This is a genomic window from Massilia sp. Soil_C_3, assembly GCF_057657035.1.
On record NZ_JBDGJG010000008.1, the window covers coordinates 1 to 115,343 of the forward strand.

Sequence of the window (115,343 nt, forward strand, 5' to 3'; positions counted from 1 at the left end):
CCGAACGCCCGCTCAGGTGGAAAAAATTCTCAGCTGTGCCTGATTAACCCTGTCCACCATTCCGGTGCATCTCACTCCGACCCTATTTGTTTGAGCCCTACCGCAGGCCTCTTTTCGGGCAAGCATCACGGCCGACGGCCACGACCTTCTCTGGCGACAAGTTAAATGCGCAAGCGTCATTAATCGACACGTCGCAAGGCTCCAATGAGGGTCAGAGTCAAATTTCCGAGCAATTGCCCACCAAATTAATAGGGTCAGTGTCGAATTATTGGCCAATTGATTTACTGAAGTTGGCAAACAATTCGACACTGACCCTATTTATTGGTTGGATAGGGAGCGCTATTTTTGGGTTGGCTCGTCCTGGCCGGTCATGATCTCGAGGGGGACGCCACCGCGCGTTGTGCGCAGTGGGAGGAGCTTGACGGGTTCCAGCGCGTTGTCGGGGCGGCCGTCGGTGGTTACTGCGAGCGCTACTGTGTTTTCGCCGTTCGGGTTCAGGATGCCTGGAGGGATGACGAAGGTGCGTTGGGGGCCGATGTGGGCGATGAATTGGCCCATGTTCCAGCCGTTGACGAAGATCAGTGCGCGGTTGTCGCGGTCGGAGCGCGGCTTGGCGGTGTCGCCGAAGGCCAGGGCAAGCTGGACGTCGTGGTCGCGCGGCAGGTCGAGCTTGAATTGCGTACGCAGCCAGTAGGTGCCGGCGGCTGGTGGGGCGTCGGTCGGACGCGTCGACTGCCAACCCTGGGATGGGGCCGATGGCAGGTGCCAGCCGGCGCGCTCGCCGTACAGGCCACCGTTGTTCATCGGGCCGCGCACGCGGTCGACCAGCTCCTCGCCACCCTGGCGGCCCTGGATGCGCCACGCGATCGGCGTGCCGAAGCGCTGGCCGCCGCGGCTCGTCAGCGAGGCCGAGATCAGGCCGCGCGCCTCGCGATGGAAGTCGTCCGCCATCAGGTTCCAGTTATGGCCGTTGTTGCGCACCATGACCGCGATCACGTGTTCGCCTGGCGCGAGCTTGCCCAGGTCGAGCTTGACGCTGTCGGTGGTCTCCGGGAACGAGCGGCCGGTGTCCAGCTCGTGCTGGCCGACGAAGCGGCCGTCGATCCACACCTGGATCATGCCGGCGCCGCCGGCCCCATAGAACAGCTCGAGCTGGTTGGCTTTCGGGTCGCTGCTGGTGAAGCGTCCGCGATACCAGACGTCGCCGTGGTGGAAGCCGTAGTCGCTCATCGCCAGGGTCGGCTGGCCGCGTTCCGGCATGGTCCAGGTCTGGGCCGCCGACGCGCGCCGGTCGGCCTGCACCCAGGCGCTGTCGTCGAAACGCGGCGAGGCTTCCAGGCTGTCCATGCGCCGGGTCCAGGCCAGGCGCGCCAAGTCCGGCACGCGCACCGCCTCCGGCCCTTTCAGGCCGGCCGCGCGCACGCTGCCGTCCGGCTGGGGCGTCAGCGCCAGCGGCAGACCATTGAAGCTGGCCGTCTCGAACGCCGGTCCCCAGATCTCGATGGCGCCATCCTGGTCGACGTCACCCGTCATGGCCAGTGCACTGCCGGCAAGCCGCGCCGAACGCACCAGCGCCGGCGTCAGCTGCAAAGCGCGTCCCGCCCCGGTGTCCTGGGTCCAGAAGCGCATGCTGGTCTGTTCATCCGCCAGCAGGAGCAGCATCGGGGCCCGTCCTCCGCCCGAGATCCGGACCCGCGCCAGGCCCTCGTGCACATAGTTCAGCACCAGGTCGCCCTTGGCCGCGTCCCAGCGCGATTGCACCCGCCCCGCCAGCACCTCGACCTTTGGTGCGCTCGGATAGCGCAGCACGGTCTCGCCCTCCAGGCCATCGCGTCCGTGCAGCAGCACGACGTCGCGCTCGCCGTCGCGCAGGTGCGTCTGCAGCTCGGAGCTCGAATACACCAGGCGCTGGCGTTCCATGTCGTAGGACGCCAGCAGCATGCGCGCGTCCTGGCCGCGCAGCAGCGACGCGATCGTGTACTCGCCGTCGCGCGTGGCCAGCCTGACGCTGAACCGCTCTTCTCCCTTGCCATCAAGGGGATTGTGGGCCGCGAACACCACGTGGGTGCCCAGACGCTTGTTGACGTTGTGGTAGACCTTGACCTTGCCGTCCGTCGGCGCCAGCGGCGGCCCCTTGTCCATCTCGGCCAGCACCGCCTCGGCGGCCTGCACGAACATGCCCTGCTGCTTGAGCGCGTAGGCCTTGGGACGCAGGCCGCGGTCTTCCGAGATCGCCGCGCCGTAGTCGTACGAGGTATACACCACCGGGCCGGCCAGCCAGCCCCACGATGTGCCGCCGAAGGTCATATAGACGTTGTGGATCGTGATCCGGTTGATCAGGTTGGTGCCATAGAACACCCGCTGGTAGCCCTTGCCCTGGCGCTCGGCGGTACAGGCATAGGTGCCGTTCGAACCCCAGTAGTCGAACCAGCCGCCACCCAGTTCGGCCGCGAAGCCCGGCGTGGCGGGAGACGACAGCGCGCCCGCGCGCGGCCCCGGCGCGCCGTAGATGCCCCAGTCGGGCGCCTTGTTGGCGCCCGCGGGACTGGCGTGCACGTCGCAGCTGCCGCCCGGGTAGCCGTCAAAGGCGTAGATGTCGGTCGGGCCGGGATTGGCCCATGCCGCGCTAGAGTCCTTCGGCGTCCAGTCGGGCAGACGGCCGGCGGAGTTGTGGAAGAACGGCACCGTGATGCCGTCGCTGCGCGCCTTGCGCGCCAGGTGCTCCATCTGGCGCACGTGCTTGGGCTCCACCTTGCCCAGCTCGTTCTCCAGCTGGTAGGCGATCACGTTGCCGCCGCCGTCGGTTACCTGGTGGCGCGCGACGATCGCATTCACCTGGGTCATCCACTCGTCCACCGCCGCCAGGTACACCGGATCGTCGGTGCGCGCTTCGCCGCGGTTGCGGAACATCCAACCTGGATAGCCGCCGCCGGTCAGTTCCGAATTGATGTAAGGGCCAGTGCGAGCGATGATGTACATGCCCTCCTCTTTCGCGATCTGCAGCGCGCGCTCGACGTTGCGGATGCCGGAGAAATCGTAGACGCCTGGCGCCGGCGAATGGTAGCCCCAGTCGAAATAGAAGGCCACGCCATTAAAGCCCAGCGCCTTCATCTTTTGCATCACGTCGCGCCACAGGGCCGGATTCGGCAGGCGGAACGGATGGATCTCGCCCGACCACACCACCACACGCTTGTCGTCGATCTTGAGCGAGTACTGATCCCAGCTCACCTTGCGCGGCGGTCCCTTGGGAGCGGACACGCCGGCCAGCGCCTTGCCATCGGCAGCCAGCGCGCCGAATCCCGACGCCATTGCGGCAGTGCCGGTCAGGCGCCGTCGTTCGCCCCAGCGGCGGCCCCCATCGAGGCTGTCGGCATGCCATGCGCGCCGGGCGGCGTCGCTGCCATACAGACGCAGGGCCGGGCCATGACGCACCAGGGCCGCCACCGTCACGCCGGCGCCGAGTTTATCCAGGGTGGCGTCGATCTTCCACGGGCCGGCCAGGGCGCCGGCGCGCGCCAGCACCAGCCGGCCGCCCTGCTGGCGCGCCACCGCCACATAGCCTTCGCGGTCTAGCAGCACGGTCGCGTCGAGGTGGCCGGCCAGCCCTTCCAGCCGCCGTGGCGCCGACCAGTTGGTCATTTGCGCATCCGGCACAACCACGTGGATGCCCCCGGCGTTCGTGAACACGAGCTTGAGCGCACCGTCCGGCTCGCGCACCCAGCCAGGCTTGCCAGCCTGGCCGGCGCCGCCCAGCGGGATGTCACGCACGAATTCCCATTGGCGAAGATCCGGGGAACGGGCCAGTCCGATGCCGCCCGCGCCGTTCGTATATGCCAGGTAGTAGCGACCATCGGCGTGCTGCGCCAGCGCCGGATCGCGCAGGGCGCCGGATGGTGGCGTCCAGGTTTCGGAAGCGAGCGAGGTGAAATCGGCGCCATCGTTCGACACCAGGATGCTCAGCGACTTGGCCGCACCGGCCGTCAGCGCGGGCATCAGGACGACCTGGCCGGCGCTGTCGCCGGCCTTGGCGGCGTCGCGTGCCGCCTGCTGGCCCGAACCCTGGGGAATGCCGAGTTCCTGGGCCGATACCAACCCTGCCGACCACAGGGTGGCGCAAGCCGCCATCGAGAGATACCACTTCATACCGCACTCCTTTGCTGCAAATCGTTACCCAAAGCGTCAACATTCCTCATTGATTCCTTACCTCCCTGTCGGCGGCCGGCTCGCCGAAGTCGGGCATGCCGTCGGCGCGCCAGCCGATCGCCTGCGCACGCGTGTGCCGGTTCGGATCGCGCAGCGGCTCGCCCACGATGTCGCGGTAGTTGCGCGCATGGTAGACCAGGATATCGGTCTTGCCGTCCGGGCTGGTGGTAAAGCTGTTGTGGCCCGGTCCATACTGGCCAGTCTTGTCGCTGCTGCGCAGCACCGGTTGCGGCGACTTGGTCCACGACGCCGCGTCGAGCAGGTCGGCGTCCTCCTTCGCCCACAACAGGCCGAGCGCGTAGTTGGCGTCGGTCGCGCTGGCCGAATACGTCATCAGGACGCGGCCGTTCCTGACCAGCACCGCCGGCGCCTCGTTGACCCAATGACCGAGTTTTTCCCAGGCGTGCTCGGGACGTGTCAGCAGCACCGCCGGCTGGCGGATCGCTAGCGGCCCGTCCATCTTCGCCAGGTAGATATTGGTGCCCTTGCTGCCATCCGGCGCAACCTGGGTCCATGAGAGATAGCGCTGGCTGCGGTGCGCGAAGGTGGTGGCGTCCAGGGCAAAGCTCTCCCAGCCGGTCTTGAGCTGGCCGCGCTCGATCCACTCGCCCTCGAACGGATTCTCAGCGCTGTTCTCCAGCACGTAGAGCCGGATCTCCCACACCTTGTCGGCGCGGCCGGCACTGAAGTACAGATACCACTTGCCGTCGATGCGGTGCAGCTCGGGCGCCCAGATATGGGCCCCCATCTCGCCACTGGCGTGCTTTTTCCAGACCACCTTGGCCTCGGCCTTGCCGAGTGCGTCGAGGCTGCGCGCGCGGCGCAGTTCGATGCGGTCGTACTCGGGCACGGTGGCCGTGAAATAGTACCAGCCGTCAGGATGCAGGGTGACGTGGGGATCGGCGCGCTGGCGCACCAGCGGGTTGGCGAAGCCGGCGTCAGGCACTGGTCCAGAAGCGGACGGCGCCTGGCAGCCCGCCAGCGCCAGCAGCATGCACAATACCGGCAGTGCAATGGGTTTCATGGTGTCCTCTCAAGCGAAAAAGCCAGCCACCCTATAAAAGGCGGCTGGCTGCAGACATCGGGAGCGAAATCAGATCTTGACGCCCAGGGTCAGGAAGTAGCGGCGTCCCGACCAGGCCAGCTCATTGATCCGGAACGGGTCCCCCGCATCGCTGCGCTGCACTTCGTCGGTCAGGTTCTTGCCTTCCAGCGCGAGCGACACGCGGTCGTTGAAGCGCCACTGGATCTTCGCGTCCAGGAAACCGGTCTTCTCCTGGAACACCGGGTTGCCCGAGACATCGTTGGCGCCGGTGAAGAAGCGGTCGCGGTAGGTATAAGCCAGGCGCGCATTGACCGGCCCCTGGTCATACCACAGCGACAGGTTGTAGGCGGTCTTCGACATGCCTGGATACGGCAGCACGGTGTCGTCGAGCAGGTTCAGGCGCTCCTTGCCCGGCGCGTACTTGAAGTCCATGCGGGTGTAGTTGGCGTCGACGCCGAAGCCGCTCAGCCAGCCCGGCAGGAAGGTCAGCGCGGTTCGGCCGGCCAGCTCGATACCCTTGGTGGTGGCGCCCTCGCCGTTGACGGCCTGGGTGACGTTGAAGCGCTGGCCATTCTTGAAGATGTCGACGTCGCGGGTGAGCACGCGCTCGATCACATAGCTCGAGATGTCCTTCTCGAACACGGCCAGCGACAGCTGGCTGTCCGGGGTCGGGTAGTACTCGAGGCTGAAGTCGCTGTTGGTCGAGCGGTAGGGCTTCAGGTCCGGATTGCCGGCGGTGCAGGTATCGACGCCTTCCCCGCCGAACTGCGGATTGCCGCTGCCAAGGACGCAGGTGGCGTTCGGCGCCAGCAAGTCCATGCGCGGACGCGCCATCGCCTTGGCCCAACCGACGCGGGCGAGGAACTTGTTGTCGATGAACCAGAAGGCGCCGTTGAAGCTTGGCAGCCAGTCGTGGTAGGTGTTGTCGACCGTGACTACCCCGTTGCTCAGGACGACGTCAGTGTAGGTCGCGGAGCCGGGAGAGGCTTCGGTACGCACCGAGTAGCGCTGCAGTCCCGTGGACTTGTTGTCGGTGCGGGTGTAACGCATGCCGATATTGCCGTCGACCTCGTAGCCGAACAACTGGGTAGCCCAGTCCAGGCGCAGATAGGTGGCGGCGATCTTTTCTTCTACGCCGAACGCCGGGATCTGCGGATAGGTGTTGCCGTCGCTGCCAGGTGAGTTATACAGGTAGTCGTGATTGAAGGCCGAGGTGTCGAAGAACGGCGCCGCATTCGCGAACACTGGCGACATCCAGCCCGACGGCATGCCCTTGATGTCCCCGAGGCCGCCGAAGAACGTGCCGGGCGAGCGGCCGCTGACGGCGCCGATCAGCGCCGCCATCTGCGCCGCATTCATGTAGCTGGTCGAGTAACCCGAGTTGATGAAGGACTGCGCGTCGTTCGGACGCTGCGCGCCGCCGGTATAGAACGGATCGTAGATGGCGGTCTGGTTGACGTTGGCGCCGCGCACATTGATGTCGTCGGCCGTGGAGCTCAGATTGGCGCCATTGTTGGCAAGGTAGCCGCCACCGTTGTACTGCGTCGACTCCGCCTTGCGCGCCTGGGCGCCAAACGACACCCTGGTGAAGAACGGCGTGGTGAGGCGGTAGCGCAGGTCGATCTTGGCTTGGTCTTCCTGGTTCTTGGTCTCGCTCGGGCGGTACTGGAGCTGGGCCTGGACGTAGGAGCCCGGGTCGTCCGGGCTGTAGCCGGCCGGGAAGGTAAAGCGCGGCAGGCCCTGGTCGTCCAGCGTCACCTTCAGTCCCGGCGCATTCTGGGTGAGCGCGATATTGTTGCTGTCGCTGTCGTACATCGAGCGCGAGGTGCCGAACAGGCCCTCGACCTCGAGGCGCTCGCGCTTGAACAGGAAGCCCGAGGTGGTATAGCGCGAATCGATGTCGAGCTGGAAGTCGCGCGCCGAAGTGCCGAAGGCGCCCTGCCCGCCGCGGCCTGCCGCGTACAGACAGTTGCCGACGGTGTAGGACGTGACGTGGTGGTTCGTGATCACCATGTCGTCCGGCGTCGTGGCCGCCGGGACGCAAGTGCCGACGGTGGTCGGCACACCGGTGGCCGGGTTGTAGACCGGCGCCTGGCCGGCATTCGCCAGGCGATTCGCATCCGGGAAGTCGGTGCCGAAGTTGCGGTCGTTCAGGCGCTGGCGCTGGGTATTGGCCTGGTAGCTTACCCAGGCATTGAAATTCTTGCTGAATTCGTACTGCGCGGTGACCTCGCCCGACGAGCGCTTATGGTCGCGGGTCCAGATGCCGTAGCGCGCAATGCCCGGCGAGTAGTCGAACCACTGGCGGCGGCAGGCGTCCGCCTGGGCGGTGGTCAGGCCCGAGGTGGCGCAACTGGCCGCGTCGCCGATCCCGGCCAGGCGCGGATCGGTGCTGACCACGGTCTTCTCGGGCGACCTGTCCCAGTCCTGGATGAAACGCCATGACGTGTTGCGCGCGTAGTCGTTGCGGGTGTGTACCTCGTCGTAGACGAAGTTGGCCATCAGTCCCAGCTTGCCGTTCAGGTATTTGTCGGCCATGTACAGGTTGCCGCGCGGTTGCACGCCGCCGCGCGAGGTCGAATGCTCGGCCGCGATGCTGGTGCCGATGGTCGGCTCCTTGAAGTCGAGCGGCTTGCGCGTCTTGATCGACACCGAACCACCGACGCCGCCTTCGGTCATGTCTGCGGTGATGCCTTTATAGACGTCGATCGATCCGATCAGCTCCGACGCCAGTTCGCGCAGCTCGGCGCCGCGGCCAGCGCCGCCGCCGGTACCCAGCACCGACATGCCATTGATCTCGATGCGGTTCAGGTCAGGCTCGACGCCGCGGATCGAGATCTGCGAGCCTTCGCCGAAATCGCGCGACAGCTGCACGCCCGTCACGCGCGACAGCGCTTCGCCCACGTTCTTGTCGGGGAACTGGCCGATGTCTTCGGCCACGATCGAATCGGATACGGTGCTGGCGCGCAGCTTGCGGTCGATGGCCGAGGCCACCGAGCGGCGCGTGCCGGCGATGTGGACGATTGCGGGCGCGGTCGCGGCATCGCTGATGGTGGCCGGCGGAGCGCTGGCCGAAGGTGCGGTGGAAGGTGCGGTCTGCGCGGCTTCCTGCGCCAGCGCGCCGTGCGCGGCCAGGATGGCGATTACTGCGGCTACCGCCCGCGCGCAGCGGGTCGGGTGAAGCACTTGCGTGCGTGTCGTTGCATGGTTCATCGGTTGTCGTCTCCAAGGGCTCTGTTTTAGATGTACTGCCTGGCCTTGAAAACATTCTATGTGCGTACAGTTGCCTGATTCCATAGGGCATTGAAAGAATCATGCACCTGATCGAAAGGGACCCATCCAAGCGGTAATCGCTCAAGCGATTGAGCGATTACCGGGATGTTCGTGGTGCGCAAGCCCCACTGCCCGCATCAAGGCAGCTCGTAGAACTCGGCCTCGACGATCGACAGCTGCGAGCGCGCGACCTGCTGCGCGCCGGTATCGGCATTGGCCTGGTTGGCCACTTCCAGCATGCGAATCGCTCCCGCATCATCGGCGTGCCCGTCGAGCGCGATCTTCACTTCGCTGCCGAGGCGCGGGGCCAGCGGCAAGGTGACGTAGCCAAGGCTCTTCGGCGTCGTGCCCCGGTACACCTCGACGCCATCGACAAACACGCGCAGCGGATAGCTGCGCTCGCGCCAGCCGGTGAGCTTCAGGACCAGCTCGCGCAGCAGCGCCGGCCGCGCCAGGCGATACGTGATCTCGGCCGGCGCACCGGGTTCGTTGGCCCAGCTTGTGGTCTCGTCATCGTCGACCGACAGCGCGGCGCGCTCGCCGTTGCTGGCCGCCGTGCTGCCTGCCACCGGCACCGCGATGCGCGATGGCGCGAACGATGGCGTCGACGGCGTCGGGCCGCGTGCGAGACGCAGCGGTGGCGGCTCCGGCAGCGCCGCCAGGCCGTCCCTGACCGCAACCGGCGTCGACGCCAGCGCGACTTCGGCCGGCGCCAGGCCGTCGGCGCGGGCCCGCAGCACGATCTTGCCAGCCTGGGTCGCGCTGCGCACCAGGACGCGGTTCACACCTCCTTCCAGCGGCAGCGTGCCCGCCAGCACGTGATTATCGGGCCCCTGCGCGATCCCGCCGCGCCACTCCGCCGGCCCTGCCAGTTCGAAGCGCACGGTGTCGAGCGCCACCGGATTGCGCCGACCGGCGGCATCGACCGCCTCCACCTGCACCAGGGCCAGGTCGGCGCCGTCGGCACGCAAGCCGTGTGGGGACGGGATTGCCGACAGGCGCAAGGCGACCGGCGGCCCGGCGGTCATGAGCACCGCCTCGCACACCTGGCGCCCGCGCGCGTCGATACCCACCGCTTTCAGTTCGCCCGCCTCGAACTCTACCCGATCGACAGTAAAGGTGAAGCGGTCGCTCTGGCGCGCGAGGCCCAGGTCGCGGCCATTGAGCGTCAGCCTGACCTGCTCGGCACTCGAGATCACGTGTACCGGCTTGACCGTCCCCGGCGCGTAGTTCCAGTGCCCGACGATATGGGCGCGCGGGCGCTCGACGTCGACCCAACCGTCCCACATCACCTGGTGCGCGAAGAACGCGTCCTTTGGAATGCGCATCGCGTCCACCTCGCCGCTGCGGCGGTAGTTCTCGGCGCCGCGGTGGTGGGTATTACTGTCGGAGAAAATGATGTTGACGCCGCCGCTCGAGACGCGCCTGCCGGTGCCGGGACGCTCGCGCCAGTAATCGTGCCAGCGGCGCACCGCCTCGAGCGCGAAGCTGTCGCCATTGCGGTTATAGGTGGCCGCGCTCTGTCCCTTGTGGAGTGGGCCATCGCCGTCCTTGTGGAACGGCGGCGAGAAATCGTCCCAGAACTTGCGCGCGCCCTCGTCGCGCATGTATTCCATGGCCCACATCGGATTGCGCGCGCTCTTGTTAATGTACAGCATCTCGCCGCCGTACTCGGCGACATCCTGCAACGCGCCGCCCAGCATCTCGCGGCTGCCGGCGGCGCGCCCGCCATGCGGATCGTACTGGTCGCGCAGCGCCCGCATTTCGGCCATGTGGGCCGCGCTCACGCCCTTGTTGCCGGACTCGTAGAACAGGATGCTGGGGTTGTTGCGGAAGTAAACGATCGCATCGCGCATCGCCTCCACGCGCTGGCCCCAGCGCCGGTCGCCAACGTCGCGCTCCGAGTCGCCGGCCGGCATGGCCTGGATCAGGCCGACGCGGTCGAGCGACTCGACGTCCTGGCGCCAGGGCGCCACGTGCATCCAGCGTATCAGGTTGGCATTGCTCTCGACCGCCAGGCCGTTGCTGTAGTCGCTCAGCCAGGGCGGCACCGACTGGCCCACCGCCGGCCACTCGTTCGAGGTCCGTTGGGCATAGCCCTTCATCTGCAGCACGCGGTCGTTGAGCTTGACCATGCCGTCGCCGAACCCGGTCTTGCGAAAGCCGGTGCGCGTGACGACGCTGTCGAGCGCCTTGCCGTCGACCTTGAGGGTGGTGACCACGTCATACAGGTAGCCGTAGCCCCAGCTCCAGAAATGCAGCCCATCGACCTTCGCGCCGGCACGCGCGGTAACGGTAGCGCCGGCGGCAACGGTCTGTGGCGCGGCTGCGAAACGGGCGACCGCCTTGCCGTCCTTGTCGCGCACTTCCACTTCATACGTGAAGCTGCGCGCGTGCAGTGAATCGTTGCGTACCTCGGATTCTGCCGTCACCGTCGCGCTGCGGCCCGGGATATCGAAGTCGCGCGCGTAAACATAGACGCCGGTGGTGCCCAGGTTAGACAACAGGGGCAGCGTCTGGTATAGCGATTCCGTGACGTGCAGGCGCACGTTCTTGGGCAATCCGCCATAGTTGGCGTTGAAATTGCGGTCGGCCCACTGATAGCGCTGGCCGGTGGCCTGCTCGCGGTAGTCCCAGCGATTGTCGGTACGCACCGCCACCACGTTTTCGCCCGCGACCAGCCCGGCGCCGATGTCGAAGCCAAAGGCCGTCACCCCGTTCTCGTGCAGGCCGACGCGGCGGCCGTTGACGAACACCTCGGCGGCCTGGCGCGCGCCTTCGAACTCGATGAAGACCTTCTGCCCGGGCACGCGGTCCTTAACGGTGAAGCGCTTGCGGTACCAGGCGATCCCGGTCGAATGGTCGACGATGTCCCTGGCATAGGCCTCGTCTTCGTTCCAGGCGCGCGGCAAGGTCACCGGCTTCCAGGCGCCGTCGTCGAAACCCGGCCGGTGGGCGCCGTCGGGGTCGCCGACCATCAGCTTCCAGCCGGGGTTGAAATCGTATTGGGCCCGGGCGGCCCAGGCAGGCGTGGCTGCCGATACAGCGGCCAACAGGGCGGCCATGGCCAGTGCGGTGCGATCCATGTATGTCTCCATCCGGCTAATGTATTAGTGCGCCAGCGCCGGTATTGTTCAGCATCCGGCGCCTCGTGTGGCGCCTGGCCGCCAATCACTCAACATCGTGACCGATCGCATCATCCGGATTGACGGGCGCGCCGAATCATCCGGTAATGACGCTCTTGACGTGTTTCATTGACCAGCATCGACATCATGAGCAAACCATTCAAACGCATCCTCCTCACCGGCGCGGGCGGCAATCTGGGCCGCCGCCTGCGCGAGCGCCTGCACGACTTCGCCGACATCGTGCGCCTGGCCGACGTGGCCGATATCGGTCCCGCCGGGCCGAACGAGGAAGTGGTGCAGTGCGACCTGGCCGACCGCGCGCAGGTGATGCGCATGTGCGAGGGCGTCGACGCGGTGCTGCACTTCGGCGGGGTTTCGACCGAAGTCGAGTTCGCGCCCATCATGCAGGCCAATATCCTGGGCATGGTCAACCTCTATGAAGCGGTGCACAAGCTGGGCATCCGGCGCGTCGTCTTCGCCAGCAGCAACCACACGATGGGCATGTACGAGACGAGCCAGCGGGTCGACGCCGGCATGCTGCCCCGCGCCGACGGTTACTATGGCCTGTCGAAAGTCTGGGGCGAGAACCTGTCGCGTTATTACTGGGACCGATTCGGAGTCGAGACCGTCTGCATCCGCATCGGCTACTGCTTCCCCGAGCCGGTCACCCATCGCCAGATGGTCACCTGGCTCGGCCTGGACGACCTGGTCGAACTGCTGCGGCGCGCACTGGTCACGCCGCGCGTCGGCCACACCATCGCCTTCGGCGTCTCCGACAACCCGGGGCGCTGGTGGGATGACCGCGAGGCGCGCCACCTGGCGTTCCAGGCCAGGGACAGCTCAGCGCGGTTCACAGTGGACGGCGGCCAAACGTTCGCCTATCCGCCGGAGGACGACCTGAGCACCTTCCTGCAGGGCGGCGCGTTCGTGACCACCGGCCCGAAGTATCCGCAATAAGGCCTCGATGAAGATTCTCGGCCTGCTCGCCCTCGGCGCACTGCTGGCCAGCGGCGCCGCCCATGCCCGGCCATTCGCGCTGGACCGCGATGGCGCCCTGCCAGTGCTCGTCACCGACGGCAGTGCTACCGCCCGCCTGGCCGCCGATCTGTTGGGCCGCGACCTGGAGGCGCTGACCGGCATTGCCGGCCGGCGCGTCGAACGACTTGGCGACTGCCCGCAGCGCTGCATCGTGATCGGCAGCGCCGACACCGCGCTGGTGCGCGAGGTCGCCGGCGCCATCGGCGCCGACCTGGCGCCGCTCGCCGGGCAGCGCGAGCGCTACGTCCGCTCCATGGGGCGCACCGGCGGACGCGAGGTGCTGCTGATCGCCGGCGCCGACCGGCGCGGCGCCGTGTACGGCGTGGTCGACGCCTCGCGCGAACTGGGCATCTCGCCGTGGGAATGGTGGGCCGACGTCAGACCGGCGCGCAAGACAGGGCTCACGCTCGACGGTACGCAGCGCCTGTCCCCCGCGCCCTCGGTGACCTGGCGCGGCATCTTCATCAACGACGAGGACTGGGGCCTGCAGCCCTGGGCCGCCAAGACGCACGATCCCGTGAAGGACATCGGCCCGCGCACCTATGCCCGCGTGTTCGAGCTGATGTGGCGCCTGAAAGCCAACCTGCTCTGGCCCGCCATGCACGACAGCACCAAGGCGTTCTACACGATCCCCGGCAATGCCCAGGCAGCCGACGACCACGCGATCGTGATCGGCACCTCGCACGCCGAGCCGATGATGCGCAATAACGTCGGCGAATGGCAGGCCGGCTTCGGCGAATTCAACTGGTTCACCAACCGCGACGCGCTGCTGGGCTACTGGCGGCAGCGCGTGGACGAGGTCAAGGGCTACGAGAACGTCTACACCCTGGGCCTGCGCGGTGTGCACGACTCGGCCATGGAAGGCGCCAGCGGGCCGGACCAGGCCCGCGCCACGGTGGAAGAAGTCATCACGGCGCAGCGTGCGATACTGGCGCGCAGCATCGGCCAGAGCCCCGAACGCATCCCGCAAGCCTTCACGATGTACAAGGAAGTGCTGGACTACTACAACCGCGGCCTGCGGGTGCCGGACGACGTCACCCTGGTCTGGCCCGAGGATAACTACGGCTACCTGAACCAGCTCGGCACGGCGCGCGAGCGCGCGCGCAGCGGTGGCAACGGCATTTATTACCACGTGTCGTACTGGGGCCGCCCGCATGACTACCTGTGGCTCGGCACCACCCACCCGGCGCTGATCCGCGACCAGCTCCAGCGCGCCTGGGCCACCGGCGCGCATCGCCTGTGGATGCTGAACGTGGGCGACATCAAGCCCAACGAATACCTGGCCGAGTACTTCCTCGACGCCGCGTTCGACGCCAGGGTGCTGGGCCAGGATCCGGCGCGCCACCTGGCCGCATGGGCCGGACGGCAGTTCGGCGCCGCCCACGGAGAAGAAATCGCGGCGATCAAGCTGGAGTACTATCGCCTGGCCTGGGAACGGCGTCCGGAATTCATGGGATGGAGCCAGACCGAGCCCACGCGCCCGGTGCGCGCCACCGAATACATCCGCACCGGCGGCGAGGAGGCCGAGCGGCGCCTCGCGGCCTACAACGCGCTGGTGCGGCGCAGCGAAGCACTCCAGGCCCGGCTGCCCGCGCCGCTACGCGATGCTTACTTCCAGCTGGTGCTGTATCCGGTACGCTCCAGCGCCAGCCTGAACGAGCGCATCCTGAAGCTCGACCTGGCCGCAGAATACGCGCGCCAGCAGCGGCCCGCGTCGAACCTGTACGTGCGCCAGGCGCGGCAGGCGCATGCCGCCATCGCGGCCGATGCTGCCGCCTACAACGCCCTGGCAAACGGCAAGTGGGCCCATTTCATGGACGTCGCGCCGCGCCGGCTGCCGGTGTTCGCCGAGCCGGTCTACCCGGCCTATGACACATCCACGCGGCGCGGCTGCGGCCTGGTCTACCCGGCGCCGCACTCGGTCGAGGCCAGCCAGCTGGTGGTGCCGGCCGGGCGCGCGGTCAGCCGCACGCTAACGGTGGTCAGCCATGGAGGTCAGGACGCCGCCTGGTCGGTCGCTCCCGAGGCGCGCGGTGTGCGCCTGGACCTTGCGTCGGGCCGGCTCGACGCGTCCAATGGCCACGAGCAGCGCCTGGTCCTGCATGTCGATGGAAGCGCGGCTCCCGCACTCACCCTGCGTTGCGGCGCGCAGGCGCTAAAGGTAAACCTGCAGGCGCACGCCGCCGACGCTGCCCTGCCGGGCGAGCGCGAACGCATCGTCGTGCTGCCGGCGGCCAGCGCCACTGAATCGCCCGACTGGGAAGCCCTGCCCGGCCTGGGTACCTCCGGCAAGGCCATGCGCGCACGCCTGGACCTGCCGTCGCGCGGCCCGGAGGCGCTCGCAGGCTCGGCGCCCCTCGAATACCGCTTCCAGACCCGCAGCGAGGGCGGCGCCACGCTGCGCCTGGTCGCCGTTCCAGTGCATGCACTGACGGCCGAAAACCACCTGCGCATCGCCGTGCAGCTGGACGATGGGCCGCTCGAGACGTTCGACTACACGACGGTCGGCCGCAGCGACGAATGGAAGCGCAATGTGCTGGGCAATATGGCGGTGCGCAGCAGCGCGCGGGCGCGGCTCGATCCGGGCCTGCACACCTTGCGCATCTACGCGCTCGATCCGGGCGTGGTGCTGGACCGTATCGACGTCGTGATGAATGGGGCGCCGGATTACTACGGCATGCCGCCAGCCGACTGACGCGGCGCGGGTCGTGAACATCGGACCCATTACAAATGGTAATCGCAATGCATGAATCGAAAGAAATCGACAAAAAATCCTTTCGAAACCCTTCGAAAAGACCATTTCCTGTATTAATCATCAGTTCGAGCAGAGCGGCTACCCGAAAACGAAAGTTCTGCGGTACTATCGCTGAGCTGGCGCAATGACGCAACACAGCAACGGCGACGGCCTGGCAAACGAGGCCGCGCCCGACTGACAACCAAGACCGGGACATAAGACCCCGGCGGCATAGAGACATCGACCCATGACCCCATTCACCACGCTCGACACCTTCGTCTTTTTGGTTTACTTCGTGGCCATCTCGGCCTATGGCATCTGGATCTACTGGCGCAAGAAGCGCAGCAGCGGCAAGGCCACCCACGACTTCTTCCTGGCCGAAGGGTCCCTCACCTGGTGGGCGATCGGCGCCTCGCTGATCGCCTCGAACATCTCGGCCGAGCAGTTCATCGGCATGAGCGGCTCCGGCTACCGCATCGGCATGGCGATCGCCGTGTATGAACTGATGGCGGCCGTGACCCTGGTGATCGTGGCGGTGTTCTTCATGCCGGTCTACCTCAAGAACCGCATCTACACGATGCCGCAATTCCTCGAGCAGCGCTACGGCAAGGCGGTGGCCACCACCATGGCGGTGTTCTGGCTCGGCCTCTACGTGGTGGTGAACCTCACCGCCATCCTCTACCTCGGCGCGCTGGCGATCAGCAGCATCGCCGGCCTGGACGTGATGGCCTGCATGCTGTTCCTGGCGGTGTTCGCCACCGTGATCACGCTGGGCGGCATGAAGGTGATCGGCTACACCGACGTGGTGCAGGTGCTGTGCCTCGTGATTGGCGGCCTGGTCACCACCTGGATCGCGCTCGACCTGGTAGCGGCGCTGGCCGGCGGCCAGGGCGCGCTGCGCGGCATGAGCGAACTGTATCTGCGCGCCGGCGAGCACTTCGACATGGTGCTGTCGCGCGACAATCCGGCCTATATGGACTTGCCGGGCATGTCGACCATCATCGGCGGCATGCTGATCGTGAACCTGAACTACTGGGGCTGCAACCAGTACATCATCCAGCGCGCGCTCGGCGCCGACCTGCACACCGCGCGCAAGGGCCTGCTGTTCGCGGCCTTCCTCAAGCTCCTGATGCCGATCATCGTCGTCTTGCCTGGCATCGCCGCCTATGCGCTCGACCGCTCGGGCACCCTGGGCGACGCCATGCGTCCGAACGGCGAACTCAATCCGGACCGCGCCTATCCGACCCTGCTCGCCCTGCTCCCGGCCGGCATCAAGGGCCTGGCCTTCGCGGCGCTGACGGCGGCGGTGGTGGCCTCGCTGGCCGGCAAGGCCAACAGCATCGCCACCATCTTCACGCTCGATATCTACAACAAGCACTTCAACCGCGAGGCCAGCGAACAGAAGATGGTCTGGATCGGCCGGGTGTCGGTGGTGGTCTCGATGGTTATCGCCGTGCTGCTGGCGCCGTTGATGGGCATCGACAAGAAAGGCGGCTTCCAGTACATCCAGGAATACACCGGCTTCGTCTCGCCCGGCATCCTGGCCATGTTCCTGCTCGGCTTCTACTGGCGCAAGACCACGGCGGCGGCGGCGATGTTCGCCACCATCGGCGGCCTGGTGTTCTCGGTGTTCCTCAAGTTCCTGCCGCTGGCGATGGACCTGTCGTTCCTGGCGCCGATCGGCTTCGCGGTCGACAACGGCGCCGGGGTGTACGAAATCCCGTTCCTCGACCGCATGCTGATCGTGTTCATCATGGTCGTCATCGGCATGGTCGTGATGAGCAAGATGGCCGCGCAGGACGGCACGCTCAAGCGCATGCACATCGACCGTTCGCTGTTCCGGGTCGATGGCGGCTTCGCGCTGGGCTCGGCCGTGATCTGCGTGCTGCTGGTCGCCATCTATGGCATCGGGTGGTAAGCTCGAAACCAACCGACCATGACGATGACGAGGAACGCGATGTTCAACCCTACCGACCACCCGCACCGCCGTTACGACCCGCTCGGCGGCGACTGGGTACTTGTATCTCCCCACCGCGCCAAGCGCCCCTGGCAGGGGCAGCAGGAAGCCCCCGACCGCGCGCCGAGGCCGGCGCACGACCCGGGCTGCTACCTGTGCGCCGGCAATGTGCGCGTCAACGGCGAGCGCAACCCCGACTACCAGGGCACATATGTGTTCGCGAACGATTTCGCGGCCTTGACACCCGACACTCCGGACGCCCCGCCGGGCGCCGACCCGCTGTTCCAGAGCATGAGTGCGCGCGGCACCAGCCGCGTGATCTGCTTCTCGCCCGACCATGCGAAATCGCTGCCGCAGCTGCCCCTGCCGGCGCTGCGCGGAGTGGTCGACACCTGGTGCGAGCAAGCCGCCGAGCTGGGCGCCAGCTACCGCTGGGTCCAGGTGTTCGAGAACAAGGGGGCGGCGATGGGCTGCTCCAATCCGCACCCGCACGGCCAGATCTGGGCCACCAGCTTCCTGCCCGACCTGCCCGCACGCGAAGACCGCCTGCAGCGCGCCTATCAGGCCGAGCATGGCCGGCCGCTGCTGCTCGACGTCGCCGAGCGCGAGGCCCTGGCCCAGGAACGTGTGGTCGTGGAGACCACGCACTGGCTGGCCGTGGTGCCGTACTGGGCGGCCTGGCCGTTCGAGACGCTGCTGCTGCCCCGGTTCCCGGTCCAGCGGCTGGAAGACCTGGATGACGAGCAGCGCACCGACCTGGCGCTCGCCCTCAAGCGCCTGACCACCCGCTATGACAATCTGTTCCAGACCTCGTTCCCGTATTCGATGGGCTGGCATGGCGCGCCGTATGGCGAGGGTGACAATACCCAGGCCTGGCAGCTGCATGCCCACTTCCATCCGCCGCTGCTGCGTTCGGCCTCGGTGCGCAAGTTCATGGTCGGCTTCGAGATGCTGGCCGAGGCCCAGCGCGACCTGACGCCGGAACAGGCGGCCGCCATGCTGCGCGCCGTCTCCGACGAGGTGCACTACCTCGACGCCGCCGACACCTCTGCTGCCAACCCTTGAGCGTACGATGAACGATTATTTGACGGCCAGAGCGGCCGACGTCTTCCTGGCCGCTTTCGGCCAGCCGGCCACGATCCGGGTCCAGGCCCCGGGCCGGGTCAACCTGATCGGCGAACATACCGACTATAACGGCGGCCTGGTGCTGCCCTGCGCCATCGGCTACCGTACGGTGATCGTGGCGCGTCCGCGCCCTGACCGCGTGCTGCGCGTGGTGGCCGCGGACTACGACGACGCCATCGACGAGTATTCGCTCGACGTGCCGATCGCGCGCCTGGCCGCGCCGATGTGGGCCAACTACGTACGTGGCGTGGTGCACGAGCTGCTGCAGCGCGAGCCAGGGGGCCAGGCCATGCACGGCATGGACATGGTCATCGCCGGCGACGTGCCGCAGGGCGCCGGCCTGTCGTCCTCGGCTTCGCTGTCGGTGGCGGTGTGCACCCTGTTCTCCGCCCTCCCCGACTATCCGGGCCTGGGACCGATCGAGGCGGCCCTGGTGGCGCAGCGCGCCGAGAACGACTTCGTCGGCTGCAAGTGCGGCAATATGGACCAGATCAGTTCCGCCTGCGGCGTCCAGGACCATGCGCTGCTGATCGACTGCCGTTCGCTCGAGGTGCGCCCGGTGCCGATCCCGGCCGGGGCGGCGATCATGATCGTCGAATCGCACATCACCCGCGGCCTGGTCGACAGCGCCTACAACACGCGCCGCGCGCAGTGCGAGGAAGCGGCGCGCCACTTCGGCGTGCCGGCCCTGCGCGACGTCGACCTGGCCACGCTTGCCGAGAAAGGCGCAGGACTCGATCCAGTCGTGCTGCGCCGCGCACGCCACGTCGTCAGCGAGAATGAGCGCGTCGTCGCGGCGGCGGAGGCGCTGGCCGCCGGCGACTTGCAGCGCATGGGGGAGCTGATGGCGGCGTCGCACGCATCGATGCGCGACGACTTCGAGATCACGGTGCCAGCCATCGACTGCCTGGTCGACATCGTCAAGACAGCGATCGGCGCGGCCGGCGGCGTGCGCATGACGGGCGGCGGCTTTGGCGGCTGTGTGGTGGCGCTGGTGCCGGAAGATCTGGTGGAGTCGGCGCGCCAGGCGCTGGCCCGCGACTATCGGGCGCCGAACGGCGCGCAGGCCACCGTGCACGTCTGCCGCGCGGCGGCCGGCGCCGGCAGCCTGTAACTACAACGAGGCCTTCTGGCCGTTGACGATCACATTGTCCAGCCGTACATCGCTGGCGCCGGCGATATCGAGCCTGGGGTCGCGCAGCGCGAGTTCGATGTCCTTGAACACGATGTCGCTGATCTCGGTCTGCCCGGGGTTCGGCCGGATGCGTCCGAAGCCGCAATAGCGGCCCTTGATGCCCTCCAGCCGGATATTGCGCACGATGGACTTCGGCGGCGGCGCGCCCTTGAGGTCCATGTACTGGGTCCACGGCTGCACCGACACGATGGCGCCGCGCTCCGACTGCAGGACCAGGTTGCGCAGGTGGACGTTCTCGTAGTGTTGTGGCGTGTCCGGGCGCAGCTTGAGCACCGCCACGTTGAGCACGTGCCCGGTCACCCGGCAATCCTCGACCAGGATGTCGCGCACCAGGGTTGCTTCGCTGCCCAGGGTGATGACGCTGTGGCCGCGCCTGAATTCGCAGTGACGCACCCGCACATCGGTTACGGGCGGGCTGTCCTTGTCCTGCAGCGCGTACGGCCCCTTGGAACCCTTGGCGGCGATGCAGTCGTCGGTCACCGAAAAATAGCAGCCGTCGATCGTCACCCGCTGGCAGCTATCCAGGTCGATGCCGTCGGTGCTGGGCGCCTGCTTGTAATCGTCCGGCACCACGAAGCGCGCATGCTTGACCGTCACGTCCTGGCAGCGGTACAGGTGCAGGTTCCAGAACTGCGAATCCTTGAAGGTCACGCCCTCGACCGTCACGCCGCGCGAGCGCTCGATCAGGGCCAGGCGCGCGCGCGGGACGCTGATGTTCGGGAAGTTGCCCGGGTCCTTGTAGGCATTGCGCAGCTTCCAGAAGCGGTCCCAGATCGGGCGCCCGGCGCCGTCGAGCGTACCCTCGCCGCTGAGATGAAAACGGTCGCAGCCGTCGGCATTGACCAGCGCCGGGTTGAAGTTCTCGGCGAAGTGGCCCTCGATCCGGGTGCGCCGGACGGGAAAATGCTTGAGGTCCGTCGAACACTTGAGCACCGCGCCCTTGGCCAGGTGCAGGTGCACGCCGGGCTTGAAGAACAGCGCCCCGCTGACGAAGACGCCGCGCGGCACGACCACCGTCCCGCCGCCGCGCGCGGCCAGCGCATCGATCGCCTCCTGGATGGCGCCGGTATTGACGGTATTGTCGTCGGCCACGGCGCCATGAAAGGTGATGTCGGACCGCCCGGCGCCCGCCGCCAGGGTCGGCGCGGCGCCGGCGCAGGATGGCGCAGCCATGAGCGAGAGCGTCAGGCGCCGGCGATGGGAGTGGGTGTGCGTCATGGTCTTGTCTCCTTGCGTGTCATGGTCCCACCAGGCCGGCGGCGCGCGCCGCCTCGTCCAGCGAATCGCCAACCAGCGCCATGTTCTGGATCGCGGCCAGGCTCCACTGCGCCGAGCCGTTGGTGCCGATGTTCGGCAGCTCGTGGAGCTCGCGCAAGACCGCCACGCCGCCGACCTTTCTCGCGGCGGCGTGTGATTTCATGAAATTCGAGGCGAACAGTTCGCGCCAGGCGCGCAGGGCCAGCGCCCGGTCGCGCTCGTGATGGGCGGCGTAGGCGGAGAGGCGCGAGTGCGAATCGGGTTGGGCCCGGCCGCGCGGCTCGCTGCCCAGCAGCGCGATCAGCTCTTCCTTCGGTGCGTTGTAGTAGCGGCAGTACTCGAGCCAGGCCTTGCGGTAGCCCGGTTCGTCGACCAGGGTCAGGAGCTCGGAACTCATCTCGACCACGCCGAACACGCCGTTCAGTTGCGAGATGCGGACCTGGTCGCCCGGCCCGCTGAATTTGCCGGTCCTGGGATCGTAGGGCGCCGCCGAGGCAAACCAGCGGCGCTCGAGCGCGCCGATGGTGCGCATGCCGTTCACGATCTTGTCGCGCCAGCGGGGCTCGCCGGTGCGCTCCCACTCCGCCAGCCAGGCCGCGACCAGCGAACCCCAGACGGTGCCGAACGCAACGTCCACATGCGCTGGCGCATTGGCCGACCTGCCTGCCGTTGGCAGCGCGCCAGGCGTGGAGCCGGGACGCAGCTTGCGGCCGATGTCGACCTTGTGCAGGTCGGCGTCCGAATCGAGCAGCTCGCGCATCAGGTCGCCCGTGCGTTCGTCGGCGGTGAGGAAGTAGTAGATGCGCCGATAGGCGGCGTTCGATACGCGCGGCTGCTTGGACGAATCGGACCAGTGCTGCACGCCATGGCGCGTGCCGAAGCCCTTGAACGGCCCGGCGTGGTACACGTCCACCTCGCCCGTATGCCGCGTCATCGCCTCGGCGAACTTGAAGATGTCGGCGCGGCCGGTGCGCAGGTAGCTGTACCACAGCCACAGGTCGGTCGACAGCTCCGAATTGTCCCAGGCATAGCCGCCGATATCGTAGCGCCACATGTGGCGGTCGTTGTCGTAGGCGTGCATCACGTCGCCGTAGGACCAGAAACCATACCAGCGATGTTGCTCGACCTCGCGCAGGTACTGGTCCAGCCTGAAGGCGAGATGATCCTCGATCAGCTTGCGCGCCGGCGTGCCGCGGTCACTCACGTCCCAGTCGCCGAACACGCCGCAGGCGTGGATGCGGGCCGGCTCCAGCACCAGCCGGGCCGGATTGGCCACCTGCTCGGCCATGTTCGAGAAGTCCTGGTGCGAAGGCGTGGCGCCCAGCACCCACAGTTGCAGCTCGGTGGTGCGCGCCACGCCGGGCGAGGCGTCCCAGCCCGGTTCGTAATCCTCGTAGGTGATGTTCAGGCCCGCGATTTGCTCTTCGAAGGTGTCCATGCCGTCGGCCGAACGGTAGGAGCGCATGTCCATCGCCGGGCTTGACGGCGACCACATCCAGGCGGTGACGTCGGCCATGTCGCTCGCGGCCTTGCGCACGTCCAGCTGGCTCGGTGTGCGCTGCCAGAAATCCTTGAAGCCGAGCGCCACGCCGCCCGTCGCGCCACCGGCATACACCAGGCCCTTGGTACGCGTGCCGGCATTGGCATCGATCCAGGCGTGGCCGCTGCGGGTACGCTTGCGCAGCGCGAAGCCGTCCGGCGTGGGCTGCGCCAGCGTAAAGTCGCCCCATTCGGGAATCCAGCGCAGTCCATCCTGCACCGGCTTGGCCATGCCGGCCGGCGGCGGCAGCGCCCTCCCGGCCACCTGTGCGTCCCTGTACTCCTGGCCGGGATCGCGCCGCAGGCCGGTCACCGGCCGCACCGCCTCGCCCCACACGCCGACGCCTTCGCCGGCGAAGCGCACGTGGCGGTCGTGGGTCGAGTCAGGCATGGCTACCCTCGCCGTCACGCCGAGTCCTGCAATGAAATCCCGGGCCGGGTCGCCATCATAGATGAAGGAGTGGACGATGCGCACGCTGTCCGAACCGGCATAGAAGTACAGGCGTACCGAGAATGTCAGCCAGGCGCGCGTGCTGCCTGCGCGCGCGACATGCACGCCGTCGAGCTTGACGACGGCACGCACCGGGCCATCCTGCTCCAGCGTGACGCGCGTGACCTTGCTGGTAAACAGCTCGCGGCGCACGCTACCCGCGTCTTCCGGCTCGGGCCCGTCCTGGCGCAGCGCGACCAGGCGCAGGTGCTGCATCGTCACCCGGCCAGCGCGGGTTGCGCGCTCGACCAGGTATTCGCCGCTCGTCGGCACGGTCCACGCCAGTTCGCCCGCAGTGATCGTGAGCGCGGCGCCAGACTGCTGGACCGATACGCCGGCCCTGGCGGCGCCGCCTGCGCCAGCCTCCAGCTTCCAGCCAGGGGCGATCGCGCCGCCCGCCACCGCATGCGCCGTCCACTTGAGCGAACCGTCCGGCCAATAGGCCAGCGGCCACGATTGCAGCGCCGGACCGTTGCCGCCCAGCGTGAATCGCAGGGTCTTGTCGGCCGGCAGGCGCAGGGTGCCGCGCGGCCAGGGCACGCCCAGGGTGGCGCCTTCGAAGCGCGTCGGCGGCTGGCCGTCCAACCAGCGCAATGCGGTGCCGGCGACTGGTTTGCCCTTGCCGCCGACGTTGGCGGTTGCGGCATGGGAGACGATCGGTGCGCCCGGCACGGCGGCCAGTGCGGCCGCCATCTGCACGAAACGCCTGCGGGATGGTTGAAATGGTGGCAAGCGGTGTCTCCATCTGATATTTCAGTGCGATGGATTATGCTGCCGTGCGCCGCGCCTGAGGCTTCCCGACCAGAAATAATCAAGCAATGGATCGATTCATGCGCGAGCCGCCGGCTCGCAGATCATCTCCGCGAGCAAGCGTACCCCTCTCATCATCTCCTTTTCGACCACGTTCTCGGACAGTCCCAGGCTCGCCGCGGTTTCGAGCTGGGACAGCCCGTGGATCCTGCGCGCCCGGTAGACCTGCCGGCAGCGCCGCGGCAGCCGGTCGATCAGGCGCAGCACCCAGCGCAGCTCGGAACGCGCCATGGCGACGCGCTCGGTCGACGGGCTGGCCTCGGGCAAATCGAGGGCGTCCAGGCTCGCCAGGATGTCGATCCGCAGCGCGCAATCACGGCGGAAGCGATCCATCATGATGTTCTTCGCGACCTGCATTGCGAACGCCCTGGGCGTGGCGATGTGCTCGACGGAGGAGCTGCGCAGCAGGCGGCAGTAGACCTCCTGGACCAAATCGTCGACGTCGTCCGATGTCGCACACAGCCGCCGCATGCTGGCGCGCAGCTCCGCCTCGAATGGCAGTACGTTGACGGTGACCCATCCGCTGTTCAACGACATGGTTCGTCGGTTCCTCACATGGCTTGAAGGCCCTTCAGTATTTACACCTTTTGGTTCTATTGATCAACAGCGCAACGGGCGCCGTTTGACCTGACGGCCCTTTCATCGCCATTCGATCAACAACTTGATCTTTACAGCCGACGGCGGCGGGAACCGCGTCTGGCTTCGTCATTGAAGCGGTAGATGGCAGATCGCCACCTACCCACAAAACATAACATCGATATCGGAGACAGCGACCATGAGATCCAGACACCAGCTTTCCCCCGGCGCGGCAGTACTGCGCCGCAGCCTGACCAGCCTCGGCGTGCTCGGCATGCTTGCGACGCTCGACACGCAAGCGCAGGAGACCGCGCCGCCCACGGCAAACGACCAGCCACTTGAAACCGTGGTCGTCACCGGCTTTCGCGCCAGCCTGAACAGCGCACTGAACACCAAGAAGAATGCGGACGGCATCGTCGACGTCATCAAGGCCGAAGACGTCGCCAAGTTCCCTGACGCGAACCTGGCCGAATCGCTGCAGCGCGTGCCGGGTGTGTCGCTGGTGCGCGGCGACGGCGGCGAGGGCAAGCAGATCAGCGTGCGCGGGCTGAATGCAGGCTTCACCCGCGTGCGCATCAACGGCATCGAGGCGATCTCCGCGACCGGCGCCTCGGACATCAACGGCAGCACCAACCGCTCGCGCGCCTTCGACTTCTCGGTGTTCGCCTCGGAACTGTTCAACAGCCTGGAAGTGCGCAAGACGTCGCAGGCCGACATCGAAGAGGGTTCGCTCGGCGCCACGGTCGATCTGCGCGCGGCGCGCCCGTTCGACTTCAAGGACGAGACCATCAGCATCGGCGGCCAGCAGGCCTACAACACGCTCGCCCACCGCCCCGCCCCGCGCGCCACGGCGCTGTACTCAAACCGCTGGGATACCGGCATCGGCAAGGTGGGCTTCCTGGTCTCGGCCGCCTACTCCAAGCGCCATGCGACCGAGGAAGGCTATGAGGCGGTCGAACTGCTGTCGGCCGACTCGGACGGCGGCTTTTGCTCGCCGCCGGGAGCCACGCCGCAGAATCCCGCCAACTCAGGCGTCAAGGGGATCACACCGGCCAACTGCGGCTTCGGCCTGCCGCGCACCTCCACCGGCGCCGCCTACAACGACGTGGTCGGCCGCACCGACAGCTATGGCAATACGGTGGCCACGCCGGCCCCGGGGTCGGGCGCCTTCCATCCGCGCATCCCGCGCTACCGCCGCTCGGTAGCCGAATACGAACGCGCCGGCCTGACCGCGGCCTTCCAGTGGCGCCCCGCCGCAGGCACCGAACTGAATCTCGACCTGCTGGGCGGCGACTTCAAGAACGACCGCTACGACAACTACATCTCGGCGATCTCGTTCGGCCGCAGCCTCGCCGCCGCCAATGGCAAGCCGCAGACCTCGATCGTCGAGACCTCGTTCAACGGCAACGGCAGCTGGGAATACGGCCGCTTCAACGGCGTCGACGTGCGCTCGGAAGGCCTGCTCGACGTGAACAATACTGAATTTCGCCAGCACGTCTTCTCGGGCACGCACAAGCTGACCGACACCATCAAGCTCGATTTCATGAGCGGCGTGTCGCGCTCGACGCTCGATTCGCCGATGCGCGCCACGGTGCAGATCGACGCCCCCAACGTCAACGGCTTTTCCTATGACTTCCGCGGCAACCGCAACGTCCCGACCATCGATTTCGGCATCGACGTCGCCAATCCGGACAACTTCAGCTGGGGCCCGGTGGACCCGGACGGCACGGTGCACGGCCAGTTCGTCGGCCGCAAGCTCGAAACCGGCAACAAGCTCAAGACCCATGCCGTGGGCGCCAGCTGGGACGTCGACGACAACCTCACCCTGCGCACCGGCTGGTCGACGCGCGAGAATTCCTGGACCAATTTCGAGGTCGGCTCGGGTGCGCCGAACGGCCTGCCCAATCCGGCCGGCTTCCGGATGGATAGCGTGACGCGCATGATCAGCAATTTCGGCCGCGGCCTGGAAGGCAGCGGCTATCCCAGCCAGTGGGTGGCCATCGACCTCGACAAGTTCCGCAAGATCTGGGACATCGAGTGCCACTGCGCCGCGGTCCCGGGCTCGGAGTACAATCTGCTGAACCAGTCGAATCGCCGGGTGCGCGAGAAGATCGACGCGCTCTACCTGTCGGCGGACTTCCACTACGACGTCGGCCCCGTCACCTTGCGCGGTAACGCCGGGGTGCGTGCCGCCGAGACGAAGGCCACGGCGGCGGCGCTGGTCAATGCCGGCGGGCGCCTCGAAGAAATCAGCTTCGACAAGACCTACCGCGATTACCTGCCGGCGCTGAACCTGACCGCGCAACTGCCGCGCGACGTGTTCCTGCGCTTCTCGGCCGGCAAGACCTTGTCGCGGCCGGAATACATCGACCTGGCGCCGTCGGCGGCCGTCAATGTGCAGGCGCAGACGGTCGGCATCGGCAATCCAGAACTCGACCCGATCCGCGCCAAGACCTATGACCTGCAGGCCGAGTGGTACTACGACAAGGGCGCCATGGTGTCGTTGGGCTTCTTCCGCAAGGAGATCGACACCTATATCCAGAGCGTCGGCGAGCGGGTTCCGTACAATTCGCTGGGCCTGCCGGACGCCCTCCTGGCCGGCGCCGGCTGTTCGCTCACCGGCGGCACGCCGGCCTGCCCGACCCTGCCGGATTCGCTGGTGACGGTGCGACGCGCGGTGAACACGCCGGGCGGGCCGCTCAACGGCTTCGAGTTCAACCTGCAGGCGCCGTTCAACTTCCTGCCCGGCGTATGGCGCAACTTCGGCCTGCTGGCCAACTACACGCGCGTGAAATCGACCATCACCTACATCACGCGCACCGCGACCGCGACCCTGCCGCAACTGTCGATGGATGCGAACCTGGTCGGCATGTCGCCCAAGGCGGGCAACCTGACCCTGTACTACGAGGATCCGAAATTCAGCGCACGGATCTCGGCGGCGCATCGCTCCGAGTATCTGTTCAACGTGCTTGGCGACGTCAACGGCCACGACTTCACCTTCGTCGACGCGGCAACCAACCTGGATTTTTCGATGTCGTATAACCTGACGCCGCAACTGCGCGTCACGCTCGAGGGGTCCAACCTGACCGACGAGCCGCTGCGCTACGGGCGCGACTCGCAGCGCAACGACACGCTGCTGTATGCGCACTCGGGGCGGACCTTCGCCTTAGGGATGGCGTACAAGTTCTGAGGCGCCTGGGGCGCCGGCGAGCGTGCCACGCAGGGCGCCCGCCTGCGCCCGCACCTTGACGCCGGCGCGCGGCCCGTTCACGCGTACCAGCACGCTGGCGATCCCCGCCTCGGTGACGACCACGTGGTTGCCGACGATCTGCGCGCCTTCGATGCCTGAGAACGCGACTTCGGTCCCGCTCGCGGGCATTGTGGTGCCGTTGACGTCGCGCAGGCGGGCGCGCAGGAAGACCAGGTCGCCCTCGATCACGGGCACGCCGAGGTCGTCGAGTTCCACGGCCAGCGTCGTTGGCTGCCGGGGCGTGCGCACGCGGTGCTCGGCGACGACCTGCCCGCCGGCATAGGCCAGCGCCACCAGTTCGCCGGGCGCATAGCCGCCGGTATCGAATTCGAGCGGCGGATGCGCCAGGCGCGGGTGGGTGCTGGAGGGCGCGCTTTTCTGGCGTCCGACCGTCTTGCCATTCAGGCGCAGCTCGACTTCCTCGGCATTGCTGAACACACGCACGCGCGGATTCGAGTTGGTTTCCCAGTAGCTGGCGATGAAGACCATCGGGCCGCCGCCCCAGCGCGGCGAGCTTTCGTCCCTGCTGCGCTGGGAGCGGAAGAATTCTGCCGCGAACTTCGGCACGCGCTCGATGCTGAGCAGTCCCGATTCCTCGAGGTCCGGCGCATAGCCGCGCGCATAGTCGAACATCACCCAGTAGCCGTCGGCGAAGGCCGGCGTGGCGGCATTGTCGTCGTGGGCCTCGGTCACGTTGCGGGCCTGCTGCAACAGCCGCGTTTCGCCGCTGCCCAGCGCCTGGCGGCTCGAGCGGTCGACCGGCTTGAGGTCGGCCCAGGCGTCCTGGTTCAGGCCCGCGTTCATCGCATAATATTCCCAGTCGCCATACTCGGACACGATCAGCGGCTTGTCAGGCAAGGCATGCTTGCTGCCCAGCCGGTGCTGGCGCGCCTGCAGATACAGGTCATAGGTCTGCGGCACCCAGCCGGCGGACCAGGCCTGGTCGCCCGGGTATTCCTGGTGCACGGTGGCGTGCAGCGCCTGCACCAGCGGGGCCGGCATGTCGGTCTCGTTGAGCGAGCATTCCCAGGCTACGACGCTGGGGTGGTTGCGGTCGCGCCGGATCATGTCGGCGCAAGTGCGCACGGTCTGGCGCGCGAAGGCCGGGTCGGGATTGTGGAACTGCCAGCCGGGGATGGCCGGCAAGACCATCAGGCCCAGTTCGTCGGCCGCCGCCATGAAGGCCGGCGACTGCGGATAATGCGACAGGCGCACGAAGTCGAAGCCGTAGCGCTTGATCAGGAGCGCATCGCGCGCATCGGCCTGCGGCGACAGCGCATAACCGACATATGGGTATTCCTGGTGACGGTTGACGCCGCGCAGGCGCACAGGCTCGCCGTTGAGCAGCAGGCGGCCGCCATCGAAGGCCAGGCGGCGCACACCGATGCGGGTCGCTACCACGTCCTCGCGCCCGGCTGCAGAAACCCTCGTCTCGAGCCGGTACAGGTTCGGCGCCTGCGGCGACCATAATTTGGGCGCGCGCACCGTGAGCGGCATGGTGACGTGGCGGCGTTCTCCCGCCTTCAGGCGCAGCTGCTGCTCGACCTGGGCCACTTGCCTGCCCTCCCATGCCAGCGTGTGCCGCACGGTGACCGCCTGCGCGCTCGTTGACGTGTTGCTGACCTCGGCCTTGACCTCTACCTGCGCCTCGCTCTTGCCGGCGCGCGGATAAGTCACGAACACCCCGCCGCCGGCCGGCGTGGCCGAGAGCATCTCGTCCGTGACGTGCACCGGCGGCTTGATCACGAGCCGCACATCTCGGTAGATGCCGCCATGCTGGATGTAGTCGAGCTGCTTGAGCGGCTTGGGGCCGGTGATCGGATTGTCTTCGTTATTGGCGCGCACCACGAGTTCGTTTCCGCCATTCGCACGCAGAACATCGGTGACGTCGAACGCGAACGGCAGGTAGCCGCCAAGGTGCTGTCCCAGGTGGCGGCCGTTGAGCCAGACGTCGGCCACGTTCATCACGCCCTCGAAACGCAGGATCGCGCGCTCGCCCGGCCGCAGCGTGACGTTCAGGCGCTTCTTGTAGAACGCCGTGCCCTGCCAGGTCGCCGTGGGCACGCGCGGCTCGATGCGCGCCGCATGCGGGAGATTCACCTCCGACCAGGCGCCGTCCGGCACCTGGTCCGCGCTGGCGAGCTGGCCGCCCTCGTCGCGGTAGAACTGCCAGGAAGCATTCAGGTTCAGCTCCGCCGCCTGTGCGGGCGCGGCCAGCGCCAACGGGAGCAGCACCAGGCGAGTCAAGCGGATCAGGGTCGTCCCGATATTCATCATTCACGCACCAGGCTGAAGTCGTCGAGGGCGAGCCAATCGCCGTCCTTCCCTTCCGAATAGACGCCGATCTGCACGCTGCCGGTGGCGACCTGGATGCCGGGCAGCGTCAGCTCGGTCCACCCGGCCAACGGGTCCGGCAGCGAGCGGGCGATTTCGGCGCCGCCATGGCCGGACGCGTACAGGCGCGCCACGCGCTGGCCGCCGCTGCTTTTCACCCAGGCCCTGAGGGTATATCGGCCGTTCGGCAGCGTAACGTTCTGGATCGCGCTGCCCATCGTCTGCCCCGCATGGCGCAGGCTCAATGCCCAGCGTCCGGTGCGTCCGTCCAGCACGTTCATGAACGGCGCATCGCCCTTGATGCTGGTCCAGCTGCTCACCCATCCGGCGACGCTCGTCTGGCGCACCCGGTCCGCCTCGAAGCCGGGATTCAGCAGGTAGTTATTGCCCTTGCCGACGGCCCAGGCGCCGCGCGCGGCGTCCAGCGTGAATTCGCTGAGCGAGTTGAAGCGCGGCGCCGTCCCCTCGAACGACAGCGGCGTCCAGACGTGGTAGCCATGCCCGTTGCCGGCAAAATTGCTCCAGCGGTCGCCCGCATACAACACCGTGGTGCCGGCGCTGCCCTGGACCGGGATGAAGAAGCCGTTCTGCGACACGTGCGAAAAGTCCGCCTCGGTGCCCTCGATGATCCGCTCCGGGGCGTAGGGACCGGTGATGTTCGGCGACGTCATGTAGAAGCTGCGCGAGGCGTTCCAGCCGTGCAGGTCGGACGAGCAGAAATAGTACAGTCCCTTGTACTTGAACATCGCATTGCCTTCGCGCCCGCCGGCCGGCGCGCTGTGGATGTTCGTCGCCGCTTCGACCTGCAGGAAGTCGGACGGCCGCAGCGGCGCAACGTACAACTGGCGCCGGTCGCCGTTGCTGCTGAAGATCAGGTAAGGCTGGCCGTCGTCGTCGGTGAACACGGTCTGGTCGCCCGAGGTGGGCGTGGCGACGTTGTCGATCTTCGCCTGCAGCCGCTCGAACATGAAGGGGCCGTTGGGACTGTCGCTGGTGGCGAACAGCACGCCGCCACCCGTGCCCTTGCTGGTGTACTGGGTGAGCAGCACGTACTTGCGGCTCGCCTTGTGGTAGACCACGCCCATGCGGCCCAGCCAGGCCTTGGGATCGTAGTGCTCCCCCAGGCCCTGGGGCGTGAGGACATCGCCCTCGAAGGTCCAGTTCACCAGATCGGTCGACGAATAGGCGGTGACCGCGCTGAAGTGCGGCTGATCCAGTGCTTTTTCCGGCGCTTTGGCATAGCTCACCGCCTCGGCGTATTTGACGCCATACCAGTAGTACTTCGCGCCGACCTTGAGCATGCCGCCGCCCTGCGAGTAGATCGGTGTGCCGGCGGTGTCCTTCCAGAAGCTGCCGTTGCGGATGGTCGTGGTGTCGGCGGCGATTGCCTGCTGCGCGGCGCCAGCAAGGGTCAGGACCAGCGCCAAGCAGGCAAACCGGCCGCTGCGGAGGAAATGCTCGATCATCGATTCTCCAGTATGGCGCCCGACACGTCGGGCATGCGGGAACGTCGCGTCCCGCTCGGCAGTATAAGAGCGCCCTGCCGCCTGCGACGACGCTCATCCGATCAACATGCTGAGCAAACCGCCATTGCCCGGACTCGCCCGGAACACATCGCCCATAATCGCACTCTGTCCATCCCGTACGGAGTCCAACCCAGCATGCATCGCCTCCTGTCTTCGGCCACCGCCTTCGCGGCCAGCGCCCTGATCGCCGTGCAGGCGCAAGGCCTCGCCCCCGCGCCCGCCCTCGAGGGATTCACCGCGAACCCGTCGATCAGGGTATTCGGCGACACCTATTATCTTTACCCGACTTCCGACAAGCCGAACTGGATGACCACCGACTTCTCGGTCTGGTCCTCGAAGGACCTCGTCAAGTGGAAGAAAGAGCGAATGGTGCTGGACGCCGCCAACGATCTGAAGTGGGCGAATATCAAGGCCTGGGCGCCGGACGCCATCGAGCGCAACGGCACCTATTATTTCTACTTCAGCGCCGATCACAAGATCGGCGTGGCCACGGCCAAATCGCCTACCGGTCCGTTCGTCGACGCGCTTGGTGCGCCACTGGTGGTCCGCAGCAGCAAGATGACGACGAACACGATCGACCCCTACCCCTTCATCGACGACAACGGCCAGGCCTATCTGTACTGGGGCAACGGCATCGAGGCCAACGCCTACAAGCTCAAGCCGGACATGGTCACCGTCGAAGGCGAGGTCCATCGCATCCCGATGAAGGACTTCCGCGAAGGCGTCGTGGTCTTCAAGCGCCAGGGCAAGTACTACTTCATGTGGTCGATCGACGATGCGCGCAGCCCCAATTACCGGGTCGGCTGGGGCACGGCGGATTCGCCACTGGGGCCGGTGAAAGCGGCCAAGAACAACTTCATCGTCCTGCAAAAGAATGGCCCGGCGGTCGGCACCGCCCACCACAGCGTGGTCCAGGTGCCCGGCACCGATCGCTGGTACGTGGCCTACCACCGCCACGCCATCCCGGACGGCAACGGCTACCAGCGCCAGACGGTGCTGGCGAAGATGACGTTCGACGCCAACGGCGACATCCTGCCGATGGATCCCATGCAGCCCGCCTTCCAGCCTGGCGACGCCGGCGAGCCGATCGTCGATGGCAAAGGCCTGACCGGCGTATCCTCCGCCGCCGCGCCGGCAGACCGCCCCAACTACCTGCTGGCCCACTTCACCAGCGAGACCACCGACGGCGAGCAGATCTATTTCGCCACCAGCCAGGATGGCTACCGCTGGTCCGACCTGAACGGCTCGAAGCCGGTCCTGCGCAGCACGATCGGCGAACAGGGCGTGCGTGATCCGGCGATCGTGCGCTCGCCACGGGGCGACAAGTTCTGGATCCTCGCCACCGACCTGCGCATCGCCAGCGGCAAGGGCTGGCAAGCCGCCATGCACAAGGGCAGCACGAAACTGGTGATCTGGGAATCGACCAACCTGGTCGACTGGTCGGCGCCGCGCCTGGTGGAGGTGGCCGGCGCCATTCCGGACGCCGGCAGCGCCTGGGCGCCCGAAGCCATCTACGACGAAGGCAGCGGCGACTACCTAGTCTACTGGGCCACCATCTCGCCGGCTGGCGGCGTCACCAAGCCGCGCATCTATTACTCACGCACGCGCGACTTCGTCAGCTTCACGCCGGCCACGCTGTATATCGACCGTCCCGGCACGCATGGCCTGATCGATACCCAGATCGTCAAGGTCGACGATCCGCGCTCACGCTACCGCTACGTGCGCGCTTCGGGCGACGGCCAGCTGACGCTGGAAGGCGCCAACGAGCTCCTGGGCCAATGGGATGTGCTGGGCGACCTGCGGCCGCTCGGCCTGACCGGCAAGGACGTCGAAGGGCCGATCCTGTTCAGGATCGCGCAGACCGGCGAATGGGCCATGTGGGTCGACCAGTATGCGCGCCGTGCCGGCTACCTGGCATTGACCAGCGACGACCTGTCCCGGCCGGAACGCTTCCGGCGCGCGGACCCGGCCAGGATCGGTTATGGCCACAGCAAGAAGCGCCACGGCGCCATCCTGAACATCGGTACCGACGAATACCGGCGCATCCAGGCCCGCTGGCCGGTGGCCGCACCAACGAAAGCGAGCCCACAATGAAGCGATACCTGCTGCCCGCCCTGCTTTTCTGCCTTGCCGCCGCCGCACACGCCGATAACCCCATCGTCACCGATATCTTCACCGCCGACCCGGCCGTCGTAGTCGACGGCAAGCGCCTGTACCTGTACACCGGCCGCGACGAAGCCAAGCCGGGCGAGACGACCTACAAGATGAACGAGTGGCGCGTGTTCTCGACCTGCGATATGCGCAACTGGACCGACCACGGCGTGGCTGCCACGGTCAAGACCTTCGCCTGGGCCAAGGCCGATGCCTTCGCCGCCGACGTCGTCAGGCACGAGGGGAAATACTATCTGTATGCGCCGGTCAAGCACGCCACGATCCCCGGCTTCGCCATCGGCGTCGGCGTATCGGACACGCCGACCGGGCCATTCAGGGACGCGCGCGGCTCGGCCCTGGTGACCAACGACATGACGCGCGAGACGCCGAACGGCTGGGACGACATCGACCCGGCCGTGTTCGTGGATGACGACGGCCAGGCCTATATGTACTTCGGGAACAAGGTGCTCAAATACGTCAAGCTCAAGCCGAACATGATCGAGCTCGATGGCCCGATCCAGACGGTGGGCCTGTTCAATTTCGAAGAGGCGCCCTGGCTGCACAAGCGCGACGGCGTGTACTACCTGAGCTATGCGAGCGGCCTGCCCGAGGTGATCGCCTATGCGACGGGGCCCAGCCCGACCGGCCCCTGGACGTATCGCGGCGTAATCATGGACAAGAACAAGGTGACCCACACGATCCACCAGGCGTTCGCCGACTTCAACGGCAAATCCTACATCTTCTATCACAACGAGATGCTGTCGGGCGCCGACTACCGCCGCTCGGTCGCGGTCGAGGAATTCAACTACGGGAAGGACGGCGCAATTGCCCACATCGCCCAGACCCGCAATGGCCCGGCAGCCAATCCGGCGCCGGGCTGTGGCGGCTAGCGAGTCAGACCCTGATGACGTCAAGTCAAGGCAAAGGTCTTTTTGAGCTACCTTAAGACCGTCGTTCCCACGAAGGTGGGAACCTAAGTTGCTAGCGTTTCGACGACGTTAGCAGCACTTGGGTTCCCGCCTGCGCGGGAACGACGTTTTCAGGCGAACGATGGAAGAGTTGGCGCCCAACTCACTGGCACAAGATCAAACCCCGACCATCGAAACAGCCTTGGTGTTGAGGTAGGATTCCAGCGCCTCGGGACCGCCTTCGGACCCATAGCCCGAATCCTTGATGCCGCCGAACGGCATCTCGGCGCTTGGCGTGGCCGGCTGGTTGATCCACAACATGCCGACTTCGACGCGGTTCATCAGGAGCTGGGCGTTCTTGATCGAGCTGGTGAACGCATAGCCGGCCAGGCCGAACGGCAGGCGGTTGGCTTCGAGAATCGCGTCTTCGAGGCTGTCGAAACCGCGGATCGCCGCCACTGGGCCGAATGGCTCGTCGTTGAACACGCTTGCCTCCAGCGGCACGTCGGCCAGGATGGTCGGCGCGAAGAAGTTGCCGGCACCGCCCACGCGCTCGCCACCGGTGGCGATCACCGCGCCCTTGGCGCGCGCGTCGTCCACCAGCTGCGACATCGCCGTCAGGCGGCGTGGATTGGCCAGCGGCCCGAGGGTGGTGCCTTCGTGCAGGCCGTCACCGATTTTGAGGCTTTCGGCGTGCTTGACCAGCGCGCGGGTGAACTCGTCCTTGACCGCGTTGTGCACCAGGAAGCGGGTCGGCGAGATGCACACCTGGCCCGCGTTGCGGAACTTGGCGCCGCCTGCGGCCCTGACGGCCAGCGCGACATCGGCGTCGGCCGCGACGATCACCGGCGCATGGCCGCCCAGCTCCATCGTCACGCGCTTCATGTGGGCGCCGGCCAGGGCGGCCAGCTGCTTGCCGACCGGGGTCGATCCGGTGAAGGTGACCTTGCGGATGATCGGGTGCGGGATCAGGTAGCTGGAAATCTCGGCCGGATCGCCGAACACCAGGCCCACCACGCCCGGCGGCACGCCGGCGTCGACGAAGCACTGGAACAGCGCGGCCGGCGACGCCGGGGTTTCTTCAGGCGCCTTGCACAGGAAGGAGCAGCCGGTGGCCAGCGCCGCGGCCAGCTTGCGCACGACCTGGTTGATCGGGAAGTTCCACGGCGTGAAGGCGGCGACCGGGCCGACCGGTTCCTTCAGCACCAGCTGCTGGGCGGCTGGATTGCGCGACGGGACGATGCGGCCATACACGCGCATGCCTTCGGCGGCGAACCAGTCGATGATCTCGGCGCCGGCCAGCGCTTCCATCTTCGCTTCGGCCAGCGGTTTGCCCTGTTCCTGGGTCAGGAGGCGCGCGATGTCGCCGGCGCGCTCGCGCAGCAGGTTGGCGGCGCGGCGCATGGTGGCGGCGCGCTCAGCGGCGGGAACGACGCGCCAGGCCTCGAAACCTTTCTGGGCGGCGGCCAGGGCGCGGTCCAGGTCGGCGATGGCGGCATGGGCCACGCTGCCGATCGGCTGTCCGGTGGCCGGATTGACCACGGGAATGGTCTTGCCGCCGGTGGCGTCGACCCATTCGTTGGCGATCAGGAGGCGGATGTCGGGATAGCTGGAAGTCGTCATGAGCATCAAGGTCCGGTTTGGTAAAACGTTCATGATAGACCTTTTCGCGGAGGTTGGCCGAGAGCGCCACGGATATGGGCGCCGTGGCCGGCCACGGTCCAGTCAGGGATGTGGCCTATCGTGCGCCCAGTCGATTTTTTGTTCAGGTGGCAAAAAAAGGCGGCATCCGTACCTGATTCACATGTCCATGGCGCTTGCACACTCGCGGTCGATGGACCGCAGAATACCCGCGATCCAAGCGCAAACGCCAGCAATGCGGCAATGCCCAGCGAGCGCCGGCAGGTCTCCGGCCAGAACGGCAGCAGCACGGCGAACACCACGCCGCTGGACGCCAGCAGGATGATCCACAGGATCAGCGCGAGCGACGCCACATCGGCCCGCAACAGCAGGGACGAGACACACAAGGTGCTTGCCGCTCCACTCCACAGGATATCGCCGCGGTGCGACAGCGGCGCCCACCCGTACACGTTCCGAATGGCGCCGCTGCGCAGGCAAAAAAGGCCCGTCGACGCCCACGTCGCGGATAGCGCGCCGATGGAGGCGAGCCAGGCAACGCTCATCCGGACTCCACCTTGCGATGCACGACGTTCGGCAAGGGCGTGGCCGCTGCCGCGCTGACGCGCCTTGCGAGCCGATATGCCGCCAGGGCCGCGACGGCCGCGGTGGCCAGCAGCACGAGATCGGCCCCGGCCACCGCCCAATCGCCACGCGCCAGCGCCACCCAAGGGAAGTCGCCCGTGGTCGGACCGTTCAAGACCGCCGCCAATAACGCCAGCACGGCGATGGCCCAGCCTTGCTCGCGCTTTGCAATATGGGTCGCCGCCCCGCGCGCACGCCAAACCGCGTGCACGAATGCATCGATCGACGCCACGAAATAAATGCCGGCTTCGATTTCCGCACGGCTCCCCGATGCTCGCCATTCGCAGAAGCGGGCACGCTGGCAGCATCGGCGTAAGCGCGACCCCACATGGCCTGGCGTTGCGCACGCAGCCGTTACAGGACGGCCCTCCCAGACGCGCTGTCACACTTGGCTTGCGTTCATTCGTGAGACCTGCGCCGACACGTCATCCCACTGCCGCAACCCGGTTCGCGCGGCGATATTCCCATGGAATCCCAATCTTCAACACACGCAAAATGCCTATCTGGCGCCGCGCGATCATTTAGATGCGACCCCCTCTACCGGTCTGTGGTGGGTCAACAGATGCATTGCAACAAGCGAAGAAGGTATTTGGAGAAATGTGCCTGGGCCATGGAATAGGTCGTCCAGGAAAACGGCCGACAACATGGCTGTCAACCGACGTCCTTGTGCATCCGTAATCGATCAGAGCAGCGATTTGACCGATAAAAACAGGGGCTGCCACACGTCATTCACTTATTTGGCCTTGCTCAATCATATAGGCCGCACTAAATAAGGAATCTTGCACTGTGATTAGAAATGTTTTCAAAAATTAATGTGTGCGCCCCGTTTGTCGAAATTTCTTATGCATACACATTGATACAATTTAAAACAACGTATTGGGATAAGATTTATTTAACAACTCTAGATCGAAGGCCAGACATTAATTTATCTTACCGTGGTTGCCCTTCAATATTATTTGTTGCCCAGCGATATATTCACTGCCCAGATGACTGTTGAAATCACCTTCGCGCGAAAGGTTAGGCGAAGCCGTTGTAGATTTGCATTGCATTCAGCCAGTTGGAGTACAGAGTTCGTACGCGTCCGGCTGTTAATATTTTTCACTTTAGGGATAAACTAACCATGATCCGAAAATTAATAATGGCCGTCACGGCTGTCCTGTTAACAAATTCCGCATTAGCTGCGACAATCGACTTCGAGTCTCAAGACGGTGGCTACGGATACTTCGACTACAGCTTTCTCGAAGATGGATTCAAAGTGACTTATTCAGCGACCGATCCGTTCGGATTTTATCTTATGGATAATCCTGCTGACCATTTAGGCATGTGCAGCAGTACCGGATGCGCCTCAAATGGGACAACGGCATTTTATGGTTTCAATGGGAGCAGCATCACCTTTGATCTCGAGAATAAAGGCTTGTTCTCCTTCACATCATTGGATGTCGCCCAAACCTTTCTTGGATACGATCGCCCCTTGACTTTGATGCTCACCGCAATGGGAGTTAATGGCATCGTAACGGAAACAATCTTCGTGGACGAAAATCTGGCTGAATCATTTTCAAATTTTAATTTTAAAAACTTCGTCAACATTTCGTCATTAACAATCACCGGCGGACAAGAATTCCCGGAATTTGCAATTGATAATGTCGTCCTCTCTCCAGCAGAGGTTCCAGAACCCGCATCCTGGGCAATACTGATTGCCGGCCTTGGAATCATTCGCTCAGTTCGCCGCCGGCGCTTGCCCAGCCCCCTCGCCCGATAGAATGATGTGCTCGGTAGATAATATCGAGCTCCACATTCCTCAGGCTCGCGCGCAGGGCCAGTTGTTCAGTCTTGCTTGATCATCGACCCATTTACGGAATAGCTGGCTTTTGGGACGAAGTGGGCCTCAAGCAGTGCGAACCAGGGCAAGTAGCTCGATTATCTGGAAACGGTGCTCGATTCCCGCACAGTACGCTTTGCGGCCAAGCGGCTCGGCGTGCACCCCAACACGACGTTTCGCTGGCGCCACCGTTTTCTCGACCGGGTCAAGGGCGACCGGCCCGAGCCCCTGGTCCGCATCGTCGAGGCCGACGAAACGTTCCTCCTCGAATCGCAGAAGGGGTCACGCAAGCTCGATCGCCGGCCGCGCAAGCGTGGCGGCAGGGCCGCGCTGCACGGCATTTCGCACCATCTCGACTTCATCCTGGTGGCGCGCGACCGCAACGGCCAGACCATCGACGCCGTCACCGGTCGCGGCGCCTTGAAGGTGGCCCAGCTGGTCAGGCACCTGCTGCCGAAACTCGATCCCCAGGCGCTGCTGGTTACCGATGCCAACGCCACCTATCACGCCTTCCCCCGCGCCCGCGCCCATCGCATTGTCCACCGGTCCATCAATCTCAGCGCCGGCGAACGCGTCCGCAACGGCGCCAAGGGCGCCATCCGCCTTCAAAATGTGAACGCCTATCACCGGCGCTTCGAGGAATGGCTGGCGCGCTTTCACGGCGTGGCGTAACGCTGGTTACCCAACTACCTGGGCTGGCATTGGGCGCTCGATGGCGGGCGGGTCACTTCTGTCGAGAAATTGCTGCATATTGCATTCGGAGTCATCAACAGGTAACGATGACAGCGTCTAAACCAAGGGCACTGCTCTGCGCTGGGCTTGCATCGTTCCAATCAATGTCATGATCATTCAGCGCATTCATGGAATCGCCGCTAGGAAATGGGCTCCACACGCGTCGTTAAGACAAGCGCTCTGCAACGCGCAAAAAAAACGAAAACCACAGGAGACGATCATGCCCCCATCGAGCCGGCCCTGGCCGGCACTCCCGCACGAACCGCGGCCAGCGCGTGAAGCCGCTCAAGGCGTGCGGATACCCGCCCCTAACTGACGTTACGTCGTCCGTCATTGAACACAGCGAGCCATCAGGCAGGCATCCGCTCGGCCCGAACGTTCGCATCTGCAGCACTCATAAAAAAACAGGAGACGTCGCACATGACAACACTTTCAAGCAAAACGCGCTTCCACCGGACGCGCTGTGCGACTGCCGTTGCTGCCGTGATGGCGGCACTGGCCAGCCACAGCGCGCACGCGCAACAGGCCCCGGCAGAAGTCCCAGCCGCAGGGACGGACTCGCCGGCGGTCGTTGTCGTATCCGGCACGCGCCAGTCCGTCAGCTCGGCGATCCAGCGCAAGAAGAACGCCAGCACGGTCACCGATTCGATCGTCGCCGAAGACATCGGCCAGTTCCCCGACAAGAACGTCGGGGAGGCCCTGTCGCGCATTACGGGCGTGCAGTTGTCGCGCGACTTTGGTGAAGGCAGCCAGATTTCCATTCGGGGCGTCGAGCCCGACTTGAACCGGGTTGAAATCAACGGCGCGTCCGTGCTGAGCACCAACAATACCGCCGGGCGCGGCGCCGAGCTACGCGAGCTACCGGCCGAGTTGGTCAAGTCGATCGACGTCTACAAGGGGATCACCGCGGACATCACGGAAGGCGGCATCGGCGGCACCGTCAGCGTCAAGACCAATCGTCCGCTGGACTTCAAGACATTCACGGCGGTCGCCAATGTGTCAGGGCAGCAAGGCTCGCTGCGCGGCGGGGTTCAACCGCGCGCCAGCCTCCTGATCGCCGACCGTTTCTTGAACGGAAACCTGGGGCTGATGGCCAATATCACGGCCGACAAGGCCTACACGCAGGGCGACGGCGTGCGCAACACCGGGTGGCGCTTCATCCGCGACTGGGACTTCTCGCCCGAGAAGACGGTCAATTCGGTGAACCCGGCGGCAGGCGCGGTCACCAGCAAGGCCGGTTGCGCGGCCCTGGCGGTCGCCGATCGTACCGCGTGCGACCGTCAATGGTTCGACTACTCGCCATCGGTGCCGCGCTACGGGATCAGCACCCGCGACAACGACCGCAAGTCGGGCGAATTCACGGCCCAGTACCAGATCAACAAAGGCCTGAACGGGTTCGCCAGCTACCAGCGCAACAAGCAGGAAGCGCGCTTCCAGGACCTGACCTACGGCACCGATTTTGCCGACGCCAACCGCCTGGCGAACGCCGGCACGCTGCCGCGCTACAACCCCAACGGCACCGTGGCCGCCAACGGCACCTGTACGCCGGCGAGCGCCACCGCCACGCCGGCCGGCATGGTCGTGAAGGACCATCATGTCACCGAATACACGATAGGCGATTGCATCGGGTTGGCCGGACAGGGCGGCTACAACGCCTTCAGCACCTCGGCGCGCGACGTCAGGCAACTGGTCGATTCCGATTACCGTACTGCTGGGTTCCACTGGCGCCAGGGGCAATGGGAAGCGGAAGGCCTGATCGTGAAGTCCAAGTCGGCATACGAAAACGACACCAATTATGTCGGCTTGACCATGCACGCGCCGGGCATGAAGGTCAGGCTCGATGCCGACGGGCGTCCACATTTCGAGTTTCCTGCAGGCTGGAACCCGGACAATGCGTCAGCGTACACCCGGGCCGAGCTGAACTATCGCCCGACCGAATCCGAAAGCATGGAAGACCAGGTCAAGCTCGACCTGCGCTACCGCACCGATTCGTCCTTCATCAAGAAGATCTGGGTCGGCGGCCAGGGTCGCAAGACACGCATGTTCCAGTACAACGGCGGCGGCTACCTGCTCGACAACGGCGCCAACCTGGCCAGCACCGCGGACGACCTGGACGTCAAGGCGGCCAACGTGACCCACATCCGCAACTTCGATCCGCTCTACAACGGCGCAGGCCAGCGCCCACCGACAGTCCAGAGCTTTATGAACAGCAATAACACCGAGACCTGGATCGACGCCGCGCAAATGCAGGACTTCGTCAATGCCGTGCGCTCGCTGTCACCGGACTTCCTCAGCGGAGCCGGGCTGGGCGGCTATCCCGCCAACTGGATGACGCCAAACTACGGGAGCGCCGCACCAATGTTCGATACGTCCAGGTTCAACCACGACGAAGTGCGCCAGGCGCTGGGCCGCGACGGCAATATCTATGCCCAGGTGCCGGCCTACGATACGCGCGAGCGCATCCGCTCGGCCTACCTGCGTCTCGACTTCGAGCATGCCTTGCTCGGGTACGAGATCGATGGCAATATCGGCCTGCGCTACACGGGGACGAGCACCTCGTCGACCGGCATCCAGCAATACCGCCGCCGCATCGAGCGCAGCGCGGGCAGCGCCACCTTCGACGACCGCGTCATCACCAATTCGATCGTCACGAAGGACAACAAGTACCATGACGTGCTGCCCAGTTTCAATGCGGCCACGTGGCTGGCGCCGAACCGGCTGGTTGCGCGGATTGGTTATGGCAAGGTGATGTCGCGCCCCGCCATCAACCGGCTGGCGCCCGCCATCAACTGCCTGGAGGGTAGCGGCAACACGCAGTTCGGCGGCGACGGCACCGATGACTGCAGTGCCGGCAATCCGGACCTGAAACCCTACCGCGCCGCCAACAAGGACGTGTCGATCGAGTGGTATCCGAACCGCGACACTCAGTTGAGCCTGGCGTACTTCCGCAAGGACATCCAGACCTCGATCCAGCCGAACGTCATCGTGCGCAAGGACCTGTTTGGCGACGGCCGGCTGTGGGATGTCAACACCACCGTCAACTTCGAAGGCGCGACCACGAAGGGGATCGAAGTGGCCGGCCGCACCGCGCTGACCTTCCTGCCCGGATGGCTCGACGGCTTCGGCGTCGATGCGAACTACACCCGGATGGATTTCGAGTATGCGGCCGGCGCATCGCTCATCAACACGCTCGACGGCAGCGAACTGCCTTTCCCGGGCATGTCGAAGAACGCCTACAACGTGTCGCTCTGGTATGACAAATACGGGTTCAACGCGCGCCTGGCCTACAACTTCCGCGACGCCTATTACACGGGCGGCAATGACATCAATACCGGCAATCCTGTCTTCATGGAAAAGAACGGCTACCTCGATGCGAAGCTGCAATACCGCATCACGCCGCAGCTGACGGTGTCGATCGAAGCGAAGAACCTGACCGACGAGGTCTCGCAAACCACGGCCGGCGCGTCGCAACGCAAGAACGACTTCGTCTGGAACGGCCGCCGCTACTACGTGGGCGCGAGCTACAAGTTCTAGGCCTGCCGGCTAACTGTCTCCAAGCGGTCGCAGTGGCTCGGGCCCTGCGATCGATTTTTGCGCCCGCATACGCAGATACGCGGGCATTTTTTTGGCGCTGCCACCGTTCGCTATTGATGAGAGCGCCAAACGAACCACGTGTCCCGGGTGCAGTGCCGGCGCGCTGACGCACGCCGGCATTCCCGCTATTGAATGACGTCGACGCCGTTCGATCCAAGCTGGAGCTTGCCGCTCCAGGTTTTCCCGGAGAGAAGGCCTTCTTTCTGCCCGCTGATGTCGACCTCGACCGCCTTGCGATTGGTGTTGACGTACAGCGTGCGACCGTTGACGACGCGGGCATACACGCCTTCGGGCGTGACCGGGCCGCGATCGATCCCGAGTTCGCGGTAGAGCTGGCGGTACAGCGGCTGGAGCAGCGAAGGCTGGGCCTGGGTCGCGACATAGATCGCGCGGCCCTTGCCATAGCGGTTGACGGTCACGGCCGGCGGCGCGCCGTCCACGTTCGAGAAACGCGCCAGTACCTGCGCCGTCGACGGCTCGAGCACCTCGTAGAAATGGTTGGTGGACTTGAACGCGACCCCGTCGATTCTGCCTTCGAGCGGCCCCGGATGGACGTAGAACGCCTGGGTGACCAGGCCGAACACGTCGCTGAGCCGGCCAGGCAGGTCGGTGCCGTACCACTGGTTGTTGCCGTCGGCCTTGGCCGACTGCGCCGTCATGACCACCGTGCCGCCGCCGTCGACGTAGCGGCGCACGGCGTCGGTGGCCGCCGCGTCCATCAGGTATTCGCCCGGAATGACCAGGAGCTTGTAGCGGCGCAGGTCTTCATGGGCAACGTCGATGACCGCCACGTCGAGATTGTCATTGTAGAGCGGACTGAAAGCGTGGTACTTGTGGTCGCGGTACGGCGTGCCGTAGTATTTCGCCAGCCGGGTGCCCTCCGACTGGCGGCTGGCTGCCTGTCGCGATTCCCACGAATACGAGATGGCGATCTCGGGCTTGAGCTCGCGCGGAAAGCCCAGTTTCTGCATGACCTTGAACTCCCGGGAAATCGTTCCCCATTCCGCCAGCTTCCAGGAAGGCTTGTCGTTATGGTCGATCAGGCCGAAAATGATCTGCTCTTCCCCGCCGAGATGGCTGTTGAAGGTCCAGGCCAGCATGCCCTGGCCGCCGTTGAGCAGGCCGAGGTAGGTCAGCACGCGCGAGCGGCCCTTCTCGCCATAGAAGCCGAAATTGCCGGCCTGGAACTCGTTGAACCAGACGGGCGACGACATCGCGCCCCTCATCATCATGGTTTCGAACGCACCGGCGATGACGTTGCCGGCGTAGTAGCCGAAGGCGCCGTGGGTCGCGTACTGCCGGTAACTGGCCAGGTAATCGAAGCCGCGCCGGGCCGCGTCGGGAAACAGGTTCGAGATCGCCGGCTTGTCCGGGGCGCGGCGCTTGCGGATCGCCTCGAGGTCGGCCAACACATCGATCGTGACGCTCGACCAGTAGCGGCGCATGTCGAGGTAGCGCTCGTTGGGTCCCAGCCCGGCCACGCTCGGGATCCGTATCTGGTCCCAGTCTGTCACGGTGCGCGACCAGCGCTGCGCCGCCCATGCCTCGTTGAGCGCCGCCAGCGTGCCATACTTTTGCTTGAGCCAGCCGATGAAGCGCTGGCGTACCGGTTCCGAGAACGACATGTAGCCGTTGCCGATCTCGTTGTTAAAGCCGATGGCGACGACGGCCGGATGCTGGCCATAGCGCTGCAGCACAGTGTCGGCGAAACGCCGCAGCAGGCGGCGGTAATCGGGATCCGAGATGTCGTCCATATAGCGCTCGGCGGGATACAGCGTGCTGCCGTCTTCCCGCACCAGGGTGACGCCCGGATAGCGCTGGTGCAGCCACTGGGGCGCCGGCGAGCCGCCGACGTCGAACAGCACCTTGATCCCGGCCGCGTGCATCTGCGCCATGACGGCGTCGAATGCCTCGAAGCTGAACTTGCCGTCCTGCGGCTCGAAATAATCCCATGAGAGGTCGCCCATGCGCACGATGGTCAAACCCGCCTCTTTCATGTGGGCAATGTCCCGGGCGATCTGCGCCGGCGAGCGGTCGACCGGCTGGTAGCAGGCGCCGACGAACAGCTGTCCCTGCCCCGCCCAGCCGGCCCGGCTGCTGGCCTGCTGCGCCATCACCGGTTGCGCGGCGGGCAGCAGCGTGCCCAGCAGCAGCGCCGTCGCCGCCGCCAGCACTGAACCGCGCGCCCTCATGGACGGCGGGCGCTGGCGCTCTTGCGCACGACAATGGCCGGCGCCGCTGGGGTGGCCATGCCGTCGCCGATAAAGTAGCTCGGGTACGGCGGCTGGTTGTACGCGGTGTTTTGCCAGGCGATGGCGACGCGGTACTGGGCGTCGTGCATCAGGGTCGGCAGGCGGCGTGCGGTCGGGTACGGCGTGGTGTAGATGCGCAGGAACCGTTCATCCGGCGTGTGCCAGATGACTTCTTCGCGCCAGTCGCCGAACAGGTCGCCCGACAGCACCGGCACGTTCTTGGTGCCGGTCGTGTGCTGCGCGCCCGTCGCCTCCAGCAGATTGTTCGATTTGCCGGCCAGCCAGTCCCACTTGGTGATGCGGTTCTTGTCGAACATCTCGCGCAGGTCGTCGCCGTCCCACCAGACGAAAAAGCTCATCTCGCGCGGATGCTTGACGCCGTCGATCGGTTTGCCCTGCGCCGTGTACAGGATGTCGTTGTTCGCGGCCCAGGCTTCCGCGCCCGGGAAACGCGGATCGATGTCGGCCGCCACGCCCCGCCCGGTATCCTTGTCGGCCGGGGTGCTCCACAAGACCTTGCCGGTGCGCGCGTCGAGCATGGCCGCGCCGATGCCGCCGTTGTGCTTGACGTCTTCATGGGCGCCGAATTTCTCCAGGCCCGGGCGGGATGGGTCGAGGTCGCTCACGGCCATCGCGTCGCCATGCTTGAGGTTCGCGTTCCACAGGCCGCGGCCATTGTCGTCGATCGCCATCGAGCCGTAGATGATTTCATCCTTGCCATCGTCGTCGACGTCGGCCACGCTGAGCTGGTGGTTGCCCTGGCCGCCGTAGCCTTCGTTGCCGGGCGCTGCGCTATCGAAGGCCCAGCGCCGCGTCAGTTTGCCGTCGCGCCAGTCCCAGGCCGCCACCGCCGAGCGGCCGTAATAGCCGCGCGCCATGATGATGCTCGGGCGCTGCCCGTCCAGATAAGCGGTGCCGGCCAGGAAGCGATCCGAGCGGTTGCCATAGCCGTCGCCCCAGGTTTCAGTCAATTGCGCCGCAGTCGGTGCATCGGTGCGCGGGTCTCGCCCCGGCCAGTAAGGCTCGCTGGCTAGGGCCTTGCCGGTCAAGCCATCGAACACGGTCAGGAACTCGGGGCCCTTCAGGATGCGGCCCTGCAGCGGCGCGACGAGGCTGCCGTCCGGCTGCTTCTTGCCGCCGGTACGGTCGGTCGAGGCTGTCTCGCCACCATGTTCGCGCCAGTCGGCCCTGGGGTCGCCCAGCACCTTGCCGGTGCCGTCGATCGTGCCGTCGCTGGTGCGCACGGCCAGTTCGGCGCGTCCGTCGCCGTCATAGTCGAATACCTGGAACTGCGTGTAGTGCGCCCCGGCCCGGATGTTTTTCCCCAGATCGATGCGCCACAGCCGCTTGCCTTCGAGCGTGTAGGCGTCAAGATAGACGTTGCCGGTGTAGCCGTCGAACGCATTGTCGCGGGCGTTCGACGGATGGATGTAGGGCAGCGTTTTCGGATCGGTCTGCGCCGGGTCCCACTTCAGGACGATCTCGTAGCGCCCGTCCCCATCCAGGTCGCCGACGCTCGCCTCGTGCGCGGTGTACGAATAGCCTTCGCCGCTTAGGGTGACGCCGCCCGCGGGCGGCTCGATGGGGATGCTCAGGTAGCCATCGTTCCAGACCTTGACCGGGTCGCTCGACGCAATGACCTTGCCGCCGACGCGGGTCTTGACGACATAGGTCGATTGCGGCCCGCCGTCCTTGTCGACGAAGTTGGTGCCGCCGGCCAGCGGGTTGGCATTGATTTTCTGGCCATCGCGGTAGACGTCGAACGCGGTCTGCGGCGCATCGTTCCCCAGCAGGCGCCAGTGCACCAGAATGCCGCCCTCCCTGGCCGGCACGGCGACGGCGCCGCGATCGAGCGCTTCCATCCAGCGCGGCGCCGCTGCCACGGCCGTACCGGCGATCAACCCGAAGGTCGCTGCGCCCAGGGCCAGGCCCCGGCGCAGTGTGAACCTGCACATCGTCGTCATTGTTCCCGTCTCCTTGTTATTGGTGGTGATGTTATTTGAAGCGATACAGCTTGATCTTCTGGATGCCGAACCCTTCCGGCGGAAGACGCAGATAGCGGCCCTGGCCGTTTTCGTCGCCATTGAGCCAGCGCCCCGGCGCCCAGCGGCCATCGACGAATTCGCCTTCGACGATCTGCTCGATGCCGACCTGGTAGCCCGATTGCGCCGCGTCGGTGAACCGGATCACCACGCCCCTGCCGGCCACCAGAAATTCGTCCTTCCCGGTCTGGATGATCAGGCCGCCGTGCGCCTGGATATCCTGGGTCGGCTTGGGCGTACGCGGATCGACCATCGATACGTTCATCCTGTAGCCGCCCAGTTCGATGGTGCGCGGGGTTTCGTCGAGCACGCCCTCGTAGCTCAGCGGCGCCTTGAAACCGCGCATGGTGCCACGGCCCTGGTTGGCGAGAACCAGCGGAGCAATCTGGCGCAGCACCCGGTAGGCATCGGTCAGCACATTGCTCGCGGGGTTCGGCAGCGATTCGATGTGGAATGGCGAGAACCCGATGCCGTCCAGCTCGCCAATCGTGTAGAACGCGTTGCCGCCGGCATCCGGCTGGCCCGAGCGGTTCGCTTCCGGCACGAATACCGGATTGTCGGAGCGCTTGAACTGGTCGACCCATTGCACGTAGTTCGGATAATAGATGTCCATGCCGATCAGGTCGATATCGGGGCCGCCGGCCTTCCAGATGTCGAACAGATGCGGCAGCGGGCCGCCGCTCGGATATTCGCCCGGCTTCTGGTCAGGGCTGTTGAGCGCCACGTTGATATACATCGGCAGGTTGTAAGCCGCCTTGCCGGCCCTGGTCAGTGCATTGGTGAACACCGAAAAACCCCAGGCCTGGAATATCTGCTGGGCGTCGATGCTGTCGCCAAACACCTCGCGCCAGGTGCCGGCGCTGCGGTAGCCGCCGGCAGCCCAGACGTCGCGCACATACGGATGCAGGCTGGCCCGGTGCGTTTGCAGATAGGCCATCAGCGCCGCGGGCACCGCGCCCTCGAACGCGGCCTGCGCCTGCGGGCTGTAGTCGCGCACGACCGGCAGCATACCGATCTCGTTTTCCACCTGCACCATCACGACGGTGTGCCGTTTGTCGAACCTTTCAGGTGGCCCATCAGGGCGCCGAAAGCACGCGCGTCAGCCTTGAGGGTATCCGGATCGTAGGGGCTGAGGATGTCCTGGGCCACACCCTTGTCGTCCTGGGCCTTCGAGTAGGTCGTGTAGTCGCGCTTGATATAGGCCGGGGCGTAGCTCGAGGTCGAGTTCTTCCACGCGGCCAGCCACAGCAAGACCAGTTTCATGCCATTGGCCTCGGCTTGCCGGATCAGGCCTTCGACCGGCGCGAAATCGTAGACGCCCTCCTGCGGCTCGACCTGGCCCCATTCGACCGTGGCGATTACGGTGTTCAGGCCGATGGTCTTGAGCGTGGGCCAGTGGGTCTTGAGATACTTGAGGTCGGACGAAGTGGAGTTGCCGAGTTCGCCACCGAGGATCAGCAGGGGTTTGCCGCCGACGATCAGCTGGGTGGCCGTGCCCTGTTTCTTCAGGTGCGGCGCTTCCTGGGCGGCTGCGCAAAGGCAGGTGGCAAGGCCCAGTGCAGCGATCATGCCGGTCAAGCTTGTACGTATCATGTAATTATGTCTCCAGGTTAAATGCGGATGCGCGGGAGTTGTGCCACTCCCTTCCTTATTTCTTAGACGCATGCCAATCGAATTTCCTAGCGGTTTTGTGCAGATGGCGCCCAATGCTCAACAATCTGATTGATTCAGGGGGACGGCATGGAAACACTCACGCGGATGAACAATAAATTGCACGGATCTGTAGGAAACTGGCCAATCGTCCGTCAATCAGGTAAGCACAGCAAATGAGTCAGCGCATGGATACCGATGTCGTCGAGTGGGTCACCACGAATTTCCTGCCCTTCGAGGCCGAGCTTCGGGTGATGCTGCGCCGGGTCTGCAGCGGCCCGGCGGAAGTCGACGATGTGGTGCAGGAGGTGTATTACAAGGTCCTGGTGCTGCCCAGTCTCGACCATGTGCGCGAGCCGCGTGCGTTCCTGGTGCGCATGGCGAAGAACATCGTCACCGACCGCCTGCGGCGCGACGCGATCGTGCGCATCGATGCGATGGCCAACATCGGCGACCTCGATATCGAAGACGGGGCGCCCTCTCCCGAACGTATCGCCATGGCGCGCGCTGAACTCAAATGGGTGATCGGCCTGATCGCCAGGCTGCCGGACCGCTGCAGGGACGTGTTCCGCGCCCGACGCATCCATGGCATGTCCCAGCGCGAGACGGCGCAGTCGCTGAATATCACTGAAGGTATTGTTGAGCAAGAAACAATGAAGGGCATGGAACTCATTTCGGACATGATCGCGCGCATCGGTGCACAGGAGGACGCACCGGTCAGCGCACGCAAGGCCAGACGACCGGGGAAGACGGCACATGCCAAGCATTGACCAACAAGCGCTGCACTGGGTGGTGCGCAAGGCGGACCGGGCGCTGGGCGAGACCGAACGCGCCGCGTTCGACGCCTGGTATGCGGCCGACATCCGCCACCAGGGCGCGTATCTGCGCGCCGCCGCGATCGACAAGGCGCTGGACCAGGCCATCGTGCAAGAAACACTGCGGCCTGGCCGCGCACACCCGGCGGCCGGCTGGCCGGCGCCACCCCCGCGCCCGCGGCGAGCCTTCCTCACCTATGGCGCACTCGCAGCCGGCGTCGCGATCGTGGCGGGCGGCGCGCTGCTGCCGGCGTCCGACGACAGCACCGTCCTGACGACTGCGCAAGGCGAGTTCCGCAAAGTGCCGCTGGCCGACAGCTCGGTCGTCAGCCTGAACAGCGCCAGCCGGGTCGAGGTCAGGCTGGGTCGCGAGGCGCGCAACATCGAGCTCAAGCAGGGAGAAGCCTGGTTCGAGGTCGCCAGGGATGCATCCAGGCCCTTCGTCGTGGTCGCAGCCGACGTCCGGGTGCGCGCGGTCGGCACGGCATTCGCGGTGCGCCGGCATGACCACGGGAGCGATATTTCAGTCACCGAAGGCACGGTCGAAGTCTGGAGCCAGGCAGGCACCGCCGGCACGCGCGTGCTGCGCGCCGGGGAGCACGCCTTCGTCGCCAACCGCGCATCGGGCATCGTCGTCGGGCGCTCCCCCCTGGACATCGAGCGCAGGCTGGCCTGGCGCCAGGGCCAGCTGGTATTCCAGAACCGGACGCTCGGCGATGCGGTGGCCGACTTCAACCGCTACAGCAAGCGCCGGATCGTCATTGGCGATCCTCGCCTCAGACAGACAACGCTGGTCGGGCAATACCGGATCGATGCCCCCGAGCGCTTCGCCCGCGACGTCGGCAGCTTCCTGGACGTGCCGGTGGTGGTCAGCGCGCACGCCATCATGATCGGCAAGGCGAGCGCCGACTAGCGGGCAATGCAATAAAGTCAGTCAATTGAGCAACATCTGGCCTGGCGCGTGAGACACTAGCGCAAACAGCCGGTACACCGGCCCGAGGCCCCAAGGTGCACGATAGCACCGGGTACGATGTTCACAGTTGGGAGACATGCAATGCCATTCCGTCATTGCAGCGGGATAGCGATCCTGTTCGGGGTCGGGGCCGCTGCGCTGGCGCAACCGCCACAATCGCCATCGCCATCGCAGCATGCGCGACAGTCCTTCGATATCGCGGCCGGCCCGGCCGCGCATGCCATTGCCGCATTCGCCACGCAGGCCCGGGTCAATGTGCTGGCCGCCGGCGACGCCGTTGCCGGCATCGACACCAATGCGGTGCGCGGCAGCCACGCCATCGACGCGGCGCTGACCCGGCTGCTGGCGGGCACCGGGCTCGCTTTCAGGATCAGCGCGGACGGCGCTGTCTTCATCACGGCCGGGGGGCGTGCGCCGATGCGGTCACCTCCGAGGCCCGGGAACGGGCCGCCATCGGCTGGCGTGGCCGCCCCGCCGACGATCGTGACGATCGCGGGCACGCGGCACTCGGCGATGTCGGCCATCGAACGCAAGAAAGGCGCGCCGACGGTCCTCGATGCAATCGCAGCCGAAGATGTCGGTCAGTTCCCTGACAAGAACGTCGGCGAAGCCCTGTCGCGCATCGCGGGGGTCCAGATCTCGACCGATTTCGGCGAAGGCAACCAGATCTCGATCCGGGGCGTGCAACCGGACCTCAACCGGGTCGAGATCAACGGCATGTCGCTGCTGTCGACCGAAAGCGGCACGCGGGCGGCGGATCTGCGCGAATTGCCGTCCGAGCTGATCAAATCCATCGATGTCATCAAGGGTGTCACCGCCGACATGAGCGAGGGCGGCCTGGGCGGCACGGTGGTCATCCGCACCAACCGGCCGCTCGACTTCAGGCAATTGACCCTGGTGGCCAACGCCTCGGCCGAGCGCAACTCGCTGCGCGGTGGCGCCCAGCCGCGCACCAGCCTCCTGATCGCGGAGCGCTTCCTCGACGGCCGGCTCGGCCTGATGGCCAATATGGTCCATGACAAGGTCTTGACGCAGGCCGACCGCGTGCGCAACACGAGCTGGCGGTTGCTGCGCGACTGGGACCTGTCGCCGGAAAAGACGGTCGTTTCCCCCAATCCAGTGGCGGCGGCGGTCGCCACGGCAGCCGGCTGCGCCGCGCTCGGTGGCGCCGGCGCCGTGCAGTGCGCGCGCCAATGGTACGACTACAGCCCGTCCATGCCCCGCTACGGCATCCTGACCCGCGACCACGCCCGCGCCACCGGCGAATTTACCGCCCAACTTGCCTTGAGCACGACGATGAATGCCTGGGCATCGTTGCATCGCTTTCACCAGGATTCCCTGTTCAACGACCGCAACTACGGCGTCGACTTTTCCAGCGCCGACCGCCTGGCCGCCGCAGGCACGCCGGCGAACTATGACGCGAGCGGCGTACCGACGGGCGGATCGTGCGTCACGCCGGCCACCGGCGGCACGCCGCCCGGCGTCGTCGTCACCAACCACCAGGTAACGCAATTCGTGGTGGGCGACTGCCTGTCGGTCCCGGGGCGCGGAGGCTCGAACGCGTTCAGCACCCAGGCGCGCAACTTCGAGCAGCGCGTCGACACCGCGTACCGCTCGGCCGGCTTCAATGCCCGCCTGGGGCGCTGGGACGCCGAAGGCATGCTCGTGCGCTCACGCGCCAGCTACAGCAATGACAGCAACTTCGTGGGCCTGACCATGCCGGCGCCCGGCACGACAGTCACGCTCGACGCCGGCGGGTTCCCGCATTTTACGTTTCCCGCGAACCGGAACCCGGAGGATCCGGCCTCGTACACGCAGGCCCAGCTCAGTTACCTGCCAGTTGAAATGAACAGCCGGGAGAACCAGGCCAAGCTGGACCTGCGTTACCGCACCGGACACGCTGTCCTTCACAAGCTTTCAGTCGGCATCCAGGGCCGCAAGGCGAGCCAGCTGCGCTACGCCGACGGCGGTCATGTCACCGATGGCGGCAGCAACCTGGCCAGCACCGCCGACGACCGCAGCGTCATGTCGCCGAACGTGCGCTACACCTGGAACCACGATCCGCTCAATCCGACCACGTCGCTGCGGCCGCCCACGGTCCAGCCGTTCATCCATGCCAACGACAGGGAAACCTGGGTCTCCGCGCAGCAGATGCTGCAACTGGTGGAGGCGATCCGGCGCGGCAGTCCGGCCTTCCTGCAGGGCACGGGGCTGAGCGGCTTTCCGGGCGCCTGGATGGCGCCCGACTACGGCGCTGCCCTGCCCTTCTTCGACACCGCGAACTTCACGCATGACCTGCTGCGGCAGGCCCCGGGCAGCGACGGCGCAGTCCATGCGCAGATTCCCGCCTACCGGGTGGAGGAACGCATCCTCGCATCGTATATGCGTCTCGATTTCGCCCATGCGCTGTTCGGCATCGCTGTCGAAGGGAACGTCGGGTTGCGCTACGCCCGTACGCGCGTGAACACGTCCGGGCGCCAGCGCCTGTTCGTGCGCGTCGAGCGCTCGCCGGGCAGCGCCAGCTTCGATGACCGCCAGGTCGCCACGTCATCGGTCAGCACGAACAACGCCTATCACGATGTCCTGCCCAGCTTCAATGCCGTGGCCTGGTTGCGGCCCGATGCCCTGGCGCTGCGCGTCGGCCTCGGCAAGGTGATGGCCAGGCCAAGCCTGGAGAGCCTGAACCCGAACCTGACCTGCACGCTGGGCAGCGGCCTGCCGCAGTTCGGTGGCGACGGCCACGATAACTGCTCGGGCGGCAATCCGGACCTGCAACCGTATCGCGCCATGAACCAGGACCTGTCACTGGAATGGTACCCGAACCGCAGTACGCAACTGAGCGCCGCTTATTTTCGCAAGGACATCCGCAACTCCGTCCTCGGCAATGTCAGCGTGCGCCAGGACCTGCAGGGCGCCGGCCAGGCGCTCGACGTCACGACCACCGTCAACCAGGACGGTGCGACCACATCCGGGATCGAGCTGGCCGGCCGCATGGCCCTGAACTTCCTGCCCGGCGTGCTGGGCGGCCTGGGCGTCGACGCCTCCTGCACGCGCATGACGTACGCGTACGCGGCCGGCGCCGAGATGATCAACCCGCTCGACGGCAGGCAACTGCCCTTCCCCGGGATGTCGAAGACCGCCTACGACCTGAGCCTCTGGTACGACAGGGGCCGGATCAACGCACGCCTGGCCTACAACTACCGCGCCGGCTATTACACCGGGATGAACGACACCAGCCTGGGCAACCCGGTGTTCGCCGAACCCACCGGGTTTCTCGATGCGAAGATCCAGTACCGCTTCAACCACCGCATGACCATGTCGTTCGAGGCCAAGAACCTGACCGACGAGGTGACGCTGACCTCGGCCGGCGCGGTGGCCAGGCCCGTCGAATACAGCTGGTCGGGCCGGCGCTACTTCGTGAGCCTGGGCTACAAATTCTAGACTGCCTGCGCGCGCCGGCGCCGATCCGTGCACCGGCAACAGTCGCGTCAATGGCAAGCGCAACCCCGCCTGACGTATTTCACAAGCTCCAAATCGCGTGCGGTGTCAATTGCCGACCGCGATCCGACAAACACACCGTGTCCTCTCGCGGCAAGGTCACAGGACATGGCCTTCACCGAAGAACCGCAACATCTCCCGGCTGGCGTCCGGACCGTTCGCATCCGTGTTGGCTGCGCGCTGATCGCCACCGGACCAGGCATGGCCCGTTCCGTGCACGAGCTAGTGCTCGACCACGACCGTGCCGGAGTCGCCCGTGTGCACCGAGCGCGTGAAGTCACGGCCCCGCTCCTGGCCTGTTTCCTTCACATTCATGACATTCCGGCAGCCCGACGGTCTGGCCGACAGGTAGCTCTGGATCGACTGGCGTACGATATCGTCGCCATTGCTTTGGTGAACGGTGGCGTCGTCCTCCCCGTGGAACACGATCAGGGGAACGCTGGTCGGGCATGGCGCGCCGGCGCAGGCCGGGACAGCGCCGCCATGGCGCATGGTCGTCATCGCGCCGATACCGCTCGTCGCGCTGCCATGTGGTACGCCGGAATGGCAGCCGATCGCGCTGAAGATGTCCGGATAGCTGCGTCCCACGATAAGCGCCATCGCGGCGCCAGCCGACAGGCCCGCAATCGCGACTCGGCGCCGGTCCACGGCGTAGTCATCGATGATCTGCCTGGTCAGGTCCGCAACCAGCGCCGGTTCCCCTTGGCCGCGCTCCTGGTTGGCAGCCTCGAACCAGTTCCAGCAGGCGTTCCAGTTCGCGAATCGCGACTGTTCGGGATACAGCACCAGGAAGCCGGCCTCCTCGGCCAGTTCGTTCATCCCGGTGCCGAGCGCGAAATCGGTGGCATTCTGGCCGCAGCCATGCAGCATGACGACCAACGCCCGCGGTTCGTCCCCACGATCGACGGGGACGAACAAGCGATAACCGATGGTTTTGCCGTTCGCTTGCAGGCGACCCGACAGGAATCCATGCGCCTGCGGGGCGAGGGGCGGAGCGTGGAACGGGGAGGTGGCGGTAGCGGCGTGCGCCGCCTTGTTGGTCCAGGAGAACCAGTCCTCCATGACGTGACTGTACATTGCGTGACTCCTTCGGTGGAAAAAGTCTCCTTTTATAATTGTTGGCGGCGCGGTCAGATGACCGACCGGATGCTTACCACTATGCGCCTTTTCGAGGCGTCACGCCGGATGTCCACAACTCTATTTTCGCGGCTTGGTCAAATGCAAGAACAAATCGGGCGCCGACATCGTCATCGTCGCCGGCCGCCGCGCCTGCTGCCGTCATCCTCATCCGTCAGGCTCGGGACTGGCCGTCGTCGGACAGGCGAATGCCGGCCAGGAGCGCGAACAACTGGCGCATGTCGACCGGCTTGACCAGGTGGTGATCGAAACCGGCAGCGAGGGTTTCCCGGCGGTCGCGTTCCTGACCGTAGCCGGTAATGGCGACAAGCATCGCGCGGCAGGTACGCGGCGCGGCGCGCAGCCGCCGGGCCAGTTCCGTGCCGCTGATATCGGGCAGGCCGATATCGAGCAGGAACACGTCGGGGGCGAAGCCATCGCTGCGTGCGAGCGCGCCGCGCGCATCATGTTCGACCGCCAGCGTGTGCCCGTGCGACTCCAGCAGCATGGCCAGCATCGCCGCCGCATCCACGTTGTCGTCGACGACCATGATCCGCAACGTCCGCTGCGCAGGAGCAAGCGCTTCACCGCCGTTCGCGGACGGACCGGAAACGGAGCCTCTGGCGCTGCGGCGCGGCAGGCTGACAACAAACGCGCTCCCCTTCCCCATTCCCGCGCTGGTGCAGCGGACGGTGCCATCGTGCAGGGTCACCAGGCTCCTGACGAGCGCCAGGCCGAGTCCGAGGCCGCCGAGCGACCGGTCCGACGGACGCTCGGCCTGCGTGAACAGTTCGAATGCGCGCTCTACCAACTCCGGCGCCATGCCGATGCCATTGTCTTCGACGCGCAGGACCACGTATGACGGGTCGACGTCGATCGCCAGGGCGACATGCCCGCCCTCGGGCGTGTATTTGGCGGCGTTGTTCAACAGGTTGGCCAGCACCTGCACCAGGCGTTTACGGTCCCCCATCACGCATGGCGCATGCGGGGGCAGCGTCAGGGCCAGGTGGTGGCGGCGCGCGCTCAGCAGCGGCGCCGTCTGCTCGATCGCGTCGTCGGCGACCTGGCGCATGTCCAGAGGCTCCATGTCCAGCTCTACCTGTCCGCGCGTCACGCGCGAGACGTCGAGCAGGTCGTCCACCAGGCTGCTCAGATGCCGCACCTGGCGGCCGATGATCTCGCTGGTGCGGCGCACGCACGATTCGTCGACGCGCCCTGCCTGCAGCAGCTCGGCCGCAGCGCCGATCGGCGCCAGGGGATTGCGCAATTCATGTGCGAGCATGGCCAGGAACTCATCCTTGCGCCGGTCGGCAATAGCGAGCTGTTCCTGCGCCGCCTTGCGCTCGGTGATGTCGTGGAAGAAAAACGCAATGCCGCCCTCTAGGGAACGGTGGGTACGAATCTCCATCCATGCACGGCTCCCGTCCGGCAGGTTGTGGAACAGCTCGACGGTTTCCGTCTCGCCGGTTTCCATGACGCGCCGGTAGGCGCGTTCCGCATCGGTATGCCTGAGCTCGGGCCAGACTTCCCAATGGCTACGTCCGACGACTTCCGCGGAATTGCGCTGGGCCAGCCGCAATCCCTCGGCGTTCATGCGCAGGATCGTCCAATCCCGGTCGAGGACGGCGAATCCCTCGACCATGGCGTCGAAAATATACTTGCTCTGATCGCGCTCGGTCTGCAGCTCGCGGCGCGCGCGGGCGGCTTCGAGCTCCGGCCAGGCGCGGCTGGCCGCCTCGGCCACGAGAGCGAATTCGTCATCGTGCCAGGTGCGCGCTGCGGCGCCCTGGATCGCCAGCACGGCCTTGAGTTCTCCGTCCCTGAGATAGGGAACCATCAGCTCGGCGCGCACGCCGCCATCCTCGCGCACGACACGCTGGCCGGCGAACTGCCGGCCGCCACGCAGCGTGGCCAGCGCCGCCTCGCCGATATCCGCGAGCGCGACGCTGGCAGCGCCCAGGCTGGTCAAGGCCGGTGCGGTCCAGCGACACCGGAGCACGGCGCTGGACGACGCCTCGTCGATGTCGGCATACCAAACCCGTTCGGCGTCCAGCCTGGCGCCCAGCATCTCGCACACGGCCGCGCCGATGCTGCCGGCATCCTCCAGCCTGCGGATGCGGTCGGCAAAGCGCAACTGGAACGCCTGATGCGATTTCGCCGCCTCGAGCTGCCGCACCTTGTCGAACAGGTCGCGCCTGGCCATGCACGCGTCCGTGACGTCGTTCGCCTGCGCGAAGATGCCGGTCGCGTGCCCGTCCCGGCCGACGATCGGCTGGTACAGCAGGTCGACGTAGCGGCTCTCGAGCTGGCCGCCGGATGCGCGTCGCAGCTGTACGTGGTGCTCATGCAGCACGATGCGCTCGCCGCTCTCGAATGCCCTGTCGAGCAGTTCGTGCATGCCCTGCCCCGCCAGCTCAGGCAACGCCGTCGATGCCGGCTTGCCGATCAGGTCGCGGCGCCCCACCAGTGCGTAATAGGCTTCGTTGACCATGTCGAAAACGTGGCCGGGCCCACTCAAAATCGCCATGGAACCGGGGGCCTGGTCGAACATCGCCTGGAGCCGGCGCCGCTCCGGACTAAGGATGCGCATCAGGGCCTCGTGCATCTGCGGGCGGTCGGCCAGGGACATGTCGGCCACGGCATCGGCGTCCTGTCTCAAGTAATAGCGTCCGGCCACCTCGTCGAACTGGTAAAGGTCGGTGACGTCGATCGCGTTCTGCGCCACGAACGCCACCACGCCGGTCGCGTCGCGCACCGGCGTGTGGATGGCGCTCCAATAGCGTACGTCGAACACGGTGCCGTCAGGCGTTGCGCGCGGGACCGCATAGCGCAGCAGCGGACTGGTCTGCGGCTCGCCCGTTTCGACGGCGCGCGCGATCGCCATGCGCACCTCCTTGAGATTGGTCGAGGCCGGGTCACCGGGATTGGCCGGGAACGCGTCGAAGATGTGCTTTCCCATCAGCGCATCAAGGCACTGGCCGGCGGCCTGCAGGTATGCCCTGTTCGCGCCAATGATGGTGCAGCCGGTGTCGACCAGCAGGTAGGGATAGGGAGAGGCTGCGAACAGCGCCTGGAAGTCGGGATGCATGGCGTTCCTGGTGGTGCGCGCGAATGGCGGCGCGGTCGGTGGTCGTTGGCGCAACGTGCGCGAGGGAGTCAGGCGACGTAGCACAGGATGGCGACGTAGTGGCAAGCGCTGCCGGCAAGGACGAACAGATGCCATATGCCGTGGCCATGCCGCACCTTGTGGTCCGTGGCGTAGAATGCGATGCCCAGCGTGTAGCACACGCCGCCGGATACCAGCCAGGCGAATCCCGGCCAGCCGAGGGCGCTGACCAACGGCTTGGCGCCGATCACGGCGAGCCAGCCCATGACGACGTAAATGACGAGCGAGAGGACGCGCGCGCCCCTGGCGTACCAGATTTCCTGGATGAGCCCGAACACCGCGAGCGCCCACACGGCGCCGAACATCGGCCAGCCCCACGTTGCGCGCAGCGTCACGAGGGTAAAAGGCGTATAGGTGCCGGCAATGAGGAGGTAGATGGCGCAGTGGTCCATCTTGCGCAGCACTTGCTTGGCGGGGCCGCGCGCGCTGTGGTACAGGCTCGATGCCAGGTAGAGGTGAAACAGCGCGGCGGCATACACGCCGCTGCTGACGATCCTCCACCCGTCGCCGCTGGACCAGGACGCGGCGAGCAGGCACACCCCGCCCACCGCGGCCAGCGCCGCGCCGACGATATGGGTAATACTGTTGAAGCGCTCACCGGGATACACGGGGAGCGCTGCCGGCACGGCGGTGTCGCGGCGGCACCGGGCAGGCGGGCCGCGCCACGTCAGCGCGCCGTCACTTGCGCCTTGCCGCCTTCGCGGGCGGCGGCGCCTTTCATGTTGTCGGGCACGTTAGCCGGGCCGGACTGCCCAGCGGGTTTGCCGGCAGCGCTGTCGGCGCCAACCTGCGCTCCTGCGTGCCCGCCGGCGCCGGCCGACGCGCCGGGCTGGGCTTCCTGCTTGAACCCATCCTGCGGATGCGGGACGGCGTCCGCTTGGCTGCGCACGCTCTTTTCCGTGCCGTCGGCCGTGCCGCGCGCCGCGTCCTCGGACATTGCGCGGGCGGTGCGGGACGTCTGCTGCACGTGCTGTTCGGTCACGCGGGCCAGGTCGGCCTGGATGCTTGCAGCAAGCTGTGACAGCTGCTCCTGGTAGGCACGCAGCTTGTCGGTGACGGGCTGGGGATGCGACGCCGCCGCCGACAACGCGTCGGTCGGGCGTTCAGCGCTCAGCATGCGCTGGGCGGTACTGGAAGCGTCCTCGATCAGGGCCTGGCCCGTCTGCATATTCAGCGCGAAGACCTGCTGGAGGGAGCGTGACATGGTGCCCGACAGCTCGTTGAAGAATGCGATCTGGGCGTCGAGCTGCGCGCGGATGGCGGGATTGACGGATTGCGGATAGGGATTCATGGGGTACTTTTTGACGACAACGTGGATGCATCGGATTGCAGGACGCCGGACACAATGCATTGACATGTCTGGCGCGAACGGCTGCGCGAGAGGCAGACTGGTCGTGCACGACCGCGCAGGTCGCGAATGGCTTTTACACTATGCGCTCTTTTCCATGCCTATGCGCTTGGTTCGCGCTTTTATTTTCGCGCAGTGAAAAGCGGCAACTCATTGAATGTACAGCGCTTGACTGCGCATCCGCCCATCCGGTCAACACTGGCTGAGGCTGACGCCAGCGGGCGCAGGTCACCGACTGCCACACGGATCGTCGCGAGGTGTGCCGACGGCATGCGCGCACGATCGAGCGTGATCCCTCGTGCCGCTCACCCCACTGCGCAAGCGCCATCGCCGCCCCCCGGGAGCGTCATCGGTCCTCCACCGGATCCGCCGCTGTAGTGGTGCTCGGCCGGGGCGCCATCGGCGAATGAATCGGGTCGGCCAGCGACATCACGCCACGCAAGTTGGCCGGTTGCAGTACTAAAAAGGCTCGCCGAAGCGAGCCTTTGTACCCTCAAAAGTAGAGTTTCCCTAAGAAAACCTCACTCCCACTCGATCGTCGCCGGCGGCTTGCCCGAAATGTCATACACGACCCGATTCAAGCCGCGCACCTCGTTGATAATGCGATTGCTCACCTTGCCCAGCAGCGAGTGCGGCAGATGCGCCCACTGCGCTGTCATGAAGTCCAGCGTCTGCACCGCGCGCAGCGCAACCACATATTCATAAGTACGGCCATCGCCCATCACGCCGACCGACTTCACCGGCAAGAACACCGCAAACGCCTGGCTGGTCGCCTCATACCAGTTCACCGGCGCCTTGCCAGCATCGATGCCCGGCACCTGCGGCACTTCAAACGGCGTATTACGCAGCTCTTCGATGAAGATCGCATCCGCTTCGCGCAGCAGGTCGGCATACTCTTTCTTGACTTCACCGAGGATACGCACACCCAAGCCAGGACCAGGGAACGGATGACGATACACCATGTCATGCGGCAGCCCCAGCGCGACACCCAGCTTGCGCACCTCGTCCTTGAACAGCTCGCGCAGCGGCTCGAGCAGTTTCAGGTTCAGGGTCTCAGGCAGCCCGCCCACATTGTGGTGGCTCTTGATGGTCTGGCCCTTTTTACCCTTGCCGGCCGATTCGATCACGTCCGGATAGATCGTGCCTTGCGCCAGCCACTTGGCGTTGGTCAGCTTGCCCGCTTCGACCTGGAACACCTCGACGAACTCGCGGCCGATGATCTTGCGCTTCTGCTCCGGATCGGTCACGCCGGCCAGGTGGCCCATGAACTGCGCCTCGGCATCGATACGCACGACTTTCACGCCCAGGTTCTTTGAGAACATGTCCATAACCATCTTGCCTTCATCCTTGCGCAGCAGGCCGTGGTCGACGAACACGCAGGTCAGCTGGTCGCCGATCGCGCGGTGGATCAGCGCGGCGGCCACGCTCGAATCGACGCCGCCCGACAGGCCCAGGATCACTTCGTCGGTGCCGACCTGTTCGCGGATCTTGGCGACGGCTTCGCCGATGTAATCCGGCATGTTCCAGTCCGACTTGCAGCCGCAGATCTCGTGCACGAAGCGGCCGATGATGGCTTCGCCCTGGGTCGTGTGCGTGACTTCCGGGTGGAATTGCAGCGCATAGAAGCGGCGCTCTTCGTCGGCCATTGCGGCGATCGGGCAGCTGTCGGTCGAACCCATCAGCTTGAAGCCTTGCGGCATGTCCAGGACCTTGTCGCCGTGGCTCATCCAGACCTTCAGCATGCCATGGCCTTCGTCGGTCACGAAGTCGTTGATGCCGTTCAGCAGCGCGGTGTGATTGCGGGCGCGCACTTCGGCGTAGCCGAATTCGCGCTTCAGGCCGTTCTCGACCTTGCCGCCCAGCTGGGCCGCCATGGTCTGCATGCCGTAGCAGATGCCCAGCACCGGCACGCCGGCTTCGAACACCGCCTGTGGCGCGCGCGGAGAATCGCCTTCGAGCGTCGAGTTGTGGCTGCCCGACAGGATGATGCCCGAAGCGCCGTATTCGCGGACGAACTCGTCGCTGACGTCATAGGGGAAGACTTCGGAGAACACGCCGGCGTCGCGCACGCGGCGCGCGATCAGCTGGGTAACCTGGGAGCCGAAATCGAGGATGAGGATTTTGGAATGCATGGGATGCGTCAATTTAGGGGGGAATTCGGTGTGGGCCGGAGATCATTTTCCGGCCCAGCGAAGGGTGCCAACACAGTGCGGGCGTTACGCGTCGGCGGCATAGCCGCCAACCCTACCCGTCGAAAGGCGCTTACTCCGAACGGTAGTTCGGCGCTTCCTTGGTGATCTGCACATCGTGCACATGCGATTCGCGCATGCCGGCCGAGGTGATCTCGACGAACTCCGCCTTCTCGCGCAGCTCTTCGATGGTGGCGCAGCCGCAGTAGCCCATCGACTGGCGCACGCCGCCGATCAGCTGGAAGATGATCGCCAGCACGCTGCCCTTGTAGGCGACGCGGCCTTCGATGCCTTCCGGGACGAACTTGTCGGCCTTGCTCGAAGCTTCCTGGAAGTAGCGGTCGGCCGAGCCGTCGGCCATCGCGCCCAGGCTGCCCATGCCGCGGTAGGATTTGTAGCTGCGGCCCTGGTACAGGATCACTTCGCCCGGCGCTTCTTCGGTGCCGGCGAACATCGAACCCATCATGACCGTGTGGGCGCCGGCTGCCAGCGCTTTCGAGATGTCGCCCGAGAAGCGGATGCCGCCGTCGGCGATGCACGGCACGCCGGTGCCTTCCAGTGCCTTGGCCACATTGGAGATCGCGGTGATCTGCGGCACGCCGACGCCGGCGACGATACGGGTGGTGCAGATCGAGCCGGGGCCGATGCCGACCTTGACCGCATCGGCGCCCGCTTCCACCAGCGCCAGCGCGGCGGCGGCGGTGGCGATGTTGCCGCCGATGACGTCCACGTGCGGGAAGCGCTCCTTGATCCATTTCACGCGGTCCAGGATGCCCTGCGAGTGGCCGTGGGCGGTGTCGACCACCAGCACGTCCACGCCGGCGGCGACCAGCAGCTCGATGCGTTCCTCGTCGCGCGGGCCCACGCCGGTGGCGGCGCCGACCAGCAGCTTGCCCTGCGAATCCTTCGAGGCCAGCGGGTGCTCGTGCGACTTCTGGATGTCCTTCACGGTGATCAGGCCGCGCAGCTCGAACTCGTCGTTGACCACCAGCACGCGCTCCAGGCGGTGCTTGTTCATCAGGCGTTTGGCTTCAGCCGTGTCCGCGTCCTCTTTCACGGTCACCAGCTTGTCGCGCGGCGTCATCTTGGCGCGCGCTTCGGCCTCCAGGTCTTCCTCGAAACGCAGGTCGCGGTTGGTGATGATGCCCACCACCTGGCTGCCTTCGACCACCGGGAAGCCGCTGATGCCGTGCTGCTGCGAGAGCGCCAGCACTTCACGGATCTTCATGGTCGGCGGGATCGTGATCGGATCGCGCAGCACGCCGGCCTCGAAACGCTTCACCCGCGCGACTTCACGCGCCTGGTCGGCCGGGCGCAGGTTCTTGTGGATGATGCCGATGCCGCCCTCTTGCGCCATCGCGATCGCGAGATTCGCTTCGGTCACGGTGTCCATCGCCGCCGACAGCAGCGGAATGTTCAGCGAAATATTACGCGTCAGCTTGGTGCGCAGCGAAGTTGCAGCCGGAAGAATGTTGGAGTAAGCGGGGACGAGCAGCACGTCATCGAAGGTGAGTGCTTTTTGGAGGAGACGCATAGTATTTCCTATAGGCGCAAAAGCAAATTATACAGAAACTCTCAATTTCCGTCGCCGGGGAGGCCAAAATTTCTTTTGCTCGGTGCGCCCGGCAATTGACAGCAGAGCCAGGACATGGCGAAATCGACGCGATCATTCGGGAACCATTTCATGCCTCTTTTTTCCAGACACATCCTCGGCGCCCTGCTCTGCCTCGCCGCCACCGCCGCCCACGCCCAGTACGTCTGGATCGGCCCCAACGGCACGCGCCAGTATTCGGACCGCCCGCCGCCGCCGGGCACGCCGGCCGGCAAGATCATCAAGGCGCCCGGCCGCCCCGCAATGGAACCGGCGACCTCTGCGGCAACGACCGCCGAGACGCCGGCCGAGAACAAGGACGCCGCCAGGCCGCCCACCCTGGCCGAGCAGGAAGCCGCCTTCCGCGAGCGCACCAAGGCGCGCGCGGAACAGGAACAGAAAAGCCAGGAAGAAGCCGAGCGCCGCAAGCGCCTGGCCGAACATTGCGCGGCGGCCCGCGAGACGAAGGCCAGTCTCGACTCGGGCATCCGCGTCGCGCGGATCGGACCCGATGGCCAAAAAACCTATATGAGCGACGAAGAAAAAGCCGCGCGCGGCGATCAGGTCAGGCGCGCTCTGCAGGAGTGCCGCTGAGCCGCTAAGCGGCCGGCTCGGCCGCTGGCTCGGGCGCGGCTTCCACGCGGTTGCGCCCGCCCGCCTTGGCCGCATACAGGGCCGTATCGGCGCGCGCCATCAGGCTCGTGATGCCTTCGCCCGGCTGCAGCATGGCCACGCCGATGCTGACCGTATATGACACGCCGGCCGCCCCCGCCCTCACCTGGGGCGCGCGTTCGAGCGCGGCGCGCAGGCGCTGGGCCACCGAAATCACCGTGCGGTCGTCGGCGTCGGGCAGCAGCACCGCGAACTCCTCGCCGCCCAGGCGGGCGCAGTAATCGATCTTGCGGATCGCCTGCTGGGTGCGCTCGACGAGGTCGCGCAGCACCAGGTCGCCGACGCCGTGGCCGTGGGTGTCGTTGATGCGCTTGAAGTGATCGGCGTCCACCAACAGCAGGCCGAGCTTGCTGCCGCGGCGCTCGGCGCGCGCCAGCTCGCGCTCGGCGAAGGCGAAGAAGGCGCGGCGCGAGGCGGCCCCGGTCAGGTGATCATGGTCGGCGGCGTGCGCGCTGGCGGCGATCAGGCGCGCATTGGCCATCATCACCGCGCCCAGCGTCAATGCCGGCAACGCCAGGGTGCCGATCGCGATGAACGCCAGGTTGTAGGTGCTTCCTTCGAGCAGCGAATACGGCTGGTAGAAGTCGATCACATAGAAGCTGGCGCGCCAGGCGTGGCCCACGCCCAGCACCAGGGCGGCGCAACGGGTAAAGGTGAACGAATAGCGCAACCGCGGCTCGCCCGGCGAGCGCAGGGTGATCCCGATCGCGAAGCAGACGGCGCCGTGGTAGAGCGATACCGACACGATGCGCAGCGCCGCCGACTCCACCACGTGGTGGAAGAACACGATGCCGCATATGGCAACCAGCGCGCCGGCCGCCAGGAGGCGCCATGGCACGGGCAGCCCGAGAAAACGCCGGAAGCCGGCAAAGATCAGCGTGATCGTGCCAAGGTACAGCGCATTGGCCAGCTCGATGCTCAGGACATCGGGGGCCACTCCACGCGCCGCGAACAGCAGCAAGGCCACCACCGCCAGCAGGTTTGCCTGCCGCCATTCGCGGATGCCTGCCACCTCGCTCTTGGCGAGCGAGGACAGGACCAGCAGCATGACACCCGACAAGGCGGTGGTCACCAATAACAAACTCAGGGCATTCAACATCGGAGCGGCAGTACGGCAAGTGGAAGTGCGGCAGGCGACGAGCGCCGGCATGGGAAGGCGGCGACACGCTGGCGGCGTGGCGTCACGTGAACGGGAACACGATGCGCACCCGCCATATGCGGTGCGCGCGCCCCGGCCTCATGGGAGACGCCATGATACCAAGAAACTCCGTGGAATCTATCCGATTGTTGCAGTTGCGCAAGAAATAAGGTCCCCCGCCGACGGCGCCAGGCTAGGCGGCGCCGTCGCCGGCGCCTACCACGCTCTCCTTCTTGGCCGCGCGCTTGCGGCGCGACTCCTTGGGGTCGGCCACGAGCGGCCGGTAGATTTCGATGCGGTCACGCTCGCGCAGCACCGTGTCGAGCGTTTTTTTCTTGGCGTAGATGCCCACCGGCTGTGTCGTCAGGTTGATTTCCGGGAACGCTTCAAGCACGCCGCTGCGCTCGATCGCCTCGCCGATGGTCGTACCCGCCGTCACCTGCATCGGGTGCAGCCATTCGACCTTGTCGCTGGCATAGCACACCGAAATGCCCAGCATCTCAGCCATACACCGCCTCGGCGCGCTTGCAGAACGAGTCGACCATGCTGTTGGCGATCATGCCGAACACGGGGCCGACGATCTGGGCCAGGATGACGCTCGAGAACTCGTACTGCATGTCGAAGTCGATCTTGCAGGCATCTTCACGCAGGGCCTTGAAACTCCACGTCGCCTCCAGCATCTTGAAAGGACCGTCTACCAGGTGCATCTTCATCTGGCTCGGGCGCTGGTTGTGGTTCGATGTCGTGAAGCTCTGTTTCACGCCGTGAAAATTGATCTGCAGGCTGGCGACCAGCTTGTCGTCGGTCCGCTCGACAACCTTGACGCCTGCACACCAGGGCAGGAACTTGGGATAATCCTCGACCTTGGCAACCAGGTCAAACATCTGTTCTGCGCTATAGCCAAGGAAAACTGATTTGTGCACTACTGCCATTGGTCAACCGTTTGTTATGATGTTGGTCAAGTTGCATGCGCCATTCGTTGGCGCAATGGCAGTAGTTTAACCGACACGCGAATTTTCGCCTTTTCATGAGCATCGCTGACAATAAAAAAGCCTTTTTTGACTACTTCATCGAAGACCGCTACGAAGCGGGTCTGGTGCTGGAGGGTTGGGAAGTAAAAGCCATCCGCGAAGGGCGGGTGCAGATCAAGGAAGCCTATGTGCTCGTTCGCAATAACGAGCTCTACCTGTTCGGCGCGCACGTCAGTGCGTTGACGACGACTTCCACCTTCAGCCACCCGGAGGCGCTGCGTTCGCGCAAACTCCTGTTGCACCGGGCCGAAATCGACAAGCTCATTGGCAAGGTCGAGCGCGCCGGCTTCACGCTGGTGCCGCTCAACCTGCACATGAAGAAAGGCCGCGTGAAGTGCGAGATCGGCCTGGCCAAGGGCAAGAAGCAGCACGACAAGCGCGCAACCGAGAAAGACCGCGACGCCAAGCGCGAAGTCAACCAGGCGATGAAGACCAACCGGCGCTGACAAGCAATGACGCGGCTCGCGCGTCTACGACGTCGCTCCCGCACCTACCACGTCGCTCCCGCGAAGGCGGGAGCCCAAGTTCGCACGCCGCCGCACACCATTCGACGTAGCGGGCTTATTGAATAACTTGGGCTCCCGCCTTCGCGGGAGCGACGTTGGTGGCTATAACGTTGACGGCGTGCGCACGCCTCAGGCTTCCTGCACCTTCGGCGCCACCGCGCTGCGCACCGACAGGCGCCAGGCGCCGAAGCTGAGCAGCAGGCCGCCCGCCACGCCCAGCGCCAGTTTCAGCGCGCTGTCGAACAGCAGCGGCGCCACCAGGCCCGACACCAGCGCGAACGACATCATCTGGATGAAGCCGACCATCGACGAGGCCAAGCCGCGGTTGCGCGGGAACAGGCCCATCGCGGTCAGCTGCACCGCCGGCATCGCCACCGCCAGGCCGAAGGTGTACACGAACAGCGGCAGCACCGACCATGGCACGCTGGCCGGAAACAGCCCGTGATAACCGACGTTGAGCACCACGCCCAGCGTCATCACGGCGTAACCGGTCCACATCATGCCGCCAGGCGTCGAGCTGTGGGCGCGCTTGCCGCCCCAGGCCGAACCCACCACCATGCCGCCCACCAGCGGGATGAACATCCACGCGAACGCTGTCTCGGGCAGGCCCAGGATCTCCATCACGAAGTTCGAGGCCGAACCGATGTAGAGCGACAGGCCGCTGAAGGCCAGGCCCACCGACAGCGCCAGGAATACGAATTGCGGGTTGCGCAGCACCATCAGGTAGTTGCGGCCGATGGTGCCGGGGTGGAAGGCCTGGCGCTTCTCGACCGGCAGGCTTTCCGGCAGCAGCTTCATGACCATCAGGATCATCGCCGCGCCGAATACGGCCAGGAACACGAAGGACGAGCGCCAGCCGAAGGTCACGTGCAGCCAACCGCCCAGGATCGGGGCAATGGCCGGCGCCAGGCCGAACACCATCATGATGTGCGACATCATACGCTGGGCCTGCGCGCCCGAAAAACGGTCCTGCACGATGGCCTGGCCGATCACCGAGCCGGCGCCGGCCGACAGGCCCTGCAGCGCGCGGAATACCAGCAGCCAGCCGAAGCTGGGCGCCCAGGCCGCGCCGATCGAGGCCAGCGTGTAGACCGACAGCGCGGCCAGGATCACGGGGCGGCGGCCGAAGGAATCGGAGAGCGTGCCGTAGAACAGCATCATGAAGGCGAACGTGAACAGGAACACGCTCAGGGTCTGCTGCACGGCCACCGGGCCGACCCCGAATTCGACGCCGATCGCCGGCATCGACGGCAGATAGGTGTCGATGGCCAGGGCGCCGATCATGCCGAGGCAGGCGAGGATGACGGTGAGAAGCTTTTGCATGTACTACGCTTTCGGGATCATTGCCAACACCGCAGGATGCGGCATTGGGGGGACGCGATTGTACGCTATTTCGATCCCGTCAATCTTCACCGATCCTCACCGCCCGGCACGCTATGGCGCGCGCAGCGACATGCCGAAACGGTCCAGGCGCGGCATCCAGTTTTCCTGGTAGGCGGCCGACACCAGGATGCGCTCGGCGCGGCCGATCAGTTTTTCGCGCGGCACCAGGCCGATCACGCGCGAATCGGCGCTGTCGTTGCGGTTGTCGCCCAACATCAGGTACTGGCCGGCCGGGATCCGTAGCGGCTCAAAGCTGCGCGGCGCCGGCACGCCCGGCAAGACCTGGATGCGCTGGCGCGTGCCGGCCACCTGCTCTTCCAGGCGGATGGCCCCGACCTCGATGCCGCGGCTGCGCTCGCGCACCTCGCCCAGCACCGCATAGCTGCCGCCTTCGCCATTGACGATCAGACGGTCGCCCCGCATCTCGACCAGGTCGCCCGGTAGCGCCAGCACGCGCTTGATCAGGCGCGTGTCGTCTTGCGGCGAAAGAAACACGACCATGTCGCCGCGCGCCGGCTCGCCCAAGTGCGCCACGCTGAGCTCAGTCAGTGGTATCTTGAGGTCGAAGGCCATGCGGTTGATCAGCACCACGTCGCCCTCCAGCAGATTGGGACGCATCGAGCCGCTCGGAATCGGGCTCCAGTCGGCCACCGCGCTGCGAAACACGCCGAACAACAGCACGAACATCAGGAAGCCCTTGTTGGCGCGGACGAAGTTTTTCATGGACGACTCCTCGGTGAATGAGCGCCAAGCATAGCCGTCGTATTTGCAACAAGGCTTAGCAGTTCGTTAAGCCTGAGCGGGCGGCAGCGGGACATGGCGTGCGCAAGTGTCACCGGGCTGTCATATTTGACATCTACACTGCCTGCGGGACGACTACGACCGCAGAATATGGATATGAAGAAAAAGGCCATCGAGGCTGAGCTCAAACAATTTTCCGACGGCGGCGCTTACCTGAACCGCGAGCTGTCGCTGCTCGAATTCAACCGCCGCGTGCTGGCCCAGGCCGAAGACCCGTCGGTTCCCCTGCTCGAACGCCTGCGCTTCTTGTGCATCGTGGCGAGCAACCTGGATGAATTCTTCGAAGTGCGGGTGGCCAGCCTGCTGGCCCAGTACCAGATGGACCGCGAAAGCGGCGCCCTGCCCGACGGCCTGACGGCCAGCCTGGAACGCGCCAGCGGCGAATGCCGCCACCTGATCGCACGCCAGTACAGCCTGTTCAACACCGAGATCCTGCCGCAGTTGTCCGAGCACGGCATCCACCTGCTGCACCGCAGCGAGCGCAACGCCGCCCAGCGCGCCTGGGTCAAGCAGTATTTCGACCACGAAGTGCGTCCGCTGCTCACGCCGATCGGGCTCGACCCGGCCCACCCCTTCCCGCGCGTGATCAACAAGAGCTTGAACTTCATCGTGGAACTCGCCGGCAAGGATGCGTTCGGGCGCGGCTCGGGCATCGCCATCATGAAGGCGCCGCGCGTGCTGCCGCGCGTGATCCGGCTGCCGGACGAACTCTCGGACAAGAAAGGCGCTTCCTACTGCATGCTGTCGTCGGTGATCCAGGCCCATATGGCCGACCTGTTCACCGGGCGCGAAGTGGTCTCGTACTCGCAGTTCCGCGTCACCCGCAACAGCGACCTGTGGGTCGACGAAGAAGAAGTCAAGAACCTGCGCCAGGCGCTGCAGAGCGAACTGCATGGCCGCCAGTATGGCTTCGCCGTGCGCCTCGAGGTCGGCCGCTCCTGCCCCGAGCACCTGTCGGACTTCTTGCTCAACCAGTTCCAGATCGACCGCAGCCGCCTGTTCAAGGTCGACGGCCCGGTCAACCTCGGCCGCCTGCTGGAGATCGTCAACGCCAACGACCAGGCGGAGTTGAAATTCCCGCCGTTTGTCTCCGGCTATGCCGGCAAGCTGTCCGGCCCCGACCTGTTCGCCACCTTGCGCAAGCACGACGCGCTGCTGCACCACCCGTTCGAGTCGTTCCAGCCTGTGATCAACTTCATCGCCTGCGCGGCGGCCGACCCGAACGTGGTGGCGATCAAGCAGACCATCTACCGCGCCGGCAGCAATTCGGAACTGGTCGAAGGCCTGATCGAGGCCGCGCGGCGCGGCAAGGAAGTCACCGTCATCGTCGAACTGATGGCGCGCTTCGACGAAGAGGCCAACATCAACTGGGCCGAGAAACTCGAGCAGGCCGGCGCCCAGGTGGTGTATGGCGTGGTGGGCCTCAAGACGCATGCCAAGATGGCCCTGGTGCTGCGCCGCGAGCCCAATGGGCTGCGCCGCTACGCCCACCTGGGCACCGGCAACTACAACCCGACGACGGCCAAGTTCTATACCGATATGGGGCTCTTGACGGCCGACCCGGACCTGACCTCGGACGTCAACGAAGTCTTCATCCACCTCACCAGCATGACGCGGCCCAAGCAGCTCTCGAGCATCTGGCTGGCGCCGTTCTCGCTGCAGAAGGAAGTCGTGCGCGCGATCCGCCAGGAAGCCGAGATCGCGCGCCAGGGCCGGTCCGGGCGCATCATCGCCAAGATGAACTCCCTCACCGACGAATCGGTGATCAAGGCGCTGTACGACGCCTCGAATGCCGGCGTCAGGATCGACCTCATCATCCGCGGCGCCTGCGCGCTGCGCCCGGGCGTGGAAGGCCTGTCGGAAAACATCAAGGTGCGCTCGATCGTCGGGCGCTTTTTGGAGCACACCCGCATCTTCTACTTCCGCAACGACCTGAAGCACGACGTGGTGCTCAGCAGCGCCGACTGGATGAACCGCAACCTGTTCCGCCGGGTCGAAGTGGCATTCCCGATCCGCTCGACCGCGCTCAAGCGGCGCGTGATGCGCGAGGGCCTGCAGCCCTACCTGAAGGACAACGTCAATGCCTGGGAACTGGCGCCCGATGGTCGCTACCGTCGCCGCAAGGCGCGCGGCAAACAGGGGCAGTACAGCGCGCAGCAGGTGCTGATGGACATGCTCGGCGCCGCCAATCTCGACAACGAATCGAACAACAAGGAGATCGACAATGGAACTGATCCTGTGGCGCCACGCTGAGGCCGAGCCGGGCGAACCGGATTCCGCCCGCGAACTGACGCCCAAGGGCCAACGCCACGCCGCGCGCATGGGCGCCTGGCTCGACCGCAAACTGCCGCCCGCCTGCCGCATCCTGGTCAGCCCCGCCGCGCGCTGCATCCAGACCGTCGAGGCGCTGGGTCGGCGCTACGAGGTGGTCGAGGCGCTGAGCACCGAATCGAGCGCGGAAGCGATCATCGAGGCCTGCGGCTGGCCCGAGCACCGCCAGCCGGCGCTGATCGTGGGCCACCAGCCGCTGCTGGGGCAAGTCGCGTCGATGGTGCTGTGCGGGGACAAGCAGGATTGGCGCATCCGCAAGGCGGGCGTGTTCTGGATCGAGCACAAGGAGGCCGATGGCGTGCCGTATATCCGGCTGGTGGCGGGGCCCGATGTGATTGGTAAGTTGCGCTAAGGCTGAACGAAACCACCACTCGCGGCACGTCGTTCCCGCGAAGGCGGGAACCCAAGCCTGTTTGCGTTGAGGATGTATTCGATGCTGCTAGTTACTCAAGAAACTTAGGTTCCCGCCTGCGCGGGAACGACGACTGATCTACTTTGCCTGGAACGCTATCCCCACGTCGTTCCAGCTACACTCTTCCTTCTCGAACCACGGCGCCAGCGTCGGATGCCGCGCCAGCAGTTCTGGCGGCAGGTCGATCTCGATCTTGCCTTTCATGCGCAGGCGCAGGCCGCCGATGTCGTTGTCGGCGCGCGCATGCATGAGCACCACCGCCAGCCGCAGCGCCAGTACCGCCTTGGCCAGGTCCGGCTCGACCAGCGCGTCGCGGATCTTGCGCAGATTGCCCTTCTGTCCCAGCACCAGGGTCGCCAGCAGGCGCTGCTCGCGCGTGGTGAAGCCGCCCAGGTCGGCGTGCTCGACGATGTAGGCGCCGTGTTTGTGAGACCCGCTCATCGAGATGGCCAGGCCGATCTCGTGCAGCATGGCGCTCCAGGCCAGGTAGTGCGGCTGGCTGTCGGCCTGCGGCTGCAGGCGTTCGTACAGCAGGGTCGCGATGCCGCAGGTGCGCAGCGCGCGCTGGGTGTCGACCCGGAAGCGCTGCATGCAGGAGCGGATCGCGGCGTCGCGCCGGTCGCGCCGGTTGGCGCGCAGCTCGAGGTCGGACAGCACACCCAGGCGCAGCCCGGCATTGACCGCGTGCAGGCGCTCGACCTTCAGCTCCTGCATGGCGCCGATGAGCACCGTCAGGCCGCCCACCATCACCGGCACCCGGTCGCGCTTGACGCCCTGCAAGGCAAAGGCGTCCACGTGGCCCAGCTCGATCAGGATGTCGCGCAACGCGTGCAGGCTGGCCTGCGACACCGTGCCGTCGCCGATCGCGTTGCGGCCGATGACTTCCGAGATGGCGCGCATCGTGCCGGATGAGCCGTAGGCGGCATCCCAGCCCTGGGCGTGATAGAGCGAGGCGGCGTCCTCGAAGCGGGCGCGCGCCGCGGTGACGGCGGCATCGAAGGAGCGCGCGGTGATGCGGCCGTCCGGGAAATAGTCCCTGGCCTGCGGCTGCGTGCCGATGCCGAACGACTCGACCAGGTGGATCTCGGGGCCGGTGCCGGCGATGACCTCGGTCGAGCCGCCGCCGATGTCGATCACCAGCCGCCGCTCGTCCTGGCGTTCGATGGCGCGCGTCACGCCCATATAGATCAGGCGGCCTTCTTCCTCGCCCGAGATGATCTCGATCGGGTACCCGATCGCCGCTTCGAGCTGCGGCAGCAGCTGGTCGGCGTTCTTTGCCACGCGCATGGTGTTGGTGGCGACGACGCGCACGGCGTCGAGGTGGTATTCGTCGAGGATCTTGCGGAAGTCGTGCAGGCAGGCGACCGCGCCGCGCATGGCCGCCTCGGTGAGCATGTTGTCGCTGTCGAGCCCCGCCGCCAGGCGGAGCGGATCGCGCGCGGTGCGCACGATGTGGATGCGGGCGCCGAGCGGCTCGCCGATGTGCAGGCGGAAGCTGTTGGACCCGAGGTCGACGGCTGCAAACATGAGGTCCTTTCGAAAATGGACGAATCCCGCGGCCAGCTCATGCTGCGCGGGATCGATTAGACGCCAAGTATACAGCGTGGCACGGGCCGCCACCAACCCCGGCACACGAAAAGTGTCCCGGGTGTTGCAGGATGCCGCCTGTTCAGCGGTGCTGGCGGGCGGCCGGACGGCTGCGCAGGCAATACCAGGCGCCGATAAGGCAGGGAATGGCGAGCGTGACGGCGGACAGGGCGTCCCAGATGCCATCGCCCAGCAGGGCCGAGATCAGGCCGATGGTGGTGAGGATGGCGAGCACGATCGGCACGCCCCAGATCTGCATGGGCGTCTTGCTCACGATGCGCCTCCCTCGCGCGCAAGCGCCGGCGCCTCGTGGGCACGGGCCGGCGCGTGCTTGTCCAGCGCCGCAGCCTTGGCCGTCGCGTTGGCGGTCTTGCCGCGCTTGACCCACAGGTACAGGCCCGTCACCAGGATCACGATGGTCGCGATGTCGAGCACCGCCCACAGGAATTTCATCCACTGGCCGCCGTAGTCGCCGAAGTGCAGCGGCTGCGACACCAGCAGCGCCTTCAGGTACCACGGCAGTTGCGGCGCGTCGGTCAGCTCGCCGGTGTGGGCGTCGACCAGCACCGGCTGGTACATGCGCGAGCTGAACGGTTCGTCGCCGTTCATGAAGATGCCGTAGTGGTGGGCGCTGCTGAAGTCGGTGCCCGGGAAGGCCACGAAGGCGACCCGCATACCCGGCAGGCGTTCCCTGGCCTTCTCGATCGCGTCGTGCACCGAGGCGGTGTGCGGCTGCGGCGCCCTGTCCTTGTACCGGGCCAGGATCTGGCCCAGCTCATTGTGCTGGTAATACTTGAGCATCAGGTCGGCCCAGGTATTGATCATGCCGGTGCCGCCGACCACGAACAGCCAGGTGAGCGTGACGATGCCCAGCAGGTTGTGCATGTCGAGCCATTTGAGGCGGCTGCTCTTTTCCTTGCGCACGGTGCCGAAATCGAGCTTGCGCATGAAGGGCGAGTACAGCACGGCGCCACTGATAATCGCGACTAAAAGCAATAGGGCCATCAACCCCAAAAACAGCTTGCCGGCCAGGCCCATGAACAGGTCGACGTGCAGCGCCAGCATGGTCGACATGAACACGCCGCCCTCGAAGGCCGGTTCGACGATCACCTTGGTGGTGCGCGCATCGACCGCGATCGGCTTGTAGTCGTGGTCCTGCATGTGGTCGGCCAGGGTCACGTGCCAGATCTCGGGCACGTCCGCCTCTTGCGAGATGAACATCGGCTTCTTGGTCGGGTACAGCTCCTTGGCCGAGGCGATCACGGCGTCGACATTGCCCATCGGGGTCGGCTGCGACAGTGTCGGCGGCTCGACCTCGTTGCCCAGCAGGTGGCCGATCTCATGGTGATAGATGAGCGGCAGGCCGGTCAGGCACAGCAGCAGCATGAAGATGGTGCAGACCAAGCTGGACCATTTGTGAATCCAGCCCCAGCGGCGCAGGGAAACGGGTGACATGTTAGTGGGTATGCATTATAGCTAGAGATACAGACCATGAATAATAATCGTTCTCATTTACATAAGCAAGCATCGGGCATAGAATGCGCGTTACTTCTAACGCATAAAAAGAGCAAGACACATGAACACGCTGCGCCCGACATTGAAACTGAGCCTGACCCCGGCCGCGCTGGCCGCCGCCCTCCTCGCCTCCAGCACCGCAGTCGCGCAGCAGGCCGAACCGAAAGCCGACGAGAACGTCGCGACCGTGGTCGTGACCGCCTCGGCCGACGCCTCGGCCCAGGGCTTGCCGGCCGCGTATGCCGGCGGCCAGGTGGCGCGCGGCGGCCGCCTGGGCCTCTTGGGCAACGTCGACATCATGGACACCCCGTTCAACAGCACCAACTACACCCATGCGCTGATCCAGGACCAGCAGGCGCGCAGCGTGGCCGACGTGGTGCAGAACGACCCGTCGGTGCGGGTGGCGCGCGGCTTCGGCAATTACCAGGAGCTGTACATGATCCGCGGCTTCGCGGTCGGCTCGGACGACACGGCGTATAACGGCCTGTACGGCCTGCTGCCGCGCCAGTTCGTGGCGACCGAGCTGATGGAACGGGTGGAGGTGCTGCGCGGCGCGCACAGCTTCATCAACGGCGCGGCGCCGGCCGGCGGCAGCATCGGCGGCTCGATCAACATCCTGCCCAAGCGCGCCCCCAACCAGGAACTGAGCGAAGTCACCGTGGGCGTCGAGACCGGCGGCCAGGGCTATGGCGCCATCGACCTGGGCCGCCGCTTCGGCGAGGAAGGCCGCGCCGGCGTGCGCGTCAACGTGGCGCACCGCAACGGCGACACCGCGGTCGACCGCGAGGAGCGCGAACTCTCCGTGTATTCGATCGGCGTCGACTACCGCGGCCGCGGCTACCGCCTGTCGGCCGACGTCGGCGCGCAAGACCACCAGCTGACCAATGCGCGTCCGAGCGTGGACCTCGCGCCCGAGCTGCCAATGATCGCGGCGCCGGATTCGCGCCACAACTTCGCCCAGCCGTGGACCGTCTCGAACGAGCGTCACACCTTCGGCACCGTGCGCGCCGAAGTGGACCTGGGCGCGAACGCGGTTGCCTGGGCCGCCGCCGGCCTGCGCAACGGCCAGGAATTCAACATCCTGGCCGGCATCGACGTCGACGCCGTCAATGGCGACGCGACCATGAGCCGCTTCGACAATATCCGCAAGGACCAGGTGCGCACCGGCGAAGTGGGCGTGCGCGGCGAATTGCGCACTGGCGCCGTCAAGCACACGCTGAGCGCGTCGGCCTCGGGCTTTCACTCCGAGTCGCGCAACGCCTTCGGCATGAGCGACTTCGCGGGCTTCGCCACCAACCTCTACACGCCGCGCGACGTGGCCCCGCCGCCGCCCGACGCCTGGCCAAGCGGCGGCGACATGAATAATCCCCTGGTGACGGGCAAGTCGATCCTGTCGAGCCTTGCGATCGCCGACACCATGTCGTTCATGGACGACACGGTGCTGGTCAACGTCGGCCTGCGCCACCAGCGCATCAAGGACTATGGCTACGCCAACGACACGGGCATCGAAAGAGACGGCTACGAGGAAAGCGAGAACACGCCCTTCGCCGCCATCGTCTACAAGCTGCGCAAGGACCTGTCGGTGTACGCCAACTACAGCGAAGGCCTGCAGCGCGGCCCGGAGGCATCGGGAGTCGGCATCGTCAATTCGGGCGTCAAGTTCGCTCCCTATGTCTCGCGCCAGCGCGAAGCTGGCGTCAAGTACGACGGCGGCCGTTACGGCTTGACCGCGGCGGTGTTCACCACCAGCCAACCGAGCGCCTATGTCGAGAACAACGTGTTCGGCGTGTTCGGCGAGCAGCGCAACCGCGGCGTCGAGTTGTCGGTCTTCGGCACCCCGGTGCGCGGCCTGAAGGTGCTGGGCGGCCTGACCCTGATCGACGCCGAGCAGCGCATCACCGAGGGCGGCAAGAACCAGGGCAAGGACGCGATCGGCGTGCCACAGACGCAGCTGAACATCGGCGCCGACTGGGACGTGCCGGGCGTGGACGGGCTGTCGCTGAACGCGCGCACCGTGTACACCTCGAAGCAATACGCCGACGACGCCAACCTGCAGAAGCTGCCCTCGTGGACCCGCCTGGACCTGGGCGCGACCTATAACACCCGCTTCATGGACCGCGACCTGACCCTGCGCGCGCGCGTGGACAACGTCACGGACAAGAATTACTGGGCGTCGGCGGGCGGTTATCCGGGCGCGGGCTACCTGGTGCTGGCGGCGCCGCGCAGCGTGGTTGTGTCGGCGACGGTCGGTTTCTAAGCCGGGATCATTGTGGCCGCAGGTCGTCCTTCACAGCGGCCAGCGCCATCCGGCCGGCGACCAGGTCGAGCGGGCCCTGGTTGCGCGCGGCCAGCACGAGCTTGACCTTCGCGCCGTGCCGGGCCGCGAGCTGGCGCGCCATCTCGGCGCCGATGCCGTCCGACCCTCCGGTGATGACGATGACCCGGCTCATTTTTGCGCCCTCACGATCTGCAGCGCGCTGGCGACCACGGTGCTCATATCGCCCAGGTTGGCCGGCACGATCAGGGTGTTGCTGGTCTTGGCCAGGTTCGCGAACGCGTCCACGAAGTGCTCGGCCACGCGCAGGCTGACGGCGTCCATGCCGATCGGCTCGCCCGCGTCGCGCACGGCCGCTGCGAAGATCACGATCGCGACCACGCTGAAAGACAGTTCCATGTGCATCCCTTCTTGTGATGGGTTGTTCTACTCCGACGCTAGCGGCGAGCGACGATCAGGCGGTTACCCTGGACTTCGACGATCTCGAAGTCGCCCGGCTCCGGATCCAGCCCGGCGCGCAGCTCGACGCCCCACAGCGCGCCGCGGTACATCACGCGCGCGCGCCGCTTCTGCCACTGCGGCACGGTGACGCGCCTGCCGATGTCGAGGTTGATGCTGGGGTCGTTCGCGGCCTGGCCGCGTCCGGGCCGCGCATAGCGGGCTCGGCGCAGGATCATGGTGGCGCCAATGCCGACGATCGCCGCCACCAGCGTCTGCAGCGGGCCGCCGGCGCCCAGCCAGGCGGCGGCTGCGCCGGACAGCAGCCCGATCGCGATCATCAACAGGTAGAAGGTGCCGATGAACAGCTCGGCCACGATCAGGATGCCGGCGCCGGTCAGCCAGTACGTCCAGTCGGACATGTCAGGGTCTCTTTCTTGTCGTGGAATGAAAAAACCCTCGCTACCCGGAGTGGGTAGCGAGGGCTTGCATGACCGCGCGGTGGGCTGCGGCGTTCTAGCGTGAGGGCTTGGAAAGCGATCATTCCGGCCAGTGTAGCACCGGCGGCCCTCGATGGTTCATGTCCGCGATCAGGCCTTGGCCAGCTTCTGCCAGGTCTCGATCACCGAATCCGGATTGAGCGACATCGACTCGATGCCCTCATCCACCAGCCACTGGGCGAAGTCCGGATGGTCCGAAGGCCCCTGGCCGCAGATGCCGACGTACTTGCCCTGCTTGAGGCAGGCCTTGATCGCCAGCGACAGCATCGCCTTGACGGCCGGGTCGCGCTCGTCGAAGTCCTTGGCCAAGAGCTCCATGCCGGAGTCGCGGTCCAGGCCCAGCGTGAGCTGGGTCAGGTCGTTGGAGCCGATCGAGAAGCCGTCGAAGTACTCGAGGAACTGCTCGGCCAGGATGGCGTTGGACGGCACTTCGCACATCATGATCAGGCGCAGGCCGTTTTCGCCGCGCTTGAGGCCATTCTTGGCCAGCAGGTCCACGACCTTCTCGGCCTGGCCCAGGGTGCGCACGAACGGCACCATCAGCTCGACGTTGGTCAGGCCCATCTCGTTGCGCACGCGCTTCATGGCCGCGCATTCCATCGCGAACGACTCGGCGAAGTCCTCCGCCAGGTAACGCGCGGCGCCGCGGAAGCCCAGCATCGGGTTCTCTTCGTCCGGCTCGTAGCGCGAACCGCCGATCAGCTTCTTGTACTCGTTCGACTTGAAGTCCGACAGCCGCACGATCACGGTCTTGGGCCAGAAGGCGGCGGCGATGGTGGCCACGCCTTCGACCAGCTTGTCGACGTAGAAGGCGCGCGGCGAGGCGTGGCCGCGGGCGACCGACTCCACCGCTTTCTTCAGGTCGGCATCGATGTTCGGGTACTCGAGGATGGCCTTCGGGTGCACGCCGATATTGTTGTTGATGATGAACTCGAGACGGGCCAGGCCGACGCCGTTATTGGGCACCGACTGGAAGTCGAAGGCCAGTTGCGGGTTGCCGACGTTGAGCATGATCTTGGTCTTGATCGGCGGCAGTTCGCCGCGCGCGACTTCGGTGACCTCGGTTTCCAGCAGGCCGTCGTAGATCATGCCTTCGTCGCCTTCGGCGCAGGACACGGTGACCAGGGTGCCGTCCTTGAGCACGTCGGTCGCGTCGCCGCAGCCGACCACCGCCGGCACGCCCAGCTCACGCGCGATGATCGCCGCGTGGCAGGTACGGCCGCCGCGGTTGGTGACGATCGCCGAGGCGCGCTTCATGACCGGTTCCCAGTTCGGGTCGGTCATGTCGGCCACCAGCACGTCGCCCGGCTGCACGCGTTCCATCTCCGACGGGTCGGTGATGACGCGCACCGGGCCGGCGCCGATCTTCTGGCCGATCGCGCGGCCGTGGGTCAGCACGGTGCCGCTACCTTTCAGCTTGAAGCGCTGCTGGGCATCGGTGGATTTCTGCTGCGACTTCACGGTTTCCGGACGTGCCTGCAGGATGTACAGCTTGCCGTCGCGGCCATCCTTGCCCCACTCAATGTCCATCGGACGGCCGTAGTGGTTTTCGATGATCATCGCGTACTTGGCCAGCTCGATGATTTCTTCCTCGACCAGCGAATAGCGGTTGCGCAGTTCGATCGGCACGTCGACAGTCTTGACCGAGCGGCCGGCCTTGGCCTCGCTGGTGAACTCCATCTTGATCAGCTTGGAGCCGATATTGCGGCGGATGACGGCCGACTTGCCCTGGGCCAGCATCGGCTTGTGGACGTAGAACTCGTCAGGATTGACCGCGCCCTGCACCACGGTCTCGCCCAGGCCGTAGCTCGAGGTGATGAACACCACGTCCTTGAAGCCCGATTCGGTATCGATGGTAAACATCACGCCCGCGGCGCCGGTGTCGGAACGCACCATGCGCTGCACGCCGGCCGACAGCGCGACCTCGGCGTGGGTGAAGCCCTTGTGCACGCGGTAGGAGATCGCGCGGTCGTTGTAGAGCGATGCGAACACGTGCTTCATCGCTTCGAGCACGTTGTCGATGCCGACTACGTTCAGGAACGATTCCTGCTGGCCGGCGAAGGAGGCATCCGGCAGGTCTTCGGCGGTCGCCGAGGAGCGCACGGCGAACGAGACTTCGGTTTCCGAACCGGCAACCAGGCGCTCGTAGAACGAATGGATTTCGCTTTCCAGGCGAGGCTGGAACGGGGTCTCGACGATCCAGCCGCGAATCTCCGCGCCGGCGGCCGCCAGCGCGCGCACGTCGTCGACGTCCAGGTTCTCGAGGCGGGTCGCGATGCGCTGGCCCAGCGATGGGCCGGCGTCAAGGCTATGGTCGAGGAAGTCGCGGAAGGCATCGGCGGTGGTCGCGAAGCCGGTCGGCACGCGCACGCCGGCGCCGGCCAGCTGGCTGATCATCTCGCCGAGCGAGGCGTTCTTGCCGCCGACCGACTCGACGTCGGTCATGCGCAAGTCCTCGAACGAGGCCACGTAGACGCGATTCGCCTCGTCGGGCTTCAGTGCTGGAGTAGCTAGGTTAGTCATGATAAAACACCCTTACTTGATGATGGAAAGCTGTTGGCGCGTCGGTGCCGGTAAGCGGGGGCGTCTTGACGTGTTCTTGTTATTCTGGCCCGCGTGCAGCACAATGCAAAACCCGTTGCCGAGCATTTTACCCCGCGACAGGGTGAAGTGCAGCGCACTTTTGATGTTACTTTGTCAGCAAAGCATACCGATTCAGCCATCATGACCGACGATTCCCTGCCTCCTCCAGTCACCGCTTCGCGCACCGTCTTCTTCGTTTCCGACGGCACCGGCATCACGGCGGAGACCTTCGGTCACGCCGTGCTGAGCCAGTTCGACCTGCGTTTCCGCCAGATCCGGCTGCCGTTCGTGGATTCGATCGAAAAGGCGCACGACGCCGCGCGCCGCATCAACGAAAGCTTCGCACTGCACGGCCAGCGGCCGATCGTATTCTCGACGCTGGTAAAGCACGACCTGTCGAGCGTGATCCGCTCGGCGAACGGCATGCACATGGACCTGTTCCAGACCTTCGTCGCGCCGCTCGAGCAAGAGCTGGACGTCAAGTCGACGCACACGATCGGGCGCATCCACAATGCAGTGGACACCGAGGAATACAAGAACCGCATCGAAGCCATCAATTTCTCGCTGGCCCATGACGACGGCCAATCGCACAAGAACCTGGCCGAGGCCGATGTGATCCTGGTGGGCGTCTCGCGTTCCGGCAAAACGCCGACGAGCCTGTACCTGGCGATGCAATACGGCCTGAAAGCCGCGAACTATCCATTAATCCCCGACGACTTCGAACGCGGCAAGCTGCCGAGTTCGCTACCGCCATTCAAAGCCAAGCTGTTCGGCCTGACGATCACCCCCGAGCGCCTCTCGCAAATCCGCAACGAGCGCCGCGCCGGCAGCAAATACGCCTCCCTGGAAAACTGCCGCTACGAAGTCAACGAAGCCGAGCACCTGATGCGCCGCGAAGGCATCCGCTGGCTCTCGTCGACGACGAAATCCATCGAAGAAATCGCCACCACCATCCTGCAAGAAATCAAACCCGACCGCCGCGAGTACTAACTCCCCATTAGGGTCCCATTAGGGTCAGTGTCGAATTATCAGGAAAGATTTTCGAGCGCCCATTAATTCTGCACAAGCGAGCCTTGGTTTTCCTAAAAGCTCGTGCACATTAATTAGGGTCGGAGTCGAATTGTTTGACAACTTTGGGGAATTGCTCGGCAATTCGACACCGACCCTAATTAATTTCGGCAGTTTGAGCACCGCCGGCCGAGCACTTGGGAAATAGGATTCCGCAGAGGACGAGCACTTCCATGTGTTAGCGCTATATCACCTACAAATTAAATAGGGTCGGAGTCGAATTGTTTGACAACATTAACGGCTGAGCCGTTAATTCGACTCCGACCCTGATTATCCGCTGAGTAATTGGCCAATAATTCGACTCCGACCCTATTTATTTGCGGGCCGAATTTGGGAAATTGCTCAACAATTTTACTCTGACCCTAATTGAGGGGGTTAGAAGAATTGGCGCCAGTCGGCGAGCCAGGGGGGGAAGGCGGTGGCTTCCATGGGGTTGGCGATGTGGTAGCCCTGGGCGTAGGTGCAGCCGAGGCTTTGGAGGAAGTCCCAGTCCTGGCGGGTTTCGACGCCGACGGCGACTGACATGCGGTCCAGGCTATGGGCCAGGTTCAGGCAACTGCGCAGGACCGTGCCGAGGGGGCGGCGTTTCGAGGCGCCGTCGACGAAGCTGCGGTCGATTTTCAGTTCGGTGAAGGGGATGCGCGCCAGCAGCTGCAGGTTGGATCTTCCCGTGCCGTAGTCGTCGATGGCCAGGCCGAAGCCCATCATGCGCAGACGGACCAGGCGTTCGATGAAATCGGGGTTGGTGTTCAGGACCGACGATTCCGGCAATTCGAAGGTGATGTAGTCGGGCAGGACCTTGTGGCGCTCCAGCGAGGCCACGATCTGGCGCACGAAGGCCGGATGGGCCAGCGTTTCGGGGGCGATGTTCAGCGAGATAGGGACCGGGATGCCCTGCTCCTGGAACCAGCGGCAGCGCTCCACCGACAGCTCGATCATGCTCCAGTCAAGGAAGTCGATGCGGCCGCTTTCTTCCAGCGCTTCCATGAACGACGCCGGTCCCAGCACGCCGTGCTCGGGATGGCGCCAGCGGGCGAAGGCTTCCAGGCCTTTCACCTGGCCGGTCGCGAGCTCGATTTTCGGTTGGAAGAAGGGCTCGAACTGGCGCTTCTGCAGGCCGATGCCGATCTGCTGGAACGTGAAGCGCGGACCACCCGGCTGGCGCGCCGGCCGCGCCAGCGGAGTGTAGTTGTCGAGCAGCGGCTTGAGTTTGGCGGCGGTGACCGGGCTGGCGATCACGCCCAGCAGCTCGACGCCGTAAGCCTCGGCCAGGGACTCGACCGAGAACAGTAGATCGGCCGGCTGCGCGCCAGTCACCACCAGGCGCGCCGGCGTTTGAATCTCACCCAGCTTGCGAATCAGCTCCAGCCCATCCATGCCCGGCATCGCCAGATCGACGATGGCGACGTTCACCGCCGGCGCGAGGCCGGCCTCCAGGGTCTGCAGCGCGAGATGCCCGTCCGGCACGTCGGTGACGCGGCTAGCGCCGAGCTGGCCCAGCAAGTCCACCAGCGCCCTGCGCTGGGCCGTCTCGGCTTGTGCCACCAAAAAATGCAAATGCGCGATGTCCATCGTTGCTCCAGTTTCCCAGCCGCCAGCCTACGCGATGCGAGGGAAGCCGTCCATACTTAAGAGCTACATCTGCTGCTGGCGCAGTCCCTCGAAGAAGCACACGGCGGCGCAGGCGGCCACGTTGAGCGACTCGACCTGGCCCGCATGCGGCACCGCGACCCGGTGCGTCGCGAGCTTCAACAATTCATCCGACACGCCCTGCCCCTCATGACCCAGCACCCAGGCCACCGGCCGGCGCAGGTCCAGCGCATACAGGCGCTCGGCCGCATAGCCGCTGGTGGCCAGCACCGGCACCGTGGCGCCCTGCACCAGCGGCGCCAGTTCCACCCCCTCGAAGATGTCGAGCACGAAGTGCGCGCCCATCGCCGCGCGCAGCACCTTGGGCGACCAGCAGAAAGCGGTGCCGGGGCTGCAGTAGACCTGCTTGATGCCGGCCGCAGCCGCGCTGCGCAGGATCGAGCCGACGTTGCCCGGATCCTGCACGCCGTCCAGCAGCACGCTCGACCCCACCAGGGCCGGCGCCGCGGATGGCTGCGGCGAATCGATCACGAACAGCAGGTGCACGCCATGTTCGACCTGGCTGACGGCGTTGAACAGCGCGTCGGGCAGCGCCGTCACCGGCGCACGCAGCGCGTCGCAGCGCGCGACGATCGCCTGCACTTCGTGGTTGCCGAGCGCGCCTTCCGACACCACGCAGTGGCGCGGCGCGCCACGCAGGTCGAGCCAGCTCTGGCACAGGTGCACGCCGTCGAGCAGGCTTTGTCCGGCCTTGCGCCGCGCCTGCGAGCTGGTGGCCAGGCTTTTCAGGTCTTTATAGAACGCGTTGTCGCGCGAGCTGATGGTTTTCATACTGCTTCTGCTTCAGTCATGGGGGCACTGAGTTCGGCAAACAGGTCGACCTGCAGCATATTGCGCACCGGCGCGAACGAACGACGGTGCGCCGGCGACGGGCCGTGCAGGCGCAGGCGCTCCAGGTGCAGCGCCGTGCCGTAGCCCTTGTGCTGGTCGAAGCCGTATTGCGGGTACAGGTCGTGCAGGCGCACCAGCGCGGCGTCACGCGCCGTCTTGGCCAGGATCGAGGCGGCCGAGATCGCGTTGACCTTGTCGTCGCCCTCCACGATCGCATGCGCGCGCACGTCCATTTGCGGGCAGCGGTTGCCGTCGATCAGGGCCAGCGTCGGCAGCGTCTGCAGCGCATCCACCGCGCGCCGCATCGCCAGCATGGTCGCCTGCAGGATGTTGATGCTGTCGATCTCTTCGCACGAGCACTCGGCGATGGCCCAGGCCAGCGCATGCTCGCGGATCAGCGGCGCGAGCTGGTCGCGGCGCGCCTCGCTCAGCTTCTTGGAGTCGCGCAGGCCCTCGATCGGCCGCAGCGGATCGAGGATGACGGCGGCGGCGAACACCGGCCCGGCCAGCGGACCGCGCCCGGCCTCGTCAACACCGCACACGATATCGAGCTCGGTGAACGGCCGGAGCCTGGGCGGCAGGCCGGGATACAGATTGACTTTCTTCTTTCTCATATCAGCTCACGCGGCCCCGGGGCCCTGTCCAATAACGCGCAACACTGCCTCCGCGCTCTCGCGCGCGCTATCGCGCAGCAGACTATGGTGCATCTCCAGGAAGCGCCCGGCCAGCCGTTCGCGCCCGGCCGCATCCTGCAACTCGGCCCACACCGCATCGGCCATGGCTTCGGGCGTGGCCGCATGCTGGATCAGTTCCGGCACCAGGAACTCGCGCGCCAGGATGTTCGGCAGGCCGATCCAGGGCTGGTAGCCCATGTGGCGCATGATCGCGTACGACGCCGCCATTACTTTATACGCGATCACCATCGGCTTCTTGAACAGCGCCACTTCGAGGGTCGCGGTGCCGGAAGCGACCAGCACCGCGTCGGCGGCGGCGATCGCCGTGTGCGAGCCGGCGGCAGTCACCTGCAATTCGACGTCCTGCAAGCCGGCCTTGACCACGATCTCGTCGAAATAGGCACGCTGGCGTTCGCCGACCATCGGCACCACGAAGGTCAGGCCAGGATCGCGCGCGGCCAGCAGCTTGACAGCGCGGATGAACGGCTCGGCCAGGTATTTCAGCTCGCCCATGCGGCTGCCCGGCATCACCGTCACCACGCGCGCATCGGCACTCAATCCGAGCGCGCGGCGCGCCGCCGCGACGTCGGGGACGAGCGGGATGGTCTCGGCCAGCGGATGCCCGATATACGTCACCGGCACGCCGGCCTCGCGATAGATCGCTTCCTCGAAAGGGAAGATCACCAGCATGTGCGAGACCGCGCGCTGGATCTTCTTGATCCGCCCGCCGCGCCAGGCCCAGATCTGCGGCCCGATGAAATGCACGGTCGGAATGCCTGCGCTGCGCAACTGCTCTTCGAGGCCGAGATTGAAGCCCGGATAGTCGGCGCCGATGAAGGCGGCCGGCCGCTCGGCGATGAGACGGTCGCGCAGCCGGCTCTGGATGCGTTTCAGTTCAGGGTAGCGGGGAATGACTTCGAACAGGCCGCGCACCGTGAGCGTGTCCATCGGAATCTCGCTCACCATGCCTTGCTCGATCATGCGCGGCCCGCCGATGCCGTGAAAGCGGGCCTGGGGAAGATGCGGCCGCAGCCCGGCCAGCAGGCGCGCGGCAAGCATGTCGCCGGACGCCTCGCCGGCCACCAACGCCAGCGAAACGTCGTTGTTCATATCGTTAGCGGACGATGCCACGGGTGGCGGCGCCGAGGAACTCGCGCAGCAGGCGAATGTCTGCACTGGCCGCCGGCAGGCGCTCTTCTTCGGCCAGGAGCGCCGTCTTGGCTTCTTCCAGCGTCAGGTTCGAGCGGTACAGCAGTTTATAGGCGCTGCGGATGCCGTCCAGCTGTTCGCGGGTAAACCCGCGGCGCTTGAGACCCTCGAGGTTCACGCCACGCGCGCCGGCCGGATTGCCGGAGACGAGCACGTAGGGCGGCACGTCCTGGGTCAGGCTGGTGTACATGCCGATGAAGGCATGGGCGCCGATCTTGCAGAACTGGTGCACGCCGGCGTAGCCCGACAGGATGGCCCAGTCGCCCACCTGGACGTGGCCCGCGAGCTGGGCGTTGTTCGAGAAGATCGTGTTGCTGCCCACCTGGCAGTCGTGCGCCACGTGGACGTAGGCCGAGATCCAGTTGTCGCTGCCGACGCGGGTGACGCCTTCGTCCTGGACCGTGCCCAGGTTGAAGGTGACGAACTCGCGCACCGTGTTGCGGTCGCCCACTTCGAGGCGGGTCGGCTCGCCGTTCCATTTCTTGTCCTGCGGCGCGCCGCCGATCGAGCAGAACTGGAAGAACTTGTTGTCCTTGCCGATCGTCGTGTGGCCTTCGATGACCACGTGCGGGCCGACCACGGTGCCGGCGTCGATGCGCACATGCGGCCCGATGATCGAATACGGGCCGACCTCGACCGAGCTGTCCAGCTCCGCCTTCGGATCGACGATCGCGGTCGAATGGATTTTACTCATCTGGCTCTCCTTACTCGGCCGCCGCTTCCGGACCTTTCATGGTGGCTTCGGCGGCGCCGCGGATGGTGCACATCAGCTCCCCCTCGACCGCCACCTTGCCGTCGACGGTCGCCACCGCCTTGTACTTCCAGATGCCGCGCGACACGCGCAGGATCTCGATTTCCATGCGCAGCTGGTCGCCCGGCTCGACCGGACGCTTGAAGCGGGCGTTGTCGATGCCGACGAAGTACACCACCGAGTTTTCGTCCGGCTTGACGTTCATGGTCATGAACGACAGGATGGCCGCGGTCTGCGCCATCGCTTCGATCATCAGCACGCCCGGCATCACCGGCTTGTGCGGGAAGTGGCCGTTGAAGAATTCTTCGTTGACGGTGACGTTCTTGATCGCGACGATGCGCTTGCCCAGTTCGACGTCCAGCACGCGGTCGACCAGCAGCAGCGGGTAGCGGTGCGGCAGGTATTCCTTGATCTGGGTGATGTCGAGGGTCTTGAGTTCTGGAGTGGTCATTTTTGTTCTGTCAGGTTTCTGATGGTTTTCTCGAGCGTGCGGATCTTGGCGCGCATCGAATCGAGATTGCGCACGATCGCGGCGCTGCGCTCCCATTCGGCGTTCTTGGCCAGGGGGTAGAAGCCGGTGTATTGGCCCGGTTCGAGGACCGAGCGCGACACCATGCTGCCCGAGGAAATATGGACGTTGTCGCCGATTTCGAGGTGGCCCAGCACCATGGCGGCGCCGCCGAAGGTGCAGTGGCTGCCGATCTTGGCGCTGCCGGCCACGCCCACGCAGCCGGCCATCGCGGTGTGCGCGCCGATGCGGCAGTTGTGGCCGATCTGGATCTGGTTGTCAAGCTTCACGCCGTCTTCGATCACGGTGTCGTCCAGCGCACCGCGGTCGATCGTGGTGTTGGCGCCGATGTCGACGTCGTCGCCGATCAGCACGCGGCCGGTCTGCGGGATCTTGATGTAGGCGCCGGCTTCGACGGCAAAGCCGAAGCCGTCGGTGCCGATCACCGCGCCCGAATGCAGGATGCCGCGCTTGCCGATGCGGCAGCGCGCATGGAAGGTCACGTTCGCGAACAGCTGCGTGTGCTCGCCGATCGCGGCCTCGGGCCCGATGAAGCAGCCGGCGCCGATCACGGCGTGGGCGCCGATGACTGCGCCTGCCTCGATCGTCGCGTGTGGCCCGACGTGGGCGGTCGGATCGACCGTGGCGCCGGGGTCGACCACGGCGCTCGGATGGATGCCTGGCGCCGGCGCCTGCTCGGTGAGCGACACGAAATACTGCGCCGCGCGGGCGAAGTAGGCGTAAGGGTTGGTGGTGACGATGCGCGCGCCTTCATAGGTCGCGGCCACCGTCGGATCGTCCAGCGGCGACAGGATCAGCGCCGCGGCCTGGCTTTGCGCGGCCAGTGCGCGCAGCTTGCTGTTGCTCAGGAAGCTGATGTGCGAAGCGCCGGCGCTGTCCAGGGGGGCGATCGCCTGGACCTCGAGGTCCGCGTTGCCCACCAGCTGTCCGCCGAAGCGCTCGACCAAATCGCCCAGTCGAATGCCCATCTCGGTCTTTCCAGTGTAAGTCAAAATCGGTACTGCTTTATTTGTCGAGCAGCTTCAGGATCTTGTCGGTGATGTCCACGCGCGGGCTCACCCACGCCGCCTCGACCAGCACGGCGTCGAGTTTTTCCTGTTCCGCGACCTGCTCGACCAGCTTGTAGGCCTTTTGCGCGATCGCGGCGCGCTCTTCGTTCTTGCGCTGCTGCAGGTCTTCCTGAAACTCGCGCTGCATGCGCTCGACGTCCTTCTGCATGTTGTACAGTTCGCGCGCACGGCGCGTGCGGTCCAGCTCATTGAGGCCCGCCGCTTCGGCGTCGAACTTCTCGGACGTCTGCTTGTACTTGCCGACCATCTCTTCGACCGCCTTCTGGCGCTTCGAGAACTCGGCAGTCAGCTTGGCGTCGGCCGCCTTGGCCATCTTGGAGTCGGTCATCAGGCGCTCGGTGTAGACAAAGCCGATGCGGCTGATGGTCGCCTGCGCCTGGGCCAGCGGAGCGGCGCAGACGCAGGCCAGCACCAGCGAGGCGCCGAGCGCGGGTCGAACCGTGGACTTGCGTCCACCAGGCAGCGAGTCAATCAGATTTTTCAACATAAGTCTCTCGCAATCGTTCTTCAGGTCTCCGCGGGCCGCTTAGAAGCCGGTGCCCATCTGGAACTGGAAGCGCTCCAGGCGGTCGCCCGGCAGCGAATTCAGCGGCTTAGCATAACTCAACTTGAGCGGACCGACCGGGGAAATCCAGGACAGGCCGATACCGGCCGAGTAGCGGAACTCGTCGTAGCGGATCTTCGCGTCTTCCTGGAACACCTGGCCGCCGTCGACGAAGGTGAACCAGCGCAGGCTGCGGTCGGTGCCGCTGCCCGGGAACGGGAACTGCAGCTCGGCGTTGCCGATGATGCGCTTGGAGCCGCCGATCGCATCGTAGTAGCGCGGATCGACCACGCCCAGCGACGAGCTCTCGTAGCCGCGCACCGAACCGATGCCGCCCGCGTAGAAGTTCTTGAACACCGGGTAGGCGCTGCCGCCGATGCCCTTGCCGTAATCGAACTCGCCGCGCAGGGCCAAGGTCATCCAGCGGGTCAGCGGCTTCCACCACTGGTGCTCATACACCATTCTGTAGTACTTGGCGTCGCCGATCGCGTCGATCTCGAAGTTGGCGCGCTGGAAGCGGCCGCGGGTCGGGGTCACGGCGCTGTCGCGGGTGTCGCGGCCCCAGGCCGCGGTCAGCGGAATCGCATTGGTGGTGGCCTTGCCGATGCCGCTGGCCGGGCCGCCGTTCTGGCGCACGAAGGTCTGGTAGACCGTCGGCGAGGTCTGGTCGGTTTCCAGCTCGGTGCGTTCCAGGCCGGCGCCGAAGTAGACGGTGTCGGATTCGGAGAACGGCACGCCGAAGGTCATATTGCCGCCCATCTGCTTGACGGTGTAGGAACCGATGTTCAGCGCCGGCGGACGCGAGGTGCGCAGGTACAGCGAGAAGGCGCGCGAGATGCCGTCGTCCGTGAAGTACGGATTGGTCTGCGAGAACGCGATCGTGCGGTTGTACTTGCTGGTGTTCAGTTCGATGCCGACCGTGTTGCCGCTACCGGCGAAGTTGGCCTGCGAGATCGACGCGGTGAAGGTGAACTTCTCGGACTGCGAGAAGGCGCCGCCGATCATGAAGTTACCGGTCGGTTTTTCTTCGACCGCGATGTTCACGTCCACCTGGTCCGAGGTGCCGGGCGACTCGGGCGTCTCGACCTTCACGTCCTTGAAGTAGCCGAGGCGGTCGACGCGGTCGCGCGAGAGCTTGACGCGGTTGGCGTCGTACCACGAGCTTTCGAACTGGCGGAATTCGCGGCGGATGACTTCGTCGCGGGTGACCGTATTGCCCGAGATGTTCATGTGGCGCACATAGGCGCGCTTGCCCGGATCGACGAAGAAGGTGAACGCGACTTCGCGTTTCTCGCGGTCGAGTTCCGGGTTGGCCGTCACGTTGGCGAAGGCGTAGCCGAAGGTGCCCAGGCGGTCGGCGATGAACTTGTTGGTCGCTTCCTGCAGGTCGCCGACATAGGTCTTGCCCGGCTGGAGCATGATCAGCTCCTTGAGCTCTTCCTCGCGGCCGAACATCTCGCCTTCGAGCTTGACGCTCGAGACGGTGTACTGCTCGCCCTCGGTGATGTTGAGGGTCAGGTAGATGTCGCGTTTATCGGGCGTGATCGAGACCTGGGTCGATTCGACGTTGGCTTCCAGGTAGCCGTGGTTCAGGTACCAGGACTTGATGGTCTCCAGGTCGCCGGTCAGCTTCTGCTTGGAATACTGGTCGGCCTTGGAGTACCAGGTGAACCAGCCCGACGGGCGCAGTTCGAGCAGCTGGCGCAGCTGCTTGTCGGAAAAGGCCTTGTTGCCGATGATGTTGATGCCCTTGATCTTGGCGACATCACCCTCGTCGATATTGAACATGACCGTCACGCGGTTGCGCTCAATCGGGGTCACGGTGGTGGTGATCTTGACGCCGTACAAGCCATGCGACAGGTACTGGCGCTTGAGCTCTTGCTCGGCGCGGTCGACCGAGGCCTTGTCGAAGATGCGGGTCTGGGCCACGCCGATCTCGGACAGCGCCTTGACCAGCATGTCTTTTTCGAATTCCTTGGTGCCGGTGAAATCGACCGACGAAATCGCCGGGCGTTCCTCGACCAGCACCACCAGCACGCCATTTTCTTCCTCAAGGCGGATGTCCTTGAAGAAGCCGGTGGCGTACAGTGCCTTGATCGCGCTCGATGCCTTGGCGTCGTCGAAGGTCTCGCCCACGCGCACCGGCAGGTAGCTGAACACGGTGCCGGCTTCGGTCCGCTGGATGCCTTCGACCCGGATATCCTTGACGACGAACGGGTTGGCGGCCAGCGCATTGCTTGCGCACAGGGTCAGCACGGCCGCGCCGATCAAGCTGCGACGAATGAACGGCAGGGCAAAACGATCTGGTTGTGATTTCATTGGCTGGATCAAAGGGTCAGTCATTTGGACAACGATTGCATATTATTCTGTGCCGGGAATGTCGCGCCCGACTCCGGGAGCGAATGCGGGCCGCTAAAGCAGCCGCACCAGGTCATTGAAGACGGCGAGCGCCATCAGCATGAACAGCAGGCCGACCCCGGCGCGCTGCGCGAACTCTCCGACGCGCGCAGGAAGGGGACGCCCGGTCAAAACTTCCAGCGAATAATACAGTAAATGGCCACCATCCAGAACTGGAATTGGTAACAAATTCATTACTCCTAAGCTGATACTAATAAAGGCGATGAACTGTAAATAGCTTACGAGACCTATTCTTGCAGTCTGTCCGGCATAATCGGCGATGGTAATGGGACCGGTCACATTCTTCCACGACGCTTCCCCGGTAATCATCTTCCAGATCATCTTGAGGGTCATCACGCTGGTGTCCCAGGTGCGCTCGGCACCGCGCGCGATCGCCTCGAACGGGCCCGAGCTCACGGTCACCATCTCCGGGGCCTGGGCCACCATGGCCTTGATCACGCCGCGGCCATTCGCATCCGGCTCCGGGGTCAAGGTCAGGGCCACGGAGCGTCCGCCCCGCTCGACCTCGATCGCCATCGGCCTGGCCGGCGATGCGCGCACGGCCTCGATGAAGGCGATGCCATCCACGACCGGCTTGCCGTCCATGCGCAGCACCAGGTCGCCGTCCCGCAGGCCGGCGCGCTGCCCTGCCCCATCCGCGATCACCTTCTCGATGCGCGGCTGCGGGCGCCACAGGTCCAGGCCCAGTTCGGCCATCACGTCGGTCTCGACGTCGAGCCGGCCCACCACGGCCGCCGGCAGCGTCGCGCTATAAACGCCGCCGTTGGCGCCGCGCAGTTCGAGGCGCGCGTCGGATTTATCGACCGCCGCCTGCACGACCTGCCAGCGCAACTCGGTCCACGAACGCACCTGATTGCCGTTCACCGCCACCACGGCATCGCCGCCGCGCACGCCGGCCTTCGCGGCTTCGGATGCCGCCGACGCCTCGCGCAGGCGCGCCGACGGTTCATCCACGCCATGCATATACAGCGCAGCCATCAGGCCGATCGCCAGCAGGAAGTTGGACAATGGGCCGGCGGCCACGATGGCGATCCGCTTCCAGACGTTCTGGCGCGTGAATTCGCGAGCCAGGTCGGCGTCGTTCGTCGGCGCGGTCTCGGGGTCGCGCGCGTCGAGCATCTTGACGTAGCCGCCCAGCGGCAGCATGGATACCGCCCATTCGGTCTGGTCCTTGCCGAAGCGGCGCGACCAGACCACGCGGCCCATCCCGACCGAAAAGCGCAGCACCTTGACGCCGCAGGCGCGCGCGACCAGGTAGTGGCCCAGTTCGTGGATCACGATCAGGGGACCGAGCGCCAGCACGAAGGCCAGCACGGTGTAAAGCATGGTCATGGCGGGGTCCAGGGGGTCAGCGCTGCAAGCCTGAAGCGACGTTCGATACGGCGTCGTTGGCGGCCGCGCGCGCACGCGCGTCCTGGGCCAGCACCGCCTCGATCGACGGGGCCGGGCCGTGCGGCACGACGTCGAGCGCGTGGCGAATCACGCGGTCGATGTCGCGGAAACCGATGCGGCGCTCGAGGAAGGCCTGCACCGCCACCTCGTTGGCCGCGTTCAGCAGGGCCGGGGCGGTGCCGCCCGCGCGTAATGCGTCGAACGCGAGCGCCAGGCAGGGGAAACGTTCGAAGTCGGGCGCGAAGAACTGCAGCCCGGCCATCTGCGTCAGGTCGAGCTGGGCCACGCCCGAATCGATCCGCTCCGGATACGCAAGCGCATTGGCGATCGGGGTGCGCATATCGGGGTTGCCCAGCTGGGCCAGCACCGAACCGTCCACATACGAGACCATCGAGTGGATCACGCTTTGCGGATGGATCACCACTTCGATCTGGTCGGCCGGCGCGCCGAACAGCCAGTGGGCCTCGATCACCTCCAGGCCCTTGTTCATCATGGTGGCCGAATCGACCGAGATCTTGCGGCCCATGACCCAGTTCGGGTGCTTGCAGGCTTCGTCGGGGGTCACGCTGCCCAGCGTGTCGACGGCGCGATTCAGGAACGGGCCGCCGGACGCGGTCAGGAGGATCTTGGCCACGCCGCAAGCGCCGGGCACGCGCGCATACGACGCCGGCAGCGCCTGGAAGATCGCATTGTGTTCGCTGTCGACCGGCAGCAGGGTTGCCTTGTGCTCGCGCACGGCATCCATGAACAGCTGGCCCGACATCACCAGCGCTTCCTTATTGGCCAGCAGGATCTTCTTGCCGGCGCGCGCCGCGGCGAGCGTCGGCGCGAGGCCCGCGGCGCCGACGATGGCGGCCATCACGATGTCGGTGTCCGCACTGGAGGCGATGTCGCACAGCGCCTGTTCGCCATATTCGACGCTGGTGGGCAGGTCGGCGATCAGGGCCGCGAGCTGCGCGGCGGCTTCAGGGCTGCCGACCACGGCGCGCTGCGGGCGGAACTGGCGGCAGGCGCCAGCCAGTTCTTCCACGCGCGAATGCGCGCTGAGGGCATAGACGCGGTAGCGGTCGGGATGGCGCGCCACAACGTCGAGGGTCGAGGCGCCGATCGAACCGGTGGCGCCAAGGATGGTAATGCCTTGCATGGAGACTTCCTTCTAGAGCCGGGTGGCGATCAGGGCCGCCAGCGGCAGGACCGGCACGAGTGCGTCGATCCGGTCCAGCACGCCGCCGTGGCCAGGCAGCAGATTGCTGCTGTCCTTCATGCCGGCACGGCGCTTGAGCTGGGATTCGAACAGGTCGCCGACCACGCTGGCGACGACGATGAGGGCGATGACGGCCAGCATGCCGGCCCAGCCGAAGCTGGCCTGCACGCGCACCGCGAAGGTGTTGGCGAGGGCCTCGCCGCCGAACAGGACGGTGAGCGAGGCCAGCAGCACGGTCACGATGCCGCCGCCGATGGCGCCTTCCCACGACTTGCCGGGCGAGATCGATGGCGCCAGTTTGTTCTTGCCGAAGGTCTTGCCGCACACATAGGCGAAGATGTCGGCCGACCACACGATGACGAGTACCGACAGCAGGAACAGGGCCGAGTACTGGAACAGCATGACGATGGCGGCGAAGCACGCCACCAGCGAAATCGCGTACAGCAGGCTCAGCAGCGTGTTCGGCGTGCTGGCCAGCGGCGGCAGGCCGAGCTTGAGGGTGGGCGCGAAACGCAATGCCCACAGCAGCGCGCCGATGGCGAACCAGAACGTCGGATCGCCCTGCTCGCGCATGAAGAAGGCATAGGCGAAGGCCAGGGTCCAGGCCACTGCGATCGCCACCGCGCTCTTCGCGCCCGGATTGAACAGGCGGAAACACTCCCAGATCGCTGCGCCGAAGAACACCGAAGCGACCACCGCGAACGCCGTGGGATTATTGGAGTACAACACCGGCAGCAGGACTGCCAGCAAAACGAGCGCGGTGACGATCCGGGTCTTGAGCATCAGTTGGTCTTCTTCGCTACTTGGGCGCTGGTCTGGCCGAAGCGCCGTTCGCGCGCCTGGAACGAGGCGATCGCCTCATCCAGCGCCGCGGGCGTGAAATCGGGCCAGAAGGTGCTTGTGAAATGCAGTTCGGCATACGCCAGCTGCCACAACAGGAAATTGGAGATGCGTTCCTCGCCGCCGGTCCGGATGAACAGGTCGGGTTCGGGCGCATATGCCATCGCCAGGTGCGGAGCCAGCATTTCCTCCGTAAATTCGGTCACGCCGGGGTTGGCCTGCACCATCTTCCCCGTTGCCTGCATGATATCCCAGCGGCCGCCATAGTTGGCGCACACGGTGACGGTCAGGCGGGTATTGCCGGCGGTGCGGCGCTCGGCATTGGCGATCATCTCTTGCAGCTTGGCGTCGAAGCGGCTCAGGTCGCCCACGACTTTCAGGCGAATATTATTGGCGTGCATCTTCGAGACTTCGCGCTCGAGCGCCGTCACGAACAGGCGCATCAAGAGCGAGACCTCGTCGGCCGGGCGGCGCCAGTTCTCGGACGAGAAGGCGAACAGGGTCAGGTACTCGACCCCGCGCAGCACGCAGGCCTCGACGATGCCGCGTACGGCTTCCACGCCCTTGACGTGGCCGGCGACGCGCGGCAGCAGGCGTTTGGTGGCCCAACGGCCATTGCCATCCATGATGATGGCGACGTGGCGCGGCACGGCGGGCGTCTCGGGAACGGCGGTGGTCGAACTTTTGAACATCTTGTATCCAGCAGGGCTGCGCCCGGACTTGCGTCCGGCGTTGCGCATATGGCCAATCAGAATTGGACAATCATAAGGTAGGCGGACCGGCCGCGGCAAGTTGCCGGGGCCGGTCCGCAAGAAAGCCGTTGAGCCCGACCTTACACCGTCAGGATTTCTTTCTCTTTTTCACCCAGCATCTTGTCGATGTCGGCCACGGCCTTGTCGGTCAGCTTCTGGATTTCGTCCGAGGCGCGGCGCTCGTCGTCTTCCGACGCGGTCTTGTCCTTCACCATTTTCTTGAGCGCTTCGTTGGCATCGCGGCGGATATTGCGCACGGCAATCTTCGCATCTTCGCCTTCGGACTTGGTCAGCTTGACCATCTCTTTGCGGCGCTCTTCGGTCAGCGGCGGGGTCGGCACGCGGATCATATCGCCCTGCGACGATGGGTTCAGGCCCAGGTCGGCGTCGCGGATCGCTTTTTCGATGGTCGCAGCCATTTTCTTTTCGAACGGCTGGACGCCGATGGTGCGCGCGTCGACCAGGGTCAGGTTGGCGACCATCGGCAGCGCGGTCGGGCTGCCATAGTAGTCGACCAGCACGTGGTCGAGGATGCCGGTGTGGGCACGGCCGGTGCGGACCTTGGCCAGGTCGGCTTTCAGGGTCTCGATGGACTTGATCATGCGCTCTTGCGCGTTCTTTTTGACGTCAGCCAGGGACATGCTGCTCTCCTTGTTGTTCAGTAAATATTTAAACGTGTACCAGTGTACCCTCGTCTTCACCCATGATCACGCGGGTCAGCGCGCCGGGTTTGACGATGGAGAACACCTTGATCGGCAGTTTCTGGTCGCGGCACAGCGCGAACGCGGTGGCGTCCATCACTTGCAGGTGCTTGGCGATCGCTTCGTCGAACGTGATGCTTTCGTAACGCGTCGCGTGCGGGTCTTTCTTGGGGTCGGCGCTGTAGACGCCGTCGACCTTGGTGGCCTTCAGGACGATCTCGGCCGAGATCTCGGCGCCACGCAGGGCGGCCGCGGTGTCGGTGGTGAAGAACGGGTTGCCGGTGCCGGCGGCGAACACGACCACTTTGCCTTCTTCCAGGTATTGCAGGGCTTTCGGGCGCACATACGGCTCGACCACCTGCTCGATGCCGATCGCCGACATGACGCGAGCGGTGATGCCGACGTGGCGCATGGCGTCGGCCAGGGCCAGCGCGTTCATGACGGTGGCCAGCATGCCCATGTAGTCGGCAGTGGCGCGGTCCATGCCCTGGGCGCCAGGAGCGACGCCGCGGAAGATGTTGCCGCCGCCAATCACGACCGCCACCTGCACGCCCAGCTTCGCCACTTCCGCCACGTCGGCCACCATGCGCTCGATGGTGGCGCGGTTGATGCCGAACGGGTCGTCGCCCATCAGCGCTTCGCCGGACAGTTTCAGGAGGACTCGTTGGTAGGCTGGTTTTGACATGATGAAGCGGCTCCTAATGTGATGTTTCGATGGTGCGAATTCGGGTCCGATCGCCGGCCCTTGGGCTGCGATCTCATCTGCCTTGGAGGCGATGGCATTGTAAGGCGGGCGCGGTCGGTGAGTCGCGCCGCTGGTAAGCATGCAGACTTGGATTCCCGCCTGCGCGGGAACGACGTGCGAAGGGTGCGGACTGCGGAGCCTTCTTCGGCCCGCGCCCCATCAACGTCGTTCCCGCGAAGGCGGGAACCCCAGTTTGCCGTGCAACCAGGAAATACTTCATGGCCGCAACACACAAACGATCCCACCTTAAAAAAACGGACCTTGCGGCCCGTTCTTTTTGATTACTGCTTGTTTGCAGCCATCTGGGCTGCAACTTCTGCTGCGAAGTCGTCGACCTTCTTCTCGATGCCCTCGCCCACCACGTACATGGCGAATGCCTTGACGCTGGTGTTCGATGCTTTCAGGTATTGCTCGATCGACTGCTTGTCGTTCTTCACGAATGCCTGGTTCAGCAGCGAAACTTCTTTCAGGTACTTCTGCACCGAACCGTCGATACGCTTGGCGACGATTTCGTCCGATTGCGGCTGCTTGCCTTCGGCGACAGCTTTTTCAGCGTCTTCCTTGGCCTTCAGTTCGGCGACCGAACGCTCTTTTTCGATCATTTCAGCAGGCACTTGCTCCGACGACAGAGCGACTGGCTTCATGGCAGCGATGTGCATGGCCAGGTCCTTGCCGACTTGCTCGTCCGCGCCTTCGAAGTCGACGATGACGCCGATGCGGGTGCCGTGCAGGTACGAAGCCAGCTTGCCGGTGGTTTCGAAACGCTGGAAGCGACGCACGGTCATGTTCTCGCCGATCTTGCCGATCAGGCTGGTACGCACGTCGTCGAAGGTCTTGCCGTCGTGCGGCAGCGCTGCCAGGGCAGCGACGTCGGCCGGATTGTTCTCGGCGACCAGCTTGGCGGCCAGGTTGACCATGGCCAGGAATTCTTCGTTCTTGGCGACGAAGTCGGTTTCGCTGTTGACTTCGACCAGCGCGCCGACGTTGCCGGAGATGTAGGTTGCCACGACGCCTTCGGCGGTGATGCGTGCCGATGCCTTCGATGCCTTGCCGCCCAGCTTGACGCGCAGGATCTCTTCAGCACGACCCATGTCGCCATCGGCTTCCGTCAGTGCTTTTTTGCATTCCATCATTGGCGCGTCGGTCTTCGCGCGCAGTTCGCCTACCATCGCTGCAGTAATCGCTGCCATGTTGATTTCTCCTAAATGTTTTATCCGGGTTGCAGGTCGTTACAACAACGCCCCACAGGTATTCAGCTTAAAAAAAGGGGGGCTCGTGTGTGCGGCGCCCCCTTCGATGTGTCAGCGGGTCATTGACCCGCCGTCACTTATGCCTGCTCGGAAACTTCGACGAAGTCGTCGCCGCCAGCCTTGACCATTTCAACGACTTCGTTGGTGGCGTTGGCGCGGCCTTCCAGGATCGCATCGGCGACGCCGCGTGCGTACAGGGTGATCGCTTTCGACGAGTCGTCGTTACCCGGGATGATGTGGGTCACGCCTTCTGGCGAGTGGTTGGTATCGACGATGCCGATGACCGGGATGCCCAGCTTGCCGGCTTCGGTGATGGTGCCCTTGTGGTAGCCGACGTCGACGACGAAGATCGCGTCAGGCACGCCGCCCAGGTCCTTGATGCCGCCGATCGACTTTTGCAGCTTTTCCATTTCGCGCGAGAACAGCAGCGCTTCTTTCTTCGACATCTTCTCGACCGAACCGTCTTCGACTTGCGCTTCCATGTCTTTCAGGCGCTTGATCGAGGTCTTGATGGTCTTGAAGTTGGTCAGCATGCCGCCCAGCCAGCGCTGGTCGACGTAAGGCACGCCAGCGCGCTGGGCTTCAGCGGCGATGATGTCGCGTGCCTGACGCTTGGTGCCGACCATCAGGATGGTGCCGCGGTTGGCCGAGATCTGCTTGATGGTTTTCATCGCATCCTGGTACATCGCCATGGTTTTTTCCAGGTTGATGATGTGGATCTTGTTGCGATGACCGAAGATGAACGGCGCCATCTTTGGGTTCCAGAAACGGGTCTGGTGGCCAAAGTGGATACCGGCTTCCAGCATTTCACGCATAGTAACGGACATGTAATTCTCCAGGGTTGGGTCTTGAATGTGGCCAGTCACCAGTCAGGCACCCTTTTAGGGCCACATTCGCGATTTCAATAAATTAAAGGTACAGTTTTTACAACATTGCTCGATGCGAATCCGAGCAACCCGAGATTCTAGCGGGATTTGCTATTTTATTCAAGCGTGACGTGGAGTCGGGGGCCGCCGCGACCCTGAGGAAGGAATGTTTCCTCTATAATGGACCCTTATTGCACACTCATTGCATCGACTACTGCAGGATAAGAATCCCTATGGCCTCCACTCCCAAAACTCCCGAAGAAATCGAAGGCATGCGCGTTGCCTGCCGCCTCGGCTCGGAAGTGCTCGACTATATCACCCCGTTCGTGAAGCCCGGCGTCACCACCGGCGAACTCGACCGCCTGGCGTATGAATACATGGTCAACGTCCAAGGCACGACCCCGGCGACCCTGAACTATGCCCCGCCCGGCTACCCGCCCTTCCCCGGCTCGATCTGCGCCTCGCTCAACGACGTGATCTGCCACGGCATCCCGGGCGAGCGCGTGCTGAAATCGGGCGATGCGCTCAACATCGACATCACCCCGATCACCAAGGACGGCTACCACGGCGACAACAGCCGCATGTACCTGGTCGGCGAGCCTTCGATCATGGCGCGCCGCCTGTCCGAGATCACCTTCGAGTGCATGTGGCTGGGCATCGCCGCCGTCAAGCCGGGCAAGCACCTGGGCGACATCGGCCATGCGATCCAGCAGCACGCCGAGAAGGCCGGCTACAGCGTGGTGCGTGAATTCTGCGGCCATGGCGTGGGCCGCGTGTTCCACGAAGAGCCGCAGGTGCTGCACTACGGCCGCCCCGGCACCCTTGAGGAACTCAAGCCGGGCATGATCTTCACCATCGAGCCGATGATCAACGCGGGTCGCCGCGACATCAAGGAAATGCCGGACGGCTGGACCATCAAGACGAAAGACCGCAGCCTGTCGGCCCAGTGGGAACACACGGTGCTGGTGACCGAGACCGGGGTCGAGGTGCTGACGATGTCGGCCGGCAGCCCGCCGCCGCCCGCCATCGTGCTGCCGCTCTTGAACCCGGGCGCGGTGCCGACCCTGGCCGCGGCCTGAAGGGAAGCCCATGGGACAGGCCGCACTGCTCGACACCGCCCGCACCACGCTGCGCCAGCGCCTGAAGGCCGAACGCCAGCTGGCGTTCCAGGCCTTCCAGGAAGACGGCAAGCCCGAAAAACTCCTGCGCGGCCTGCGCCAGGTGGTCGACGGCGTGCTGCTCGATGCCTGGCAGGCCGCCGGCCTGCCTGAGCACACCGCCCTGGTGGGCGTGGGCGGCTACGGGCGCGGCGAACTGTTCCCCTATTCCGACGTCGACCTCTTGATCCTGCTGGGACAGCCGGCCGACGCCATCACCCAGGCGCGCCTGGAAGGCCTGGTCCAGCTGCTGTGGGACCTGGGCCTGGAGATCGGCCACAGCATCCGCACCGTGGACGAGTGCCTCGTCGAGTCCGCCGCCGACATCACCGTGCAAACGAGCCTGCTGGAAGCGCGCCTGGTCACCGGCAGCGCGCCGCTGTTCGAGGAGCTGCAGCGGCGCTACCGCGACGCCCTCGATCCGCAAGCCTTCTTCCAGGCCAAGACCGCCGAGATGCGGCTGCGCCACGCCAAGTACGAATACACCGCCTTCGCGCTCGAACCGAACGTCAAGGAAAGCCCGGGCGCGCTGCGGGACCTGCAGGTGATCCTGTGGGTGGCCAAGGCCGCGGGTCTTGCCGACACCTTCGGCCAGCTCGCCACGCGCGGCCTGATCACGCGCATGGAAGCGCGCCAGCTGCTGGAAAAGGAAAGCGCCTTCAAGGACATCCGCATCCGCCTGCACTTGCATACGAAAAGGCGCGAAGACCGGCTGGTGTTCGACGTCCAGACCGCGATCGCCGGCACCCTGGGCCTCACCGCCAGCGGCGAAGGCCCGGATGCGCGCCGCGCCAGCGAATTTTTGATGCAACGCTACTACTGGGCCGCCAAGACCGTGACGCAGTTGAATACGATTCTGCTGCAGAACATCGAGGCCCAGCTGTTCCCGCAGCCGGCGGTGGCCGTCCCGATCAGCGCCCACTTCACCCAGGTGGGCAGCCTGATCGACGTCGTGGCCGACGACACCTTCGAGCAGCATCCGGCCGCCATCCTCGAGCTGTTCGTGGCGATGACCGAGCGCCGCGAACTGAAGGGCATGACGGCGCGCGCCACCCGCGCGCTGTGGCATGCGCGCACCCTGATCGACGAGGCCTTCCGCGCCGACCCGGCGAACAAGGCGCTGTTCCTGCGCGTGCTGCAGGCGCCGCGCGGCCTGGTGCACGCGCTGCGCCGCATGAACGAGTTCGGCATCCTGGGCCGCTACCTGCCCGCCTTCCGCAAGATCGTCGGCCAGATGCAGCACGACCTGTTCCACGTGTACACCGTGGACCAGCATATCATGATGGTGATCCGCAACCTGCGCCGCTTCACAATGCCGGAACACGCGCACGAATATCCGTTCTGCAGCCAGCTGATCGCCGACTTCCACGACCGCTGGCTGCTGTACGTGGCGGCCCTGTTCCACGACATCGCCAAGGGCCGCGGCGGCGACCATTCCAAGCTCGGCATGGATGACGCGCGCGGGTTCTGCCGCGAGCACGGCATCGGCGAGGAAGACACCGAACTGGTGGTGTTCCTGGTCGAGCAGCACCTGACCATGTCGACGGTGGCGCAGAAGCAGGACCTGTCCGACCCGGACGTGATCCAGGCCTTCGCCGCCGTGGTGAAGGACGAGCGGCATCTGACCGCGCTCTACCTCCTGACGGTCGCCGACATCCGCGGCACCAGTCCCAAGGTGTGGAACGCCTGGAAGGCCAAGCTGCTGGAAGACCTGTACAAGGTCACCTTGCGCGTGCTGGGCGGCGAGCCGCATTCGGCCGACCGCGAGCTGCGCACGCGCCAGAAGGAAGCGCTGGCCACCCTGCGCCTGTTCGGCCTGGACGCCAATGCCCACGAAGCGCTGTGGAAGCAGCTCGACGTGGCCTACTTCCTGCGCCACGACGCCTCCGATATCGCCTGGCAGACGCGCGCGCTGGTCGACAAGGTCGACGCCGACAAGCCCGTGGTCAGGGCGCGGCTGGCGCCGATCGGCGAAGGCCTGCAGGTGGCGGTCTACGTCAAGGACCAGCCCGACCTGTTCGCACGCATCTGCAGCTACTTCGACCGCAAGAACTTCAGCATCCTGGACGCCAAGATCCACACCACGCGCCACGGCTATGCGCTGGACAGCTTCCTGGTGGCGGACGAGAACTTCGCCGGCAGCTACCGCGACATCATCAGCCTGATCGAGCACGAGCTGTGCTCGCAACTGCTGTCGCAGGAGCCGCTGCCGCCCTTGGCGCGCGGGCGCCTGTCGCGCGTGGCGCGCACCTTCCCGATCACGCCGACGGTCGAACTGCGGCCGGACGAGCGCGGCCAGTTCCATGTGCTGTCGATCGCCGCCAACGACCGCATGGGCCTGTTGTACGCGATCGCCAGCGTGCTGGCGCGCTACCGGCTGAATCTGCACACCGCCAAGATCATGACCCTGGGCGAGCGCGTCGAGGACGTGTTCCTGATCGACGGCCCGGCCCTGAACAATCCACGCACCCAGGTGCAGCTAGAGACCGATCTTCTTGATGCACTGAAGGTCTAGCCCTCAACGTTTGATTCACCCCTTTTTACAGTAAAGCTTTACCGATGACCGAACCGCTCCGCCTCTCCAAACGTATGTCCGAACTCGGCCTCTGCTCGCGCCGCGAAGCCGATGAATGGATCGCCCGCGGCTGGGTGCGGGTGGACGGCAAGGTCGTCTCGGAACTGGGCAGCAAAGTGCTGCCCACCCAGCGCATCACGGTCGAGCGCCAGGCCGCGGCCGAGCAATCGAAACGCGTGACCATCCTGATCAACAAGCCGGTCGGCTATGTCAGCGGCCAGGCCGAGGACGGCTATACGCCGGCGATCGCCCTGATCAAGCCCGAGAACCGCTGGGCGGACGATCCGGCGCCCGAGCAGTTCCATCCGACCCAGTTGCGCAGCCTGGTGCCGTGCGGTCGCCTGGACATCGATTCGGTGGGCCTGCTCGTGCTGTCGCAGGACGGCCGCATCGCCAAGCACCTGATCGGCGAGACCACCTCGGTCGACAAGGAATACCTGGTGCGGGTGCAGTACACCAAGCCGGGCAAGCTGCCCGACAGCGACCTGAAAAAGCTGAACCACGGCTTGTGGATGGACGGTAAACCGCTGCTGCCGGCCAAGGTGCGCTGGCAGAACGACGACCAACTCAGTTTTACCCTGCGCGAAGGCAAGAAACGCCAGATCCGCCGCATGTGCGATATGGTCGGGCTGAAGGTCGTGGGCTTGAAGCGCGTGCGCATTGGGAAGGTCAAGCTGGGCAACCTGCCCGAGGGCCAATGGCGCTACCTGGCCCCTGACGAGCAGTTCTAACCGTTCGGTAGCGGCGCGTCCCCCGCCAGCAGGCCCTCGGCCTTCAGCGCTTCCCAGAACGCCGGCGGGATCACGATGTCCATCAGCGCCGCATTGCGCTGCAGGTGCGCCACGCTGCTGGCGCCGGGGATGGTGGCCGCCACCACTGGATGCGCCAGGCCGAACTGCAGCGCCGCCGCCGGCAGGTCGACGCCGTGGCGCGCCGCCACCTGGCGCAGGCGCTCGCGCTGCGCGATCTTGTCTTCGTCCGCCGGACCGTAATCGTAATTGGGGCCGCCCGCCAGGAAGCCCGAGTTGAACGGCCCGCCCAGCACCACCTTCGCGCCGCGCGCCTCGCACAGCGGGAACAGCTCGTCCAATGGCGTGGTTTCCATCAGCGTGTAGCGCCCGGCCAGCAGGAAGATGTCGGGGTCGGAATCGCGCAGCGCGCGCAGGCAGGGGTCGACCGTGTTTACGCCCAGCCCCCAGCCCTTGATCACGCCCTCGTCGCGCAGCTTCACCAGTCCCTCGAAGGCCCCGCCGCGGCCGGCCGCGATCGCGTAGTAGTGCTCGTACTCGGCCTGGCTGAAACGGTCCGGCGACAGGTCGTGCACGTAGACGATATCGATGTGCGACAGCGCCATACGCTGCAGGCTGTCCTCGATCGAGCGGCGCGCGCCGTCGGCCGTGTAGTCGGTGATGCGCCGGAACGGCAAGCCACCCACGAAAGGCGCGGCGATCTCGGGTGTTTCGCTCGGCGCCAGGATGCGGCCGACCTTGGACGACAGCGTGTACTCATTGCGCGGACGGCGCCGCAAGGCCTGGCCGAAACGGTGCTCGGACAGCCCGGCGCCGTAGTGCGGCGCGGTGTCGAAATAGCGGATGCCGGCGTCCCAGGCGGCGTCGACGGTGGACTGCGCCGCATCTTCGCCCGTGTGGTGGTACATATCACCCAGGCCGGTGCCGCCGAGGCCCAGGCGCGTGATCGGTTGATAGCGCTGCGTCATCGTTCTGTCCTTTCTCGACTGCTCATGATGGGACAGATTCTGCCTGCCTGACCGCGACGTCGGCGCACGCCAGCGCTGCGGCGAAACAACGCCTTCAGGCCGCGCGCCGGCTCTCGATCTGCACCAGCGCGGCGCCCAGCACGTCGAGATCGACCGGCTTGGCGAACAGGTCGTGGAAACCCGCCGCCAGCGCCAGCGCCCGGTCCTTCTCTTGCGCATAACCCGTCACCGCGATCAGGATCGCCTGCGACGCCCCGGGCTTCTTGCGGAGCGCGGCGGCCAGCTCGTAGCCGTTCATCTCGGGCAGGCCGATGTCGAGCAGGCAGACGTCCGGCCCGAAGCCCGGCAGCGCGGCCAATGCCTCGCGCGCGGAATGGGCGACCAGTACCGTATGCCCCAGGGTTTCGAGCAGCAGCGACAAGGTGACCGCTGCGTCCTCGTTGTCGTCGACCACGCCGATGCGCAGCGCCGGCAGCTTGCCCTGCGGGGCGTTGCGGTCGCGCGCGCGCCGCTCGATCTGTGCGCGCGTCGACAGCGGCAAGCTGACGTGGAAGGTGCTGCCCTGTCCCGGGCCGTCGCTGCTGGCGCTGACCGCGCCGCCGTGCAGCTTGAGCAGGCTGCGCACCAGCGCCAGCCCGATGCCCAGGCCACCCTGGCTGCGGTCCAGGCCGCGCGCGCCTTGCGCGAACAGGTCGAAGGCGCAGGCGATCAGTTCGGGCGACATGCCGATGCCGTCGTCGCGGATCTCGAGGCCGAGCGCAGCGCCATCGGTCGTCAGGCGCACCTCGATACGTCCGCCTTCGAGGGTGTATTTGGCGGCGTTGCTGAGCAGGTTGGTCATGACCTGCACCAGGCGCTTGCGGTCGCCGACCACGACGGCGCGCGCCGGCGGCAAGTCCAGGGTCAGGCGGTGCCGGTGCTTCTCGATCAGCGGCCGCACCTGTTCGACGGCGTCGGCGATGACGTCCTTGAAGTCCAGCTCGCGCAGCTCGAGTTCCACCTTGCCGCGCGTGACGCGCGAGACGTCCAGCAGGTCGTCGATCAGCGACGTCATGTGGCCGGCCTGGCGCGCCACGATCTCGCTGGCCCGCTGCACCATGGCGGGGTCGAGGTTGAAGTTGGACAGCATGGTTGCGGCCGAGACGATCGGCGCCAGCGGATTGCGCAGCTCGTGCGCAAGCATGGCGAGGAACTCGTCCTTGCGCTGGTCGGCCTGGCGCAACGCGGCGATCAGGGCGTCCTGCTCGGCCATGGCCTTGCGCAGCTCGATCTGGCTCATGATCTGGTGCGCCAGGGTGGCCAGCACGAACTGTTCCTGCTCGCTCAAGCCCTGCGGCCGCGGCTTGTCATCCAGCACGCACAGGGTGCCGAGCGGCACGCCGTCGCGCGTCTTGAGCAGGGCCCCGGCATAGAAGCGCAAACCGGCATCCTTCGTCACCAGCGGATTGCACCTGAAACGCGGATCATCGCGCGTGTCGGGCACGATCAACTGCTGCTCTTCGAGCAGCGCGAAGCGGCAGATCGAGTCGTCCAGCGGCATCTCGCGCGTGCCCAGGCCGATCTCGGACTTGAACCACTGCCGCCCGCGCGCAATCAGGTTGACCGCGGCGATCGGCGCCGACAGCAGCTGGCTGACCAGGCGCACGACGTCGTCGAACGAGCGCTCGGGCGGCGTATCGAGGATGCCGTAGGAATCGAGGACGGCGAGACGCGCTTCTTCGTCGAGGGTGGCGGTGCTGGACGTCATGGGTGGTCGGAGGTGGCGAAATCTGGCCGACAACTCGCCGGCTGGCCGCCAATTATAGGAACAAAGCGGCGCACACGGCCACACGGAACGTCCGGGAAAGTTTGCCCCGGGTCTTGCAATCGCGCCTGGACGGCGTTCAGGCGCCGAAGCGCCTGGCCCCGATCGCGATCCAGACCACCACGCCCAGCACCGACAGCGGCGTCAGGAAGGTCATCGGCACCATCAGGCCGGGCCGCTTGGCCACTGCCCAGGCGCAGCCCAGGTTGACCGGCGCCGGCAGCAGCAGGCGCAGCGCCGCGTAGCGGTTCAGGCGCGCGGCCTGGTCCTGTGCCGTCGGGTAATGCACGAAGTTGAGCAGCTTGCGCCCGGGCGCTGCGTACAGCACGATGGCGAGGATGAGGAAGATCGTGGCGAACAGCAGGAAAGGATGGCTCAAGACAGGCGGTCCGCTCAAGCCATGCCTGGACGCAAGCGGCGCCACACGGCCCGCGCCGCCGTGTGCACCAGCCAGGAGGACAGCGCGATAACCGCCCCGAACATGGCGGGCAGGACCGGGCCGGCCACCCAGCTCATGGCCAGCACGAAGCCCAGCAGATACTCGGCATGCCACAGGCGCACCACGAGCGCCAGCGCCAGCAGGCCGAAGAAGAGGTAATCGACCAGCGGGCTGCCGGCCGCGAACAGCGCCGCCAGCGTGGCTCCATAGGCCAGCGCGCACAGGAAAGCGATGAGGGGCGCCGGCTTGAGCGAGGATCCGCCGCTGGCGGCAAGTCGCGCGCGGCGCTCGACCCTGCCGACGGTCCACCAGGTCAGCAGCGGCACCAGCAGCAGGCCCCACCAGTTGGAGACTGCCGGCAGGTCGGGATTGGCCAGCAGGTGATGCGCCAGCACGCCGCCATGCAGATGCTCGCGCGCGAGCAGGGCCAGTTCGGCGCACAGCGCCAGGAGAGTCAGGAGGGTGCGGCGACGGCTGGTGGAGGCTGCGTGCATGGGGTTCCCGGGCTGGAGGTGGAGGAGCTCAAGCGCCTCACGTTACCAGAAGTCGCGGCCCCGATCTACGGCGCCAACGGATTCCATGCCACCGTCATGAAGTGCATACGTCTTTAGCCGCCCAGCACCGTGACGACCACGCGCCGCCGGTGCGGCGCCGTGCGGTGCTCCCACAGGTAGATGCCCTGCCAGGTGCCCAGCAGCATATTCCCTGCCCCGACCGGAATCGTGAGCGCGCTGTCGGTGAGCATGGTGCGGCCGTGGGCCGACATATCGTCCGGCCCTTCGGCGTCGTGGCGGTAGGCCGGGTCGCCGTCCGGCGCCAGGCGCGAGACGATGGTTTCCAGGTCGCGCCGGACGTCGCCGTCGGCGTTCTCGGTGAGCAGCAGCGAGCAGCTGGTGTGCTGCACGAAGACGTGGACCAGGCCGCATTGCAGCTTTGATGCCGCGACCACCGCGGCGACGTCGCGCGTGATGTCGCGGGTGCCGCGCCCGCCGGTGGAGAATTCGAGGATGGTTTGATGCGCCATGCCGCTGTCCTGTGATCGGAGCCGGAAGGCCTCATCATAGCAGCGCTGCTAGTTCCGGCGGCGGTCGGCCAGGAACTGCTGCGCGCGCGGGTGTTGCGGATGGGCGAAGAATTCCTGCGGCGTGGCCTTCTCCAGGATCTTCCCCTCGGCCATGAACCAGATCCGGTCGGCCACGTCGCGCGCAAAGCCCATTTCGTGGGTCACGCAGACCATGGTCATGCCCTCGCCCGCCAGCGAGCGCATCACCTGCAGCACCTCTCCCACCATCTCCGGGTCGAGCGCACTGGTCGGCTCGTCGAACAGCATGATCGGCGGACGCATGGCCAACGCGCGCGCGATCGCCACCCGCTGCTGCTGGCCGCCCGACAGCGCGTTCGGATAGGCGTCGGCCTTGTGCGCCAGGCCGACCCGCTCGAGCAGCTGCATCGCGTAGTCGCGCGCCTCGAGCTTCGTCGCCCGTTTCAACCTGACCGGCGCCAGCGTGCAGTTTTCGAGCACCGTCAGGTGCGGGAACAGGTTGAAGCTCTGGAACACGAAACCGATGCCGGCGCGCAGCGCATTGGCATCAAAGCCCTTGGCGTGGATGTCGCGGCCGTCGATCTCGATGCGGCCGGCGTCGATTTCTTCCAGCCGGTTGAGGGTGCGGATCAGGGTCGACTTGCCGGAACCGGAAGGCCCGCACACCACCAGCACCTCGTTGTTGTCGACGCGCTCGGTGATGTCCACCAGCGCGTGGTAGTCGCCATAGTATTTATTGACTTTATCGAGAACGATCATCGTTCATGGGCTTTCATGATGCCTGCCCAGCACGCCGTTGCAGGCGCCGCTCGAGCAGGAAGGCCAGCCGGGACAGGCCGAAACACAGGATGAAATAGGTCAGCGCCAGGATGAGGTACACCTCCACCGCCTGGGTGAACACCAGGGTATTGATCTGGGTGGCGATGAACGAGACTTCGGACAGGCCGATGATGTAGCCGAGCGAGGTCGCCTTGATGGTCGAGACCAGCTGGTTGACGATCGACGGCAGGCCATGGCGCAGGGTCTGCGGCAGCACCACGTGACGCAGCGCGGCTCCATAGCCGAGCCCCAGCGAACGGGCGCTTTCCAGCTGCCCTTTGGGCAGCGCACGCATGCCGGCGGCCACGATCTCGGCCAGGTAGACGCTGTCGAACACCACCAGCACCATCAGCATCGTGGTCGCCTGCGAGGTCTTGACGCCGGTGACGGCGGGCAGGAAGAAGTACACCCAGAACAGCACCAGCAGCAGCGGCACGGCGCGCACCACCTGGACCAGACCGGCCACCGGCAGGCTGATGGCGCGATACGGGCTGACGCGGGCGATGCCGAGCAGCAGGCCGAGCGGCATCGCCAGCACCAGCGCCGCGCCCGACAGCAGGATGGTCAGCACCAGGCCACCCAGCGGCCCTTCGGGATATTGGCCGACCAGGAAGTATAGCCAGTAGGTATCGATCAGTTCGAGCATGCGCCGCCTCTCAGGTCGTCGGTACCGGATAACGGCGCTGGAACAGGTGGGCCAGCAGCGAGATCACAAGCGAGACCGTCAGGTAGGCCAGCGTGGCGAAAGTGAACGCCTCCAGGCTGCGAAAGCTGGCCGTTTCCACGCGCGCGGCCTGGTACATCAGTTCGGCGGCGCCGATGACGGTGGCCACGCTGGTGTCCTTCCACAGGTTGACGGTCTGCGACAGCAGCGGCGGCACCGAGGCGCGCAGCGCCTGCGGCAGCAGCACCAGGCGCACCGCGGCCACGCGGCCCAAGCCCAGCGAACGCGCGGCCTCGAGCTGGGTCGCCGGGATGGCGCGGATGCCGCTGCGGATGTCCTCGGCCATGTGCACGCCGGCGTACAGGGCGAGGGCGATGACGGCGCAGACCACTTCGGGATTGTTCGCATACAGGACTTCGCGCGCGCTTTCCGGCAGCAGTTCGGGAAAGGCGAAGTACCAGAACAGCAGGTGCGCCAGCAGCGGCACGTTGCGGATCGCCTCGACGACGGTCGTGCCTAGTGCGCGCAGGGGCGCGAAGGTCGAGGTGCGCATCACCGCCACCAGCGCGCCGAAGGGCAGCGCGAAGGCGAAGCTGATGACGGTCAGCTGGATCGACAGGATGAATCCCTGCACCAGCCAGTCGTGGTACTGGCCGGACTGCAGGATGGTCGGATCGAAGAACAAGACCAGACTCAGATCTGATCGGTATGGATCTTGAAGCCGCGCTTGGCCAGGTTGGTGCGGGTGCCGGGGCCATACCATTTATTGAACAGCTGCTCGGCGGCGCCGCTGCTTTCCAGCTCGCGCAGGGTCTGGTCGACCACCGCCTTCAGGCCCTTCTCGCCCTTGCGCAGGCCGAGCGCGAGCGGCTCGTTGCCGATCGACGGCGCCAGGATCGTGAACCCCTTGGCGGCCGGGCCCAGCTTGCCGTAGTCGGACAGCAGCGAGGATTCGTCGTTGACGTAGGCGACGCCCTTCCCCTGGCGCAGCGCCTGGAAGGCTTGCTGGGTATTTTCGAAGGTCACCACCTCGACGTTCGGCACCGCCTTGCGGATATTCGTTTCCTGGGTGCCGCCGCGCACGGTCAGCACCTTCTTGCCGGCCAGCTGGGGCAAGCCGGTGATGCCGCTGGCCGCGCGCACCATGACCTTGGAGCCGGTCACGAAGTGGGTCAGCGCGAAGTCCACCTGCGATTCGCGCTCCTTGTTGTGGGTGAGCGAAGCGGCCAGGATGTCGACGTGGCCCTGCTGCAGCTCGGGAATGCGGGCGGCGACCGAAATCTGCTTGAACACCGGCTTGACGCCCAGCTTCTTGGCCACCGCATTGGCGACGTCGATCTCGTAACCCACCAGCTGGCGCGATTTCGGGTCGATGAAGCTGTTCGGTTCATCGGTGCCGAGCACGCCGAACACGATCTGTCCCTTCTGCCTGATGTCGGCCAGCTGGTCGGCTTGCGCAAGGCTGGCGGACAAGGAAGCGCCCAGGGCGAAGGTGCTCAGGATGAGGTGACGGCGAGTGATCATTGATGCTCCGGCTACGATGACGATGACGATTGCGATTCCTTCGAGTATAGAACAAACGCTTATATCGAAAAACGACTCATTTGCCATAAGAAAATGTCGAAAAACTCATATAGATCGGCGCCGGCGTTGCTACCCGTGCGCCTTGCGCTGCAAATTGTTGCCATAATTACCTCAACCCGATCGGAGAAGCCATGCTCGTCGTAACCTACAATGTCAATAGCATCAACAGCCGGCTGGACGCCCTCGTCCAGTACCTCGGCGAGCGAGCGCCCGACGTCGTCTGCCTGCAGGAGCTCAAAGCCCCGCAGGACAAATTTCCGCTGCAGGCGATCGAGGACGCCGGCTACCACGCGCTGTGGCACGGCCAGAAAAGCTGGAACGGCGTGGCGATCCTCACGCGCGAGCCGGCGCAAGAGGTCCAGCGCGGCCTGCCGGGCGACGAGACCGACGAACAAAGCCGCTACATCGAGGCCGTCTATAAAGGCATCCTCATCGCGGGTCTCTACCTGCCGAACGGGAATCCGGCCCCCGGCCCCAAGTTCGACTACAAGCTGGCCTGGATGGAGCGCCTGCGCCTGCGCGGCCAGGAGCTGCTGGCACAGGGCATACCGGCCGTGCTGGCGGGCGACTTCAACGTCATCCCCACCGAGCGCGACGTCTACAAGCCGGAGCGCTGGGTCGACGACGCCCTGTTCCGTCCCGAGACGCGCGCCGCCTTCGAACGCCTGATCGAACAGGGCTGGCTCGATTCGCTGCGCGCCATCCACCCGGACGAGACGATCTACACCTTCTGGGATTACTTCCGCAACGCCTTCGGGCGCGACGCCGGCATCCGCATCGATCACCTGCTGCTCAGCCCCAGGCTGCAGCCGGCGCTGAAGGACGCCGGGGTCGACAAGTTCGTGCGCGGCCGCGAAAAGCCGAGCGACCATGCGCCGACCTGGATCGAACTGGACCTGGCGAAGGTCACACCGTAAAAATTTGCGTCTCTTGACCGGCGCTTGCGCAAGACGCCGCAGCGCCCCCACCACCATTGCATAACAAGGAGCACACCATGAAACGACTACTCATCGCCGCCGCCGTCCTGGCCCTGCCGCTGGGCGCCCAGGCAGTCTCGATGCCGGGCTTTTGCGCGCGCGGCATCGGCAGCGCCGAAGCCAAGGTCTGCCAGCATCCCGGCTCGGCCGAATCCGAAGGCCTGGTCTTTGCGCTGTACCGCGCCGCACTCGAAAAACTCGACGCCGGCCCCAGCAAGGAACTGCAGGAGCAGCACACCAAGTGGTGGGACAGCGTCAAGGCGTGCGCCGAGTCCAAGGACATGAACGGCTGCATCAACAACGCCTACGGCACCCGCATCCTGCAGCTGCAGTCGAGCTACAAGCTGGTCAAGACCACCGGCCCGGTCGCCTTCACCTGCAGCGACGGCAGCAAGATCAGCGCCACCTTCCTCGATACCACGCCGGCCTCGATGGTCGCGGTGCGCAACAAGGAAAACGTGCTGCTGCGCGGCGAAAAAACTGCCAGCGGCATCGCCTACGGCAACCGCAGCGAGGAATTCAAGGAACACCAGGGCAAGGTCACCATCAAGTGGGGCGCCAAGGCCAAGGAGCTGAGCTGCAAGAAGTCGTAATCCGGCCGGCAGCGCTGCCGAACTGACCTGCGCGGACGAACATGCGTTAAGCTGTTCGTCCGTTTTCTTTTCCACGTCCCCATGCTCTCGCCCGAACAACTCTTCGGCTTTCTCGCCGCCGCCATCCTGATCACCCTCTCCCCCGGCCCCGACAACCTGATGGTGCTCAGCACCGGCATCGCCAAGGGTCGCCTGCGCGGCATCGCCTTCGGGCTCGGTTGCGCTTTCGGCTGCATCAGCCATACGGTGCTGGCGGTGATCGGGGTCAGCGCGCTGATCGCGGCCTCGCCGACGGCCTTCACCGCGCTCAAGGTGGTGGGCGGGCTGTACCTGATCTGGATGGGATGGGGCGCGATCAGGAGCCGCGGCGGGGCGCGCGTAACGACCGCCGGCGCATCCGACGAGCCGGCCGGACGGCTATTCGTGAAAGGACTGGTGGCCGCGGCCATCAATCCCAAGGTAGTGCTGTTTTTTCTTTCCTTCCTGCCGCAGTTCGTGGTGGCCGCGCGCGGCGACGCCAACCTGCAGATCGGCCTGCTGGGCATCGTGTTCACCCTGCAGGCGGCCGTCATCTTCGGCGCGCTCGGCTATTTTTCGGGCACGATTGGCCAGTGGCTCAACCGCACGCCCACGGCCGGCATGTGGCTGGACCGGATCGCGGGCGCGGTGTTCATCGGACTGGGGCTGCGCCTGATCGTGGCGCGCTGATTCAGGCCGCCGGTTCGTGGATCGGGCAGCGGTTGAACTCCGAGCGGAAGTCACGCGAGACGGCCATCACCTGGCGCCGCGCGCGGTTGACGGCGCCAAGGGGACGGTGCGCGGCCAGGCAGTTCCACTGGTCAAAGGCGGTTTCGTCTTCCAGGCGCTGCGAGCCGGCGTCCCAGCTGGTTTGCGGTGCGAGCGTCACGCGCGCCACCGCGACATAGGGGCTCAGGTCCTGCGGCCAGGCGACCGAGGCATCCTCGATCGGCATCTTGTCGGTATCGACGTTCAGCTGGACCCGCAGTTCCCACTCCCCGCCCCCGGCCGCGAAGTGCGCACGGATCGCTTCGCGCTGGGCGTCGTCCCCGCCCTCGATCGCTGAACCATCCAGCGCCTGCAGGGCCGGCGCCACCGGCGCCAGCGAGAACTTGGCCATGTGCTGGCCGTACAGGTAAGGCGTCTGGCTGAAATAGGTCTCGCCCAGCGGATGGTGTTGCGGCTCGCCGCCCATGGCCTTGAGCGACCCGCTTTCGCCCCCTACCGCCTCGAGCGCCGCCTCGGCGCCGCGCAGCACGGCCGAGACGATCTTCTTGCCGGTTTCGGTGCGGTTGGTGGTGGCCGCCAGCAGCTTGACGTTCTTGAGGAAGGTCTGCGGATCGGGCGCATTGAAGGCCGGGCCGTTCACCATCAGGAAGTCCTGCGAGTTGCCCTGCTTGGCGGCATCGAGGCGTTCGCCCGGCACGTCCAGTACCTTCATGGCGACCGCGCGCGGGGTCGAGACGCCGTCCGGAAGCTGCTCGGCCGGCGGCGACGACCAGCGCAGCAGCACCTCATGGGTGCCGGCCTGGGCGAACAGCCCTTGCGCCAACTGCGGCGGCAGCCCGTCGAGGATGGTCAGCTTGCCGCGCACCAGGGCATGGCCCTTGGCGTGCACGGCGCGATGCGCATGGCCCTCGGCGTCGGCCACCTTCTTGGCCATGTTCGCGAACACGACCTGCAGGGCGTGGATGGTTTCTTCCTCGTCGAGCGCGGAGTATTCGAGGTCGGGACGGTAGGGAATCGGATTGCTGGGGGAAGTCATTGGATGCTCCTCGGAGTGGAGCATCCAATGTAGCGGGGTTCACGACGATGCGATGTTCGCCACTGCACCGAGGCGGCTCACAGCGAGATCGCCACCTGCGCCGCCTGGCCCTTGCGCGCCGGGACCAGCACTTCAAGCAGGTGCTGCTGGGCGTTGAAGATGAAGCCGGCCTCGCGTCCGTCGACTGTCACGCCGCGCGGCTTTGCCTGCACATTGTGGACCTTGAGCGCGAAGGCCCGTTCCTTGGCCACCATCGCCTTGCCGGTCTCGGTCGAAAAGCCGATCTCGAGGCGCTTGTCCGTGAATTTACTGTCGAAGCGTACGATCTCGTACTTGCCCTGCTCATAGGCGCCCGCGGTCTCGCCATCGTCGTCATACAGCTTGCCGTTCGAGGCGCTCACCGATGCATCGTGATAGTAATGCAGGTCGATCTCGCGGCCGGTGTAGTCGCGCGTGGTCTGCATCGCCTTCGCCATCGGCACGAAGGCGCCGGCGCGCACATAGACCGGGATATTGGCCTCGACCGGCTTCACGGTCTCGAGGATGCCGCCCTTGTGCGCCTGGCCGGTATGGAAGTCGAACCACACGCTGCCGCTGTTCGGGAAGTAGACCTCGGCGCGGGTGGCGCCCGGCTGCACGATCGGCGTGACCAGGAAGTCGGGGCCCCACAGATAGGTGGTCGAACGCTCGGCCGGCTGGGCCGCGTCTAGCTCGACGAACATCAGGGGACGCATCAGCGGCATGCCGGTCTGCTCGTTGTCGAAGGCGATGGTGTAGTTATACGGCAGCATCGCATAGCGCAGCCACACCGCTTCGCGCGCCAGCACCTTGGTCCGTTCGGAGCGGAACACCGGCTCGGACGCCACCGCCTCTTGCGCATGCGGACGGAAGATCGGCTGGAACACGCCATACTGCAGCCAGCGCACGTACAGCTCGTCGT

At 65.7% G+C, this 115,343-nt stretch carries 85 protein-coding genes and 3 pseudogenes (1 of these 88 running past the window's edge); 26 read left to right on the forward strand and 62 right to left on the reverse strand.

Annotated features, from left to right (window positions below; all coding sequences use genetic code 11):
* Positions 1 to 339 precede the first annotated feature (339 nt).
* From AC3A6F_RS17270 to AC3A6F_RS17285, 4 genes are all read right to left on the reverse strand, one after another.
* On the reverse strand, positions 340 to 4,143 hold the full coding sequence (locus tag AC3A6F_RS17270; protein ID WP_487682843.1) for a beta-galactosidase: 3,804 nt from the start codon (positions 4,141 to 4,143) through the stop codon (positions 340 to 342).
* Between the two features lie 46 nt (positions 4,144 to 4,189).
* On the reverse strand, positions 4,190 to 5,227 hold the full coding sequence (locus tag AC3A6F_RS17275; RefSeq protein WP_487682845.1) for a glycoside hydrolase family 43 protein: 1,038 nt from the start codon (positions 5,225 to 5,227) through the stop codon (positions 4,190 to 4,192).
* 69 nt (positions 5,228 to 5,296) lie between these two features.
* A complete protein-coding gene (locus AC3A6F_RS17280; protein ID WP_487682847.1) occupies positions 5,297 to 8,461 on the reverse strand; it encodes a TonB-dependent receptor in 3,165 nt (1,054 codons plus the stop codon).
* A 197-nt stretch (positions 8,462 to 8,658) separates the two neighbouring features.
* Complete coding sequence (locus AC3A6F_RS17285) at positions 8,659 to 11,607, reverse strand: glycoside hydrolase family 2 protein (protein WP_487682848.1); 2,949 nt, start codon at positions 11,605 to 11,607, stop codon at positions 8,659 to 8,661.
* A 186-nt stretch (positions 11,608 to 11,793) separates the two neighbouring features.
* Here AC3A6F_RS17285 and AC3A6F_RS17290 point away from each other — a divergent pair, with 186 nt between their 5' ends.
* The 5 genes from AC3A6F_RS17290 (at position 11,794) to galK (ending at position 19,614) form a co-directional block, all read left to right on the forward strand.
* A complete protein-coding gene (locus tag AC3A6F_RS17290; RefSeq protein ID WP_487682850.1) occupies positions 11,794 to 12,603 on the forward strand; it encodes an NAD-dependent epimerase/dehydratase family protein in 810 nt (269 codons plus the stop codon).
* A gap of 7 nt (positions 12,604 to 12,610) precedes the next feature.
* Entirely contained in the window at positions 12,611 to 15,379 is a 2,769-nt protein-coding gene (locus AC3A6F_RS17295; protein ID WP_487682852.1) for a glycosyl hydrolase 115 family protein, read from the forward strand.
* 286 nt (positions 15,380 to 15,665) lie between these two features.
* Positions 15,666 to 17,336, forward strand: a complete 1,671-nt coding sequence (locus AC3A6F_RS17300) for a sodium:solute symporter family transporter (RefSeq protein WP_487682854.1) — start codon at positions 15,666 to 15,668, stop codon at positions 17,334 to 17,336.
* A gap of 39 nt (positions 17,337 to 17,375) precedes the next feature.
* Positions 17,376 to 18,440, forward strand: coding sequence for a UDP-glucose--hexose-1-phosphate uridylyltransferase (locus AC3A6F_RS17305; RefSeq protein WP_487682856.1), 1,065 nt, complete (start codon positions 17,376 to 17,378; stop codon positions 18,438 to 18,440).
* A gap of 7 nt (positions 18,441 to 18,447) precedes the next feature.
* A complete protein-coding gene (gene galK / locus AC3A6F_RS17310; protein ID WP_487682858.1) occupies positions 18,448 to 19,614 on the forward strand; it encodes a galactokinase in 1,167 nt (388 codons plus the stop codon).
* Here galK and AC3A6F_RS17315 read toward each other — a convergent pair whose 3' ends face one another.
* The 3 genes from AC3A6F_RS17315 to AC3A6F_RS17325 form a co-directional block, all read right to left on the reverse strand.
* Entirely contained in the window at positions 19,615 to 20,913 is a 1,299-nt protein-coding gene (locus AC3A6F_RS17315) for a glycoside hydrolase family 28 protein (protein WP_487682860.1), read from the reverse strand.
* Between the two features lie 19 nt (positions 20,914 to 20,932).
* Positions 20,933 to 23,713: an exo-rhamnogalacturonan lyase family protein gene (locus AC3A6F_RS17320; protein WP_487682862.1), complete on the reverse strand. Its 2,781-nt coding sequence runs from the start codon at positions 23,711 to 23,713 to the stop codon at positions 20,933 to 20,935.
* Positions 23,714 to 23,809: 96 nt separating this feature from the next.
* Complete coding sequence (locus tag AC3A6F_RS17325) at positions 23,810 to 24,328, reverse strand: RNA polymerase sigma factor (protein ID WP_487682864.1); 519 nt, start codon at positions 24,326 to 24,328, stop codon at positions 23,810 to 23,812.
* 238 nt (positions 24,329 to 24,566) lie between these two features.
* Here AC3A6F_RS17325 and AC3A6F_RS17330 point away from each other — a divergent pair, with 238 nt between their 5' ends.
* Entirely contained in the window at positions 24,567 to 27,557 is a 2,991-nt protein-coding gene (locus AC3A6F_RS17330; RefSeq protein ID WP_487682866.1) for a TonB-dependent receptor, read from the forward strand.
* Here AC3A6F_RS17330 and AC3A6F_RS17335 read toward each other — a convergent pair.
* Both AC3A6F_RS17335 and AC3A6F_RS17340 read right to left on the reverse strand, forming a co-directional pair.
* The gene (locus tag AC3A6F_RS17335; protein WP_487682868.1) at positions 27,534 to 29,894 is read right to left on the reverse strand and encodes a glycoside hydrolase family 2 protein; all 2,361 of its coding nucleotides are present in this window, start codon (positions 29,892 to 29,894) and stop codon (positions 27,534 to 27,536) included. The genes AC3A6F_RS17330 and AC3A6F_RS17335 overlap by 24 nt on opposite strands.
* Positions 29,891 to 31,417 (reverse strand): family 43 glycosylhydrolase, encoded by a 1,527-nt coding sequence (locus AC3A6F_RS17340; RefSeq protein ID WP_487682870.1) that lies wholly within the window; start codon positions 31,415 to 31,417, stop codon positions 29,891 to 29,893. Before AC3A6F_RS17340 ends, AC3A6F_RS17335 begins: the two co-directional genes overlap by 4 nt.
* A 195-nt stretch (positions 31,418 to 31,612) precedes the next feature.
* Between AC3A6F_RS17340 and AC3A6F_RS17345 the strand changes: the two genes are divergently transcribed.
* Positions 31,613 to 33,571, forward strand: a complete 1,959-nt coding sequence (locus AC3A6F_RS17345; protein ID WP_487682872.1) for a family 43 glycosylhydrolase — start codon at positions 31,613 to 31,615, stop codon at positions 33,569 to 33,571.
* Complete coding sequence (locus AC3A6F_RS17350; protein ID WP_487682874.1) at positions 33,568 to 34,518, forward strand: glycoside hydrolase family 43 protein; 951 nt, start codon at positions 33,568 to 33,570, stop codon at positions 34,516 to 34,518. The genes AC3A6F_RS17345 and AC3A6F_RS17350 overlap by 4 nt, the downstream gene beginning before the upstream one ends.
* A gap of 195 nt (positions 34,519 to 34,713) precedes the next feature.
* Here the strand turns inward: AC3A6F_RS17350 and AC3A6F_RS17355 are convergent, their stop codons facing one another.
* From AC3A6F_RS17355 to AC3A6F_RS17365, 3 genes are read right to left on the reverse strand one after another with little or no spacing between them, the layout of a single operon-like run.
* Entirely contained in the window at positions 34,714 to 36,159 is a 1,446-nt protein-coding gene (locus AC3A6F_RS17355; protein WP_487682876.1) for an NAD-dependent succinate-semialdehyde dehydrogenase, read from the reverse strand.
* A gap of 29 nt (positions 36,160 to 36,188) precedes the next feature.
* The gene (locus tag AC3A6F_RS17360) at positions 36,189 to 36,719 is read right to left on the reverse strand and encodes a hypothetical protein (RefSeq protein WP_487682878.1); all 531 of its coding nucleotides are present in this window, start codon (positions 36,717 to 36,719) and stop codon (positions 36,189 to 36,191) included.
* The gene (locus AC3A6F_RS17365) at positions 36,716 to 37,009 is read right to left on the reverse strand and encodes a hypothetical protein (protein WP_487682880.1); all 294 of its coding nucleotides are present in this window, start codon (positions 37,007 to 37,009) and stop codon (positions 36,716 to 36,718) included. The genes AC3A6F_RS17360 and AC3A6F_RS17365 overlap by 4 nt, the downstream gene beginning before the upstream one ends.
* Before the next feature lie 927 nt (positions 37,010 to 37,936).
* Here AC3A6F_RS17365 and AC3A6F_RS17370 point away from each other — a divergent pair.
* From AC3A6F_RS17370 to AC3A6F_RS17380, 3 genes and pseudogenes are all read left to right on the forward strand, one after another.
* A complete protein-coding gene (locus tag AC3A6F_RS17370; RefSeq protein WP_487682882.1) occupies positions 37,937 to 38,557 on the forward strand; it encodes an NF038120 family PEP-CTERM protein in 621 nt (206 codons plus the stop codon).
* A 153-nt stretch (positions 38,558 to 38,710) separates the two neighbouring features.
* Positions 38,711 to 39,394: pseudogene (locus AC3A6F_RS17375) on the forward strand (IS1595 family transposase); the annotation flags it as partial.
* 375 nt (positions 39,395 to 39,769) lie between these two features.
* Complete coding sequence (locus AC3A6F_RS17380; protein ID WP_487682884.1) at positions 39,770 to 42,883, forward strand: TonB-dependent receptor; 3,114 nt, start codon at positions 39,770 to 39,772, stop codon at positions 42,881 to 42,883.
* Between the two features lie 185 nt (positions 42,884 to 43,068).
* On the opposite strand, the gene AC3A6F_RS17385 is transcribed toward AC3A6F_RS17380, so the two are convergent.
* From AC3A6F_RS17385 to AC3A6F_RS17400, 4 genes are read right to left on the reverse strand one after another with little or no spacing between them, the layout of a single operon-like run.
* Positions 43,069 to 45,135, reverse strand: a complete 2,067-nt coding sequence (locus tag AC3A6F_RS17385) for a beta-galactosidase (RefSeq protein WP_487682886.1) — start codon at positions 45,133 to 45,135, stop codon at positions 43,069 to 43,071.
* On the reverse strand, positions 45,132 to 47,159 hold the full coding sequence (locus AC3A6F_RS17390) for a rhamnogalacturonan lyase (RefSeq protein ID WP_487682888.1): 2,028 nt from the start codon (positions 47,157 to 47,159) through the stop codon (positions 45,132 to 45,134). The genes AC3A6F_RS17385 and AC3A6F_RS17390 overlap by 4 nt, the downstream gene beginning before the upstream one ends.
* 31 nt (positions 47,160 to 47,190) lie before the next feature.
* Positions 47,191 to 48,246, reverse strand: coding sequence for a DUF5597 domain-containing protein (locus AC3A6F_RS17395; RefSeq protein WP_487682890.1), 1,056 nt, complete (start codon positions 48,244 to 48,246; stop codon positions 47,191 to 47,193).
* Between the two features lie 26 nt (positions 48,247 to 48,272).
* On the reverse strand, positions 48,273 to 48,830 hold the full coding sequence (locus AC3A6F_RS17400; protein WP_487682892.1) for a beta-galactosidase: 558 nt from the start codon (positions 48,828 to 48,830) through the stop codon (positions 48,273 to 48,275).
* A gap of 245 nt (positions 48,831 to 49,075) precedes the next feature.
* On the opposite strand from AC3A6F_RS17400, the gene AC3A6F_RS17405 reads away from it, so the two are divergent.
* The 3 genes from AC3A6F_RS17405 (at position 49,076) to AC3A6F_RS17415 (ending at position 54,116) form a co-directional block, all read left to right on the forward strand.
* Positions 49,076 to 49,657: an RNA polymerase sigma factor gene (locus AC3A6F_RS17405; protein WP_487682894.1), complete on the forward strand. Its 582-nt coding sequence runs from the start codon at positions 49,076 to 49,078 to the stop codon at positions 49,655 to 49,657.
* Positions 49,644 to 50,615, forward strand: a complete 972-nt coding sequence (locus AC3A6F_RS17410) for a FecR family protein (protein ID WP_487682896.1) — start codon at positions 49,644 to 49,646, stop codon at positions 50,613 to 50,615. Before AC3A6F_RS17405 ends, AC3A6F_RS17410 begins: the two co-directional genes overlap by 14 nt.
* Before the next feature lie 141 nt (positions 50,616 to 50,756).
* A complete protein-coding gene (locus AC3A6F_RS17415; protein ID WP_487682898.1) occupies positions 50,757 to 54,116 on the forward strand; it encodes a TonB-dependent receptor in 3,360 nt (1,119 codons plus the stop codon).
* Positions 54,117 to 54,395: 279 nt separating this feature from the next.
* Here the strand turns inward: AC3A6F_RS17415 and AC3A6F_RS17420 are convergent, their stop codons facing one another.
* The 6 genes from AC3A6F_RS17420 to guaB form a co-directional block, all read right to left on the reverse strand.
* Positions 54,396 to 55,250, reverse strand: coding sequence for an extracellular catalytic domain type 1 short-chain-length polyhydroxyalkanoate depolymerase (locus AC3A6F_RS17420; protein ID WP_487682900.1), 855 nt, complete (start codon positions 55,248 to 55,250; stop codon positions 54,396 to 54,398).
* A gap of 214 nt (positions 55,251 to 55,464) precedes the next feature.
* Positions 55,465 to 58,377: a hybrid sensor histidine kinase/response regulator gene (locus AC3A6F_RS17425; protein WP_487682902.1), complete on the reverse strand. Its 2,913-nt coding sequence runs from the start codon at positions 58,375 to 58,377 to the stop codon at positions 55,465 to 55,467.
* A gap of 68 nt (positions 58,378 to 58,445) precedes the next feature.
* Positions 58,446 to 59,063 carry a PAQR family membrane homeostasis protein TrhA gene (gene trhA / locus AC3A6F_RS17430; RefSeq protein ID WP_487683401.1) on the reverse strand — a complete coding sequence of 206 codons (618 nt, stop codon included), beginning with the start codon at positions 59,061 to 59,063 and terminating at the stop codon, positions 58,446 to 58,448.
* Between the two features lie 59 nt (positions 59,064 to 59,122).
* The gene (locus tag AC3A6F_RS17435) at positions 59,123 to 59,746 is read right to left on the reverse strand and encodes a phasin family protein (protein WP_487682904.1); all 624 of its coding nucleotides are present in this window, start codon (positions 59,744 to 59,746) and stop codon (positions 59,123 to 59,125) included.
* 578 nt (positions 59,747 to 60,324) lie between these two features.
* Positions 60,325 to 61,935 (reverse strand): glutamine-hydrolyzing GMP synthase, encoded by a 1,611-nt coding sequence (gene guaA / locus AC3A6F_RS17440; protein WP_137174201.1) that lies wholly within the window; start codon positions 61,933 to 61,935, stop codon positions 60,325 to 60,327.
* A 130-nt stretch (positions 61,936 to 62,065) separates the two neighbouring features.
* Positions 62,066 to 63,526, reverse strand: coding sequence for an IMP dehydrogenase (gene guaB / locus AC3A6F_RS17445; RefSeq protein WP_123072325.1), 1,461 nt, complete (start codon positions 63,524 to 63,526; stop codon positions 62,066 to 62,068).
* Positions 63,527 to 63,676: 150 nt separating this feature from the next.
* Here guaB and AC3A6F_RS17450 point away from each other — a divergent pair, with 150 nt between their 5' ends.
* On the forward strand, positions 63,677 to 64,177 hold the full coding sequence (locus AC3A6F_RS17450; RefSeq protein WP_487682907.1) for a DUF4124 domain-containing protein: 501 nt from the start codon (positions 63,677 to 63,679) through the stop codon (positions 64,175 to 64,177).
* 4 nt (positions 64,178 to 64,181) lie between these two features.
* On the opposite strand, the gene AC3A6F_RS17455 is transcribed toward AC3A6F_RS17450, so the two are convergent.
* The 3 genes from AC3A6F_RS17455 to AC3A6F_RS17465 all read right to left on the reverse strand — a co-directional run bounded on the left by AC3A6F_RS17455 (position 64,182) and on the right by AC3A6F_RS17465 (position 66,325).
* Entirely contained in the window at positions 64,182 to 65,327 is a 1,146-nt protein-coding gene (locus AC3A6F_RS17455) for a GGDEF domain-containing protein (RefSeq protein ID WP_487682909.1), read from the reverse strand.
* 259 nt (positions 65,328 to 65,586) lie between these two features.
* Positions 65,587 to 65,901: an RnfH family protein gene (locus AC3A6F_RS17460; protein WP_487682911.1), complete on the reverse strand. Its 315-nt coding sequence runs from the start codon at positions 65,899 to 65,901 to the stop codon at positions 65,587 to 65,589.
* Entirely contained in the window at positions 65,894 to 66,325 is a 432-nt protein-coding gene (locus AC3A6F_RS17465; RefSeq protein ID WP_487682913.1) for a type II toxin-antitoxin system RatA family toxin, read from the reverse strand. The genes AC3A6F_RS17460 and AC3A6F_RS17465 overlap by 8 nt, the downstream gene beginning before the upstream one ends.
* A gap of 95 nt (positions 66,326 to 66,420) precedes the next feature.
* Here AC3A6F_RS17465 and smpB point away from each other — a divergent pair, with 95 nt between their 5' ends.
* Entirely contained in the window at positions 66,421 to 66,870 is a 450-nt protein-coding gene (smpB, locus tag AC3A6F_RS17470) for an SsrA-binding protein SmpB (RefSeq protein ID WP_123072330.1), read from the forward strand.
* Between the two features lie 189 nt (positions 66,871 to 67,059).
* On the opposite strand, the gene AC3A6F_RS17475 is transcribed toward smpB, so the two are convergent.
* Positions 67,060 to 68,253, reverse strand: coding sequence for a multidrug effflux MFS transporter (locus AC3A6F_RS17475; protein WP_487682915.1), 1,194 nt, complete (start codon positions 68,251 to 68,253; stop codon positions 67,060 to 67,062).
* 111 nt (positions 68,254 to 68,364) lie between these two features.
* Positions 68,365 to 69,036: a signal peptidase I gene (gene lepB, locus AC3A6F_RS17480; protein WP_487682917.1), complete on the reverse strand. Its 672-nt coding sequence runs from the start codon at positions 69,034 to 69,036 to the stop codon at positions 68,365 to 68,367.
* 168 nt (positions 69,037 to 69,204) lie between these two features.
* Here lepB and ppk1 point away from each other — a divergent pair, with 168 nt between their 5' ends.
* Both ppk1 and AC3A6F_RS17490 read left to right on the forward strand, forming a co-directional pair.
* Entirely contained in the window at positions 69,205 to 71,367 is a 2,163-nt protein-coding gene (gene ppk1, locus AC3A6F_RS17485) for a polyphosphate kinase 1 (protein WP_487682919.1), read from the forward strand.
* Positions 71,339 to 71,797 carry a SixA phosphatase family protein gene (locus tag AC3A6F_RS17490; RefSeq protein WP_487682921.1) on the forward strand — a complete coding sequence of 153 codons (459 nt, stop codon included), beginning with the start codon at positions 71,339 to 71,341 and terminating at the stop codon, positions 71,795 to 71,797. Before ppk1 ends, AC3A6F_RS17490 begins: the two co-directional genes overlap by 29 nt.
* Positions 71,798 to 71,935: 138 nt before the next feature.
* Here AC3A6F_RS17490 and AC3A6F_RS17495 read toward each other — a convergent pair whose 3' ends face one another.
* The 3 genes from AC3A6F_RS17495 to AC3A6F_RS17505 form a co-directional block, all read right to left on the reverse strand.
* Positions 71,936 to 73,384, reverse strand: a complete 1,449-nt coding sequence (locus tag AC3A6F_RS17495; RefSeq protein WP_487682923.1) for a Ppx/GppA phosphatase family protein — start codon at positions 73,382 to 73,384, stop codon at positions 71,936 to 71,938.
* Between the two features lie 142 nt (positions 73,385 to 73,526).
* Positions 73,527 to 73,718, reverse strand: coding sequence for a hypothetical protein (locus AC3A6F_RS17500; RefSeq protein ID WP_487682925.1), 192 nt, complete (start codon positions 73,716 to 73,718; stop codon positions 73,527 to 73,529).
* Positions 73,715 to 74,899: a PepSY-associated TM helix domain-containing protein gene (locus AC3A6F_RS17505; protein ID WP_487682927.1), complete on the reverse strand. Its 1,185-nt coding sequence runs from the start codon at positions 74,897 to 74,899 to the stop codon at positions 73,715 to 73,717. The genes AC3A6F_RS17500 and AC3A6F_RS17505 overlap by 4 nt, the downstream gene beginning before the upstream one ends.
* Before the next feature lie 121 nt (positions 74,900 to 75,020).
* On the opposite strand from AC3A6F_RS17505, the gene AC3A6F_RS17510 reads away from it, so the two are divergent.
* Positions 75,021 to 77,216, forward strand: coding sequence for a TonB-dependent receptor (locus AC3A6F_RS17510; RefSeq protein ID WP_487682929.1), 2,196 nt, complete (start codon positions 75,021 to 75,023; stop codon positions 77,214 to 77,216).
* Between the two features lie 49 nt (positions 77,217 to 77,265).
* On the opposite strand, the pseudogene AC3A6F_RS17515 reads toward AC3A6F_RS17510, so the two are convergent.
* The 4 genes and pseudogenes from AC3A6F_RS17515 to ppsA all read right to left on the reverse strand — a co-directional run.
* A pseudogene (locus tag AC3A6F_RS17515) lies at positions 77,266 to 77,409 on the reverse strand (SDR family NAD(P)-dependent oxidoreductase); the annotation flags it as partial.
* A pseudogene (locus tag AC3A6F_RS17520) lies at positions 77,406 to 77,561 on the reverse strand (band-7 C-terminal domain-containing protein); the annotation flags it as partial. The pseudogenes AC3A6F_RS17520 and AC3A6F_RS17515, both read right to left, overlap by 4 nt.
* 110 nt (positions 77,562 to 77,671) lie before the next feature.
* Positions 77,672 to 78,094, reverse strand: a complete 423-nt coding sequence (locus AC3A6F_RS17525) for an NfeD family protein (protein WP_487682931.1) — start codon at positions 78,092 to 78,094, stop codon at positions 77,672 to 77,674.
* A 168-nt stretch (positions 78,095 to 78,262) separates the two neighbouring features.
* A complete protein-coding gene (gene ppsA, locus AC3A6F_RS17530; RefSeq protein WP_487682933.1) occupies positions 78,263 to 80,695 on the reverse strand; it encodes a phosphoenolpyruvate synthase in 2,433 nt (810 codons plus the stop codon).
* A 201-nt stretch (positions 80,696 to 80,896) separates the two neighbouring features.
* Here ppsA and ppsR point away from each other — a divergent pair, with 201 nt between their 5' ends.
* The gene (gene ppsR, locus AC3A6F_RS17535) at positions 80,897 to 81,745 is read left to right on the forward strand and encodes a posphoenolpyruvate synthetase regulatory kinase/phosphorylase PpsR (RefSeq protein WP_123071698.1); all 849 of its coding nucleotides are present in this window, start codon (positions 80,897 to 80,899) and stop codon (positions 81,743 to 81,745) included.
* Positions 81,746 to 82,198: 453 nt separating this feature from the next.
* Here the strand turns inward: ppsR and AC3A6F_RS17540 are convergent, their stop codons facing one another.
* From AC3A6F_RS17540 to rpsB, 17 genes are all read right to left on the reverse strand, one after another.
* Complete coding sequence (locus tag AC3A6F_RS17540) at positions 82,199 to 83,395, reverse strand: EAL domain-containing response regulator (protein WP_487682935.1); 1,197 nt, start codon at positions 83,393 to 83,395, stop codon at positions 82,199 to 82,201.
* Positions 83,396 to 83,458: 63 nt separating this feature from the next.
* Positions 83,459 to 84,244, reverse strand: a complete 786-nt coding sequence (locus tag AC3A6F_RS17545; RefSeq protein WP_487682937.1) for a TrmH family RNA methyltransferase — start codon at positions 84,242 to 84,244, stop codon at positions 83,459 to 83,461.
* Entirely contained in the window at positions 84,241 to 84,918 is a 678-nt protein-coding gene (rnhB, locus tag AC3A6F_RS17550; RefSeq protein WP_487682939.1) for a ribonuclease HII, read from the reverse strand. The genes AC3A6F_RS17545 and rnhB overlap by 4 nt, the downstream gene beginning before the upstream one ends.
* Positions 84,919 to 84,924: 6 nt before the next feature.
* Complete coding sequence (lpxB, locus tag AC3A6F_RS17555) at positions 84,925 to 86,088, reverse strand: lipid-A-disaccharide synthase (RefSeq protein WP_487682941.1); 1,164 nt, start codon at positions 86,086 to 86,088, stop codon at positions 84,925 to 84,927.
* Positions 86,089 to 86,092: 4 nt separating this feature from the next.
* Positions 86,093 to 86,881: an acyl-ACP--UDP-N-acetylglucosamine O-acyltransferase gene (gene lpxA / locus AC3A6F_RS17560; protein ID WP_487682943.1), complete on the reverse strand. Its 789-nt coding sequence runs from the start codon at positions 86,879 to 86,881 to the stop codon at positions 86,093 to 86,095.
* A 10-nt stretch (positions 86,882 to 86,891) separates the two neighbouring features.
* On the reverse strand, positions 86,892 to 87,389 hold the full coding sequence (fabZ, locus tag AC3A6F_RS17565) for a 3-hydroxyacyl-ACP dehydratase FabZ (RefSeq protein ID WP_487682945.1): 498 nt from the start codon (positions 87,387 to 87,389) through the stop codon (positions 86,892 to 86,894).
* Positions 87,386 to 88,435 carry a UDP-3-O-(3-hydroxymyristoyl)glucosamine N-acyltransferase gene (lpxD, locus tag AC3A6F_RS17570; RefSeq protein WP_487682947.1) on the reverse strand — a complete coding sequence of 350 codons (1,050 nt, stop codon included), beginning with the start codon at positions 88,433 to 88,435 and terminating at the stop codon, positions 87,386 to 87,388. Before lpxD ends, fabZ begins: the two co-directional genes overlap by 4 nt.
* A 37-nt stretch (positions 88,436 to 88,472) precedes the next feature.
* Complete coding sequence (locus AC3A6F_RS17575) at positions 88,473 to 89,024, reverse strand: OmpH/Skp family outer membrane protein (protein WP_487682949.1); 552 nt, start codon at positions 89,022 to 89,024, stop codon at positions 88,473 to 88,475.
* Between the two features lie 39 nt (positions 89,025 to 89,063).
* Entirely contained in the window at positions 89,064 to 91,400 is a 2,337-nt protein-coding gene (bamA, locus tag AC3A6F_RS17580) for an outer membrane protein assembly factor BamA (RefSeq protein ID WP_487682951.1), read from the reverse strand.
* 93 nt (positions 91,401 to 91,493) lie between these two features.
* Positions 91,494 to 92,831 (reverse strand): RIP metalloprotease RseP, encoded by a 1,338-nt coding sequence (gene rseP, locus AC3A6F_RS17585; protein WP_487682953.1) that lies wholly within the window; start codon positions 92,829 to 92,831, stop codon positions 91,494 to 91,496.
* A 16-nt stretch (positions 92,832 to 92,847) separates the two neighbouring features.
* Positions 92,848 to 94,035 carry a 1-deoxy-D-xylulose-5-phosphate reductoisomerase gene (gene ispC / locus AC3A6F_RS17590; protein WP_487682955.1) on the reverse strand — a complete coding sequence of 396 codons (1,188 nt, stop codon included), beginning with the start codon at positions 94,033 to 94,035 and terminating at the stop codon, positions 92,848 to 92,850.
* Between the two features lie 12 nt (positions 94,036 to 94,047).
* Positions 94,048 to 94,878: a phosphatidate cytidylyltransferase gene (locus AC3A6F_RS17595; protein ID WP_487682957.1), complete on the reverse strand. Its 831-nt coding sequence runs from the start codon at positions 94,876 to 94,878 to the stop codon at positions 94,048 to 94,050.
* A complete protein-coding gene (uppS, locus tag AC3A6F_RS17600; RefSeq protein ID WP_487682959.1) occupies positions 94,878 to 95,627 on the reverse strand; it encodes a polyprenyl diphosphate synthase in 750 nt (249 codons plus the stop codon). Before uppS ends, AC3A6F_RS17595 begins: the two co-directional genes overlap by 1 nt.
* 140 nt (positions 95,628 to 95,767) lie before the next feature.
* Positions 95,768 to 96,328 (reverse strand): ribosome recycling factor, encoded by a 561-nt coding sequence (gene frr / locus AC3A6F_RS17605; protein WP_487682961.1) that lies wholly within the window; start codon positions 96,326 to 96,328, stop codon positions 95,768 to 95,770.
* 28 nt (positions 96,329 to 96,356) lie between these two features.
* Positions 96,357 to 97,073: a UMP kinase gene (pyrH, locus tag AC3A6F_RS17610; protein ID WP_123070380.1), complete on the reverse strand. Its 717-nt coding sequence runs from the start codon at positions 97,071 to 97,073 to the stop codon at positions 96,357 to 96,359.
* Between the two features lie 341 nt (positions 97,074 to 97,414).
* Entirely contained in the window at positions 97,415 to 98,323 is a 909-nt protein-coding gene (tsf, locus tag AC3A6F_RS17615) for a translation elongation factor Ts (protein ID WP_487682963.1), read from the reverse strand.
* A gap of 137 nt (positions 98,324 to 98,460) precedes the next feature.
* Positions 98,461 to 99,210 carry a 30S ribosomal protein S2 gene (gene rpsB, locus AC3A6F_RS17620; protein ID WP_487682965.1) on the reverse strand — a complete coding sequence of 250 codons (750 nt, stop codon included), beginning with the start codon at positions 99,208 to 99,210 and terminating at the stop codon, positions 98,461 to 98,463.
* A 272-nt stretch (positions 99,211 to 99,482) separates the two neighbouring features.
* Between rpsB and map the strand changes: the two genes are divergently transcribed.
* From map to AC3A6F_RS17635, 3 genes are read left to right on the forward strand one after another with little or no spacing between them, the layout of a single operon-like run.
* Positions 99,483 to 100,328 (forward strand): type I methionyl aminopeptidase, encoded by an 846-nt coding sequence (map, locus tag AC3A6F_RS17625; protein ID WP_487682967.1) that lies wholly within the window; start codon positions 99,483 to 99,485, stop codon positions 100,326 to 100,328.
* A gap of 10 nt (positions 100,329 to 100,338) precedes the next feature.
* Complete coding sequence (locus AC3A6F_RS17630; RefSeq protein WP_487682969.1) at positions 100,339 to 102,921, forward strand: [protein-PII] uridylyltransferase; 2,583 nt, start codon at positions 100,339 to 100,341, stop codon at positions 102,919 to 102,921.
* Between the two features lie 44 nt (positions 102,922 to 102,965).
* Positions 102,966 to 103,712, forward strand: a complete 747-nt coding sequence (locus tag AC3A6F_RS17635; protein WP_487682971.1) for a pseudouridine synthase — start codon at positions 102,966 to 102,968, stop codon at positions 103,710 to 103,712.
* On the opposite strand, the gene AC3A6F_RS17640 is transcribed toward AC3A6F_RS17635, so the two are convergent.
* The 9 genes from AC3A6F_RS17640 to AC3A6F_RS17680 all read right to left on the reverse strand — a co-directional run bounded on the left by AC3A6F_RS17640 (position 103,709) and on the right by AC3A6F_RS17680 (position 110,990).
* Complete coding sequence (locus AC3A6F_RS17640; RefSeq protein WP_487682973.1) at positions 103,709 to 104,698, reverse strand: aldo/keto reductase; 990 nt, start codon at positions 104,696 to 104,698, stop codon at positions 103,709 to 103,711. The genes AC3A6F_RS17635 and AC3A6F_RS17640 overlap by 4 nt on opposite strands.
* Positions 104,699 to 104,792: 94 nt before the next feature.
* Positions 104,793 to 106,445, reverse strand: coding sequence for a hybrid sensor histidine kinase/response regulator (locus AC3A6F_RS17645; RefSeq protein WP_487682975.1), 1,653 nt, complete (start codon positions 106,443 to 106,445; stop codon positions 104,793 to 104,795).
* Between the two features lie 136 nt (positions 106,446 to 106,581).
* Positions 106,582 to 106,881, reverse strand: a complete 300-nt coding sequence (locus AC3A6F_RS17650) for a hypothetical protein (protein ID WP_487682977.1) — start codon at positions 106,879 to 106,881, stop codon at positions 106,582 to 106,584.
* Between the two features lie 14 nt (positions 106,882 to 106,895).
* Positions 106,896 to 107,435, reverse strand: coding sequence for a hypothetical protein (locus AC3A6F_RS17655; RefSeq protein WP_487682978.1), 540 nt, complete (start codon positions 107,433 to 107,435; stop codon positions 106,896 to 106,898).
* 113 nt (positions 107,436 to 107,548) lie between these two features.
* The gene (locus tag AC3A6F_RS17660; protein ID WP_487682980.1) at positions 107,549 to 107,965 is read right to left on the reverse strand and encodes a secondary thiamine-phosphate synthase enzyme YjbQ; all 417 of its coding nucleotides are present in this window, start codon (positions 107,963 to 107,965) and stop codon (positions 107,549 to 107,551) included.
* 48 nt (positions 107,966 to 108,013) lie between these two features.
* Positions 108,014 to 108,742 carry an amino acid ABC transporter ATP-binding protein gene (locus AC3A6F_RS17665; protein WP_487682982.1) on the reverse strand — a complete coding sequence of 243 codons (729 nt, stop codon included), beginning with the start codon at positions 108,740 to 108,742 and terminating at the stop codon, positions 108,014 to 108,016.
* Between the two features lie 13 nt (positions 108,743 to 108,755).
* Entirely contained in the window at positions 108,756 to 109,448 is a 693-nt protein-coding gene (locus AC3A6F_RS17670; RefSeq protein ID WP_487682984.1) for an amino acid ABC transporter permease, read from the reverse strand.
* A gap of 10 nt (positions 109,449 to 109,458) precedes the next feature.
* Complete coding sequence (locus AC3A6F_RS17675) at positions 109,459 to 110,151, reverse strand: amino acid ABC transporter permease (protein WP_487682985.1); 693 nt, start codon at positions 110,149 to 110,151, stop codon at positions 109,459 to 109,461.
* A gap of 8 nt (positions 110,152 to 110,159) precedes the next feature.
* Positions 110,160 to 110,990 carry an ABC transporter substrate-binding protein gene (locus tag AC3A6F_RS17680; protein WP_487682987.1) on the reverse strand — a complete coding sequence of 277 codons (831 nt, stop codon included), beginning with the start codon at positions 110,988 to 110,990 and terminating at the stop codon, positions 110,160 to 110,162.
* A gap of 191 nt (positions 110,991 to 111,181) precedes the next feature.
* On the opposite strand from AC3A6F_RS17680, the gene xth reads away from it, so the two are divergent.
* The 3 genes from xth (at position 111,182) to AC3A6F_RS17695 (ending at position 113,328) form a co-directional block, all read left to right on the forward strand.
* Positions 111,182 to 111,967: an exodeoxyribonuclease III gene (gene xth, locus AC3A6F_RS17685; RefSeq protein WP_487682989.1), complete on the forward strand. Its 786-nt coding sequence runs from the start codon at positions 111,182 to 111,184 to the stop codon at positions 111,965 to 111,967.
* A gap of 77 nt (positions 111,968 to 112,044) precedes the next feature.
* The gene (locus tag AC3A6F_RS17690; protein WP_487682991.1) at positions 112,045 to 112,620 is read left to right on the forward strand and encodes an MliC family protein; all 576 of its coding nucleotides are present in this window, start codon (positions 112,045 to 112,047) and stop codon (positions 112,618 to 112,620) included.
* A gap of 81 nt (positions 112,621 to 112,701) precedes the next feature.
* Positions 112,702 to 113,328 (forward strand): LysE family translocator, encoded by a 627-nt coding sequence (locus AC3A6F_RS17695; RefSeq protein ID WP_487682993.1) that lies wholly within the window; start codon positions 112,702 to 112,704, stop codon positions 113,326 to 113,328.
* A 1-nt stretch (position 113,329) separates the two neighbouring features.
* Here the strand turns inward: AC3A6F_RS17695 and AC3A6F_RS17700 are convergent, their stop codons facing one another.
* Both AC3A6F_RS17700 and AC3A6F_RS17705 read right to left on the reverse strand, forming a co-directional pair.
* Positions 113,330 to 114,403: a catalase family protein gene (locus tag AC3A6F_RS17700; protein WP_487682995.1), complete on the reverse strand. Its 1,074-nt coding sequence runs from the start codon at positions 114,401 to 114,403 to the stop codon at positions 113,330 to 113,332.
* A gap of 77 nt (positions 114,404 to 114,480) precedes the next feature.
* Positions 114,481 to 115,343: the final stretch of a glycoside hydrolase family 31 protein gene (locus AC3A6F_RS17705; protein ID WP_487682997.1), read on the reverse strand. 1,549 nt of this gene lie beyond the right edge of the window; the window shows 863 of its 2,412 coding nt (coding positions 1,550–2,412); the start codon falls outside the window, past its right edge — the gene reads right to left on this strand; the stop codon is at positions 114,481 to 114,483.

Coding starts and splice junctions, on each gene's coding strand:
- AC3A6F_RS17360 (WP_487682878.1), bottom strand. CDS start 36,719: ATGAGCGTTGCCTGGCTCGCCTCCATCGGCGCGCTATCCGCGACGTGG.
- smpB (WP_123072330.1), top strand. CDS start 66,421: ATGAGCATCGCTGACAATAAAAAAGCCTTTTTTGACTACTTCATCGAA.
- AC3A6F_RS17335 (WP_487682868.1), bottom strand. CDS start 29,894: ATGATGAATATCGGGACGACCCTGATCCGCTTGACTCGCCTGGTGCTG.
- AC3A6F_RS17540 (WP_487682935.1), bottom strand. CDS start 83,395: ATGGACATCGCGCATTTGCATTTTTTGGTGGCACAAGCCGAGACGGCC.
- lpxA (WP_487682943.1), bottom strand. CDS start 86,881: ATGAGTAAAATCCATTCGACCGCGATCGTCGATCCGAAGGCGGAGCTG.
- AC3A6F_RS17435 (WP_487682904.1), bottom strand. CDS start 59,746: ATGAATCCCTATCCGCAATCCGTCAATCCCGCCATCCGCGCGCAGCTC.
- bamA (WP_487682951.1), bottom strand. CDS start 91,400: ATGAAATCACAACCAGATCGTTTTGCCCTGCCGTTCATTCGTCGCAGC.
- AC3A6F_RS17420 (WP_487682900.1), bottom strand. CDS start 55,250: ATGTACAGTCACGTCATGGAGGACTGGTTCTCCTGGACCAACAAGGCG.
- AC3A6F_RS17695 (WP_487682993.1), top strand. CDS start 112,702: ATGCTCTCGCCCGAACAACTCTTCGGCTTTCTCGCCGCCGCCATCCTG.
- rpsB (WP_487682965.1), bottom strand. CDS start 99,210: ATGTCCGTTACTATGCGTGAAATGCTGGAAGCCGGTATCCACTTTGGC.
- AC3A6F_RS17490 (WP_487682921.1), top strand. CDS start 71,339: ATGGAACTGATCCTGTGGCGCCACGCTGAGGCCGAGCCGGGCGAACCG.
- AC3A6F_RS17330 (WP_487682866.1), top strand. CDS start 24,567: ATGAGATCCAGACACCAGCTTTCCCCCGGCGCGGCAGTACTGCGCCGC.
- lpxB (WP_487682941.1), bottom strand. CDS start 86,088: ATGAACAACGACGTTTCGCTGGCGTTGGTGGCCGGCGAGGCGTCCGGC.
- AC3A6F_RS17300 (WP_487682854.1), top strand. CDS start 15,666: ATGACCCCATTCACCACGCTCGACACCTTCGTCTTTTTGGTTTACTTC.
- AC3A6F_RS17385 (WP_487682886.1), bottom strand. CDS start 45,135: ATGAGGGCGCGCGGTTCAGTGCTGGCGGCGGCGACGGCGCTGCTGCTG.
- AC3A6F_RS17355 (WP_487682876.1), bottom strand. CDS start 36,159: ATGACGACTTCCAGCTATCCCGACATCCGCCTCCTGATCGCCAACGAA.
- AC3A6F_RS17305 (WP_487682856.1), top strand. CDS start 17,376: ATGTTCAACCCTACCGACCACCCGCACCGCCGTTACGACCCGCTCGGC.
- AC3A6F_RS17395 (WP_487682890.1), bottom strand. CDS start 48,246: ATGCTGCCGGTCGTGCGCGACTACAGCCCGCAGGCGCAGGCCGCGTTC.
- AC3A6F_RS17285 (WP_487682848.1), bottom strand. CDS start 11,607: ATGGATCGCACCGCACTGGCCATGGCCGCCCTGTTGGCCGCTGTATCG.
- AC3A6F_RS17380 (WP_487682884.1), top strand. CDS start 39,770: ATGACAACACTTTCAAGCAAAACGCGCTTCCACCGGACGCGCTGTGCG.
- AC3A6F_RS17460 (WP_487682911.1), bottom strand. CDS start 65,901: ATGGCTGAGATGCTGGGCATTTCGGTGTGCTATGCCAGCGACAAGGTC.
- AC3A6F_RS17410 (WP_487682896.1), top strand. CDS start 49,644: ATGCCAAGCATTGACCAACAAGCGCTGCACTGGGTGGTGCGCAAGGCG.
- fabZ (WP_487682945.1), bottom strand. CDS start 87,389: ATGACCACTCCAGAACTCAAGACCCTCGACATCACCCAGATCAAGGAA.
- AC3A6F_RS17665 (WP_487682982.1), bottom strand. CDS start 108,742: ATGATCGTTCTCGATAAAGTCAATAAATACTATGGCGACTACCACGCG.
- AC3A6F_RS17345 (WP_487682872.1), top strand. CDS start 31,613: ATGCATCGCCTCCTGTCTTCGGCCACCGCCTTCGCGGCCAGCGCCCTG.
- AC3A6F_RS17630 (WP_487682969.1), top strand. CDS start 100,339: ATGGGACAGGCCGCACTGCTCGACACCGCCCGCACCACGCTGCGCCAG.
- pyrH (WP_123070380.1), bottom strand. CDS start 97,073: ATGTCAAAACCAGCCTACCAACGAGTCCTCCTGAAACTGTCCGGCGAA.
- AC3A6F_RS17495 (WP_487682923.1), bottom strand. CDS start 73,384: ATGTTTGCAGCCGTCGACCTCGGGTCCAACAGCTTCCGCCTGCACATC.
- AC3A6F_RS17680 (WP_487682987.1), bottom strand. CDS start 110,990: ATGATCACTCGCCGTCACCTCATCCTGAGCACCTTCGCCCTGGGCGCT.
- frr (WP_487682961.1), bottom strand. CDS start 96,328: ATGTCCCTGGCTGACGTCAAAAAGAACGCGCAAGAGCGCATGATCAAG.
- ispC (WP_487682955.1), bottom strand. CDS start 94,035: ATGCAAGGCATTACCATCCTTGGCGCCACCGGTTCGATCGGCGCCTCG.
- AC3A6F_RS17390 (WP_487682888.1), bottom strand. CDS start 47,159: ATGACGACGATGTGCAGGTTCACACTGCGCCGGGGCCTGGCCCTGGGC.
- AC3A6F_RS17325 (WP_487682864.1), bottom strand. CDS start 24,328: ATGTCGTTGAACAGCGGATGGGTCACCGTCAACGTACTGCCATTCGAG.
- galK (WP_487682858.1), top strand. CDS start 18,448: ATGAACGATTATTTGACGGCCAGAGCGGCCGACGTCTTCCTGGCCGCT.
- ppsR (WP_123071698.1), top strand. CDS start 80,897: ATGACCGACGATTCCCTGCCTCCTCCAGTCACCGCTTCGCGCACCGTC.
- lepB (WP_487682917.1), bottom strand. CDS start 69,036: ATGAAAAACTTCGTCCGCGCCAACAAGGGCTTCCTGATGTTCGTGCTG.
- AC3A6F_RS17280 (WP_487682847.1), bottom strand. CDS start 8,461: ATGAACCATGCAACGACACGCACGCAAGTGCTTCACCCGACCCGCTGC.
- AC3A6F_RS17700 (WP_487682995.1), bottom strand. CDS start 114,403: ATGACTTCCCCCAGCAATCCGATTCCCTACCGTCCCGACCTCGAATAC.
- AC3A6F_RS17450 (WP_487682907.1), top strand. CDS start 63,677: ATGCCTCTTTTTTCCAGACACATCCTCGGCGCCCTGCTCTGCCTCGCC.
- AC3A6F_RS17635 (WP_487682971.1), top strand. CDS start 102,966: ATGACCGAACCGCTCCGCCTCTCCAAACGTATGTCCGAACTCGGCCTC.
- ppk1 (WP_487682919.1), top strand. CDS start 69,205: ATGGATATGAAGAAAAAGGCCATCGAGGCTGAGCTCAAACAATTTTCC.
- AC3A6F_RS17545 (WP_487682937.1), bottom strand. CDS start 84,244: ATGAAAACCATCAGCTCGCGCGACAACGCGTTCTATAAAGACCTGAAA.
- AC3A6F_RS17290 (WP_487682850.1), top strand. CDS start 11,794: ATGAGCAAACCATTCAAACGCATCCTCCTCACCGGCGCGGGCGGCAAT.
- AC3A6F_RS17275 (WP_487682845.1), bottom strand. CDS start 5,227: ATGAAACCCATTGCACTGCCGGTATTGTGCATGCTGCTGGCGCTGGCG.
- AC3A6F_RS17370 (WP_487682882.1), top strand. CDS start 37,937: ATGGCCGTCACGGCTGTCCTGTTAACAAATTCCGCATTAGCTGCGACA.
- AC3A6F_RS17315 (WP_487682860.1), bottom strand. CDS start 20,913: ATGACGCACACCCACTCCCATCGCCGGCGCCTGACGCTCTCGCTCATG.
- AC3A6F_RS17350 (WP_487682874.1), top strand. CDS start 33,568: ATGAAGCGATACCTGCTGCCCGCCCTGCTTTTCTGCCTTGCCGCCGCC.
- AC3A6F_RS17640 (WP_487682973.1), bottom strand. CDS start 104,698: ATGACGCAGCGCTATCAACCGATCACGCGCCTGGGCCTCGGCGGCACC.
- AC3A6F_RS17340 (WP_487682870.1), bottom strand. CDS start 31,417: ATGATCGAGCATTTCCTCCGCAGCGGCCGGTTTGCCTGCTTGGCGCTG.
- AC3A6F_RS17425 (WP_487682902.1), bottom strand. CDS start 58,377: ATGCATCCCGACTTCCAGGCGCTGTTCGCAGCCTCTCCCTATCCCTAC.
- AC3A6F_RS17670 (WP_487682984.1), bottom strand. CDS start 109,448: ATGCTCGAACTGATCGATACCTACTGGCTATACTTCCTGGTCGGCCAA.
- AC3A6F_RS17660 (WP_487682980.1), bottom strand. CDS start 107,965: ATGGCGCATCAAACCATCCTCGAATTCTCCACCGGCGGGCGCGGCACC.
- rseP (WP_487682953.1), bottom strand. CDS start 92,831: ATGACCATGCTTTACACCGTGCTGGCCTTCGTGCTGGCGCTCGGTCCC.
- ppsA (WP_487682933.1), bottom strand. CDS start 80,695: ATGACTAACCTAGCTACTCCAGCACTGAAGCCCGACGAGGCGAATCGC.
- guaA (WP_137174201.1), bottom strand. CDS start 61,935: ATGCATTCCAAAATCCTCATCCTCGATTTCGGCTCCCAGGTTACCCAG.
- AC3A6F_RS17475 (WP_487682915.1), bottom strand. CDS start 68,253: ATGCAAAAGCTTCTCACCGTCATCCTCGCCTGCCTCGGCATGATCGGC.
- lpxD (WP_487682947.1), bottom strand. CDS start 88,435: ATGGGCATTCGACTGGGCGATTTGGTCGAGCGCTTCGGCGGACAGCTG.
- tsf (WP_487682963.1), bottom strand. CDS start 98,323: ATGGCAGCGATTACTGCAGCGATGGTAGGCGAACTGCGCGCGAAGACC.
- rnhB (WP_487682939.1), bottom strand. CDS start 84,918: ATGAGAAAGAAGAAAGTCAATCTGTATCCCGGCCTGCCGCCCAGGCTC.
- AC3A6F_RS17270 (WP_487682843.1), bottom strand. CDS start 4,143: ATGAAGTGGTATCTCTCGATGGCGGCTTGCGCCACCCTGTGGTCGGCA.
- AC3A6F_RS17690 (WP_487682991.1), top strand. CDS start 112,045: ATGAAACGACTACTCATCGCCGCCGCCGTCCTGGCCCTGCCGCTGGGC.
- AC3A6F_RS17525 (WP_487682931.1), bottom strand. CDS start 78,094: ATGTCCGACTGGACGTACTGGCTGACCGGCGCCGGCATCCTGATCGTG.
- AC3A6F_RS17510 (WP_487682929.1), top strand. CDS start 75,021: ATGAACACGCTGCGCCCGACATTGAAACTGAGCCTGACCCCGGCCGCG.
- AC3A6F_RS17405 (WP_487682894.1), top strand. CDS start 49,076: ATGGATACCGATGTCGTCGAGTGGGTCACCACGAATTTCCTGCCCTTC.
- guaB (WP_123072325.1), bottom strand. CDS start 63,526: ATGCGTCTCCTCCAAAAAGCACTCACCTTCGATGACGTGCTGCTCGTC.
- AC3A6F_RS17505 (WP_487682927.1), bottom strand. CDS start 74,899: ATGTCACCCGTTTCCCTGCGCCGCTGGGGCTGGATTCACAAATGGTCC.
- uppS (WP_487682959.1), bottom strand. CDS start 95,627: ATGTTCAAAAGTTCGACCACCGCCGTTCCCGAGACGCCCGCCGTGCCG.
- AC3A6F_RS17595 (WP_487682957.1), bottom strand. CDS start 94,878: ATGCTCAAGACCCGGATCGTCACCGCGCTCGTTTTGCTGGCAGTCCTG.
- AC3A6F_RS17465 (WP_487682913.1), bottom strand. CDS start 66,325: ATGGCAGTAGTGCACAAATCAGTTTTCCTTGGCTATAGCGCAGAACAG.
- AC3A6F_RS17400 (WP_487682892.1), bottom strand. CDS start 48,830: ATGATACGTACAAGCTTGACCGGCATGATCGCTGCACTGGGCCTTGCC.
- xth (WP_487682989.1), top strand. CDS start 111,182: ATGCTCGTCGTAACCTACAATGTCAATAGCATCAACAGCCGGCTGGAC.
- AC3A6F_RS17575 (WP_487682949.1), bottom strand. CDS start 89,024: ATGTTGAAAAATCTGATTGACTCGCTGCCTGGTGGACGCAAGTCCACG.
- AC3A6F_RS17645 (WP_487682975.1), bottom strand. CDS start 106,445: ATGACGTCCAGCACCGCCACCCTCGACGAAGAAGCGCGTCTCGCCGTC.
- map (WP_487682967.1), top strand. CDS start 99,483: ATGGCCTCCACTCCCAAAACTCCCGAAGAAATCGAAGGCATGCGCGTT.
- AC3A6F_RS17415 (WP_487682898.1), top strand. CDS start 50,757: ATGCCATTCCGTCATTGCAGCGGGATAGCGATCCTGTTCGGGGTCGGG.
- AC3A6F_RS17655 (WP_487682978.1), bottom strand. CDS start 107,435: ATGCACGCAGCCTCCACCAGCCGTCGCCGCACCCTCCTGACTCTCCTG.
- AC3A6F_RS17295 (WP_487682852.1), top strand. CDS start 12,611: ATGAAGATTCTCGGCCTGCTCGCCCTCGGCGCACTGCTGGCCAGCGGC.